Raw genomic sequence first — 115,343 nt, forward strand, 5'->3', positions numbered from 1 at the left:
CCAGCCCCAGCCTTATTTGGTATTCCTGTCGTCCGCGAAGAGAATGCGCTGTGGCAGCTGGTGAACGGCGACACGCAGTTTATCGTGGCCGTTGAATATGAGCAGAGTCAGTTCCGCGATTTGTGGCTGAAAAATCTGGCGAAACATAACTGCCGTTCCGTTTCCGTGATACCTTCATTACGCGGCGTTCCGCTATATGGCACGGATATGGCATATATCTTCAGCCACGAAGTGATGATCCTGCGCGTCAGTAATAACCTGGCAAAGCGCACCTCACGCATCGTGAAACGCGCGTTCGACATTATCGGTGCGCTGGGCATCATCACCATGTTAATGCCTGCGCTGGCGGTACTGATCTTTATGGTAGCGCGCGATGGCGGCAACCCGATTTATGGTCACGAACGTGTAGGTATGAACGGCCGTAAATTCAAATGCCTTAAGTTCCGCTCTATGTGCGTTAACTCCAAAGAAGTGCTGGAGGAAGTGCTGCGCACCGACCCGATTGCCCGGGCCGAGTGGGATAAAGACTTCAAACTGAAAAACGACCCGCGTATTACGCGTATTGGTCACTTTATTCGTAAAACCAGCCTTGATGAACTGCCGCAGTTGTGGAATGTGGTTCGCGGTGAAATGAGTCTGGTGGGTCCGCGTCCGGTCATTGAAGATGAGCTGGAGCGTTACGCGGGTGATGTGGATTACTACTTTATGGCGAAACCTGGCATGACCGGCTTGTGGCAGGTGAGTGGCCGTAATGATGTTGATTACGAAACTCGTGTTTACTTTGACTCCTGGTACGTAAAAAACTGGTCACTGTGGAACGATATCGCCATTCTTTTCAAAACGGTTGGTGTGGTTTTGAAACGTGATGGGGCTTATTGACAGGGGCGTCGTCCCGTCAAAACGGGGCGGGCGTTGTCGGCTCGTCCCGGTATTAAAGAGTGTCTTTTGACTGCTAACTGTCATTGACTTGCGAGCTAAACAAACTTTTTTTTGATGAATGTTAAGCGTCGGCTTTAATCAATCCGGCAAGACATAAAAAAGGATAGGGAGTTAAAGATAATGACTGACAGTTACAGTGCTTGAACAGTTGCTTCACCTTATTCATTTTGCATGACGCTACACAGCGGCGGACTCGCCACTATCAATCAATTTACTGATAGCGAAGAACCAGATGATCACAATCAAAACGAAATTGATACCCCTGATGGTATCGGCAGCACTTCTTTCCGGATGTACCATCGCTCCGGGTAGTAACCTTTCCACCAGCGGAAAAGATGTCATTAAGCAGCAGGATAGTGACTTCGATATTGATAAATACGTCAACGTCTTTCCTATGACCCCAGGTCTGGTTGAGCAAATGCGACCAACGCCTGTCGTTGCGCAGCCTAACCCAAGCCTGCAGAACGAATTGCAGAACTATGAATACCGCATTGGTGTGGGCGATGTATTGACCGTCACCGTGTGGGACCACCCTGAACTGACTACGCCAGCTGGCCAGTACCGCAGCGCGAGCGATACCGGTAACTGGGTACATTCAGACGGCACCATCTTCTATCCGTACATTGGCCGCGTTCGCGTTGCCACCCGCACGGTGCAGGAAGTGCGTGATGAGATTTCTCGTCGTCTGGCGCAGTACATCGAAAGCCCGCAGGTCGATGTCAGCGTAGCGTCATTTAAATCGCAAAAAGCCTACGTGACGGGCGAAGTGACCACCTCCGGTCAGCAGCCAATCACTAACGTACCGTTAACTATCCTTGATGCCATTAACGCCGCAGGCGGTCTGACTGCTACGGCCGACTGGCGTAACGTTGTGCTGACGCACAACGGTCGAGAGATGCCTATCTCACTGCAGGCGCTGATGCAAAATGGCGACCTGTCCCAGAACCATCTGCTCTATCCGGGCGACATTCTCTACGTTCCACGCAACGACGATCTGAAAGTCTTTGTAATGGGCGAAGTGAAACAGCCTGCCACCCTGAAAATGGACCGCAGCGGTATGACGCTGGCGGAAGCGCTGGGCACTGCTCAGGGGATGGATCAGACCGTGGCCGATGCCACCGGCGTATTCGTAATCCGCCCTATCAAAGGCAACAATCGTAAGAAGATTGCGAATATCTATCAGCTGAATACCAAAGACGCTTCGGCGATGGTCATGGGCTCTGAGTTCCAACTGCAGCCTTACGACATCGTTTACGTTACGGCAACGCCTCTGGCACGTTGGAACCGCGTGATTTCGCAGCTGGTCCCAACCATCAGTGGCCTCTACGACGCAACACGTAACGTCCAGACGATTCACAACTGGTAATGACCGGGGAACATTATGATTAATTCAATCTTAGTGGTCTGTGTCGGAAACATCTGCCGCTCTCCCACCGGGGAGCGGTTACTCAAATCGGCATTGCCAGATAAAAAAATCGCTTCAGCCGGGCTCGGTGCCATGGTGGGCGAGGCAGCCGATGGGACAGCAAGCAGCGTGGCCGATCAACATGGGGTCTCACTGGATGGGCACGTCGCCCAACAGCTGACCTCAGGCATGTGCCGGGATTACGATCTGATCCTGGTGATGGAAAAGAAACATGTCGATTTGGTCAACCGCATCAACCCTTCCGTACGTGGCAAGACCATGTTATTTGGCCACTGGCTTAACCAACAGGAAATAGCGGATCCCTATAAGAAAAGCCGCGAAGCCTTTGAAGCCGTGTACGGAATACTCGAAAACGCTGCCCAGAAATGGGTCAACGCATTAAGCCGATAGTTGAGAATATCCATGAATATAAAAAGTAAGGCACCGTCCGCGCAAAAAGACGATTCCAATGGATGGGATCTGGCGCATCTTGTGGGACAACTGGTAGACCATCGTTGGGTAATTGTGGCTGTCACAGCGCTTTTTATGTTGTTAGGGACCCTTTATAGCCTGTTCGCCACGCCTATCTATAGTGCGGATGCGATGGTGCAGGTAGAGAATAAAAACCCGAACACCGTGCTGAACGACCTGACCCAAATGATGCCAAACGCGCAGCCAACGTCTGACACGGAAGTGCAGATTGTGACTTCACGTATGGTTATCGGCAAAACGGTTCATGACCTGGGTCTGGACGTGCTGGTACAGCAGAACTACCTGCCGGTGATTGGCCAGGGCCTGTCACGTATGGCGGGTAACAAGCCGGGTACGCTCGACGTGCCGTTGCTGACCGTACCGATGGACTGGGAAAAACGTAACGTTGAAATCGAAGTCAACGGCCCGGACAGCTACACCGTCAGCAAAGATGGTGACGAGCTGTTTAAAGGCAAAGTGGGTGAGGTAGAAAACCAGAAAGGCGTAACCATTATGGTTAAAGCCATTCAGGGTATTGATGCCGGCACCACGTTCACCGCGACCAAGCTTTCTGAGCTGCAGGCTATCAAGATGGTTAACGATAACCTGAACGTCGCGGATAAAGGCAAAGACACCGGCGTGCTGGGGCTGGTTTACAACGGTGAGGATCCGGTACAGATCAGCAACGTGCTGAACCAGATTATCACCAACTATGTTGGCCAGAACGTTGAGCGTAAATCTGAAGAAGCTGAGAAAAGCCTGATCTTCCTGAAGAAGCAGCTGCCGGATGTGCGTGGCAAGCTGGACGCTGCAGAAGACAAGCTGAATACCTACCGTCGTGCGAATGACTCGGTGGATATGTCGTTGGAAGCGAAGTCTGCGCTGGACTCTTCTGTCAGCATCCAGACTCAGCTGAACGAACTGACCTTCCGTGAAGCCGAAGTGTCTCAGCTGTTTAAGAAAGATCACCCGACTTACCGCGCGCTGTTAGAAAAACGCCAGACGCTGTTGGATGAGCAGAAAAAGCTGAACACCAAAATCGGCCAGATGCCGCAGACCCAGCAGGATATCGTGCGTCTGACGCGTGATGTGCAGGCCGGTCAGGAAATCTACATGCAGCTGTTGAACCGTCAACAGGAACTTAACATCAGCAAAGCCAGTACCGTGGGTGACGTTCGCATTGTAGACACCGCCGAAACCGCCGGTAGCCCGGTTGCACCTAAGAAAATGCTGCTGATTTTAGCCAGCATGATTCTGGGCCTGATGTTCTCCGTTGGCTATATCGTGCTGAAAGCGATGTTCCACCACGGTATCGACCGTCCGGATCAGCTGGAAGAGTTGGGCATGAGCGTTTACGCCAGCGTCCCACTGTCCGAATGGCAACGTAAGAAGGATGCTGAAGCGCTCACCAAACGTAATGTGCAGGGCAAAACTGACCCACACAACACGCTGCTGGCGCTGGGCAATCCAACTGACCTGTCCATTGAAGCGATTCGTAGCCTGCGTACCAGCCTGCACTTCGCGATGATGGAAGCCAAAAACAACATCCTGATGATCACCGGTGCCAGCCCGGGTATTGGTAAAACCTTTATCTGTGCCAACCTGGCAACCCTGGTGGCGAAAGCCGGTCAGAAAGTGCTGTTCATCGATGGTGACATGCGTCGTGGTTATACCCACGAACTGTTAGGCGCCAGCGGTAAAGTCGGTCTGTCTAACGTGCTGTCTGGCAAAACGCCATTCACCACTGACCTGGTACAGCGCGGCGACTTCGGCTTTGATTTCATTCCACGTGGTCAGGTTCCGCCAAACCCTTCAGAACTGTTGATGCACAGCCGCATGAACGACCTGCTGGAGTGGGCAAGCAAGAACTACGATTTGGTGCTGATTGATACCCCACCAATCCTCGCCGTTACCGATGCCTCTATTATCGGTAAGCTGGCAGGCACTTCACTGATGGTGGCTCGCTTTGAGACCAACACGCTGAAAGAAGTGGATATCAGTTACAAGCGCTTTGCACAGAATGGTATTGAAATTAAGGGCGTGATCCTTAACGCCGTGGTACGTAAAGCCTCCAATGCCTATGGCTACGGTTATGACTATTACGATTACCAGTACAAGCAGGATGCGAAAAGCTAAGTAATAAAGAAGAACCTTTTCGCTTTGACCGGGAAAGGTTCTTTTAATTTGCTCCCCTTGAGCCGCAGGGCAGGGGAGTTATTCGTTAGGCCGTTTCATCTGGACGTTTAAAAGGTGCCTGATAATGAAGGATATTTTCTTTTCGATTGTCATTCCTGCATACAATGCATCCGAATCAATTGTCACCACGCTCGACTGCGTAGCCGCGCAAACCTACCAAAACTTTGAAGTGATCATCATTGATGATAAATCCGCTGATGCTGAGCAACTGGCGGAAGTGGTGAAGGCAGAGAAATACAGCCAGCTGAAGATTAATCTGGTGCTGTCGCAGGAGAAACTGAACGGATCCGGTGCCCGTAATAAAGGTATCGAACTGGCGACCGGCGATTACATCAGCTTTCTCGATGCGGATGATGAGTGGCATAAAGACAAGCTGCTTGAGTCGCTGAAAGAAATTCAAAAGCTGGAAGCGCAGGGCAAACAGAAGTTTATTATTTTCAGCCAGGTGAACATCGTTCAGGACGGAAGTTTCCTGAAGGTGATGCCAATGCAGCCGGTAGCGCGGACCGAAACCGTTGCTGAATATCTGTTCGGTTGCTACGGCTTTATTCAGACCAGCACCATTGTGCTGAAGCGTGAGTATGCTGAAGACATTAAATTTGACCCGAAGTACATCCGTCATCAGGATTACGATTTCTGCATTCGTGCCGATAAAAAGGGCTATGAATTTGTGATGATTGCCCAGCCGCTGGCTAACTACCATTTGGTGACCAAATTTGGTTCCAAGCACAAAGGTGAGTCGGTCAAGTATTCCGAATTCTGGCTGGATAACATGAAGCCTTACCTGACGCAGCGCGATATCAATACTTACCGCGCCTACAAGCTGCCGCTTCGCTACAAGATGGATGGCAAGTCGCTGCATGCCAGCGTCAGCTTTATGCGTTACTTTTTCCTGACCAATAAAGATAACCGCACCTATTTCATCAATCGCCTGAAAGACAAATTCAAAGAGCGACTGGGAAACAAGTAAACCGGCAACAGAACACGGAAACGTCTCGTTGTGGGCAATTTTACCCTGTTGGGATGAGCAACTACACACTGCAAGTTTTACCCATAAAATCTAAGAAAATTTGTATATTAAGCTGGAAAATATAAGGAAAGCTTAAATGTCTCCATACTGGTATATTTCAGGGTTCATCGCATTACTTTCAATACTGGAAGTTATTACGAAGGGGAATAACAATAGTCAAAAAATCTCCACGTACCTGTTTCTGATTTGCGTTCTGGTTCTGATTGTCTTTGGCGGTATCCGCGGACTCGGAACGGGAATGGATGACTATCAGTACCGCAGTTTCTATCATGACTTCCTGCAACGTATTGAAGTGAACGGCGTCTGGCAGACCATTGCCTTCTTCCGTTATGAGCCGTTGACCTTTGTTATCGCCTTTATTGCCAGTGTGGTGTCGAAAAACGCCGATATTCTGATTTTCATCTACTGCGCAATCTCGGTCTCGATCAACGCCGCATTCTTTAAAAGGCTTTCTCCGTACCCGATCCTGACGCTGGCGTTGTACTCAGCGCATATCTTTATCAACAAAGATATGAACCAGATCCGCTTCGGACTTAGCTCGGCCTTTTTCCTCGGCTTTGTCTATTTCCTGTTTACCGGCGAGAAGATGTGGGCGTTTGCCTTCTTCCTGCTGTCGTTCTTCAGCCATAACACCGCGGTCATTGCCGTCACCATTATTCCGTTCCTGTTTATCAGAAAGTCGCCGTTTATTCCGATCATGATTATTCTGGTCAGCGTGCCGTTATCCAAAGTCGGCGGGAATAACTTTGTTCAGCTGATCTCCTCGCATCTCGGGGGGCTGGGACAACGTGCGGCGGACTACAGTAACGGGGATTCGACCGAGCCGACGTCGGTATTCTCGATCGCTAACTTTAAGAACATCATTCTGGTCTTTGTCTTCTGCTACTTTATGTTGTCAAGAAAGCTGAAAGAGACCGACTGGCAGGCATACAGCTTTAACTACCTGATCATCCTGATTTTCTCAATCGGTGGTGCGGTCAGGATCTTCTTCTATGACTATCCGTCAGGCGCGCGTTTGTCGAACTACCTGTTGCAGGTTGAACCGATCGTGCTGGCCACGCTGGTGTTCTACGCCAAAAGGGTACTGAAGCTGCCGGTTTATATGATGGTGTTATTGATCGTCGCGTATTACCTCTATTACAACACCATCCAGGTGAAACAGGCCGTCGTGGGTTACACCGTTTCTGATACTTTCCGTCTGACCAACTAATCAGGGCTGGGAATGAAGAAACTTATCGTATTAACGTCGCTGGCTTTATTGCCGGCAACGGCTTTCTCGGCCAGTGCTGGCGATCGCTTTGTGATTGAAGCCTACGGCGACTCCACCACCCAGGGCGTGACCACGCCGAAAGGTGGCCGGCAAACCATCCTGAAAAATAATGAAATCAGCTTCCTCAACGCGGCGCTTCAGGAAAAATATGGCTCGCGGGTCGAGGTGGTTAACCGCGGCATTCCTTCTGCCGAAGCGCTGGAACTGCTGCGCGGCACGCATGGCAGTAAAATGCCGTGGGAACAGCAGATGAAGCAGTCGCCGGCGCAACTGGTGCTGCTGAATTACGCCATCAATGATGCCCGTCATTATCGCTTCAACGATATGGACGGGTATGTTGAAAGTCCGGACGACTATAAAGCCATCATGATTAAACTGGTCACTATTGCCAGGAACAATGGCAAACAGGTGGTATTACAGGAACCCAACCCACTGTGTGGAAAAGCGGAGAAATGGAATGTAGGTCCGTATGCGATAAAACTGGCTGAAGTTGCGAGCGAACTCTCTGTTCCTTTAGTTACGCAGTACAACCGGATTAAGACGCTGGATAACTGGCAATCTCTGATGTCAGCAGACTGTATTCATCCGTCCGAGAGTCTCTACAAAAACAAGGCTGAGCAAACCTTCCAACTGCTTGATAAAGGGTTTGGACACCAACTGGCCCAATACAGGTAGTTCTTTTTAATTGTTATTTACACAGAGCAAAAAATAAGAACATGTACATTTTAATGATGGTAATTTCACTGTCGTTGTCTGTTTTAATCCTCAAAGGGTTGTCGTTTGATAAAGGGATTTATAACGATAAGGGGGTAAAAAGTCTCTCTGGATTGAGATGTCTTTTGGCCGCCATTGTGGCTTTTTCACACGTAGCACACTATTTATATTCCATCGATCATGACTGGATTTATAACAAGGATTACTTCTCCTGGTTCTCAGAAGGGAATTTCTTTGTTAACGCCGGCAAGTTCGGTGTGCTGATCTTCTTTATGATTTCAGCCTTTTTGTTTTACCGACTGATCTATTCCGAGAGATACAGCACCTCCGGCCTGTTTACCTCCAGGGTAAAGCGTATCGTGCCGATGTTCTGGTTTACCGGATTTGTGGTGTTTACGATCGGGGCGTTCAACGGCGAGCTGCCTGACCAACTGACCACCCTGAAAGACTTCGTTATGTGGATGCTGTTTGTCGGCAACTACCATATTGGGGACTTTAATACTTCCGCTGTGAACGCGGGCGTCGAGTGGACATTACGCATTGAATGGTTGTTATACGCTTCGATTCCGGTGGTGTATTACCTGAATATTCTGACCAAAAGAAAGCACACCACCACCCTGGTTTTAGGCAGCATTGCCGCCATTTTTGCGGTGGGTTACGGCATTCGCCTTAACAGCCAGTCGTATTGCGATCCGCGTCCGGTACTGGGTTTTGCCACCGGCTTCTTCTGCTACCGCTACGCTTCATTGCTGGCGCCGCTGAAAGAGTCAAAACCGGCGGCTGCGCTGTGCGTATTTCTCGCGGCATTCTCATTATTGTTCACCAGTAATGCGCTGTTCTACCTGTTCTTCTTTGCCTCGTTGTCGATTATTTTCGCCGTGGCGTGCAGCGGTAATTCGATTTTCGGCATACTGGAAAACAGAATCCTGATGTCGATAGGGGAAGTGAGTTACAGCCTGTATCTGATGCATGGCATCGTGCTGTATTTCATGAAGAAGATCCCGGTCTTCTATCTTAAAGAGTCGTGGCTCTCTTGCCTGCTGTTTTGTACGGTGTTCTTTGTGGTGTCGTTCAGCCTGTCGAAGCTGACCTACCTGTATATCGAGAAGCCGTTTATGAAATTCAAGTTCAGGAAACCGTCGCTGCCGTTTACGCCACCGCCTGCGGCAGGGATGTAGTTCAGACGCGCACCGAATTCTTCACAGGCCATGAATGTTATGGCCTTTTTTCTTTCCATTTTTACGCTTCAGCGATGCAGATTCAGGAAATCAGATGACAAATCAAATCGGCACAGTGGGCATTATCATCCCCATGTACAATGCGCGGGACACGGTTCTGCGGGCAGTACAATCGGTACTTGATCAAACCTGGACAGACTGGCGAATCTATCTGATTAACGATAAATCCACCGATGACTCGCTGGCCTTTGTGCAGGAGCACTGCCGCGACGCCCGTATCACTATCCTCAGTAACGAGGTGAACCTCGGTGCGGCGGAAACCCGCAATGTCGGTTTGTTGGCAGCGAACGAAGAGATTATCGCTTTCCTCGACAGTGATGATGAGTGGGAAAAAGATAAGCTGATGTTGCAAACTCAGGCGATGGCCGCCGGCGACGATCTGGTCATTTCCCATTACGGTTATAAATCCCGCACCAAGTCTTACGACGTGACCTACAGCAAGCCCTACCTGATGAAAGATAATTTTGTGAAAAAGCAGTTCCGTATCTGCTTCTCATCGGTCTGTTTCCGTCGCCCGGCGCGCAATATTATGTTCCAGAAAAAGGGGCACGAGGACTTTTTATTCCTCTACGAATTGTTTGAACAGTACAAGCAGGCGCGAGTGATTGAGAAAAATCTGGTCGTTTACTACGAGCTGGGTGACTCCCTTTCGCGGAATAAAAACAAAGCGGCGAAGTGGCACCTTGAGTTATTAAGATTTATCTATAAAAACAATCCACTAAAAGTGTATTACTATTACGTCTGGTACATGGTTAACGGCGTTTTGTTCACGCTTAAGCACAGATGATTGCTGTGGCTTGAAACGTTTCAGTCTGAGAAAGACGAACACCGTAACCCGGCCCGCACTTCGCCACTGACTGGCGCTGCGGGCCGGGTTTTTAACATTGATGTGACAGAGGTGGTTAGTCCGCGATGAAAAAAATAGTGCTGGTGATTAAAGACGCCTATTCCTACGCCGGAACCGAGAACATATGCAACTTTATGTCTGAATGCTTAGGCGATGAACATGAAGTGGTGATTTACTCCCTCGAAGGCTCAGGTAAGACCTTCTATCCCTTCGAGAAAGTGAAGCAGATTGTCAGTTTTGAAGGTGAGAAAAACCCGATCCGCAGTGCGGTAAAACGCATCAACGAGCAGGGATTCGACACCGTATTCCTGATCAGCATGGGTCGCCTCAGCGTGATGTTTGCTTTCTGGAACATGCTTTCACTGAAAAAGAAAACAGCCAAAACCTACGCCTGCGAACACATTGCGATTAATTCCTTCAGCAAGCCGATTAAATTCCTCAAATATCTCATGCTGCGTTATTACGATCGCGTCATCGTACTGACCGATAAAGACGATAGCGTCTTTACGCAGTGGGGGATCCCCAGCAAGACCATTCCCAATCCGGTGGTATTCAAAAACTTCGAAAGAACCACGCGCAACCGTCAGGCGCTGGCAGTCGGCCGTCTGGACCACCAGAAAGGCTTCGATCTGCTGCTGGACGTCTGGCAGGGTTTTGTGGCGACCAACCCGGACTGGACACTGGTGATTGCCGGTGACGGCGAGCTGAAAGATGCGCTGATCGCGCAAGCGAAAAGCCTGAATATCAGCAACAGCGTGTCGTTTGTTGGCCGCGTTTCCAATATCAACGATTACTACCGCGACAGTGATATGGCGCTGATGACCTCACGTTACGAAGGCCTGCCGCTGGTCCTGCTGGAAGCGAAATCCTGGTCAATGCCGGTAGTCGCCTATGACTGCCCAACCGGGCCGCAGGAAATCATCAACGACAACGTCGATGGCTTCCTGGTGCCAATGAACGACCGTGCAACCTTTATTGCAAAAATGAACCAGCTTGCACACAACGACGAGCTGTTCTACGCCATGAGTGAGAAGACCAAAACCACCTCGCTGAAGTTTGATGGCAAGGTGATTAAAGAAAGCTGGCTCTCTCTGGTTTAACTGTTAAGCACCTTCACAGGCTAGCCTGAGGCCGGCCTGTGAAGAACTGCCTCTGGAAATCAAATTCACGCCACACCTCAATAATGTCTGTTGACTATGGGATTACTTGAATGAAAAGAAGAGAATTAATTACCGGCTTCTCATCGATTCTTGCAGCCCTCTCTGTGAGCTCGTTTTCCAGTCAGGCCGCTGATAAAAAGGCCTCTGTTTCGCTGAAAGATGTCTCCCCGGGAGATGTGCCGAAGCAGGATGTGCCGGTCCTGACGCCTGAAAATATTTACACCATGCCTGACCGCTTCTGGAAAACCTTCAGCGGTAAGCTCTATATCGGTAAAGCCGGTACGGACCCGACTCAGGCAGGTAATCTGATTGATGTTTTTCTGAAAAATGCCAACGGCAAGTTGTCTAAAATTGAGCAGCCGATTGCGCTCAATAAGGGTAACTTCCAGCAGTTTATTGATGACAATGCCGCGCTGATCGCCGATCCGGCGCACTCGATGGCGGTGGTTGATGACAGCGGTAAATCGCTGTTTAACATTCCCGATGTTTCCCGTCCGGGTGCCAACAATTTCAGCCAGCGTCTGGCACAGCCTGCGGGCTATCAGCTGATTGGCGAAATCCCGTCGGTTGATGAGCTGCGTAAAACGCGTCCGCTGTTTGAAGGGGCGAAAGTCAAACTCAGCAGCTGGCACGACGGCCTGGAAGAGGGCGGCGGTGAGTTCGTCGGCACCTTCGAAGCGGGCCGTGACGATGGCGGGGTGATTTTCTCCGGTCCGGGCTATCACTGGCGTCGTGTCGTTGAAGATTTTAACCGTCTGACGCTGTTTGATTTCGGCGCTATCGATGATGGCAAAACCGATGCGGCACCGGCGATCAAAGCGATGTACAACTGGTCGCAACAGGCGAACCAGCAGATTTGCGTACAGTTCCCGGCCGGAACCTTCTTTGTCAGTGGCTGTGACTTCTCCGGCGAACAGACCCGCTTCTTCCGCGTGTCCGGGGCAATGGTCAACTTCGGTTACTTCCCGGCGACCAATATCGTTTCCGACGGTAAATCGGACTTTATTTTCAAAGTGAACACCCGTTGGGTGGAAATCAGCAACCTGAACGTCAATGGCCGCACCGACACGCAGCCCAACAAACAGGGCTTCTTCCTCAACGAATGTAAGGGTGGCCAGTTCTTCCGTGGCGCCTCCTTACGCTTTGTGCGCATGGGCGGCACCTCACTGAGCCTGATGGATACCCTCGATTGTAAAATCGATCAGTGGTATGCCACCCACTGTACCGGCGATGTGATCAAATCCATCTGGTCAAACCTGCCGCAGGGCAAGTGGGACCACAGCACGGCCATCGAGCTGTCTAACTTCAATGCGCAGTATTGCACCGAAGGGATGGTGCTGAATCTGGAGCGTTGCGGTCAGTCGATCATCCATAACGGCTGGATCGAACATACCGAGAACCCAGGCAACATCTCTAACGGCCAGTGGATTATCGATGCGCTGAGTCTGGAAGCCTGTAAAAACCCGCTGATTGCCCACTTTGCCCGTCTGAACATGCGTCAGACCAGCCTGCAGTCCGGCAGCTGGATTGATAACTCGCAGCAGGGTAAAGAGTTGCTCGGTGCCTGGGAGCGGGGTTCGACGCGCGTTGAGTCTTACGGCGTCGCCGTCGACGGCAGCATGAAATACAACTACCTGACCTCGCGCTTCCGCATCATCAACAATACCAATCAGGAAAAATGGTATGAGTTGGGCAATATCTATTCGCCTGACGTCGGTGATAACTGGGAAATCGAAATCTTTGGTCAGGCGTCGTTCAGCAACGGCACCGATAAAAGCGTGCTCACCCAGGTGGTGGACGGCAAAAGCACCGGTGGTAAAGCGATCATCAGTTTGCAGCGTAAGACGCATAAATTTGAGGCCAGCTGGCATGCCGAAGGGGCCAGCCCGATCGTCGACGTGATGTACGTTACGCCGTATGACACCGATACCCGCGTTTTCGTGAAGTTAGCGGGTTGGCTGGCGTCAGCCGGCGTGCTGATGAAGTCCACTGCCAAAGACCGCTTTATGACCGGCAAGTGTGCCCGCTTCGACAGCGAGATGCAGTTTGCCAAAGCGCCGACCGGTGCTGATGCTCACCATGCAGTGCAGCGTTTCACGCTTCACAACGGAAAAGCGGGTATCGGTGCCAATGAACAAGGCGATGTTTTACTGGAATCTCGTCTGCTGAAAGCAGATGAGGTGAACACGGCTCAACCGGAAGGTTATGTCTCAATGGTGATTAACGGTAAGCAAGTCGCCATGCCTTACTTTGCCCTTAAATAATCAAGGATACGGCGGAAAACAATCTGCCGTCACTGCCCGTTGTCCGCCTTTCTGACAGGGAGGGGCTCAGCGGGCATTAGGTGGTACAGCTGTATTGATGAGCGTTCGGGGTTTCGAACAATAATACTTATTAATTAACCACTTATGGTTAGTGATAGCCTGTAAAATTACAAAAATTTTATTTCTGGAGTTTTTATGAAGATCTTATTAGTTGGCAATCATACGTGTGGTAATCGTGGTGATGGCGCTATTTTACGCGGGCTCATTGATTCGCTTAACCTCGCAAGGACCGATCTGGAAATTGATGTAATCAGTCGCTATCCAACCAGCTCAGGCTATCTGCTGCAGCAGGAGATCATGCCGGATGAACTCTTTCTTGAAACCAAGAAAGGGAAAAACAAGTTTATGGACAAAGTTAAACGTCGTCTGATGCCAAAAATCATGATGGCGCACATCAGCGGAAGTGGACTGTTTAAGTCAATGGCGGTACCCAAGTACCTGCAGGACTTTACCAATAAGCTGAAGCAGTACGATGCCATTATTCAGGTAGGCGGTTCGTTCTTCGTTGACCTGTATGGTCCGCTGCAGTTTGAGCATTCTCTGTGTGCATTACTGGCTAAAAAGCCTATCTATATGATCGGCCACAGCGTTGGGCCTTTCCAGAAAGAAAGATTCAACGAGATTGCTAACTTTGTCTTCTCGCGCGTCAACAGCCTTGTGCTGCGTGAAAGCGTCAGCCTGGACATGATGAAGCAGGGCAGCATCACCACCGAAAAAGTGGTCAAAGGTGCTGATACCGCCTTCCTGGTGCGTGCCCGTGAAGTTGAAGAACCGAGCCACAACCTGCTGCACTGGCAGCAGCTGATCTCCTCAACAAAAACCATCGCGATTACCGTGCGTGAGCTGGCGCCATTTGACAAACGTCTTGGTGTCACCCAGCAGGAGTATGAGATGGCGTTTGGTAAGGTGATCAATGCAATGATCGACAAAGGTTATCAGGTAGTGGCATTGTCTACCTGTACCGGTATCGACAGCTACAATAAAGACGACCGTATGGTGGCGATGACCTTGCGCGACCACGTCGTTCAGAAAGATAAGTACCATGTCATCATGGACGAATTTAATGACCTTGAATTGGGTATCCTTTTAGGACGTAGCCACTTAACAATCGGCACTCGTCTGCACTCTGCAATCATTTCCATGAACTTCGGCACCCCAGCCGTGGCGATTAACTATGAACACAAATCGCTCGGCGTGATGAACCAGCTCGGCCTGCCAGAAATGGCTACCGATGTGAAGAGTCTGATGGATGGCAGCATCATCACGAAAGTTAACGGCATTCTCGATAACTATGATGTGGTCAAACAGCAGGTTGATAGCGCGGTAGAGCAGGAGAGGGTTTTGGGGAATAAAATCACCGAAGACGTCGTCAAGATTTTAGGGTGAACCGATGAAACTAACTTTTTTCACAATGCGTTTTCCGGTCTCGTCGGAAACATTCGTGCTGAACCAGGTCACCCACTTTATCGACAGTGGCTATGACGTTGAGATCATCTCGGTGTTTCCTGGCGACCTGGTAAACCGGCACGGTGCGTTCGATCGCTACAATCTGGCGGAGAAAACCCATTATCTTCTGCCGGAAGAGAAGGTAACTAACGCGGAAAAGCTGAAGCAGCGTTTGCAGATTGTGCTGCCAAAAATCCTCAGCCTGACCACGCTCAAATCCTTCAACGTTGGGCGCTACGGCGCCCAGTCCAGCAAGCTGCTGCTGCCGGCGATTGTTGCCCATGCTAAGCAGACCTTCACCGCGGATGTTTTCCTGGTGCACTTTGGCTATGCCGGTGCGCTGGCCAACAAACTGCGTGAGCTGAACGTGTTGAAAGGCAAACAGGCGACGGTGTTCCATGGCGCGGATATCTCCCGCCGCCATATTCTGGAAGAGCATAAGCTGGACTACACCAATCTTTTCCGTCAGACAGAACTGCTGCTGCCAATCAGCCATTTGTGGGAGAACAAGCTGATCTCCATGGGCTGTCCGCCGGAGAAGATTCATGTGACCCGCATGGGCATTGAACCTGAAAAATTCAATATGAAAGTCCGTGAGGCGCTGCACACGCCATTACGCATCGTTTCTGTTGCCCGCCTGACCGAGAAGAAAGGGTTGGGCGTGGCGGTTGAAGCCTGCAAATACCTGAAGGCGCAAGGCGCGAACTTTGAATACACCATCATCGGCAACGGTGATATGGAAGATGAGTTACGCAACACCATTCGCAGCGCCAGTCTGGAAGATTGCGTGAAGATGGTGGGCTTCAAGCCACAGGAAGAGATTAAGCGTTACCTCGATGAAGCGGATATTTTCCTGCTGCCTTCGCTGACCGCTGCCGATGGCGATATGGAAGGGATTCCCGTCGCGCTGATGGAAGCGATGGCGGTTGGCCTGCCGGTGGTGTCGACTGACCACAGCGGCATCCCGGAGCTGATTGAAAATAACGTTTCTGGCTGGCTGGCACCAGAAGGCGACGCGAAAGCCTTGAGTGAGATTTTATTGAAGCTGGCGAAAGGTGATGTGGACGTAGCGCCGGTGATTGCGGCGGCCAGGGAGAAAGTCGAAACGGAATTCAACCAACACATTGCCTATCGTGAGCTGGCACAATTGTTGGAGCAACTTGCGTGAGTAGTTTAAAAAACCAGGCCGCATGGCTGTTTGGAGGCACCTGTTTTGCTGCGGTGCTACAAGTCGTCCAGTTAGGCGTACTGGCCCGAAAGCTTGAAACGCATGAGTTGGGGATTCTGGCGATTATCAATGCCATCCTCGCGGTGGCGATGGTGCTGCAGGATATGGGGATGAGCAGCTATATCGTGCATCGCCAGAACATTACCCGCAAAGAGCAAAGCACCATTTACTGGGTAAACGTGTTGCTCAGCCTGTTGACCGGACTGTTGCTGATCGCCATCGCCTGGCCGATTGCGTATTTCTATCACTTACCGCAACTGACCGGGCTGATTATGCTGACCAGCTTAAACTTCCTGGTGTTAGGTTCGCTGTCGCAATATCAGGCGCATTTTATTAAAGCCAAGAAGATGGTGTTGCTGGCTAAAATAGAAATGGTCACCAAGTTTCTTGCCTTTGCGCTGACCGTAGCGATGCTGTATTACAGCTCGTTAAATGTGGCTGCGGTTATTCTGGGGTTATTCGCCAACGCCGCCATGCGCATTGCGTGCATGATCTGGTTTGGTGAAAAATCCTGGCGGCCAACCTTTGAGTTCGATAAAGCCACCTTCTTCAGCTCAATGAAGTACGGTGTTTATCAGCTCGGCTCGCAGACCATTAACCAGTTACGTACCCAGGCTGACTCACTGATTGTCGGTAAAGTGATGGGTGCGGACATGCTGGGGATTTACTCGCTGGCGAAAGAGCTGGTGTTGCAACCGCTGAAGCTGGTGACGCCGGTGATCAACCGTCTGGCGCTGCCGCGTTTTGCGGAAACGCAGCATGAGCCCGCGCAGTTGCAGAAGCTGTTCCTGAAGGGCACCTTCATGATCATGCTGTTCAGCAGCCTGATGTACCTGGCGATTGGTATCCTGTCACCGGTGATTGTGCGCCTGCTGTACGGCCCGGCGCATGAAGCGGTCGGACATCTGATCCCACTGATGCTGCTGTTTGGCATGCTGCGTCCGATGGGCGGCCTGACCGGCGCGATATCGCAGGCCAATGGCCGGACTAACGTCGAGTTTTACTGGAACATTGTGGCCAGTATCATTGTGGTCGCGGTACTGGCAACCACGTGGATCTATCCAAATGTCTGGTACGTAGCGCTGACGCTGTCGATTTCGCAGGTGCTGATTTCTGCCTTTGCGCATCCGTTCTTCATCAAGCCGGTGATTGGCATTCCGTTTATGCCGTATGCCCGGCAGTGGATGTCGGTGGCGGTGGTGTTTGTCGGCATTATGGCGCTGGTCAGCTATTTCAATCTATTTGTACAACCCGAATGGTTTGTTGGCTGGCTTTAATCTGAAAAGACGCAGTAGATATCAAGGCGACCGCTTCGGCAGTCGCCTTTTTTATTTTAAAAGCTCAGCAGGAACAGCCGGATGCGCTCTAAAAATGGCTGGCAGATTTGTGAAGCAGCCGCTGCTTAATTTTCAGATTAAGATTATACTTGTGAATCATCTCTTTAATGCATAATCGTTATACGTTTTTTACTTCATTTATATGGAAAAAATATGACCAAGCTTAAAGCAGTTATCCCCGTTGCGGGTCTGGGTATGCACATGCTCCCTGCTACAAAAGCCATTCCTAAAGAAATGTTGCCAATCGTCGACAAGCCGATGATTCAGTACATCATCGATGAGTGCGTTGCAGCAGGGATCAAGGAAATTGTACTGGTCACCCACGCGTCCAAGAATGCGGTTGAAAACCATTTTGACACTTCCTACGAACTGGAAGCGCTGCTGGAAGCCCGCGTTAAGCGTTCGCTTCTGAGCGAAGTAAAATCGATCTGTCCTCCGGGCGTAACGATTATGAACGTGCGCCAGCCACAGCCGCTGGGCCTGGCTAACTCCATCCTGTGCGCGCGTCCGATGCTGCACGATGAAGCTTTCGTGGTTGTGCTGCCAGACATCCTGTTGGATGACTCAACAGCCGATCCCCTGCGTTATAACCTGGCCGCAATGGTTGCGCAGTTTGAAGAGACCAAACGCAGCCAGGTTCTGGTTCACCATATGCCAGCAGCCGATCTGTCTGAGTACTCGGTTATCAAAACCAAAGAGACGCTGGATCACCCAGGTCAGGTCAGCCAGATTGTCGACTTCGTTGAAAAACCAGAACATCCACAGGCGCTGGATTCCGATCTGGCAGCGGTAGGCCGTTATGTGCTGTCCGCGGATATCTGGACCGAGCTGGAAAATCTCGAGCCGGGTGCCTGGGGACGTTACCAGCTGACCGACGCCATCGCTAACCTCGCTAAAAAGCAGCCTGTTGATGCGCATCAGCTTTCCGGCACCAGCTTTGACTGCGGCCGTAAACTGGGATATATGAAAGCCTTCGTATCCTGGGGTCTGAGAAACAATGCGCAGGGACGTGAGTTCCGCGAATCAATCAAAGCAATCCTGGCGAAGTAATCCGCAATCTGAACGTGGCCACGCTCTGGCGTGGTTGCAAGGAGTCAACATGGCTATTTTAGTAACGGGCGGCGCTGGTTACATCGGTTCCCACACGGTGCTTACGCTGCTGCAGCGTGGCGACGACGTTGTAGTACTGGATAACCTGAGCAATGCTTCACGTGAATCTGTCAACCGGGTTGAAAAACTGGCAGGGAAGACGGCAACATTTTGTGAAGGCGACATTCTGGATCGTGCCTGCCTGCGCGACCTGTTCGCCCAGCATGACATTACCGCGGTCATTCACTTTGCCGGCCTGAAAGCGGTAGGTGAATCCACGCGTATGCCGCTGGAGTATTACCAGAACAACGTGACCGGGACCCTGGTCCTGCTGGAAGAGATGCGTGCTGCTGGCGTAAACCAGTTTATCTTCAGCTCTTCCGCCACCGTTTACGGCGCCGATGCCCCTGTGCCTTACGTTGAAACCACGCCAATCGGCGGCACGACCAGCCCTTATGGCACGTCGAAGCTGATGGTTGAGTTCATTCTGCGTGACTACGCGAAAGCTAACCCGGATTTCAAAACCATCGCACTGCGTTACTTCAACCCGGTCGGTGCACATGAGTCTGGCCAGATTGGCGAAGATCCAAACGGCATTCCAAATAACCTGCTGCCTTACATCGCGCAGGTGGCTATTGGCCGTCTGGAGAAGCTCGGCATCTTTGGCGGTGATTACCCAACCAAAGACGGCACCGGTGAACGCGACTACATCCACGTGATGGATTTAGCCGAAGGTCACCTGAAAGCGCTGGATCATATCGGCCAGGTTGAAGGTTATAAAGCCTACAATTTGGGTGCCGGAGTAGGGTACTCGGTGCTGGAAATGGTGAAGGCGTTTGAAAAAGCGGCCGACCGCGAGATCCCCTACCAGATCTCTCCACGCCGTGCCGGCGACCTCGCCGCGTTCTGGGCTGACGCCTCACTGGCAGATAAAGAGCTGGACTGGCGTGTCTCCCGCGGTATCGATGCGATGATGCGCGATACCTGGAACTGGCAGAGCCAGAATCCGCACGGTTATAAATAAGCGCTTCTGACGCGTTGATGATAAGCCCAGCTAATGCTGGGCTTTTGTCTGTCTGGTCCCTGAGAAAATATCGGCAGAGAAATGCAGCAGTTCAGTCGAAGCGTTGTCTACAATTCAATCCTGAAGATAGGGTTGAAGGTCGCATTATGAGCTGATTTTAGCCAGTTAGACGTCTTATTAACCTTCGAACCAGTGGCTAGTTCGAATTGCGCTGGCGATGGATTAATCGCCTATATGCTGTACGGATTATTCTCATTTTAGTTAGTTTTCATAATTACTGAATGATACAATTACGGGTTGTATCTCTGTGTCATGTCAGAGCTGGATTGCTTAAAAAAAGGACGTTTTTTCAGCGATTTAGGTGGTGAGTTTCCTCATCGCTTGCACGGTTTACGATCAAACCAGCATGGAATGCACTAGAAAATGCCGATTGCACACTGGGGCTGCTTACCCAGGGGCGGTAGCGTGCCCAAATTTCTTCCAGCTTACATGTACAGATAAACTCAATAATCTACGGTTATTGTTCCATATCACTTCCGTTTAGAGACTTGCTATGAAGATTTTGATCACTGGTGGCGCTGGCTTTATTGGTTCAGCAGTTGTAAGGCATATCATTCAAGATACGCAGGATTCCGTTATCAACGTGGATAAGTTGACCTATGCGGGCAATCTTGAATCCATTAAAGATGTCAGCGACAGTGAGCGTTACCAGTTCTTCCAGCTGGATATCTGTGACGGCGCCGGATTGAGCAAAGTGATGAACGAAACCCAGCCGGATGCCATCATGCATCTGGCTGCGGAAAGCCATGTTGACCGCTCCATCACCGGACCTGCTGACTTTGTTCAAACCAACGTGGTAGGCACCTATACCTTGCTGGAAGCAACCCGTCAGTACTGGAACACGCTTAGCGACGAGAAAAAACAGGCTTTCCGTTTCCACCATATTTCCACCGATGAAGTGTATGGCGATTTACCTCATCCCGATGAGATGAGCGGTGAGCTGCCGTTGTTTACGGAAACCACCCCTTATGCACCAAGCAGCCCTTACTCCTCAACCAAAGCGGCCAGCGATCATCTGGTCAGAGCCTGGGGACGCACTTATAAGCTGCCGGTGATCATCACCAACTGCTCTAACAACTACGGTCCTTACCATTTCCCGGAAAAATTAATCCCGCTGATTATCATCAATGCGCTGGAGAAAAAGCCATTGCCTGTCTACGGTAAAGGCGACCAGATCCGTGACTGGCTGTATGTTGAAGATCATGCGCGCGCGCTGTACAAAGTGGTTACTGAAGCCGAAGTGGGCACCACCTATAATATTGGTGGCCATAATGAAAAACAGAATCTCGAAGTGGTTCAGACTGTGTGCGCGCTGCTGGACGAGCTTCAGCCAACTGAAGGTCGCTATGCCGATTTGATCACCTATGTGAACGATCGTCCAGGTCATGACCGCCGCTATGCTATCGACTCCAGCAAAATCCAGAAGGATCTTGGCTGGAAACCGCAGGAAACCTTCGAAAGTGGTCTGCGTAAAACCGTCCAGTGGTATCTGACCAATAATGAATGGATTGATAACATCAAAAGCGGTGCCTATCAGAGTTGGATTGAACAAAACTACGAGAAGCGTGACTAATGAAGATTCTTCTACTCGGTAAAAATGGTCAGGTTGGCTGGGAGTTACAGCGAGCCTTAGCACCGCTGGGCACGCTTATCGCTCTGGATCGTCACTCAACGACCTATTGTGGCGATCTCTCCAATGCCGAAGGCATCGCCGCCACCATTTTAGCGATTAAACCGGACGTGATCGTCAACGCAGCCGCACACACCGCGGTTGATAAGGCCGAGTCTGAACCTGAAGTTGCTGCTGTGCTTAACACCTCATCCGTAGCTGCAATGGCTGCCGCGGCGGAGAAAGTTGGGGCGCTATTGGTTCATTATTCGACAGACTATGTCTTTAATGGCCAAGGTGAGCAACCCTGGACAGAAGCCGACGTGACCGAACCGCTCAGTGTTTATGGTAAAACCAAGCGTGATGGTGAAGAAGCCATTGCAGCGGCTTGTAGCAACTATTTGATATTCCGCACCAGTTGGGTGTATGCCGCTAAGGGCAACAACTTTGCCAAAACCATGCTTAAGCTGGCGAAGGACAGAGAAGAACTTTCGGTCATCAACGATCAGTTTGGTGCCCCAACCGGCGCAGACTTGATTGCAGATTGCACGGCGCACGCTATTCGCAAAGCGAAAGGGCAGCCACAGCTTTCAGGCATTTATCATCTGATTGCCAGCGGCACGACCACCTGGCATGACTACGCTTCATTTGTTATTACTACCGGGCGTGAGAAAGGACTGGAGTTGAAGGTCAACAAAATCAATCCAGTGGCCACTTCGGCATTTCCAACCCCGGCTAAGCGACCTGCCAATTCCAGACTGGATACGGCTAAATTCCAGCAGAGTTTTGATTTAACGCTTCCAGACTGGCATGACGGCGTAGAGCGGATGCTCACGGAAATCATCGGATAAATTCTATAAAATCAGCATCAGAAGATGCTGTTAAATTGGTGCAACGCATTATGACAAAGAATAAAGGCATTATCTTAGCGGGCGGTTCTGGAACAAGACTTTATCCGGTAACTATGGCTGTGAGTAAGCAATTGCTGCCTATCTATGATAAACCAATGATTTATTACCCATTGAGCACGCTCATGATGGCAGGTATCCGCGATATTCTGATCATCAGCACGCCACAGGATACGCCTCGCTTTGAAAGCCTGTTGGGCGATGGTTCCCAGTGGGGCTTGTCTATTCAGTATAAAGTTCAGCAGAATCCAGATGGCCTGGCGCAGGCATTTGTTCTGGGTGAAGAGTTTATCGGTGATGATGCCTGTGCGCTGATTCTCGGTGACAACATCTTCTACGGCCACGATCTGAATAAGCAACTTGAAGAAGCCTGTAATAAGAGGCAGGGTGCTACCGTATTCGCCTATCACGTTCAGGACCCTGAGCGTTATGGCGTAGTTGAATTCGATAAGGACGGCAAAGCCATTTCCTTAGTCGAAAAGCCAGAGCATCCAAAAAGCAATTACGCAGTGACCGGTCTGTATTTCTATGACAACAGCGTCGTTGAGATTGCGAAGTCACTTAAGCCATCGCCACGCGGTGAGTATGAAATCACTGACGTTAACCGCATCTATCTTGAAAGAGGCGAACTGTCTGTTTCCATCATGGGTCGTGGTCATGCGTGGTTAGATACCGGCACGCATCAGAGCATGAACGAAGCGAACAACTTCATTCAAACGATTGAGACGCGTCAGGGCCTGAAAGTATGCTGCCCGGAAGAGATTGCTTATCGTATGAAATATATCAGCGCAGAGCAGCTTGAAATATTAGCCAAACCTTTATTAAAAAATGATTACGGCAAATATTTGATGAATTTATTAAAAGGTCGGATTTAAAAAATGAAAATCACAGATACTGCAATTGCTGACGTCAAAATTATTGAGCCAAAAGTTTTTGGTGATGACCGTGGTTTCTTCTTTGAAAGTTTTAACCAGTCCATTTTTAATGAAGCAGTGGGCCGCCCGGTAGAGTTCATCCAGGACAATCACTCAATGTCTAAAAAAGGTGTCCTTCGCGGTCTGCATTACCAACTTGCTCCTCATGCGCAGGGGAAACTGGTGCGTTGTGTTGAGGGTGAAGTTTTTGATGTCGCTGTAGACATTAGAAAATCATCACCGACTTTTGGCCAGTGGGTCGGTGTAAATCTTAGCGCTGAAAATCACCGTCAGCTGTGGATCCCTGAGGGATTTGCGCATGGCTTCGTGACGCTGAGTGAACGTGTGCAGTTTGTTTACAAGACGACAAACTATTATGCACCTCAATCCGAGCGAAGCATTATTTGGAATGATCCTGAAATCAATATTAAATGGCCTGAGGTTGAAAACCTCACTTTATCTGGTAAAGATGAAGTTGGATTACTTTTGAACTCCGCCGATCTGTTTGATTAAATATGGACAAACAACAGAAAATTGCCGTTTTGATATGTACGTACAATGGAAGTCAGTACATACGTAAACAGCTTGATTCCATAATAACCCAATCTTATAAAGACTGGGTTATTTATGCTTCTGATGATGGTTCTAAAGATAATACAGTTGAAATCCTAAAAGAATACCAATCCAAAGTAGGAATGGATAAATTCCACATAGTCATGGGTCCAGGCAAAGGATTTGCTTGGAATTTCATTTCTATATTGGAGAAAAGCGGTGACGATTATTCTGGATATGCATTCTGCGATCAGGACGATGAATGGATGCCCGACAAACTTTCCAAAGGGATTGATTACCTCAACCAAATCAGCGTTCACGTAGCGGGAGTTTACTGTGGCAGAACGCTCCTGGTTGACGAGCATGATAATTATTTGGGTGAGTCACCGCTTTTTGAAAAAAAACCATCCTTAAAAAATGCTTTAGTTCAAAGTATTGCCGGTGGCAATACTATGATATTAAATCATGCCGCAAAATGCCTGGTCGCGAAAACTCCCTTGGATGTGAAAATTGTTTCGCATGACTGGTGGATCTATATCATCGTTTCAGCAGCGGGAGGGGTGGTTGTTTACGATCCAATCCCAACGATTCGATATCGACAGCACCAGGGCAATATCGTTGGCTCCAACAATGGATGGCTTGCCCGTTTGAAAAGAATATTTGGATTACTTGATGGTCACTTCAAATCTTGGATTGATAGTAATCTGATTGCGTTGGACAGGATGAATTCAGAAATTACTCCTGAAAATAAAATTTTCATAGATCAATTTGTGACCGCAAGAAAGAGTCATTTCTTAAAAAGAGTCATAATATTCAAAAATCTTAGCATGTATCGGCAAACCCTGTTCGGTACATTTGGACTCTTTGTCGCAATTATACTAAAGAAAATTTAAAGAAAAGTCTTTGATGAGAGGTGGGATTTTGCAACAGCAGAGAGTACATAGTACTTCGCTATGGTCATTGTGCACGAGCACATACAAAAACAAACAAATAATTTTTGAAATGACTAAAAGAGACATTGTCGGACGTTATAAAGGGTCGGTAATGGGACTGCTTTGGTCTTTCATAAATCCAATTTTCATGCTGGCTGTGTATACGGTGGTCTTCTCCGAGGTATTTAATGCCCGATGGGGAACTGCAACAGGAGATGAATCTAAAGCTCAGTTTGCAATTATACTTTTTGTAGGGCTAATTGTTCATGGGATATTTAGTGAGGTTTTAACTAAATCTCCAATGCTAATCTTGAACAATGTGAATTATGTCAAAAAAGTTGTTTTCCCTTTAGAAACTTTGCCGATCATAACATTATTATCAGTCGGCTTCCAAACCTGTATTAACATTGTAGTATTGGTCGCCGCTTTTGTAATTTTCAATGGATATGTGCATTTGACGGCACTGATATTACCAGTTGTTTTATTGCCTATATTTATTTTGACTCTGGCGCTTAGCTATATAGTGTCGTCACTGGGTGTCTTCATCCGTGATTTAGGGCAGTTCATCACTTTGCTGGTCACAGTGATTTTATTTCTTTCTCCTGTCTTCTATCCACTTTCCGCAGTACCAGATAAATTTAAACCAATCATCCTGCTAAACCCTGTGACCTTCATTATAGAGCAGGCGCGAAACGTTTTGATTTGGGGTAAATTACCCGATTTTTCAGGTCTGATGGTCTACAGCTTTGTTTCATTGCTGATATTGTGGCTGGGCTTCTTCTGGTTCCAAAAAACTCGTAAAGGATTTGCTGATGTTATCTAATGACAATGCTCTGGAAATCATTGATGTCAGTAAATGTTATCAAGTTTATGACAATCCAGTTAGGCGATTAAAACAGTTTATCATCCCAAATCTTGAGCGAAAGTTGGGAAAGGTTCCTCGTGTTTATCACCAGGAATTCTGGGCTCTCCAGGATATTAGCTTCAATCTGCCAAAGGGTGAGACGGTAGGTATTGTCGGACGTAATGGATCCGGTAAATCCACTCTGTTGCAAATTATTGCTGGGACACTGTCTCCTACACAAGGTTCGGTTAATATCAATGGTCGTGTAGCCGCTCTTCTGGAATTAGGCGCGGGCTTCAATGGTGATTTTACTGGTCGCGAAAACGTATTTCTAAATGGTGCGCTGCTGGGCCTGACAAAAGAGGCTATTGAAAATAAGCTGGATGATATTCTGTCATTTGCAGATATAGGGCATTTTATAGATGCACCAGTAAAATCCTATTCAAGCGGAATGATGGTCAGGCTGGCTTTTGCTGTTCAGGCACAAATCGATCCGGAAATCCTAATCGTAGATGAAGCACTGGCAGTTGGAGATGCAAAGTTCCAGGCTAAATGCTTCGCCCGGCTGAAACAATTAAAAAATAATGGCACGTCCATTCTTTTCGTATCACATGCCACTGAACAGATTATCACCCATTGTGATAAAGCGATCCTGTTAAATGATGGTGTGATGGTCGACACAGGTGCCCCAAAAAATATCATTAACCAATACCTGGATCTGCTTTTCGGTAAACCCACCACGGATAAATCTTTAAGAGCAGAGCAAGAGAAAAACATTGCCGCTGCGAGTGAAAAAGAAGCAGAGAGCATTGAGAGATTCGCTCAAAGTAATGAACCTGATCTTGCCTCCCGCTATAATTTGCACGAAGAGGGGTTTGTAACCCGTAAAAACTATAATCCCTCCGAGTATCGGTGGGGAGACAAGCAGGCCGAAATCCTCGATTTTCATTTATCTCAGGATAATCATGAATATCCGTTAACTGTTTCATCAGAATCAAGTCTGACGATGCACTTTTTAACGAAGTTTAATGCCACTATCGAAAAACCTATCTTCGGTTTTGCCGTCAAAACAAAAGATGGTGTAACAATTTACAATACAAACTCAAAAATTCTTGAGTCTGCCTTCATCGAATGCGGTGAGGCCGGTAAAACCTATACGGTTAAAATAACCATCCCTGCTAAACTTTATCAAGGTGACTATTTCATCTCGGTAGGGTTGGCAAGTTATGATATTGCAGGGCAGATAGTTCCACATGATCGACGCTATGATTCGATTCATATTGCGATAGAGCCCACTGCAGACTTTTTTGGGCTGGTCAACTTAGAGGCTTCGATTACTTGTGAACAATAAAAATTATGCAACTGTGCTGAATGAAGCCGGTTTTTTTTTAGACCCAGAGTTAAATATCTGGTGTGAAATTTCTGAAGAGAAGTTTGGCTATAATGATGGTGACGAATATGAGAACTACGTCCTTGATGTCGTCACCAATGCTTCTGACTGTTCAGTCATGTCGTCAGAACTCGCTACTAAGATAAAAGATTGGCCCTCCCTATATCACCTTACCCCCAAGCGCTCCAATCTGCTTCGGCCTTTCACTGAACAGTTTCGTGGTAAGCGTGTTCTGGAAATAGGTTGTGGATGTGGTGCTATTACTCGTTTCTTAGGTGAATCGGGTGCTGAGGTCGTCTCCGTTGAAGGAAGTAAAAGACGTGCGACTATCGCTCGCAGACGATGCTATGACCTGGAAAATGTGCAGGTAATTTGTGCCTCGAGTGAGAAATTGCCTGATCTTGGTCAGTTTGACTATGTAATGCTCATAGGTGTACTGGAATATGCGCAAAGCTTCCTGGGGGCAGGTGGGCCAGGAAAACTACTGGAATCCTGTCGTACCAGGCTCACTCCTTCTGGATCATTGTTCGTTGCGATTGAAAATAAACTCGGCTTGAAATACCTTGCAGGTGCTAAGGAAGATCATCTAGGCGTCCCAATGCTTGGCATTAATAATGCCTATCCTGAATTGGGCGTTATTACCTTCGGCCGCCAGGAGCTGAAAACCCTCTTACAAGATTCAGGTTACTTAAAAATCGAAGAATATCTTCCGTTCCCTGACTATAAATTACCCACGTTAATCATCGCGCCAGAAGGGCATTTAAGTAAAAGCAAAGCCCTATATCCATTGGTGAGTGAGAGTTATCATAAAGAAGCACAGCCGCTAAGTGATTATACATTCTCTCTGGAGGAAGCGTCCACTAGCGTCTGGGCAAATGGTCTTTCGGCTGATTTGTCTAACTCTTTTTTGATGATTTCTTCACCAGCCAGTGTTGTCAGTGATAGGAATAATCACGAAGAGGTTGATGAAACCTCGCTAGCCTGGTATTATTCGGAATCTCGGAAAGATAATAAGCAAAAAGCCATTAATTTTGTCACCAAAGGTGATGATATCAAGGTGAAAGTTTTCAAAATGAATGGTGAGTTTATTCATGATGAGGAATTTCACCAGGGTGAAAGTTTATGGCTTGAATTAGTCAGTATATTGAATAAACATGGTTGGCAGCGGGCACAGCTAGTCAATTTTGTTAAAAATTGGATTGGTATAGTCACCGAAAAGGCTGGGATTGAATTAGTCTATGCTTGGGATATGAAGGTGCCTGTAGAGTATCTCGATGCTACTCCTTTCAATATTATTAAAACCAGTGCGGGTTACGAAATATTTGACTTAGAATTAAATGCTGAACAGCCTTTAAATCTTTCCAGTATGATATTTAGAGGGTTATTCCACTCGTTCTTGCGTATAACTTCTGTTTCACCAACCAGTGATGTGTCTGATTATAATATTTTCAATCTTACTCAAGCTGTTATCTCTGATGTTTTTCCAAATGCACCTGAAGAGCTGTGTGCAAATTGTCTACGTGATGAAGTCTGGTTGATGCGCGAAATTGCTACAACTGACACTACAGCGCTTTATGAAAACTACAAGAGTGTTTCTTTTATAGCACGCAATTTCTTAAATGATTACAGAACTGAACTCTCGCGGCTACATGGAGTAGTAAATGAAAATGCAGAGAAAATTAATCTTCAAACGTTATCCGAGATAGAGTTAGCTAATAGTAAAGCGTCAACCGAAGTAGAGCTAAATAACTGCAGGGAAGAAAACAAAAAGTTGCAGGATTTACTAAATTTCAAGGAAGCTCAATTAAACAGGATGCTTGAATCCCGAGGCGGAAAAATTCTTACTCTGATAGAAAAATTCAGGTCTGGATTCAAGAAATAAAATTTATTTTACAGTGATTTATAAGGTGTCAAAATTGAAACTTTATTCATTTGCCAAAAAAATGCTTAGTGCTGAAGGCAAAGACCTCGTCCGATATCGAATTAAGCTGCTAAAAGATATCATTAAAAATGATGGAGTTAAGGCTGCTTATCAGCGAATCAAACTTGCTTATGGGAATAGCACAGGGAATCATTATGCACCTGACTCTTTTGTTGACATGGAACAGGCGGCTGCCGGAGGCCGAGATTCTTTATTAGAAGCATGGCTGGCCAGCGAATATAATCGTAACCAGCTCAAGGTTAATGAACAAAGCCATTATGTTCCTAAAGCGCTCGATTCACTGGAAGGTGTAGACCTGCCAGTTAAAGTTATTGCTTACTATCTACCACAATATCATCCCTTTGAAGAGAATAATAAGTGGTGGGGCCATGGATTTACCGAGTGGACCAATGTCACCAAGGCCAGACCTCAATACTTAGGGCAACAGCAGCCTCGACTCCCTGGTGAGCTTGGTTTTTATGACTTACGTCTTCCTGAGACCATGAGTCAGCAGATCGATTTGGCTAAACAATACGGTGTTCATGGTTTTTGCTTCCATCACTATTGGTTTGGTGGCAAGCGTCTGATGGAAACGCCTGTTAATAATTTCCTTAAAGATAAAACACTGGATATAAATTTCTGTCTCTGTTGGGCCAATGAAAACTGGACCCGCCGATGGGATGGCTTGGAAAATGATGTTCTGATTGCTCAGAATCATTCCCCTGAAGATGATATTGCCTTCCTTGACGACATCATGCCGGCATTGAAAGATGAGCGTTATATTCGTGTTGATGGCAAACCATTATTGATTCTATATCGTCCAGCATCATTACCTGATGCCCGTGCTACCGGTATACGCTGGCGTGAACATGCAATCAAAAACGGCTTACCCGGCCTGTATTTGGTTGTGGTGAAAGCTTTTGAGGTCACCAGCCCTGAGCCATTCGGATTTGATGCCATTGTAGAATTCCCTCCTCATCAGATGGGGGCCCGTGATATCACCGATAATGTCACTTTACTGAATAAGAAATTCTCCGGCAGAGTCTATGATTATGAAGAGCTGGCTTCCAGAGCCGGTTCCATTACTGATAAACGTTTCCCATATTTCAAAGCCGTTATGCCTTCATGGGATAACGAGGCAAGAAAACCAGGTCAGGGTTACTCGTTCCATAATGCTAAACCCGAGCTTTATGCAAAATGGCTCGACAGTGCCATCAAAACGACCATGGAAAGCAGACCAGAAGAGCGTCTTGTCTTTGTGAATGCATGGAATGAATGGGCTGAAGGCGCACACCTTGAGCCGGATCGTTACAATGGCTACGCTTACTTACATGCCACAGCCAATATATTGCGTAATTCTTTATCAAAATATGACTGTGATCACCAGTATATCTCTGAGATAAACCAAAAGTTTACACCTCAGTCTGATACTGCGGTAATCCTGCATGCTTATTATGAAGATCTTGCCTGCGAGTTGGTCGATAAATATATTGCACAACATAAAAATACACTCGATCTTATTATTACTATTCGTAGCGATGTTAAAGCAGAGACCTTAACTAAAATTAAAGAAACCTTCAGTAATGTGTTCTTTATTCTGGTTGATAATAGAGGTCGTGATATCAGGCCATTTATCCAGGCGATGAAAGTTGCAGAAGGTTTTGGCTATAAATTCATCTGCAAAGTCCACACCAAGAAATCACCTCATCGGGTTGATGGTCAACAATGGAGAGAGAGCTTGTTCGATGACCTTTTGGGGACCGTTCCTCAGGTTTACGGCATTCTTGAACGCTTTAAAGCAGATCCTAAAACTGGTGTTATTGCGCCCGCTAACTCGATCACTGACCTTTCGATTCCTGAGATTAATCTTGGTAACCGCCCGTGGTTGAATAAAATATTTACCAGACTCGGAGCACCTCAGCTTTCCACTGACTTTAAGACCAGTTTCCCCGCCGGTTCAATGTTCTGGTTCAGAATGGATGCTCTTGAGCCATTGACCAACAAACTCATTGATGAAGAAGAGTTTGAGCTTGAGGCAGGGCAGTTGGATGGTACTCTGGCTCATGCAGTAGAACGAATTATCGGCGCTGTAGTAAATAAAGTTGGCTATCAGGTTATTGATGTAAAAAGTTTATAAGAGTCAGTAGCGTAATAATTGAAAGTGGGGGGCAATGCTCCCCATTTTTGTTACTCAGATTTAATGTCCGAACGTCCAAACTCCTTTCGCTGCGATAATTCTGATTCTGTTAAGCCACCATCATGATTCATTGGCCAGAGTTTGTGCAAAGATCTTCCTGCAGTAACAAAATGGCGACAACTCGGATGGCCAACCGGAAGACATTTTCTCTTTGTATTCAGAACTAATATTAAAAAAAATTGATTTGGTGATATGCCTGGTCTGAAAACCTGCGTAATTATGCGGGCTAATGTTTCCTAACTTGCTCATTTGCAACAAAGATTGCCAATCGCATCAATCACTACCTTTAATCAGCTATCCTGAGTTAACATGTTTGCCACATTAACGCGCGGCGCCTCTGACAGGCGTCGTGAGTGACCTTCAGACAGGAGTATGTAATGTCCAAGCAACAGATCGGCGTTGTAGGTATGGCAGTAATGGGCCGCAACCTGGCTCTCAACATCGAGAGCCGCGGTTATACCGTGTCCATCTTTAACCGTTCACGCGAGAAGACAGAAGAAGTCATCGCAGAGAACGAAGGCAAAAAACTGGCGCCTTACTACACCATCGAAGAGTTTGTTGATTCCCTTGAGAAGCCACGTCGTATCCTGCTGATGGTTCAGGCAGGCGAAGCGACTGACAAGACTATCGCCTCTCTGACTCCGCACCTTGATAAGGGCGATATCCTGATCGACGGTGGTAACACCTTCTATAAAGACACCATTCGCCGTAACCGCGAACTGTCTGACCAGGGCTTCAACTTCATCGGTACCGGTGTTTCCGGTGGTGAAGAGGGCGCACTGAAGGGCCCATCCATCATGCCTGGCGGCCAGAAAGAAGCTTACGAGCTGGTTGCCCCAATCCTGAATGAGATTGCTGCGCGTGCAGAAGGCGAAGCTTGTGTAGCCTACATGGGTCCGGATGGCGCGGGTCACTATGTCAAAATGGTGCACAACGGTATCGAGTACGGCGACATGCAGCTGATTGCAGAAGCTTACTCCCTGCTGAAAAATGCCCTGAACCTGAGCAATGATGACCTGGCGAAAACCTTCAGCGAGTGGAATGAAGGCGAGCTGAGCAGCTACCTGATCGACATCACCAAAGACATCTTCACCAAAAAAGATGAAGACGGTAAATACCTGGTTGATGTGATTCTGGATGAAGCAGCGAACAAAGGTACCGGTAAGTGGACCAGCCAGAGCTCTCTGGACCTGGGCGAGCCACTGTCACTGATCACCGAGTCGGTGTTTGCGCGTTACCTGTCCTCGCTGAAAACGCAGCGTGTTGCAGCGTCCAAAGTACTGAGCGGTCCAACCGTGCAGACTATCTCTGGTGATAAAGCCGAGTTCGTTGAGAAAGTTCGCCGCGCTCTGTACCTGGGTAAAATCGTTTCTTACGCTCAGGGCTTCTCTCAGCTGAAAGCCGCTTCTGACGAAAACAAATGGGATCTGCATTACGGCGAGATTGCTAAAATCTTCCGCGCTGGTTGCATCATCCGTGCTCAGTTCCTGCAGAAGATTACCGATGCTTACGCAGACGATTCCAACATTGCTAACCTGCTGCTGGCGCCGTACTTCAAAAACATCGCTGATGAATACCAGCAGGCGCTGCGCGATGTTGTGGCGTACGCTGTACAGAACGGTATCCCGACACCAACCTTCTCAGCTGCTATCGCTTACTACGACAGCTACCGTTCAGCGGTACTGCCAGCGAACCTGATTCAGGCGCAGCGTGACTACTTCGGCGCACACACCTACAAGCGTACCGATAAAGAAGGTGTGTTCCACACCGAGTGGATGGAATAACATCCTCCGCTATTAAAAAAGGCTTCCTTCGGGAAGCCTTTTTTTTGTTTCATGCACACTCACGGAACCAGCAAATCCCCGTCACGAATCGCGTCTTTCCCGGCAAGCCTCGTCACCAACATTCCCGCCGTTGCAAACCTTACCCAGTGCCTCGCATACAGCAATCCACCGTGTTCAGCCACCAATGGCGTCAGCCTGTCGGTTAACGGGTCCAGAATGTCGGCGACGACTTCTCCAGCTTCAATCCACTCACCAATCTCGCGGCGATGCAGGATCACCCCTGAATGCGGCGTGGTGATGTATTCACAGCCCGCCAGCGGTACGGCTTCATTATGCAATTCTGGTAGGGGAGGCGCTTCACCAATGATGTAACCCGCGTGAATCAAAGCATTGATAATGGCGTCGGCATCTGTTTCTGCCTGCGCATGGCTGACATCTCTTACGCCACGCAACTCAAGCGTCACCGGCAGCAGCGGCTGCGGCATTGGGAAGCTGTCGCCAAATTTACGCTGCAAATACAGCCAGGGTTCACAGCAGGCTTCATCAAACGGTTCACCGCCGGAGATGTCGGCAATAAGCTGCACATCGCTGCCAATGTATCGCGCCAGCGGCTCAATCGCCTGCCACGCGTGCGGCATTGTGTAGAGATGCGTGACCGCTTCCCAGTCGCAGTGAATATCAATCATCAGATCGGCCTGACAGGCCATTCTCATCAACGTGTGGCGTTGCGACGTCAGCTCTGTCACCACCGTTGCGCCGTCAAAGTAGTCGTTAATCGCTGCGCGAATCCGTTCACGATTAGACTCAGCATCCTGGGTCAATTTGCCAGCCAGCCGTTCCGCCAGCGCCGGGCCCAACGCGGGGAACTGCCGATTGAAATCCTGCCCGGAGGCAGTTTCGAATCGCCCTAAATGCGTACCGTGCCAGTGCTGACCCAACGCAATCGGGTTGGCAACCGGAACCAGGGTGATAGCGGCGGCCAGGCGTCCTTCAGACTCTAAGGTCTTCAGCTTTTGCTTCAAATACCAGGCAACGGCTACGCCAGGCAGTTCATCGCCGTGTAAGCCCGCCTGAATATAGACCTGACGAGGAGAAGGTTCGCCAAAGTGACAGCTGATGATTTCGCGTTGCGTTCCCAGCGAGGCGCTGAACAGGGGATGATGGCGTTGTTGCATGGTCAGATCACTTGAAAGGGGGAAGAGTGTCGCGCCCGCAGACGCGACTCAGACACTATTTTTGAATGGAGATATCGGTCGCGAAATACTGCTTCTGAATCTTATCAAAGGTGCCGTTTTTCTTGATTTCCGCGAAAGCGTTGTCCAGCGCGGTTTTCAGCTCTGCATCGCCTTTACGCAGGCCAATCGCGGTGCCAGGGCCGATAATCGGATCCTGCACAATCGGGCCGGCCAGTTCGAAATCTTTGCCCTGAGGATGCTTCAGGAAGCCGATAGCCGCCTGTGCCGCATCGGTAAACACCGCATCAAGGCGGCCGGAAACCAGATCGCTCTCAACCTGAGCCTGATCGCCGTAAGGAACGACGTTCACCCCAGCCGGCTGCCATTTCGCCAGCGCATAGCGCTCCTGCACGGTACCCTGTTCAACGCCGACGGTTTTGCCTTTCAGCGATTCCGGGGTTGGCAGCAGACCGGAGCCTTTGCGGGCAATCAGCTGGGTTTTGGTGTCATACATCGGCTCGGTAAAGTCGATCTGCTTGAGGCGTTCTTCGGTAACGCCCATGTCCGACAGAATGGCATCGAATTTACGCGCTTTCAGGGCCGGGATCATGCCGTCGAACTGGCTTTCCACCCATACGCATTTCGCCTGCATCTGAGTACAGAGTGCATTACCCAAATCGATATCAAAACCGACCAGTTTGCCCTGCGGGGTTTTGGACTCAAAAGGAGGATAGGTTGGGTCCACCGCGAAGCGAACCCGGTCGATTTTGGCCTGAGCGCCAAAAGCGCAGCCTGCCATCAACGAGGCAATCGCTGCCTTACGCAGCACAGAAGACATCAAAGCTTTAGCCATTATTTATTACATCTCAATAACTTTACACAAGCATTCAGAGTAACTGCTGCTGCCGGTGGTGTGAATTTTTAATTATAAAAAAAAGCCGGTTTCCCGGCCTTAGCAACAGTGCTGAGAACTACTTGTGACGTTCACGCAGGTTGTTGATGATGGTGCTCAGATTCAAATCCTGATCCTGCAGAAGGACCAGCAGGTGATAGATTAAATCGGAGGCTTCGTTAGTCAGTTCATGGCGATCGTTAACGGTCGCCGCCAGTGCGGTTTCCACACCTTCCTCACCCACTTTCTGCGCGATACGCTTGGTGCCGCTGGCGTACAGGCTGGCGGTATAAGAGCTTTTTGGATCCGCGTGCTTACGTTCAGCCAGCAGTTGCTCCAACTGGTAGAGGAACGTCCAGTCAGGGGCGGCCGGAGAGAAGCAGCTCGAGGTACCCAGATGGCAGGTGGGGCCAATCGGGTTCGCCAGAATCAGCAAGGTGTCGTTATCACAATCCGGTGTGATGCTGACCACGTTGAGGAAGTTTTCAGAGGTCTCGCCTTTGGTCCACAGACGCTGTTTGGTGCGCGACCACAGGGTCACTTTGCCAATTTCCAGCGTCTTAGCCAGCGCTTCCTGATTCATGTAGCCATGCATCAGCACTTCACCCGACACCGCGTGTTGGACGATGGCCGGCATCATGCCGTCAGTTTTTACCCAATCTAGCTGGGCCAGCTGTTGTTCTGTTAACACGCGCGGATCTCCACACCTTTTTCAATCAGGAACGCTTTCAGTTCCCCGATATTAATAATCTGCTTATGGAAGACGGAAGCGGCCAGCGCACCGTCGACATCGGCATCCCGGAAGGCTTCGTGGAAGTGTTCCATGGTGCCCGCGCCGCCAGAGGCAATCAGCGGCACCTTGCAAACCTCACGCATCTTCTGCAGTTGGATCAGGTCGTAGCCGTTGCGCACGCCGTCCTGATTCATCATATTCAGCACGATTTCGCCCGCGCCACGCTTCTGCACTTCCTGCACCCAGTCCAGCGTTTCCCAGGTGGTAACCTTGGTACGGCTTTCATCGCCGGTATATTGATTGACGTGATACTTGCCGGTTTCGCTGTCGTACCAGGTATCAATGCCAACCACGATGCACTGCACGCCAAACCGGTCGGCAAGGCGGGTGATCAGCTCGGGATCGGCCAGCGCCGGCGAGTTGATTGAAATCTTATCGGCACCAAATGACAGGATCTGGGCGGCATCTTCCGCCGACTTGATCCCGCCCGCGACGCAGAAGGGGATATCGATCACTTCAGCCACGCGGGAAACCCAGCTTTTATCGACGACGCGGCCATCTGACGAGGCAGTGATATCGTAAAACACCAGTTCATCCGCGCCTTCCTGGGCATAACGTTGGGCCAGTGGCACGATGTCGCCAATAATTTCGTGATTACGGAACTGTACGCCTTTCACTACCTGACCGTCGCGGACGTCCAGACAGGGTATTATCCTTTTTGCCAGCATGAGATTGCCTCCGCAACGGTGAATTTACCTTCCAACAGGGCGCGACCGACGATCACGCCTTTTGCACCGCAGCCGTTCAGCGCCGCAACGTCATCCAGCGAACCAATGCCACCCGAGGACTGGAAGGCGATGGTTGGGAAGCGGGCGGACACTTCGCGATACAGCTCAACATTGGAGCCGCTGAGCGTGCCATCGCGGGAGATATCGGTGCACAGCACATGTTTCAGGCCGACCGGCAGAAACTGCTCAATCACTTCTTCCAGCGTCACGCCGGCGGCTTCCTGCCAGCCGCTGATCGCCACTTCCTTGCGGTTGTTGGCATCAATACGTACGTCCAGTGCCAGCACAATGGCATCCGGGCCGTACTGCTTAAACCAGCTTTTCACTTCTTCAGGATCTTTTACCGCCGTTGATCCGACCACCACGCGGGTGGCACCGGCGTTCAGCAGCGCTTCCACATCGTCACGGGTGCGGATACCGCCACCCACCTGCACCGGCACATTAACGCCTGCGAGCAACGTGGTCAGCAGCGGGATCTGGCGCGCCGCCGGATCTTTGGCACCGGTTAAATCCACCAGGTGCAGCACTTCCGCGCCCTGAGCTTCATAATCCTGTAAACGTGGCAGCGGATCGCTGCCGTAATCACGCTGCTGACCATAGTCGCCCTGATGCAGACGGACCACTTTGCCTTCTATTAAATCTAACGCGGGGATAATCATGCCCGTTACATCTCCAGGAAGTTTTTCAGCAGCTGCGCGCCAGCGGCACCGGAACGCTCCGGGTGGAACTGCACGCCGAAGAAGTTATCTTTCTGCACCGCAGCGGTAAAGGCTTCACCGTAGCTGCATTGGGCGATGGTGTACTCGTTTACCGGCATGGCATAGCTGTGCACGAAGTAGAAGTAGGATCCATCAGGAATGCCGCGGAACAGGTGATTACCCGCCTGTGAGGTGATCTGGTTCCAGCCCATATGCGGCAGCGGGAGACCCAGGTCGACCATCTTCAAAACCGGTTGCTCGATGATGCCGAGGGTTTTCACGCCGCCGCTTTCATCGCTTTCAGAACCCAATAGCTGCATGCCAAGACAGATGCCCAACACCGGTTGAGTACAGGCTTTGATCAGCTGAATAAGCTCACGCTCGCGCAGCTGATCCATCGCCGCCTGCGCGGTACCCACGCCCGGCAGCAGCAGTTTATCTGCCTGTAACACCGTATCCGCATCGCGGCTCACGATCGGATCGTAGCCCAGACGTTGCACGGCCCACTTTACCGATGAGAGGTTGGCGCAGCCTGTATCCAGGATCACCACGTTCATTACAGCACTCCTTTCGAGCTGGGCAGCGTGTTGCCCTCAACGCGAATGGCCTGACGCAGCGTACGGCCAAAGGCTTTGAACAGGCTTTCAACGCGGTGATGGTCGTTTTTGCCTTTGGTTTTCAGGTGCAGGGTGCTCGCCATGGTGTAAGAGAGCGAGCTGAAGAAGTGTTCAACCATCTCGGTGCTCAGGTCGCCTACGCGCTGATAGCTGAACTCCGCTTTATATTCGAGGTGCGGGCGGCCGGAGATATCCAGCGCGCAGCGTGCCAGGCATTCGTCCATTGGCAGCACAAAGCCAAAGCGGCCGATGCCACGTTTGTCACCCAGCGCTTTCAGTAAGGCTTCGCCCAGCGCCAGGCCGGTGTCTTCCACGGTGTGGTGATCGTCGATATACAGGTCGCCCTTCACATCGATGTTCATACGGAAACCGCCGTGGGTAGCAATCTGATCGAGCATATGGTCAAAGAAGCCGACGCCGGTGTTGAACTTGCTGTTGCCTTCTCGATCCAGCCAGACTTCAACGCTGATCTGCGTTTCTTTGGTATTACGCTTCACCAGCGCATGACGATCGCGTTTGGTCAGCTGCTGCTCAATCGCCAGCCAGTTAAGGTCGTTGCGCGAGTAGAGCAGGCCGGTAATGCCCATGTTGCTTGCCAGCTGCACGTCCGTCGCGCGGTCACCAATCACGTAGCTGTTGGCGGTATCCAGCACGCCAGCGGCCAGCCAGGTTTCAACCATTTTGGTTTTCGGCTTGCGGCAGTCGCAGTTGTCAGCAGGCAGATGCGGGCAAATCAACACATCATCAAACTGCACGCCCTGTGAGGAAAGGATTTGCATCATCAGGTTGTGCGGGCCATCGAAATCAGCCTGCGGGAAGCTGTCGGTGCCCAGGCCATCCTGATTGGTGATCATCACCAGTTTAAAGCCGGCTTTCTGCAGTGACAGCAGCACCGGGATTACATCTGGCTCGAAGGCCAGCTTGTCCATGCGATCCACCTGGAAGTCGGTCGGCGGCTCGGAGATGATCGTGCCGTCACGATCGATAAAAAGGACTTTCTGGCTCATGCTTGCTCCCTGGTATCGGACGCGCCGGGTAAGGTTTTCAACGCCGAAATGGCGCGGTTACACTCTTCACGGGTGCCGACGGAGATGCGCAGGCATCCCGACAGCCCCGGCTGTTTGTTCTGGTCACGCAGAATAATGCCTTGATCCCAGAGCGTTTTAAAGACCTGGCTGGAGGCAGTAAAGCGCGCCAGAACGTAGTTTGTCTCGCTTGGGAACACCTGCTCAACGCAGTCACATTGCTGCAAGGCGGCGATCAGCTGTTCACGGGTGGCAACCAACTCGCTGACGTGGGATTTCATTATTGCAATGCCATGGTCGCTCAGTGCCTGGGCTGCAATGTCGGCAACCGGGGTGGAGAGAGGATAGGGTGCGATAACCTTCATCAACAGGGCAATCACCTCAGCATTCGCCAGAGTGAAGCCACAGCGCAATCCTGCCAGCGCAAAGGCTTTCGACAGCGTCCGCAGGATCACCAGATGGGGATAGGCTTGCAGCCAGCCGGTCAACGACGCCTGCGGGCAGAATTCGATGTAAGCTTCATCCGCGACCACCAGTGCTTTGCCACGCGTCATTTCCAGTAGCTGACGAATATCATCAGGATTAACCAGATTACCGGTCGGGTTGTTCGGGCTACAAATGTAAACCAGCTTCACGCCATCCAGCTGCTCAGCAATGGCTGGCAGGTTCAGTTGCCAACCCTCACCGGCTTCCACGGTGCGATATTCCACGCCGATGGTTTCAGCGCTGACGCTGTACATGCCATAAGTCGGTGGGCAGAACAGCACCGCATCTTTACCCGGCTCGCAGAAGGCGCGGATCAGCAGTTCGATACCCTCATCGGCACCCCGGCTAACCAGAACCTGCTCTTTGGTCAGACCGGCGTAAGCGGCATAACGCTCAATCACCAGCGCAGGCTGACATTCCGGGTAGCGGTTCAGGGTTTGCTGCGACAGCTCAAAGGGCACGGCCAGCGGATATTCATTGGCGTTCAGCCAGACATCACCGTTGCCACCCAGACGGCGGGCAGACTGATAAGGCGTGAGGGCGCGGACGTTAGCCCTCGCCAACTCTTCAATCTTAGTGCTCATGGCTTCTCCTTAAGCGCGGCAACGCGCAGGGTGACGGCATTTTTGTGTGCGGTGAGCTGTTCGGCGGCTGCCAGAATCTCGATGGTCGGTGCGAGGTTCAAAAAGCCTTGCGGCGTCAGCTCCTGCACGGTCAAACGCTTCTGGAAATCCGCCAGACCGAGGCTTGAACAGGTTGCGGTATAACCGTAGGTCGGCAGCACGTGGTTGGTGCCGGACGCATAGTCGCCGGCAGATTCCGGTGACCAGTCACCGAGGAATACCGACCCAGCGCTGGTGATGCTGTCTACCCAATCACGCGCCTGACGCGTCTGGATAATCAGGTGCTCCGGCCCATAGCGGTTGCTGATTTCAATGCACTGCTGCAGATCCCTGGTGACAATCAGACGGCTGCTTTCCAGCGCCTTCCGTGCGGTTTCTGCGCGTGGCAATTCGGCCAGCTGAGTTTCTATCGCTGCAGCCACGTCTTTCGCCATCTGTAATGACGGCGTCAGTAAAATAACCTGAGAGTCCGGACCGTGTTCAGCCTGGGAAAGCAGGTCCGAAGCGACGAACGCCGGTGTCGCTTCCGCATCGGCAATGACCAGCACTTCAGAAGGTCCGGCGGGCATATCAATCGCGGCCCCATCAAGGCGCTGGCTGACCTGGCGCTTCGCCTCGGTCACATACGCGTTACCCGGTCCAAAAATCTTGTCGACTTTCGGCACCGATTCCGTGCCCAGCGCCAGCGCGGCAATTGCCTGCGCGCCGCCAACCTGGAACACTTCCTTCATACCACAGAGTTTGGCGGCATAGAGGATTTCGTCGGCAATCGGCGGCGGCGAACACAGCACCACGCGCTGGCATCCGGCGATGCGGGCCGGGGTGGCCAGCATCAATACGGTCGAGAACAGCGGGGCGGTGCCGCCCGGAATATACAGACCCACCGAGGCCACCGGACGGGTGATCTGCTGGCAGCGTACGCCCGGCTGCGTTTCGATATCAACCGGTGGCAAGGTTTGCGCCACGTGGAAGGTTTCAATGTTGCCTACGGCCGTGGCCATCGCCTGCTTTATGTCATCACCCAGACGGGCGGCGGCCGCGTCAATTTCCTCTGCGGTGACACGCAATGCATCAACCTGGGTCTTATCGAAAGCCGCGCTGTAGAAACGCAGTGCCGCATCGCCTTCCGCTTTAACCTTATCCAGGATGCCGCGCACGGTAAGGCTGATATTCTCTGATGCTGAAATCGCCGGGCGAGTCAGAAGCGCGCGTTGCTGCGCGTCATCACAAGTCTGCCAGTCGATGGGGGTCGCGAAGTTTGCCATCGGTTACTCCATCATCTTCTCAATTGGCAATACCAGAATGGAGCTGGCGCCCAGCGCTTTCAGCTTTTCCATCGTTTCCCAGAACAGGGTTTCGCTGCTGACCATATGCATCGCGACGCGGCTCTTATCGCCCGCCAGTGGCAGCACGGTAGGGCGCTCGGCACCCGGCAGCAGGGAGATAATGTCTTCCAGCTTTTCGCTTGGCGCGTGCAGCATGATGTATTTGGATTCGCGGGCCTGAATAACACCCTGGATACGGGTCATCAGTTTGTCGATCAGTTCCTGCTTGGCGCCTGGCATTTCGCCGTCACGCTGGATCAGACAGGCTTTAGAACGGTAAATCACTTCAACTTCACGCAGGCCGTTGGCTTCCAGCGTGGCGCCGGTAGACACCAGGTCACAAATGGCATCCGCCAGACCGGCACGAGGGGCCACTTCGACTGAACCATTCAGCAGGCAGGATTTAAACGCTACGCCCTGTTTGTCCAGATATTGCTTCAGCAGGTGCGGATAAGAGGTGGCGATACGGGAGTTTTGTAAACACTGCGGACCGGTATATTCATCATCAACGGACATCGCCAGTGACAGACGGCAACCGCCGAAATCCAGACGACGTAGGGTGAAATAACGCGGGTCTTCGCCCTGAGCACGACGGTTCAGCAGCTCTTCTTCCAGCACGTTCTCGCCAATGATACCAAGGTCAACCACGCCATCCATGACCAGGCCCGGAATATCGTCATCACGGACACGCAGAATATCGATAGGCATGTTCTCGGCGAAGGCAATCAGACGCTGCTGCTGCAGATTGATTTTGATGCCGCAGCGGGAGAGCAATTCGCGTGAATCATCGCTTAAACGGCCTGATTTCTGCATAGCTATGCGTAAACGGGTGTTATCTAACATCGGTACCTTTCCTTATTTCCTGTCTGCTTCGACCTGAGATTATTGGCAGTTCGTCCATCCTGGCCAGGGCATGGCCCAAAAAAAAAGCCCCTGGAAGGTGATCTTCCGGGGGCTTCTCTTGCGTTCTGCACCACTGGAAGATCCTACTCGTCTTCCAGCACACATCGCCTGAAAGACTAGTCAGGGTGATGGTGATGATGGTGGTTGAACTGAACGCGTGTCATAAAATTCTCTTGGATGAATGGATATTCATTTCGTGACAAATAACCTAACGCAGGAGATAGCGAGGCGCAACCCTTTTTTGTCAATGATGAAAGATTCTCTCATCATCTGTGCATTGTCACTGACACTCGGCTGGCGTAGGTTTAGGGTATTGAGCAGGCCTCACTACAGGAGTCAGAGGATGAAAAAAGTTGCCATTATTGGTCTGGGTTGGTTGGGGATGCCGTTGGGGCTGTCGCTCACAGCTCACGGCTGGCAGGTTACCGGCAGTAAAACCACGCTGGATGGGGTTGAAGCGGCGCGCATGTGCGGCATCGAGAGCTATTTGCTGGAGCTGACGCCCGAACTTATCTGCGATCCCGATGATTTAGACGCGCTGCTGAGCGTGGATGCGCTGGTGATCACCTTGCCAGCCAGTCGGACAGCTGAAGGCGGCGAGAACTATCTGTTAGCGGTGCAGCAAATTGTCGATAGCGCGCTGGCCCGATCGATTCCGCGAATCATTTTCACCAGCTCAACCTCTGTCTATGGCAGCGGTTCAGGGGTGATGAAAGAAAGTTCGCCGCTTGAGCCACAGACGGTGGCCGGTAAAACGCTGAAGGAGTTGGAGGACTGGCTGCACCATCTGCCGAATACCTCAGTCGATATCCTGCGTTTGTCCGGGCTGGTGGGGCCGCAACGTCATCCGGGCCGCTTCCTGGCTGGGAAAACCGATTTGACCGATGGTAGCCATGGCGTCAATCTGGTGCATCTTGAAGATGTGGTTGCAGCGATTTCGTTACTGCTGAAAACGCCGAAGGGCGGCCACATCTATAACCTGAGCGCGCCGAAGCATCCTGCCCGTAACGTGTTCTATCCCGCCGTGGCAAGGCAGCTTGGCTTGACGCCACCGACGTTTATTCAGGAGCCGGGTGAAGACAAAGGCAAGATCATCGACGGCAGCAAGATTAGCAGCGAGCTAGGGTTCGAGTATAGCTATCCGGATCCGGCGAAGATGCCTTTAAAATAAGTTAACTCTTATTTTAATTGTTGAATTGGAGCGTTGGATTCTACTATGGGGATAAAACTGTCAGCCGAAATTTATTTTGGCATGACAGTTCTATCAGGATTTAATGCTCACTCATTTCACTTGGTTATATTACAGTCATAATAATTACGGCTCGAAGTTACCTGGTTGTAATACCATTCATCACGATTATTTATGTATCGGTAACCATGATCATCCATGATCAATTTAATTTTATATCCATTATTACATTTTTCAGTACCTAAGGCATTAATAATTCCTATTTCCCTTTCTGCCATTTTATTCCCATAGGAAGAGTAAATATGGAAAGTATAAATCCCAAAGCATGTTGATATAAGCAAGATTAAGGTGAGCAGGTTTTTAATCTTGAATTCAATAAGTGCGATGGTGCATGCATAGCAGATAATTGAAAACATTACGCACCAAGCAAAGAGAAAACTACGTGCTTCGGTATAGGGAGATGCTAACATTGAACCCACAACTAATACAGATGCAATGATGAGTGCAATATGGTATTTTGAAATTAATTTCAATCTTGATAGATAGATTAAAGAAATAATGGATAGCGCTAATAATAAAGATGAAGTATCAAAGAAAGTTGACACAATATCTTTGAATCTTTCAGTGTAATGAATTATTGGGTTGCTATTGAATTGAATTGTATTAGCATAATAATTTCTTCGGATTGATGTAGAGTGTGCCGTGATTAAACATAACCATCCTCCAAGTAAAAACATGATAGGTAAGTAATTTATTATATTCTTTCTTTTTTCCCAAACGCATAAAGTAAGAAATGAAATAGCAACAGAGAACGGGACGTTTTCGAAACTCATACCAGCTAAAAAACAGACTATGAGATAAGCTATGTATAGTTTACGATTTTTTTTCATTTCCTCAATGCTATGTCTTTTAGCATAGGGAATTGCGACAATCATAATCAATAACATAGTTTGCAAATATTCTGAATTGGCTGTTTTCCAGAAAAAAACTTCCATTCCTGGCCATATAAGAAAAGTTAGGCTGGCAGCAACTAAAGACACTTGTTTCCACTTATTTTCATCTTTTTTGCTACTTAGCATAGCAATGCAAATTGAGAATAAAATAAATGAACAGCTGTATATGAAAATAGAGATCCATTTTGGTAAACTTAATTCGAAAATGGCAATCTGCTCTCCTAATCTTGCATTCCACGTAGCCATCTGTGAGCTCGACTTGTTGACTGCATATGAAAGTCTCTCAAAAATGCCTTCGGTATGAAATAACCTAGTTAAGCCATAGTCCTCACCCGCCATTGGGGCAACCAAAACGACAGAAACATAGATTACAAAAGAAACAAGTGCAAATATCTGTAATTCTCTTTTAACAAGACTATTCATGTTTGGTGATCTTTTTCTTTAAAATAAAACGAGGTCTCTGTTTGGTTTCAACATATATTCTACCAATATATTCACCAAGGACACCAATACCAATAAGCTGAATCCCGCCAAGAAATAGGATTGAAACCAATATCGAAGGATAGCCAGCCACAGGATTCCCCCAAATGATTTTATCCAAGATCATCCAACCGCCGTACAGGAACGATAAGCCAGCCACGAACAAGCCAAGATAAGTCCAGACCCTGAGGGGGAAGGTTGAGAAAGAAGTAATCCCTTCAAGTGCCAGGTTCCATAACTTCCAGCCATTGAATTTGCTGTCACCAGCCACACGGCTAGCGCGGACATACTCTACAACCGCAGTCTGTCCGCCAACCCAGCTAAGAATACCCTTCATAAAGAGATTCCTTTCCTGAAGTAGTTTGATATTTTCAACCACTTCGCGCGACATCAGTCGGAAGTCACCGACATTTTCCTCAATTTTTGGCGAGCTGATTTTGTTGTGCAACTTGTAAAACCATTCTGCGGTTTTACGCTTTATGTGGCCGTCCGAACTTCTGTCAATTCTTTTTGCCAGCACAATCTCTGCGCCAATCTGCCACTTATCAATTAGCGCAGGGATCACCTCAATGGGATCTTGCAGATCGACATCAATTGGAATGATGGCATCGCCCGTTGCGGCTTCAAGCCCGGCAAATAATGCGGGTTCCTTACCAAAGTTGCGCGTAAAAGAGAGGTGTTTAACCAGTGGGTCACCAGACTCGATTTCAGCTAACACGGATTCCGTTCTGTCACGGCTTCCATCGTTAATGAAGACAATTTCAACTTCATATTGTTCTAAGGCCGCATAACCACGAACAGCCGAATAGAAGAAAGGAATGGCTTCCTCTTCATTAAACACTGGAACAATTAACGAAATTTTCATCTCTTACCCCTGAAGATGAACAGTTTTGAGTAGGCAAAGCCACAAATCAGACTGATTGCCGAGAATGCAATTAACGTAATAAGTGCAGGGATATGCATTTTATCTGCTGACCAGCCAATCGCACCCGCCATGGCCCCCATGAAAACAACATACAGAAGATAACGTGCAGTGGTAGCTTCTTGATTGAATGTCCACTTAGCATTTACGAAAAATGAGAAGGTGACTGCCACGCAAAAGGCGGTGAAATTAGACAGCGACTGACTTGAACCGTGAGCGTACAGCGCAGTGAATACGGCCCAGTGGATAAGGGTGTTTAGAACGCCAACCGAGGCGTATCTGGCAAATAGCTTAAGCATTAAGGCGCCCAAAAAACAAAGAGGCCGATCTTGCCACCACACTGGCCTCTTAGCAAGGGTATCAAACAGTATCTTAACCAGCGGACGGGCTCAGTTAATCGATGGTTTTAAACCCCCAACCGATCCCTCAGCGAGTACCAGGCCGCGCCAATCGCCGTTAGCGGCACGCGGAAGCGATGGCCGCCGGGGAAGGGCAGATGGGGGAGTTTGGCAAAGGCATCAAAGCGCTGTGGCTGGCCGCTTAGCGCTTCACTTACCAGTTTCCCAGCCAGATGCGTAAAGGTCACGCCATGTCCGCTGTCGCCCTGAATATAGAACACGCCGTTATCCAGACGACCGACCTGCGGCATGCGGGAAAGCGTCAGCAGGAAATTTCCGCTCCAGCGGTAATCAAACGTAATTCCCGCCAGTTGTGGAAAGGTCTTCAGTAACTTAGGCCGAATTAACGCATCAATATCTTCCGGTTCGCGCGCGCCATATACCACGCCGCCACCGTATAACAAACGGTTATCCGCAGTGAGTCGGTAGTAATCCAGCAGATAGTTACAGTCTTCCACGCAGCGATTATTGGGCAATAGCGCCAGCGCCTTGTCAGCGGAAAGGGGTTCGGTGGCCACAATCTGGGAACCGCAAGGAATGCTCAAACGCGTTAATCGGGGCTCAAGATGCGGAGCCAGGTAGGCATTGCCGGCGAAAATCACGAATTTTGCAGTGACATGGCCTTTAGCGGTTTTGACCTGATGGGGATTGCCGTAGTCCACCGAGATCACTTCGGACTCTTCATAAATGCGTCCGCCGTGATTCCGAATAGCTTCAGCTTCACCCAGTGCCAGATTCAGCGGATGAATATGGCCGCCGTTGTTATCCAGCAGACCACCGACGTAGCGCTCGCTGGCAATTTCACGGCGGATACCGGTTTCATCCAGCATCTGTAATGCATTATTACCGTACTGTTTCCAACGTTTGTGCTGATCCTGCAGATGGTGCAGCTGACGTTTATTCAACGCAGCGAATATTCCGCCCTGGCGATAGTCGCAGGCAATATCATAACGCTTGATGCGATCGCGGATCACGCTGGCGCCTTCAAACATCATGCTGCCCAGCAAGCGGGCACTCTCTTTGCCGTAGCGTTTTTCAATGACGTCCACGTCGCGGCTGTAAGAGTTCACTACCTGGCCGCCATTGCGCCCGCTGGCGCCAAATCCAACTTTAGCCGCTTCCAGCACCACCACGTCATAACCGGCCTCGGTGAGGAACAGGGCGGAAGACAGCCCGGTAAAGCCGCCGCCAATCACACAAACATCACACTGAATACTGTTTTCAAGCTGTGGCCAGGGAGCGTGAGGATTGGCCGTTGCGGCATAGTAACTCTTCACATGGTCCATAACTCCCTCCTTTGCTGATCAAGTTCCCGGCTCAGAACGTCGCTGGGGTATGCGCACTGACAATCCGACAAGGCTGTGCGAATGAATTGGTAAAACTGTGGGGCAGGCCGGTATTAATGACGTAGCTCTGCCCGGCGTGCAGCGAATAGCTCTGGCCACTGATGGTCAGGACAATTTGCCCTTCCAGCAGCGTGCCGGTCTCTTCTCCCTGATGACGGATTTTCTCGCCCGTGGTGGCACCGGGTTCATAGGTTTCCAGCAGCATGCCCAAGGTGCGTTCCGGGTTGCCATTGTGAATTAACTTTAACGACACGCCCTGACTGCCAATATCGATCAGCTCATGGGCATCAATCACCACTTTCGGTGCCTCATCCTTTACCGGTTCGGAGAAAAATTCGGAAAGGGACAGACCGTATACCTTTAATAACTTCTGCAGCGTGCTGACCGCAGGGCTGACTTTGTCCTGTTCGATCGTACTGATGGCGCTGTGCGTCAGGCCGGAGAGTTCGGCGACGCGCCGTTGTGACATTCCCATCTGTTGGCGGATTTCCGATAAACGTCGTCCCGGTGCCACAGTGGCTTCGCTCATGGCCTTTTTTCCTCCTGATGCCGTTGGCAGGCGTGAATAAATCCATCGAACAACAGGCGGGATAACGTCGACGTCTCGCTTTGCCATTCCGGATGCCATTGCACCGCAAGAGCAAAAGGATGGTCACGCAGGCTGACGGCCTCAATCAGGCCATCGGCGGCACGCGCCTCGATGCGCAGTGGGGCACCCAGGGTGCGGATCCCCTGTTGATGTAGCGAATTGACCCAGAACTTCTCGCAGCCTTCCACCAGTGGGGAAAGCAGGCCGTCCGGCTCAACGTAAACTTCATGTGCCGGCGCGTATTGTTCGTCCAGCGTTAAGGCTTCATCTTCCCGATGTTCCTGGAAGCCGGGAACCGTGTGCAGCTGGCGATGCAGGCTGCCACCGGTTGCCACCACCAGTTCCTGCAATCCACGACAGATAGCCAGAACCGGCAGACGTTGATAGGTTGCTGCGTTAATTAAGGCAAAGGCCAGCTGGTCGCGACCCGGATCGGCATAATCTTCGGTGCCGGATTCGCCATAGTGGTGAGGTTCGATATTGCTTGGGCTGCCGGTCAGCAGCAGGCCAGACAGCGGAGCCATAGCAATTTCTAATAGATCGGGAGAAGACATCAATCCCTGCGGTAAAGCCAGCGGAACTCCGCCCGCCTGCAGTACGGCTTCGAGATATTTGTTATGCACCATCTGGGTGGGATGACCGCCCTTGTCAATCTGGCACATCACTACGCCAATCAATGGCTTGTTAAATATAATGCCCATCTTTCCCCTCGCGAAGCTGTTCAATATATCTACCGGAAAAGGCGCGTTAGACGCAAATTTGTACAATATATTTTCAATCTAGCAACCGACTGCACAATATTCAAACTGATTTGGCGGCAAAATAAACTTGAATGTAACATTTGCACACTTTTTGTGTTGGCGCTATGTTAGAAATGTGGCTGTTATTTTGAGCAACGCTCAACACTAACCAGACAAAGGCGGGCAGGACTATGACAAATATTGTCGAAGTAGAAGACTTCACGAGACACAGTGAACAGAAACGAACCAGCGCGTTCCAGAATGAAGTGCATGCTTATCTGGAACGCCACCCTGAAACGCAGTACGTCGATATTCTTCTCAACGATCTCAACGGTGTCTTTCGCGGTAAGCGGATCCCCTTCGCTAATCTGACCAAACTCGAGAAAGGCTGTTACTTCCCCGCTTCCGTTTTCGCTATGGACATCCTCGGCAACACCGTAGAAGAAGCCGGTCTGGGCCAGGCACTCGGTGAACCGGACAACATTTGTATTCCCGTCGAAGGCACGTTAATCCCCTCAGCTGCCGATCCTCAACATCTGGCGCAGGTGCTTCTGACCATGCGCAATCAAGATGGTACTCCCTTTGACGTTGAACCCCGGAACGTTCTCAATCACCTCTGGCAACAGTTGCGTAATCGAGGTCTGTTTCCTGTGGTAGCGGTAGAGCTGGAGTTCTATCTGGTCGACAAAAAGCGTGATGCGGAAGGCTTTATTCAGCCACCGTGCGCGCCGGGCAGCGACGAGCGGAATATGCAAAGCCAGGTGTACTCGGTTGATAACCTCGATCACTTCTCCGAGGTGTTAAGCGAGATCGATACGATTGCAAAACAGCAGGGGATCCCCGCCGATGGCGCGCTGGCCGAAGCCTCTCCAGGCCAGTTCGAGATCAATCTTCATCATACGCGCAATGTGCTCAGTGCCTGTGATCATGCTATTCAGTTGAAACGCCTGGTGCGCCAGGTGGCTGAAAACCACGGTATGACCGCCACCTTTATGGCCAAGCCTTATGAGGAATACGCCGGCAGTGGGATGCATGTGCATATCAGCGTGCTGGATGCCGCCGATAATAATGCCTTCGCCTGCGATGACGGCAGCAACTCGCCGCTGTTGAAGCGTGCGCTGGCCGGAATGATCGACCTGATGCCCGCCTCAATGGCGCTGTTAGCGCCGAACGTCAATGCCTATCGCCGTTTTCTGCCCGATGCCTTTGTGCCGTTGCAGGCTTCCTGGGGCCATAACAATCGCACCGTTGCGCTGCGTATTCCCTGCGGAGATATCGATAGCCACCGTATTGAATACCGTGTTGCCGGCGCGGATGCCAATCCCTATCTGGTGATGGCGGCGATTCTGGCCGGTATGCTGCACGGTATTGATAATCAGCTGCCATTACCGCCGGCGATCACCGGAAATGGTCACGAAGCCGACGGCAATCCGTTGCCAATCCGCCAGAGCGACGCGCTGTATGAGTTTGAACAAAGCACTCCGCTGCAAAAGTTGCTGGGTGAGCGTTTCGGCTTTGTATGGCATAGCTGCAAACACCATGAACTGATGCATTTCGAACGCCTGATTACGTCAACAGAAATCGACTGGATGCTGAAAAACGCCTGATGGAGGGCCATTAAGATGACGCAAAGCAACCGCAAGCAAAGAAATTGTTACTGAAGGCCTTAACCTCTTGTCATCCTGCCTCCGTCTGGTGCAGAATATGCGCCCTGCAAAATGAATCCATAACCGTCGCTTATGCGCCGGTTATTTTTTTGCAGAAAACACATTCGCATTTAAGAGGCCGGTCCAGAACCGGATAGATAGTCGCTTTTAGCACGCACGGACGTGCTATGTTGAGGATAAGATTGATGGGGCTACACTTTATTACTCCAGTTCACGCCGGTATCCGCCAGCGTGATGACTACGGCGCCGCGGCAGGCACCACTTTCACCCACTCCTGCCAGTCCGTTTCCCAATGTAAGAACAGCTCTCGCAATGCGCGAAGTTTCCCTGTGGTTCAACCCAGAACGGTTGATGCTATGGGGAGGCTGAATCATGTCGCTTAATCCTCAAACGTCCCGTCCACAACTGAAAAAAACGCTGACATTATTGCCTGTGGTAATGATGGGGTTGGCCTATATGCAGCCAATGACCCTGTTTGATACCTTCGGCATTGTCTCTGGCCTGACCGATGGTCACGTGGCCACGGCTTACGCGTTCGCGTTAATCGCCATTCTGTTTACAGCGCTGAGCTATGGCAAGTTGGTCCGTCGCTTCCCATCCGCGGGTTCGGCCTATACCTACGCTCAGAAAGCTATCAGCCCACACGTCGGTTTTATGGTGGGCTGGTCATCGCTGCTGGACTACCTGTTCATGCCGATGATCAACATTCTGCTGGCTAAAATTTACTTCGAAGCCCTGGTGCCGGGTATCCCGTCATGGATCTTCGTGGTGATGCTGGTCGGCTTTATGACCCTTTCCAACCTGAAAGGCATCAAAACCGTCGCCAACTTCAACAGCGTGATCGTGGTGCTGCAGGTGGTGGTGATGGTCGCCATTATGGCAATGGTGGTGTATGGCGTAGCGCACGGCGAAGGTGCCGGCACGCTGGTCAGCAGCAAACCATTCTGGTCTGAGAATGCGCACGTGGTACCGATGATCACCGGTGCGACCATATTGTGCTTCTCGTTCCTGGGCTTCGACGGCATCAGTTCGCTGTCTGAAGAGACCAAAGATGCAGAGCGCGTCATCCCTAAAGCAATCTTCCTGACGGCACTGATCGGTGGGGTGATTTTTGTGGTGGTGTCGTACTTCCTGCAACTTTACTTCCCGGACATTTCACGCTTCAAGGATCCTGACGCGTCACAGCCAGAGATCATGCTGTACGTGGCAGGCAAAGCCTTCCAGTTCGGCATTCTGATATTCTCCTGTGTCACCGTTCTGGCGTCCGGTATGGCGGCACATGCAGGCGTATCCCGCCTGATGTATGTGATGGGCCGTGACGGCGTCTTCCCGGAGCGCTTCTTCGGTTATATCCATCCGAAATGGCGTACCCCGGCGTTGAACGTGCTGCTGGTTGGCGCAATCGCCCTGTCGTCTATCACCTTTGATTTGGTGACCGCGACGGCGTTGATTAACTTTGGTGCGCTGGTGGCGTTTACCTTTGTTAACCTGTCGGTGATTTCGCAGTTCTGGATCCGCGAAGGCCGTAACAAGACGCTGAAAGATAACGTCAACTTCCTGCTGTTGCCGCTGTGCGGTGCGTTAACGGTAGGTGCGTTGTGGATCAACCTGGAAGAGAGCTCGATGATTCTGGGTCTGGTGTGGGGCACGATTGGTCTGATTTATCTGGCCTTCGTCACCCGCAGCTTCCGCAACCCGGTGCCGCAGTGCACTGAAGAGCCGATGTAATTTCTGGCGATGTTGCAAAAGGAAAGGGCGCTTCGGCGCCCTTTTTCGATCGTGCTATTTGACGAACAGTTCAGCCAGAGGCCGTCAAGACACCAGTTCTCGCGCATAGTCGAACAAGGCCTTCAGCTGGGCGAGTTTCGCCTCATCGCCTTCATACTGATTGAACAGCATTTCCAACTCCTGCACATAGCTTTGCACTCGCTCCGGGTTCAAGGCTTCGCGACGATGCTGCAACCAGCGCTTCTGTTCGGCTTCATCGAGCGTGCCGGGATAGTTACGGGCACGGAAGCGGAACAGCAGTTTTTCAATGCGTGCATCGTTAAATGTCAGATCCAGCGCGGGTAAATTCTCCGGCAGCGTCTGCTGAATAATGTTCATGGTGTTGCGATCGGCATCGCTGAAGAAGCCGTCATACAGCTGGGCATCTACGTCGCTGGAGCCGGCGAAAGGCTCGGCTTCAGCGAATAACGCTACCACTTTTTCCCGCACTTCCGGATGCTGACGCAGTATCGCGAGGTTATCCAGGCAACGCTTGCGATCGATCCCCAAACGTTCAGCATCTTCAGGACGCAGCGTATTGGCCGGCGCCACCACCGGGCATTTGTTGATATGCATCAGCTTGACCGGCACCGGCGCGTTATCACCCAGCTCATCGCGGCGGGTATATAAACGCTCACGCAGGGTATCTGCATCCAGCTCCAGCAGGGGAGTGATATCCCCGGCCAAATCACAGGTAATCAACGCATTTTTATTGACCGGGTGCCACGCCAGCGGGGCAATCCAGCTGGTGTTGCCACGAAACGCGCCAAACATTCCGGAGATATGCACCAGCGGCTTCATCTGCGGAATATCAATCAGCGCAGTGATCTTGTTCTTATTGCGATGGGTGAAAAGGAAGTCATACAGGCGCGGCTGCTTCTCTTTCACCAGCTTTGCCATCGCGATAGTCGCGTATACATCAGACATCGCATCATGCGCATTCTCATGGGAAACGCCGTTGGCTTTAGTGAGATGCTCCAGACGGAAACTCGGCAAACCGTCATCATTTTCTGGCCACGCGATCCCTTCAGGACGCAATGCGTAGCAGGCTCGCATCACATCCAGCAAATCCCAGCGGCTATTACCGTGCTGCCAGGCCCAGCCATAGGGATCATAGAAGTTGCGATAGAGCAGGTTGCGCGTGACCTCATCATCAAACCGCACATTGTTATAGCCAACGATGCAGGTATTAGGCTCGCTGAACAGCGCATGAATACGTTTGGTGAAAGCAGCCTCGGAAATTCCTTTAGCTTTCGCCAACTGAGGGGTAATCCCGGTGATCATCACCGCTTCCGGCTGCGGCAGGTAGTCATCCGCAGGCTGACAGTAGAACACCTCAGGCTCACCGATGATGTTGAAGTCCATGTCGGTTCGGATCCCGGCGAACTGCGCAGGGCGGTCCAGCGACGGGCTTTTGCCGAAGGTCTCATAGTCATGGAACAGGAAGGTGGGCTGCTTCGTTTCGTTTTTCACTGTCTTCAATTGCCTAAGTTTTGTTATGTAGATGGTAGGTTTTCCCCGATACCACAAACTGAGGCTACGCATGAAAAGGCCGTATCTCAAGCAGGAATTGTGAAATCATCCAACCGGATTAGGGGATATCATTAAAAAAGTGCGAAAAACTAAATTTTTGATACATAGCAAGCAAACTGATGCAGTAAAACATTGCAAAATTAATGGATACATTATAAATGCTTTTAAATAATTTGATACATCTTTGAATCCAGAATTTTCTTGCCCCAGAGAGCATAGTAGAATAACACAACGTCCGGGTTCTATTTGCTTAATATTAATTTGGCCATCAATTTATGTCTGGATTTTTCAATTGGCTTCTCAATTAGAGAGTAAACTATCCAACCAAGTAAGATGGCTAAGAATGGGGCCATTATTGAATACGCTAAACTCTCTTTGTGATTAATAAGTAGTTGCGTATAAATCAACCAATGAAATATATATATAGAAAAACTCCATCTACCTAAATAAGTAAGGGGTTTTATTGTGAGTATTTTGTTGAATATGGTTTGACTACTTAATGAAAAATAAATTAATGCAGCCCACGCTAATCCAAAGTGTAAGTGTTTATCAAGAAGGTAATTGTCTACTGGTATACCTAAGAAATACATTCTTACACCCGGGATTGAAAATATAACACCAATTATAATAACTAAAATTCCAGATGTTGCTACCCAAGACTTAGAAGTTAAACCATCACGTATTAGGAATGAAACCACTATACCTGGGACGAACGCCGAGATGTAATCTGTCATGTTTGTCGAGCTTGATGAAACCGAAGAATATGGATAGAAATATTGATGAGTAATAATTATTACCATTGAAATAACATATAACCCTAATCGTCCAAATTTATTATGGAATTTAGATAGGATAAACACGATTATTGGAAGTATGAAGTAGAATTTAAATTCAACGGCTACTGTCCATAGGTGTCCCCATGGTGAATTGAGTTTGAGAAGAAGGTATGCAAAATCAATAGTTTAATAATCTAATGAATAATATACGATAACCGCAATTACGTATAAAGGTATAATTCTTAAAAATCTCCCTAAGAAATAAGATATGATTTGGTTGATTCCAAAGCGATTATTAATAAAATTGGATGTTAAAAGCAATGCGCTTAGAGCGAAAAATAACCATACGCCTATTTTCCCAGTACCTGGTATTAATGAGCCAATTTTAGGGAAGAACATACCAGTACTGTGAGCAACAAGAACAATTAGCACAGCCAATCCCCTTATACCGTTTGCAGTAGGGAACGCTAACCTAGGGTGAGTTGAAGCCGAGTCGATATCTGTCACTATAATTCTCATATGATTGTGTTACATTGATTATAAAAAACTTAAGCTGTTAAAAATAATGAGCCCTTCAGAAATGGAATCCTCGGCACAAGCGCTTGTTTTGTAGAGCATCGTGGCTGGTTACAATAAACATTTTCAAGTTAAAATGATCGATTCTGATGTTTTCAATGCTGTTTATGCTTATAAATCTTATTTATTTTATGAGGTTATCACTTAGTTCATAATCTATAGAAAGCAAAATGATTGTGATTTTTTCCGCCATTAACCATTAAACAACTTAAAATGAAAAAAATATAATTTGACGATTGTAACTTTTTAGTAAATTACCCTCTGTAACCAATAACAATGCACGATTAGTTTATTTTATTATTTGAATGCAACTCTAAGAAAAAGCAGGCACTTAATTCAATCGGTACTTTAATGATTATCTACATCTTGATGAGTCGATGTTTTTATAGATGCCATTGATGCAATTGCCTGGGTTATTACCAAGTTTAACAACTATTATTCCATTTAAATTCATTATTCCTCCTTTCTTTGGCCAAACAGGAGCTGTTTTGATCTCCTCCCTGTACGCAGCCAGGTCAGAGTATAGTACAGGAACAATATTAGCTAATTCCTGACTTTGCATGAAAGCAGTTATTCTTGCTGAGTTACCACCATCCCAGTTCAAAAATGACGAGCTGAACATGTCGGAATTTTGAAGTTTATTCATTGGCTGTAAATCCAGCCCGCCAAAGAAGTAAATTTTAGTGGGTGCTGATAAATTCACATTTTGTGTTCTTTCGATGTCTGCAGAAATGTTCGATGCCAGGCGATAATCTCTATTGTATGACAAATAATCTGAGTAAAACAATTTACTGGATGCAGCCGTGCCACAGAGTAAAATCACCACAGGGAAGATAAATAACACGTTTTTTCTTTTTGTTTCTATAAATAACATTGAACTGATAATTGCAAACGACAGCGGTAAGGATGTCATTGCCCGAGCAGCAAGATAACCGCCAACGATAATATTAAATATAAAGGATGATGCCACTATCAACATAGCAAGTACTGTAATCTGTATCTTCCATTTTTTATTTTTGATGAAAATTTTTGCGATAAAAGCAATCACTATGAGGCTAGATAATGAGAATGTGTTAAGCCCATAGGGGGCATTAAACGTAAAATAAGTTAAAATAAACTGGAATGTACTATGTAACGTATCACTGAAGTCGGCATGCAGCCAACCGATTAAATTCAAAAAATATGAGTCTGAGCTTACTCCATAATAATTCTGAACGACTCTTGTGATAATACTATAAAGTACTACGGCACTGACGGAGTTAATAATAAGCTTTACTGTATTTTTCATATTGGCAGGCGACACATCATTTCTCATATAAGAAATTGCCAAATGAGAAAAATAGAGTGTTACCGGCATTAAAACTATTGATTGGTAGATGGATATTGAAAATGCATAAAGTAAAGTTGGCAATGCTATTGATGAAATAAAACTATTGTAGTTGAATGTAAAATAAACCACTAAAGATGATGTAAGAATTGATATAGCCAGTGTATCAGACTGATTTGTAAATTGTAACTGATAAGCAAATTGTGGCAGTGCGATATAGAGTATTGAGAAAAATAGTGCAGTTTTAAAATCTAACTTCAGTGATTTTACGATTACTGCAGAAGAAAGAGAAAGTGCTATCAATGAAATCAAGGTTGTGAAAAATGGAACAAAGGGTTCTGGTAATATCAACGTTTTGAGTAAAGCATGACCCCATCTACCCATACTGATGGTATGTAGAATGTTATCATTGAATTCTTCATCTATTGATAATGTGAAATGCGTAAGTTCGAATCCATACACAATCATGCTGGATAATAATGATACAATAAAACTCGCAATGAAAATGTAACTAGCAGAGCTTCGGTTTGACAGGCAGTTCATCTCTTTGTAATTCATTGTTCATTTCCGGCACTAACATTAAACTTGTTGTTTTTAAACATCGGCCTTAAATTGACCCCGATAGTTCTGATGATTTCCAGATTTAAGCCACACACATTAGCGACTTGAAGTCTTTGCTGCAAAGGGAAAAAAACATATCGAGGATAAGAGGAAGTGAATTTTTTATAAATGTATGATATATAATGTTATTTTAATGAAGCATTCACTTCCTTGTGAATGTTGGTTAGGCAGTTTTAACCCGCTACATCCCTCACCACAGGCCGTTGTCCCAGCACCTTCTTCCCAATCAGAATCCCAGGCTTTTCAACGTAGCGATAGAGCAACGATCCTAACGCATAGGTAATCGGGATGCAGATGGCACAGACCGTGACGAATCGCATCATGTCGCTCTTACCGCCCAGACCGGTGTGGGTCAGCAGCAGCGCAATGGCTGGGATCACAATCAACAGGTGCAGCAGATAGACCGAGAAGGACACATCGCCCAACCAGGTGCTGACGCGGTTGTTCAACAGTTTGCGGGGCAGGGCAATGACTTTGGTCATCAGGCTGCCTTCGGCGTATTGCCAGAGGATCGCGGCCATGCCGACAATCATCAGCACTTCCATCACCAGCTGCAGCGGAATGTCTTCCAGACCAATCACCTTACTGGCAACCGGACCCAGCAGCGCAAAGGCAACATACAGCAGCGCTTTACGGCGCACGGCTTCAGCCAGCAGCATGCCGGACAGGAACATATTCAGCTTTATCAGGATCATTGAAGGCATCTCGAACGCTTCATAGTAATCCGCCAGCACATAGCGGCCCACGCAGCACAGCACCATAAAGCCAATCAGCGAGGTGGCGTAGCCAAAGCGCATGGTCACCAGCATGATGAACGGGAACAACAGATAGAACTGCATCTCCAGTCCGATACTCCAGTCTGGCAGCACGGTATTAAAACCGTAAGCCGGTAACAGGCCGAACAGGAAGCTGAAATGGGTCAGGATATTTGCCAGCGACTGATCCGAGTAGCGCGATGACTCGGTTGCCGTGCCGGAATAGAAGTGGGCGATGGTGTCGCGCATCTCACCAAACCACGGGCCGTATACCAGCGCGATAATCAGCAGTAAATAGTAGAGCGGGGCGATACGGAAAAAACGGCGCGTCCAGAAGGTCTTGATGGTGCTGGCGCTCTGCCACGGCTCTTTATGTTGGCGCTCAACATAGTTTTTGGCCATCAGGTAGCCAGAGAGAAGAATAAAGAGATCCACACCAATGCCAGGTGAGGAGATCAGCGTGATATGGCAATGAATCAGTAAACTGATATGACCAACCAGAACCCAGAGTGACGCGATGCCTCGCAACCCCTCAAGTTCTGTAGACCAGCCTCGTGTGGCAGACATAGTAAATCCTCATACTTGTGTAAATTTTCGTAAGCCAAGCGTAAAGGACATGTCAGCTGAAACAAGGTCTGTTGTTCCTAAAGTAAAATTTATCAGAATATCCCTGGGCTTTTGTTAATGGCTGGTTGTGCCGTTGATAACTTTCGCTCAACTAATCACCAATCTAATCGACTGAAAATTAATATTTTCTTGCAATTTATTCATACAATGATGCACAGGATCCCGTAAAACAGGCTGGTTTTTTTACACAGCAGATTATTGAGGGTGTTCCGTTGAAGAAGCGTCAGCTTGCAAGTATTAGTGTGGTTTTGGCTTTTGCCTCCCTGGCTCATGCCGATGACAATCCGTTGGCCTTTCCTATGACGCCTCCTTCTGTCGATGCCGCTTCCTGGGTATTGATGGATGCCACTACCGGCCAGGTGTTAACCCAGGGCAACGCCGATGAGCGTCGCAATCCAGCCAGCCTCACCAAGCTGATGACGGGATATGTGGTCGACCGTGCGATCGATGCCAGGCGCATCACGCGTGATGACATGGTAACGATAGGGCAGGATGCATGGGGCGCGGGCAATCCCGTGTTTAAAGGATCGTCGTTGATGTTCCTGAAGCCGGGCGAGAAAGTTTCCGTCCGCGATCTGAGCCGTGGCGTGATTATTGACTCCGGTAACGATGCCTGTGTTGCGCTGGCCGATTATGTCGCGGGCAGCCAGTCAGCTTTTGTTGATCAGATGAACCAGTACGTCACCAAGCTGGGCCTGACCAATACCCATTTCGAAACCGTTCATGGTCTGGATGCGCCGGGTCAGTTCACGACCGCCGGGGATTTGGCGAAGCTTTCCCGGGCGATTATTTCCGGCGAGCCCGATTTTTATCAGATGTATGGCGAAAAATCCCTCACCTGGAACGGCATCACCCAGCAGAATCGTAACGGTTTGTTATGGGATAAAACCCTACACGTCGACGGTCTGAAAACCGGTCACACCGAAAGCGCCGGTTTTAATATCATTGCTTCCAGCGTGGACGGACAGCGTCGTCTGATTGCGGTGATCATGGGCGGAAAAAGTACCAAAGGGCGTGAAGAGCAGGCGCGTAAACTGCTGACCTGGGGCCAGAACAATTTCGATACCGTGCAGCTGTTCCATGCCGGCAAAGAAATTGGTCATGAAAACGTCTGGTACGGCAATCCGCATCAGGTCTCCGTCGGCAGCGATAAAGATGTTTATCTGGCCCTGCCGCGTGATGAAGTGAAAAAGATTAAAGCGAAATACGTTATCGATCGCAAAGATCTGGAAGCACCACTGAAAGCCCATGAGCAGGTGGGATCGATTCAACTGGTTGATGGCGACAAGACGCTGGCGTCTTATCCGCTGGTTGCCCTGCAGGAAGTGAAGGAAGCAGGCATCATTACCCGCATCGAAGACTACATCAAACAGAAGCTGTAAGTGAAACAGGCGGCCCGCAATGGGCCGCCTGCTGCTTAAGGCTTGATGGCACCACCGCCATCCACTAGCACGGTTGAACCGGTGGTGTAGGCATTTCCGGCCAGAAACAGCACCGCCCGCGCCACATCTTCCGGCTGCCCCAGCGTTTTGGCGGGTAACGATTCGCGCAGGGTGGCAAAGAGTTGCTCCCGGGCGACGTCCTCCATGCCAGCCCACAGCGGCGTCTCAATCACGCCAGGGGAAACGGTATTTACCCGCACCGGCGAAAGCTCCAGCGCCAGACCACGTCCTAATGATTCCAGCGCCGCGTTGATGGCGCCCTGCAACACCGATTTGCCCGGACGGACGCTCAAAAATCCCGACACAAAGGTCAGCGAGCCGCGTTCGGCAATTTTGGCTGCCCGGGCAACCCTGTAGGCTCCCCAAAACTTACTTTCCATTGCGCTGTAAGCGCTGTCCAGCGGCAGACTTTTCACCGGTCCGCCCGGCGTCTGTGCTGCTGAAATCGCAATATGATCCCAGGCCGGATGCGCAGCAAAGAACTGTTCAATCTGCTGATTGTCGGCGGTATCCAGCACGGCAACTTCGACGTCTCCCAGTCGGGCTGCGGCTGCCTGCAGCTTATCCAGACTGCGTGAGGCAATGGTCACCCTGGCACCTTCAGCCACGAATGCCGCCGCGATGGCTTCACCGATCCCGGAACTGCCGCCGACCACTAATACTTGCTGTTGTTTAAAAGTCATCATCTTCTCCTCAGGTTTTCCTCAAGCTTATGCCTCTCGCTTTCTTGACGGAATATGCAACACTTGCAAGGGATTGTTGCCGCTACATTGAGAATCACTATGCTGAAAGATATCCGTGACATCGCCTTATTCAACGCCATCGTCGCCTGTGGTTCACTCTCTGCGGCCGGGCGACAGCTGGGATTATCGCTGGCTGTGGTCAGCAAAAGGCTGACGCAAATGGAGCAGCAGCTTGGCGTGCGTCTGTTTCATCGCACCACGCGGCATGTCTCGCTGACCGACGAAGGGTTGGTGTTTACCGAACATGCTCTGCGGCTGCAGCAGGAGCTGGACTCGATTGAGAGTGCGCTCTCATCAAGGCAGGGCAAAGCCAGCGGCACCTTGCGCATTACCTCTTCGCACAGTATGGGCCAGCGCTGGCTGTCGCCGATTGTTACCCGATTTATGCAACAGCATCAGAGCGTCAAATTGCATCTGCATCTGAGCGACCGGGTGATCGATCTGGCGGCCAGCGGCTACGATTTGGCAATACGCTACGGCGCGCTGGCGGATTCCCGGCTGGTCGCACGGGAACTGGTGCCAAATCAGCGCGTGCTCTGCGCGTCTCCTGCGTATCTGCAGCAGGCCGGTGAGCCTCTGTCACTGGAGGAGTTAAGCGCGCACAGCTGCATTATCTCTGGCGATAACCCGGTCACCGAGTGGACCTTTGGCGCCGGAGAATCTCAGCGCAGCGTACAGATCAACGCCCGTTTTCACGTCAATACCGGTGAGGCTGCACACGGCCTGGCACTGCACGGTGCCGGGATCGTGGTGAAATCTGTCTGGGATGTGGCAGACGACCTCAAATCCGGCAAGCTGGTGCAGGTTCTCACTGACCATCCTCTTCCCGCCGCGCCACTGCATGCGATCTGGTTGAATGGCAAGCAACAGCCTCCGCGCGTGCGGCTGTTTGTCGACTATCTGCGCGAGGCGCTCGCCCAGCAGTGGCAGGATTTCAGCCTGACCCGGCCCGACTAAAGTCTTTTGCTGGCTGGCTCGCAAAACAACATTTCAGCGGCTTTTTTGCTCGATCATCTACACTTCTGACTGTATGTTTAACCAGTTATCCTAATGAGGAACAAGAAGATGAATGTTGAAATCGTTGAGCGTGAAGAGAGCAAAACAGCCGGTTTTCATCTTGTGGGCCCGTGGGAAGTCACCGCGCCCGAAGGCTTTGACAAACTGGTGGCCTGGACCAGCAAGCATAATGTGATGGGCCCATGGATGGGCGTGTATCACGGTAATCCGCGGGCGGTGCCAGCGGAAGAGCTGAAAATTGAAACGGTGATCGGCGTGCCGACCGACTTCGAGCTGCCTGAAGGGAGTGAGGGCGCCAGGCTCAGCATCATTCCCGCCGGAACCTATGCGATGAATCTGGTGCATGTGAACGACGGTGATTTCACCAAACCCTGGTATGCCTTCTTTGATGAGTGGCTGCCGGACAGCGGGTATGTGATGGCGGAAGGGCCCTGTTTTGATCACTACCTGAACGACGGTTCGCAGAGCGGCGAATGGGATATCGAGCTCTATATTCCGGTCAGCAAAGCGGAATAAAAATGAAAGAGCAGCGCAATCACTCACGCTGCTCTTATTGCGAACCCTGCAATCGGCTTAGCCGGTTTACCGTGCAGGTTTTAACCCTGCAGCAAGCATCCGGGGCACGCTATTTACGCAGTTCTTCCTTCAGGTCCTCCACATCGCCAGCGCTGACCGGTGATGCGGCATTACCCCAGCTGTTGCGAACGTAGGTAATGACATCGGCCATTTCCTCATTGCTTAGGGTGCCGGCAAACGAAGGCATCGCTGGCGCGGTTGGACGGGTATCCGTATCCACGCCACGGCTGCCCGCAACCACCACATGGATCAGCGAGGTGGCGTTCGGCGCATTCACCAGCGGGTTATTGGCCAGCTGAGGGAAGATATTCTTACCGCCCTGGCCCTGAGGCGCATGGCAGGCAGAACATTTTGCTTCATAAATCGTTGCACCGGTTTTCATCCGACTGTCGTCTGCGGCCAGTGCTGCCGGCTTGTCATCGCCCTGTTTTGGCGAGGCTTTCAGGTAGGTGGCGACCGCTTTCAGATCCTCGTCGCGCCAGTATTGCGTCGAGTTCTTCACCGCATCCGCCATCGGCCCGGACGCGATGTCATACCGGTTTACGCCGGTACGCAGATAGCTGACGATATCTTCCTGCGTCCATTTGCCTAAACCGGCATGCTCATCGCTGGTCAGATTCGGTGCCCACCAGCCTTCGACCACCGCGCCGGACAGGAACGCGCTGTTCTTGTCACCGCCGAGGATGTTTTTCGGCGTATGGCAGGTTCCGCAATGGCCTAACCCTTCAACCAGGTAAGCGCCACGGTTCCATTCCGCCGATTTGCTCATATCCGGCTTGAATTCGCCATTATCGAAGTTCATCCAGTTCCAGACAATCAGACTGGTACGGACGTTAAACGGAAAGGGCAGCTGGTTGGACTCAATTTCCTGATGGATGGGTTGCAGGCTCTGCAAATACGCCCACAGGTCAGCGTTATCCTGGCGGGAGACTTTGGTATAGGCGGTGAACGGCATGGCGCCGTAAAGCCGCTTGCCACCGTGGCCAATCCCTTCGGACATGGCGCGCTGGAAGTCATCAAAACTCCAGTTGCCGATACCGGTTTCACGATCGGGAGTAATGTTGGCACCAACCAGTTTACCGAAAGGCGTGTTCAGGCCAACGCCACCGGCGAACGGTTTTTTCGGATCGACGGTATGGCAGGCGGTACAGTCACCCAGCGTGGCGATATAGCGGCCACGTTCAATCTGATCGTATTCCGGCTGTGCCCAGGCTTCAGAAACGCCGAGCACCGCGAGTGAGATCGCAGCCAGTGCGAAAAGCGTGCGCTTTTTCATGCGGTAATCATCTCCCCTGGACGTTTCAGATAGTACTGGCGGATATCGTGCGCGGCTTTGAAGGCCAACGCGCCGACGGTGCCAGTCGGGTTATATCCCGGGTTTTGCGGGAAGGCAGACGCACCGACTACAAACAGATTCGGCACGTCCCAGACCTGCAGATGCTTGTTCACCGAGCTGTTCGACGGATCGGCACCCATTACAAAGCCGCCGCAAACGTGGGAAGACTGATAGGGCACGCTGTTCCAGTGGCCGCTGGTCGGCTTGGAAACGATCTGGCGCGGATTCATGGTTTTGGCAATTTCCGCCACTTTTCCGGTGCAGTACTGCGCCATACGCAGATCGTTTTCCGGGAAGTCGAAGGTGATACGCAGCAACGGACGACCGTGCGGATCCTTGTAGTTCGGATCCAGCGACAGATAGTTAGTGCGTTGGGTATAGCTGCTGGCCTCACACCCGATTGACATGGTGCTGAGGTAATTCTTCACCGTGGCCTTCTTCCAGTCAGATCCCCATTTTGGCGTGCCTGGCGGTACCGGGCGGCTGTTGATGGGCGCTGCGCCAATTGGCGTCACGCGAATACTGCCGCCGCCGAAGAAGCCCAGCCCGCTGTGGTCGAAGTTATCGTTATTGAAATCATCAATGCCCATCCCGACGGCACCGGCACCGATAAACGGGTTGAAGTTCTTGTCATCGAAGAACAGGGTGACGCCGTTCGCGGTCTGGTAGGCGTAGTTCCGGCCGGTGGTACCGGTGTTGGTCACCGGATCGTAGGCTTTGCCGATGTTGGAGAGCAGCATCAGACGCACGTTCTCGAAGGTATAGGCTGCGACGATCACTAAATCCGCAGGCTGTTCCCATTCATCGCCGCTGGAGTCGATAAAGGTGACGCCGGTGGCTTTTTTACCGGTGGAGTCGGTTAAGACCTGCAACACTTCGCTGCTGGTATGCGCGGTGAAGTTGGGTTTGCGCATCAGGGCTGGCAGAACGGTGGTGATGGCGCTGGCCTTGGAGTAGTTAGCGCAACCGTAGTTGGTGCAGTAGCCACAGAAGGTACAGGGCCCCATGGTCACGCCATACGGGTTGGTGTAGGCCTCGGACACCAGCGATGAAGGCACGGCAAAGGCGTTATAGCCCATATTGCGGGCGGCTTCGGCAAACAGCGTCGGGCCGTAAGGCTGTTTCATTGGTGGCGTCGGATATTCACCGGAGCGGGAGCCTTCAAACTGGTTGCCGCCTGCCTGCTTCACGCCATTAATCACGCCCGCTTTGCCGGACGTACCGGCAACACGTTCGAACTGCATATAGTGCTTTTCAATTTCGTCCCAATCCATGCCCCAGTCCTGCAGCGACAGATCGGAAGAGATGGCATTTGCACCATAACGTTCGGTCAGGTGACTGCGCAGGCGAAACTCTTCCGGCTGGAAACGGAAGGTAATTCCCGCCCAGTGGTTGCCCGCGCCGCCGGTGCCGTTACCGGGGTGGAAAGATCCCCAACTGCGCATCGGTAAGGCAGTCTGTGAAGGATTGTTACGCATGGTGCAGGTGTTCTGGCGGGTGCGCAGCATCAGCTCTTCACGTTGCACATAACGCAGCTCATCGGTAATGGTGGCAACGTTGAAGTCCCGCGCCGTATCGCGCCACGGTCCGCGTTCAATGCCGACAATGTTTAACCCTTCATCGGCCAGTTCATTGGCGATGATCGAGCCAGCCCAGCCCAGGCCGATGATGACCACATCGGTTTTTGGTAGTTTGGTCGCCATATCAGGATCCTTTTTTCTGGGTTGGCAGGTCGGCAATGCTCACCGGTTGCAGCTTCAGGTCCTGGTTATGGCGGCTAATGTAGTCGCGATAATCATAACGTGCACCTGGGAAGCCCAGCATCTTCCAGGAAACCATGTCTTTGTTGCCGCCATAAATTGGATCGGCGAAGAAGCCTTCCATGGCGTTGGTCAGCACCTGAGCAAAGAATGAGGCGCTGTCGTAACCGTCCAGCGCAATCTTGCCGTTTTCCAGGCCATGCAGGATGTCGTCCTGCTGCTCGGCAGTCAGGTCTTTAAAGGCTTTCTGCTGGCTGGTCTGGCAATATTTGTTGAGGGCGGCAATGCCCAGGCGATAACGCTGACGGGGCACCAACGGGGACTGATCGCCCTGTTCCGGAACGCCTTTTTCAAACGGGCCTTCCATATACAGGCGTTCAAAGGTGCCGTAAAAACCGTGCAGCTGGCGATCGATAAACACGGTACACCCGGCTTCTTTACCGCCCATGCTCAGCTCATCGGCCGGGATTAAGCGGTCAACGATGGCGTCTATCGTTGCGGCTTCTTCCTCTGTGAAAAACAGCAGGGCAGTGGAATCAAAGGTTTCGGGTGGGTTGTTTGAAAAAGGTGTCCAGCCTGGGGCACCGGTAAGGGTGACGGCTTTGGCAACGCCGGTGGCGGTAGCCGCTATCGCGCCGGTCGACCATGTCAAAACCTGCCGCCGGGTGACCCCAGGCTGCGTTGAAGTGGGTTTGCGCATTGAGCTTCCTATTGTTCCAGTCTGTAAAGTTATATCTAAAGTGTAAAAATATGAGCAAGACGACAGTATTATGTATAACAGATGTTGTCGTTTTGTTAATTAGTGTTATTCCTTAAAAGATGTAAGGAAATTCCTCACTAAAAATAGTGCAGAATCAATTACGGCGCTTTTTTCGATCGGGTATGATGCCCAGCTTCAACTGTTATCAGGAGAACTGTGTGCGCCCGGACAAGCCGTTATCGGCCTTCGAATTCACGCTTTACCGCAACTATCGCACCGTGCATGGCATTCGAATTGCGCTGGCATTTGTGCTGACCTTTTTGCTGGTGCGGCTGCTGGAGATCCCGGAAGGGACCTGGCCGCTGATCACGCTGGTGGTGGTGATGGGCCCCATTTCATCCTGGGGAAACGTTTTTCCCCGTGCGCTGCAGCGTATCGGCGGCACCATCTTTGGCTCGGTCTCCGGGCTGATTGCCCTCAAGCTTGAAGTGATTTCCCTGCCGGGAATGCTGGTGTGGTGCACCATCGTGATGTTCCTGTGCGGCTTTCTGACGCTGGGCAAACACCCTTACATGGCGCTGCTGATCGGCATCACGCTGGCGGTGATTTGCGGCGCGCCGCCGGGCGATCTGACTACCGCGTTATGGCGCGGTGGCGATGTGATCTTCGGTTCGCTGCTGGCACTGCTGTTTACCAGCATTTATCCGCAGAAAGCCTATACCCACTGGCGCATCAAGCTCTCGGATTCGCTGCTTGAAACTGCCAAAATCTATCACGCCGGTTTCTCGCCGAACCTGGTGGAGAAGCCCCGGCTGACGCGGCCTTTGCAGCGATTGTTAACCGGCGTCGTCAAAATGCGCTCGCTGATTGAGCCGTCCAGCAAAGAAACCAAAATTCCCAAATCGGTGTTTGAAGGTATCCAGACGCTGAACCGCAATATGGTCTGTACCCTTGAGCTGCAGCTGAATGCCTGGTGGAACTCGCGCGAGAGCCATCTGATCATGCTGAACGCCCCGGCGCTGCGTCATACCCAGGAAATGACCGAGAACACGCTACGCAAACTGTCGAAAGCCATTGTCGAAGGCAATACGGACAAAATTGCGGCTTACAGTGGTGAGCTGGCGGAAGTCAGCCGCGAACTGCGGCAGCTGATCAAGGAATATGACAGCGACGAGCGGGTGGAGACGGCGATCCACGGCTACGTCTGGCTGAGCCTGGAAATGGCGGGGCAGCTGGAAAGACTGTCTGATTTAATGCGGCTGGTCTTGCGTAAATAAGCGATATGCAACAACTTACTGCGGGAAACAGTCGTTCGCGCTAAGATAGGGCCCGACTCTACAATTTCAAAATTGCCTTCGGCCGCGGTGAGCCGCTAAGCTGAGTGCTACGATAATGACGCCTGTGCGAACAGGCCTAAATGAAAGGTGTCTTCATGGAAAATGCAAAGCAATCATTTCAGGACGTGCTGGAGTTCGTGCGGATGTTCCGTCGTAAGAACAAGCTGCAGCGCGAAATTCACGATAACGAAAAGAAAATTCGTGATAACCAGAAGCGTGTCTTGCTGCTCGATAACCTTGGCGAATACATCAAACCGGGCATGAGCATTGAAGCCATCCAGGAAATCATTGGCAGCATGCGCAGCGACTACGAAGATCGTGTTGATGACTACATCATCAAAAATGCCGATCTGTCGAAAGAGCGTCGTGACCTGTCGAAGAAATTGAAAGCGATGGGCGAGCCTAAACCGCAGTAAGGTTTAGCGATTCAGACTTCAGGGGCGATCATCGATCGCCCTTTGTTTTTTCTGCAGGTTGTTGACGCTTTCCGCTCATCGCCTGTGCATTTACCCGCTGTTGCGGCGGCGCGGCGGTGGTTTCCCGGATCATTAACCGGGTGGCAAACGGCCGCATCAGCGCCGGACTCTGCTCCTCATTGAGCGTCTGCACCAACCAGTCCACGCTGCGCTCACCCAGCTGCTTGATATCCTGACGGACCGTGGTCAACGGCGGTTGATACCATGCGCTCTCGGCCGTGTCGTCGTAGCCCACCACCGAAATCTCCGCAGGGATCTGCAATCCCGCCTGATGCAACGCCCGCAGCGCACCTAACGCCATCTGATCGTTAGCGACCAGCAGGGCGGTCGGCAGGGCACTGCCAAAGAGAGAAAGGGTGGCCTGATAGCCTGATTCGGCGCTCCAGTCCCCGGTCAGTTCACGGTGCGGCGTAAGCTGATTTTCTGCTAATACCCTAAGCCAGGTTTGATGACGCGAGGCGGCCGCCACCGACGCTTTCGGCCCATTCAGCAGCGCAATCTCCCGATGTCCCAACGCCAGCAGGTGTTCAATGCCCTGGCGGGCGCCGGTTTCTGCACTGTACTGGCAGGCCGGCACCGGCGCATCATCCGGGACATCGAGAAACAGGCCCGGAAGAGGGCGGGTGAGTGCGGCAATGTGACTGGCGCTGGCATTATCCAGCGGCAGGTTAACCAGTAATGCATCCACGCGCTGGGCCAGCAATTCCTGCACCGCCACGTCGGCTCCTTTCGCGCCAGACATGGCGATCACCAGTCGGTAACCCAACGCGGTGGCACGCTGCTGAATCGCCGACGCCATTTGCGCCGGGGCCAGCAGCGCCAGATCGCTGGTGGCCAGACCCAGCGTGCGCGAGTGTTTCCCGGCCAACTGCTGCGCCACGCGGTTGGGAACATAGTTCAGCGCCACCATCGCCGCTTCCACTTTCAGCCGGGTCTTTTCCGCCACGCTGGCAGAATGGTTCAGCACGCGGGAAACCGTCTGGTAAGAGACTCCTGCGGCAGCGGCAACATCATCCAGCGTAACGGAACGGGGCTTCATGGCTTTCTCCTGAAAATCGTCGCGGCAGTTTAGCAATAAAGCCTGAAGACAGCGGAAACTTCTTTGACCGCTGACCGCCTTTTTGTGCAGCGCGAAAAAAAAGACTTTGCATAATAGTCAGCCTTTTACCATCATCAATCAGGACTACTTACCTCTTCCTGGCTGGAACTACCTTGCAAAACTTCAGAGTCTCTCTGCTGCAGGCGATCAAAAATACGGCGTGGTATCCCAAAAGACATTCCTACCGAGTTTTATTCTGGCGAGAAATCACCCCGCTGGCCGTGCCGATCTTCTTCGAGAACCTTTGCGTCCTGCTAATGGGGGTGCTCAGCACCTTCCTGGTGAGCTGGCTGGGCAAAGAGGCGATGGCGGGAGTGGGGCTGGCAGACAGCTTCAATATGGTGATTATCTCCTTCTTCGCCGCCATCGATCTCGGTACCACCGTGGTAGTGGCCTTCAGCCTTGGGAAACTCAATCGCGAACGGGCGGAAGCGGCAGCCAGACAATCGCTGGTGCTGATGACGCTGTTTGCCGTGTTGCTGGCGCTGCTGATCGAGTTCTTTGGCGTACAGATTATTGATGTGATTGCCGGCAGTGCCGAACCGGCGGTGAAAGCGCTGGCGTTGGATTACCTGACCATCAGCGCCTGGAGTTATCCCGCAGCGGCCATCGCGCTGATTGGCTGTGGCGCACTGCGCGGCGCAGGCAACACTAAAATTCCAATGCTGATCAACGGCGGAATGAACATTCTGAATATCGTGATCAGTACCGCACTGATTTACGGCTGCTTTGGCTGGAAAGGGCTGGGCTTCGATGGCGCGGCCGTCGGCTTAACCATCTCGCGCTATATCGGCGCGCTGGCGGTGATTTACGTGCTGATGATCGGCTTCAACCCGCGTTTAAAAATCACCCTGAAAAGCTACTTCACGCGCCTCAATACCAGCATCCTGATGGAAGTGCTGGGGATTGGCGTGCCGGCCAGTATTGAATCGGTGCTGTTTAACGGCGGCAAGCTGCTGACGCAAATCTTTGTCGCCGGGATGGGCACCGACGTTATCGCCGGTAACTTTATCGCCTTCTCGATTGCCTCGATGATTAACCTGCCGGGGAACTCGCTGGGGTCGGCCTCCACCATCATTGTTGGAACGCGATTAGGCCGGGGCCAGCTGCTGCAGCCGGAACGTCAGCTCCGGCATATCTTCTGGCTATCCACCATTGGCTTATGTTTACTGGCGGCGATAACGGTGCCGTTCGCCGGCATCCTCGCGTCGTTCTACACCAAGGATCCCGATGTCATCCACGTGGTGAAAATCCTGGTCTGGCTTAACGCGGCGTTTATGCCTTTCTGGGCGGCCTCGTGGGTCTTGCCCGCCGGGTTGAAAGGGGCGCGCGATGCGCGATTCACCATGTGGATCTCGCTGTTGGGCATGTGGGGCGCCCGCATCGTGGCCGGTTACACGCTCGGTGTGGTATTGGGATTCGGCGTGGTGGGCATCTGGCTCGGCATGTTTATGGACTGGATTGTGCGTGGCTTCTTCTTCTATCGCCGTCTGAACAGCGGCCGCTGGTTGTGGAAATACAAAAAGCCGGCAGTGTCATCTGCTCAGTAAAATAAAAATATTCAGGTAAAAAATCGCTATGCGTTCTTCTGCACCCGCCAGGGCGGATTCCCTGTTTCAACACCGTTCTTTCGTCGCATTCTGGCTGGCCCGCACCACCTCCAGCTTCGGTTTCCAGATGCTCTCCATTGCGGTGGGCTGGCAGATCTATTCGATCACCGGCCGTGCCTGGGATCTGGGCCTGATTGGCCTGGTGCAGTTTCTGCCGGCGGTTCTGCTGGCCTTGCCCGCAGGCCACGTCGCCGACCAGTTCGATCGCCGCCGGGTGGTGCTTTTCGGCCAGCTCACCGAGTGGATTGCCATTGCGGTGCTGGCGGGACTGACGCTGGCACACAAAAGCGATGAGGTGATAATCCTCGGGCTGGTGTTCATTATCTCGGTGGCCAGAACGCTGGAAGCGCCGTCGTTACAGTCGATGCTGCCCGCGCTGGTGCCGCCGGCGATGCTGGCCCGCGCAACGGCTGCCAATGGCGCCTCGATGCAGACCGCCTCGATGCTCGGCCCGGCGCTGGGTGGCTTCCTGTATGTTGCCGGCCCGGGCGTGGTGTATCTCACGGCCGGGCTGCTCTATCTGATTTCAATCGTGATGGTCAGCCGTCTGCGTTATGAGCATGCGCCACCGAAAAGGACGCCCGCGACCTTTGAGAGCGTCTTTGCGGGCGTGCGCTTTATCCGCAACCGGCCGGATGTACTGGGCGTGATCTCGCTGGATCTTTTTGCGGTGCTGCTGGGGGGCGCAACGGCGCTGTTGCCGATCTTCGCCAAGGATATCCTGCATACCGGTCCCTGGGGGCTGGGATTACTGCGCGGTGCGCCAGCGGTGGGTGGATTGCTGGTGGGCTTCTGGCTCAGCCGCCGCACTTTAGAGCGCAACGTCGGCATGACGATGTTTGCTGCCGTGGCCGGATTTGGCGTCGCCACGCTGATTTTTGCCCTGTCGAAAGAGCTGTGGCTGTCGATTCTGGCGCTGTTCGCGTTGGGCGGATTTGATATGGTCAGCGTGGTGATCCGTGGCTCGCTGGTGCAGCTGGATACCCCTGACGAGATGCGCGGGCGCGTCAGTGCGGTTAACTCGATCTTTATCAACACCTCAAACCAGCTTGGCGAGTTTGAGTCCGGCATGCTAGCGGCCTGGCTTGGTGCGGCGCCAGCGGCGGCGGTCGGCGGGATTGGTACGCTGATCGTGGTGGGGCTGTGGATGGTGTGGTTCCCAGGCCTGCGTCGCCGTCAGCGCCTGCACAACGACTGAATTGTTAGCAATGTGCTGCACGGGAGGTAAAGGGATGTTAAGGGTTGAAATCATTTTCATCTTTTAAATGATAATGATTATCGTTATATTGCGATGCTGAACGCCGCCAGACGGCTGAAACATCGCAATAACTTCCCTGAAGGAGCAGCACAATGGCCGCGGGTTACCGGATTTTCAACGTTACGCTCAAACAACGCATTCAGGTTACGCCTTCCTTACTGCGTTGCGTGTTCACCGGCGACGATGTGCTGGAGATGAAGCATGAATCCCCCGATCAGCGCATCAAGCTGCTGTTCGCGGGCGAGGATGGCACCTGTCCGGCGATGCCGGTCAGCGAAGGCTGGTATCAGGATTATCTGGCATTGCCAAAGCCGCAGCGCCCGGTCATGCGCACCTATACGCTGCGGGAACTGCGCCGCGAGCAGAAAGAGATGGACGTGGAGTTCGTGCTGCACGGCGAAACCGGTCCTGCCTCGCGCTGGGCGATGCATGCGGGCACCGGCGCTAAGATGCAGATTGTTGCACCGAATGCGGCCTCTGCGGATGACAGCGGCGGCTATGAATGGATTTGGCATGAGGGTATCCAACAGGCGTTGCTGATTGCCGATGAAACCGCGGTGCCAGCGGCGGTGAGCATTCTGGAACAGCTGGCAACGCTGGCTGAGCCGCCAAAGGTGCAGGCATTCTTTGAAGTTCCGCATATCACCGATGCTCAGCAGCAAGATTTTCCTTTTGCTGAAATTCACTGGCTGGGGCGCGAGGATCACCCACAGGGCACCTTGCTGATGAAGGCGATTCGCGATCATCTGACCCTTCCAGACGGCGCGCGCGTCGCGGAGCAGTGGCTGGAAAACAAAAGCCTGATTGAAGATGGCATCTGGGAGCGTGCGGAAGGCAAGCACGGATTTAACGCCTGGGTGGCCGCCGAATCGGGCGTGGTCAAAAAACTGCGCCACTGCCTGATTGATGAGTTCCAGCTGGACCGTGAAGTGGTGAACTTTATGGCATACTGGACGCTGGGTCGGGGCCGCTAATCACCGGAAGCAGATGAATTCACGACAGCTTGCAACCAAATTGGGCGCACTCAGTTTTGCACTGGGTGGCCTGTTATATCTGTTGGCCGAAAAAGTCGCCTCTCGCGCCTGGACCACCCCACCGTACTTCTTCAGTCAAAACTACATCAGCGATTTGGGCATTGCGCAGTGCGGCGTATTGCCTGATGGCCGTGATGTCTGCTCGCCGCTCCACGCGGTGATGAACAGTGGCTTCGCGGCGGAAGGCGTGCTTTTCTTCCTCGCCTGTCTGTTACTCCGATCAAACTTCACTGGCGCGGGCCAAAAAGGCTTTTTGCTGACCGGCTTGTTGCATGGCATCGGCGGGGTAGTGATTGCGCTCTTTCACAGCGGCTCAGAAGCCAGTGGATTTACCGTACATCAGGCTGGCGCGATCATGGCGATCGGCGGAGGAAATCTCTGTTTGATCACCGTCGGCGGGTTGCTGCGACAGCAAAAGGACCTGCGCGATTACAGCGTATTGAGTCTGGTGCTCGGCTGTATCGGCCTGCTCAGCATGTTTCTGATCCCCCTCAACGTGCTGCCAACCGGCATTATCGAAAGGGCCTCTGTGTATCCCATTACTTTCTGGCAGATTTTTACCGGCGTGATGTTACTGGTGAAAAGCTGGGGCGTGCGAGGTGAGGGATAAGCACTTAACCGCGCGGTGATCTCTCTCCGGCGCAGGCCAGATCCCGAACCTGCGCCGCATTTTATTTATCTGATTCGAGATAATTCTTTGAGCTGCCTGAATAGTCTTCTTTAATCGGCCTGTCTGACGTGAAGTCCGTACCTGCCTGCACGAAAACCTTCACGCTGAGTCCAACTAAGGAAATCACAATGATTCTGGCTGAAAACTGTGCACCGCCTGCCATTAATGTTATATTAAAATATAATATCAGGAGGCGCTCTATGTATATCACTCGTCTGAAAAAGGTTGGCGGATCCGTCATGCTGGCGGTTCCTCCGGCCGTGTTAAAAACGTTGGCGTTGTCGACAGAAAGCGAAGTGGGCATGACCATTAAAAATGGCTGCCTGATTATTGAACCGCAGAAACGGCCCCGTTATTCGCTTGAGGAGCTGCTGGCACAGTGCGATCCGCAGGCTGAAATGAGCGAAGAAGATCGGGAATGGATGGATACGCCTGTGGCAGGCAAGGAGGTCCTGTAAATGGAGAGAGGGGAAATCTGGCTCGTTTCACTGGATCCGACAGCGGGACATGAACAACGTGGGACTCGTCCGGTACTCATTGTATCTCCCGCCGCATTTAACCGGGTCACTCAGTTACCTGTCGTCGTTCCCATTACCCGAAATGGAAACTTCGCCCGCACAGCGGGGTTTACCGTATCACTGGATGGAGCAGGAACTACAACAACGGGTGTGATTCGCTGCGATCAGCCGAGAACCATTGATATGAGTGCCCGGCACGGTGAGAGACTGGAACGTCTGCCCGATGATGTTGTTAATGAAGTGCTGGCCAGACTGGAAGCTATTCTTAATTAAGCTTTTAAGCATGAAAAAGCCCGCTCAGGTTTCCCTGAGCGGGCTTCTCGAATTTGGCTCCTCTGACTGGACTCGAACCAGTGACATACGGATTAACAGTCCGCCGTTCTACCGACTGAACTACAGAGGAATTGTTGGAACGGGGCGCATAATATCTAGCGGGCGGGGGTATGTCAAAGCCTGATTTGCGATTTTGTTCTGACTGCTGAATAAAGCAGCATTTTATCGAAATTTCCGCAGGTTGGCGGCGTTCAGCGCGGTGCAAAGGTTGCGTAACGCCCCGCAAGGCTTTTCTTTGTTGCAGCACCCGTTGCAGTCCATTTCGTCAGAATGATCACGTTTATTTCATTTTCACGTTGTGATGCGTAATTATGAAATATACATTCCATGCATTCGCATCGCTAACCTGCAAGGAACATGTATGGAAAAGGTCAGAATTGGACTGATTGGTACCGGTTATATCGGACGTTGTCACGCAATTGCCTACGCACAGGCATCAACCGTCTTCGCATTGAAAGGCGAGATAGTGCGGGAGATGGTGGCGGAGGTGAATCCGGAGGTAGCGAAGAAGCAGGCTGCGTTACTGGGCTTTACGCGTTCAACGGGTGACTGGCGCGAGCTGGTGGCCGATCCCAATATCGATGTGGTGGACATCTGCGCACCGAATTTCCTGCATAAAGAGATGGCGCTGGAAGCCATCCGTCACGGCAAGCATGTTTATTCCGAAAAACCGTTGGCGCTGGATGTGGCCGACGCCGAAGAGATGGTGCGGGCAGCCGAAGCGGCGGGCGTGAAAACGCTGGTTGGCTTCAACTATATGAAAAACCCGACCAGCCAGCTGGCGCAGGAAATCATTGCCCGTGGCGAAATTGGTGACGTCATCCATTTTTATGGCACCCATAACGAAGACTACCTGGCTAACCCTGATACGCCGCTGGACTGGCACTGCCAGAAAGCGCTGGCCGGGCTGGGCGCACTGGGCGACCTTGCCGCGCATATCGTCAACATGGCGCATTTCCTGGTGGGCAACATCAGCGAGGTGTCCGGCGACATGCTGACGGTGATCAAACAGCGCCCGGACCCGAAAGATCCGTCGCAGCTGCGCGATGTGGAGAACGAAGACCAGGCCAGCGCGCTGTTGCGTTTTGCCAATGGCGCGCACGGGGTGATTGAAACCTCACGCATTGCCTGCGGCAGCAAAATGGGGCTGACCTACGTGGTGACCGGCACCAAAGGGACCATCCGCTATACCCAGGAGCGCATGGCCGAACTGGAGCTGTATATCCATGACGATCCGGCTGGCCGTCAGGGTTTCAAAACCATTCTGACCGGTCCTGCACACCCGGATTATGCCAACTTCTGTATCTCAGCGGGGCATGGCATTGGCTTTAACGATCAGAAAACGGTGGAGATTCGCGACCTGATTAACGGCATTGCCGCCAACGACCGCATGTGGCCGGATTTTGCTGAGGGATTACAGGTGTCGAAAGTACTGGAAGCGATCGCCGTGTCCGCGCTGGAACGTCGCTGGATGACGGTCTGAGTCTGAGTGGCTAGTTCCGCGCTGGAACGCCGTTGGATGACGGTCTGAATCTGAGTGGCAAGTTCCGCACTGGAACGCCGCTGGATGACGGTCTGAGCAATCAATCTGCGGGCTGAACCAGGCCCGCAGTTGCCGCGCAGGGACGCGCTGACTTAAGGTTGGACTCACGCTTCACCGACGCTAACGCAATGCTCAGCTACAGCTGAATCACCGCGTCACTGACGCTGGCTCAACGCTTTGCTAACGCTGGCTCTCCATGGCGGCCAGTAAGGACTCCAGCAGCCCAGGGAAACGGGCTTCTAAATCTTCCCTTCTCAGCGACAGTAAATTCTCCCGCCCGTTTGGCCGTTGCCAAATCACGCCACTTTCCCGCAACACGCGCCAGTGGTGGGTCATGGTGGATTTCGCCAGCCCCTGCAGAAGGGTGCCGCAGGCCTGTTCACCCTGATTAGCCAGGATCCTCACCACTTCCATTCGGAGCGGATTGCCCAACGCAAAAAGCACGTTTTCCAGGCGAATCTGTTGAGGTTCAGGGTGGTTGGCAATCATAACTGTCCTTTTGTTCGGGGAGAAAGGCGCGCAGAGAACGCGGCGGCTACTATACCTGAAGGCCAAAACCTGCGCGACCTGCCGATCATCAGTTTAGTCGATGGCTTTAATAGTTCGAATATACTCGTACAGTTGTACTATTATTATCGCACTATAAACCCGCTTTAATGCTGGCCGGGTGCTGCCAGCCTGAAGCCTGTCCCTGTGACTAAGGAACTCTTATGCCCCGAACAATCCCTCTCGCTCGCTACCGTAACATCGGTATTTCAGCCCATATTGATGCCGGTAAAACCACCACCACCGAGCGCATCCTCTTTTATACCGGCATGAGTCATCGGCTGGGTGAAGTGCATGATGGCGCTGCGACGACGGACTGGATGGCGCAGGAGCAGGAACGTGGAATTACCATTACTTCAGCTGCGGTAAGCTGTTTCTGGCCCGGCATGGATCGCACCTTTGAACCGCACCGCATCAACATTATTGATACGCCCGGCCACGTCGATTTCACCATTGAAGTGGAGCGATCAATGCGCGTGTTGGATGGCGCGGTGATGGTGTATGACTCGGTGGGTGGCGTGCAGCCGCAGTCGGAAACGGTCTGGCGGCAGGCGAACAAGTATCGCGTTCCCCGGCTGGCGTTCGTCAATAAAATGGATCGCCAGGGTGCGGACTACTTCCGCGTGGTGCAGATGATGATCGACCGGCTGAAAGCCAATCCGGTGCCGATCGTCATTCCGATTGGCAGCGAAGAGAACTTCCGTGGGGTGATCGACCTGAACAAAATGCGCGCCATCTTCTGGGATGACGAAAGCCAGGGCATGACCTTTAGCTATCAGCCGATCCCGGAAGAGCTTCTGAGCACGGCGCAGTTATGGCGTGAAAAAATGGTCGCCGCCGCCGCTGAAGCCAGCGATACGCTGATGGAAAAGTATCTGCAGGACGGCGACCTCAGTGAAGAAGAGGTGATAGCCGGTCTGCGCCAGCGCACCATTAACGGCGAAATCCAGCCGATGCTGTGCGGCAGCGCGTTCAAGAACAAAGGCGTGCAGCGCATGTTGGATGCGGTGGTTGAACTGATGCCTTCGCCGCTGGATATTCCGCCGGTGAAAGGGCTGGACGAGAAGGGCAACGAGGTTGAACGCCGTGCTGATGACGAGGAAAAATTCTCGGCGCTGGCGTTCAAACTGATGACCGATCCCTTTGTCGGTCAGCTGACCTTTGTCCGCGTCTATTCCGGCGTACTGCGCAAAGGCGACAGCGTCTACAACCCGATTAAGGGCAAAAAGGAGCGCATTGGCCGAATCGTGCAGATGCATGCCAACGCGCGGCATGAAGTCGACGAGATCCGCGCCGGTGATATTGCCGCCTGCGTCGGGCTGAAAGAGGTGACAACCGGAGAAACGTTAAGCGATCCGGATGCGGTGATTACGCTTGAACGAATGGAGTTTCCTGAACCGGTTATTTCGCTGGCGATTGAACCGAAAACCAAAAGCGATCAGGAAAAAATGGGCCTGGCATTGCAGCGACTGGCGTCGGAAGATCCCTCGTTCCGTCTGCACACCGATGAAGAGTCAGGCCAGACCATTATCTCCGGGATGGGTGAGCTACATCTGGAAATCATCGTTGACCGCATGAAGCGTGAGTTCGGCGTCGACGCCAATATCGGCCGGCCGCAGGTGACCTACCGTGAAACTCTCCGCGCCACGGCGAAAGAGGTGGAAGGCAAGTTTGTGCGCCAGTCGGGCGGTAAAGGCCAGTACGGTCATGTGGTGCTGACGCTGGAACCGCAGGAAGGCGGTAAAGGCTTTGCCTTTGAGGATGCGACCAAGGGTGGCGTGGTGCCGCGCGAATATATTCCTTCCGTCGAGAAGGGCGTTCGTGAGGCGATGAATAACGGTATCCTGGCGGGTTATCCGCTGGTGGATATTAAGGCCACGCTGACCTTTGGTTCTTATCACGAAGTGGATTCGTCAGAGATGGCGTTTCGCATGGCGGCGATATTTGCCTTTAAAGCGGCGGCCCGTCAGGCCAAACCGGTGATCCTTGAGCCGGTGATGAAGGTGGAAGTGGAAACGCCGGAGGATTACGCCGGTAACGTGATGGGCGATCTGTCGTCCCGTCGCGGGCTGGTGCAGGGCATGGATGAACTGCTGGGCAGCCGGGTGATCCACGCCGAAGTGCCGCTGTCGGAGATGTTTGGCTACTCGACTACGTTGCGATCGATGTCGCAAGGTCGTGCCACCTACAGCATGGAGTTTCACCATTATGCAGAAGCGCCACGCAATGTGGCGGATGGCATTATCGCCGCACGCGGCGGTAAGGCTTAACCGGAGAACGGGAGCGTAAGCTCCCGTTTTTCTTCACTCTGCCAGCTTCCTCACATTCACAGCAAAAATTCCCGCCACGAGTTGATCGGCCCCGCAATTTTGCACCAGCGCAGTGCGCAGCGTGCCAACAGTGCAGCTATGTTTACGTTTCTGGCCGGTCCGGAAACCGCGCGTCCCAGTCTGCCTGGTCATGGCAAACAGTTTTCCCGATAACCCCTAAACGCCGCTGATGAACGGGCTGTAACATCGGATTGCACCGTGTTACCTCTCATATCTGAAAGAAATCAGCGGTTTCATGGCGAAATGGCGGGAATATTGCTTAATCAACCTTAGCCGCTCGCGGCCCACTCGCTTATCAGGATATCGACCCATCATTGCTGTTTCCCACGCCGCCCGACGGCGTATGGATCTGAACCGTGCTGAGGAATACCGAATGTCTTTGAAATTAAATAAGTTATCGCTTCAGGTTGTGATTGCTGCTTGTTTAAGTACCGCGCTGTATGCGCACGCGGATGTGATGATTGGGGTGGCAGGTCCGTTCACCGGCCCGAACGCCACTTACGGTGCGCAATACTGGAAAGGAGCCTCGCAGGCCGCAGCCGACATCAATGCGGCGGGCGGGATCAAGGGTGAAAAAATCGTACTGGTGCAGGGCGATGACGCCTGCGAACCGAAGCAGGCCGTCGCGGTCGCCAACCGTCTGGTGGACGAATCGAAAGTCTCAGCGGTGGTTGGCCACTTCTGCTCGTCCTCCACCATGCCAGCCTCGGTGGTGTATGACGATGCGGGCGTGCTCACCATCACCCCAGGCTCCACCAACCCACAAATCACTGAACGCGGCCAGAAAGACATGTTCCGCATGTGCGGACGTGACGATCAGCAAGGTGCCGTCGCCGCCAACTATATGCTGGACGTGCTGAAAGCGAAGAAAATCGCGGTGATCCACGACAAAGATACCTACGGCCAGGGCCTGGCGGATGCCACCAAAGCCGCGCTGGAAAAACGCGGCACCAAAGAGGTGCTGTACGAAGGTCTGACCCGTGGCGAGAAAGACTTTAATGCGCTGGTGACTAAAATCGGCGCGCTGAAACCCGACGTGGTGTACTTCGGCGGCTGTCACCCGGAAGCGGGTCCGCTGGTTCGTCAGATGCGTGAGCAGGGCGTGCAGGCCAAATTCTTTTCCGGCGACTGCATCGTGACGGAAGAGTTGGTGACTGCCGCCGGTGGGCCGCAGTTTACCGACGGCGTGCTGATGACCTTCGGTAACGATCCGCGCACCATCCCGGCTGGCAAGCCGGTGATTGATAAATTCCGCGCCGGCGGCTTCGAGCCGGAAGGTTACACCCTGTATGCCTATGCCTCCATCCAGGCCATTGCCGCCGCCTATAACGGTGCGGGTAAAGACAATGCCAAAGCCAGCGAATGGCTGAAGTCGCATACCGTCGACACGGTAATGGGCCCGAAATCCTGGGATGGCAAAGGCGACCTGAAAGTCTCGGATTACGTGGTCTACAAGTGGGATGACAAAGGCAAATATCACCAGCTCTGATTCGCTGCACTACCTCCAGCCTGCCTGACCGGCAGGACGTCGCAACAGCTAAGCCGGCGCGGACGCGATCCGCGGCGGCTTACCCCAGGCGAGACGGGACACAATGGAAGCATTCTTTCTGCAACAGCTGATTAATGGGCTGACGCTGGGGGCCGTGTACGGCCTGATCGCCATCGGCTACACCATGGTTTACGGCATTATCGGTATGATTAACTTTGCTCACGGCGAAGTGTATATGATCTCCGCTTACCTCTGCGCCATCGGTCTGGCGCTGCTCGCCTCTTTCGGCATTCACTCCTTCCCGCTGCTGATCTTCGGCACGCTGGTGTTCACCATCGTGGTCACCGGCGTTTACGGCTGGGCGATTGAACGGGTGGCTTACCGGCCACTGCGCAACTCAACCCGTCTGGCACCGTTAATCTCAGCCATCGGCATGTCGCTGATTTTGCAAAACTACGTGCAACTCAGCCAGGGACCAAACCAGCAGGGCATTCCGACCATGCTCACCGGGGTGCTGCGTTTTGACGTCGGCGACGGCATCGTGCAAATCACCTGGACCAAAGTCTTTATCCTGATCGCCGCGTTCCTTGGCATGGCCATCCTCACCTGGATCATCCAGTACACGCGGCTGGGACGCATCTGCCGCGCCACGCAGCAGGATCGACGCATGGCCTCTATCCTCGGTATCAATACCGATCGGGTGATCTCGCTGGTGTTTGTGATTGGCGCGGCGATGGCCGGACTGGCGGGCGTGCTGGTGACAATGAACTACGGCACCTTCGATTTCTACGCCGGATTTATTATCGGCATCAAGGCCTTTACCGCAGCGGTGCTGGGCGGGATCGGTTCTCTGCCTGGCGCGATGCTGGGTGGCCTGCTGTTGGGCATCGCGGAAGCGCAGTTCGCCGGCATGGTGAACTCCGATTACAAAGACGTGTTCTCTTTTGGGCTGCTGGTGGTGATTTTGATTTTCCGCCCGCAGGGTTTACTGGGTCGTCCGCTGGTGACCAAGGTTTAGGGAGTTAATGATGACGGATGCTTCTCTTAAGCCGGGCCTGAATATAAAACAAAGCCTGATTGATACGGTCCTGGCCGGGCTCTGTGCGCTGGTGGTGTTTGGTCCGATAGTTGGCATTGTGCTGAAGGGCTACAGCTACGATTTGTCGCCGCAGCGGGTGGCGGTGCTGGTGGGCGTGGTGATGGCGGGGAAGCTGCTGCTGAGCCTGACGCTGCAAAGCACCACCGGCCGTAAATTTGTTGCCCGTTTTGAAGGGGCTGACGATGGCGTCTACGTGCGGCCAGCGGATTACCGCAGCCGGATGCGCTGGATCATTCCGCTGCTGCTGGTGCTGGGCATGCTGTTCCCGTTTATTGCAACAAAGTATCTGCTAACCGTGGCGATTCTGGGCCTGATCTACGTGCTGCTCGGCCTCGGGCTGAATATTGTGGTGGGGCTGGCGGGCCTGCTGGACCTGGGATATGTGGCGTTCTACGCCATCGGTGCCTATGGCCTGGCGTTGGGCTATCAGTACCTTGGGCTGGGCTTCTGGGCGATGCTGCCGCTGGGTGCGGTGATGGCGGCGCTGGCCGGGGCATTGCTGGGTTTTCCGGTGCTGCGTATGCACGGCGATTATCTGGCGATTGTGACGCTGGGCTTTGGCGAGATTATCCGGCTGGTACTCACCAACTGGGTGAGCTTCACCGGTGGGCCAAACGGCGTCTCGGTGCCTTCACCGACCTTTTTCGGCCTGGAGTTTGGGCGCCGGGCGAAGGACGGCGGCGTACCGATCCACGAGTTTCTGAATATCACCTATAACCCCAACCTGAAGTTTATTTTTATCTACACGGTGCTGATTTTGGTGGTGGTGCTGGTGCTGTTTATTAAGCATCGCCTGACCCGCATGCCGATTGGCCGGGCGTGGGAAGCGCTGCGTGAAGATGAGATTGCCTGCCGCGCGATGGGGCTGAACCATGTTTTGGTCAAACTCTCGGCGTTTATGATGGGCGCATCCACCGCCGGGATTGCCGGGGTGTTCTTCGCCACCTATCAGGGCTTTGTTAACCCGACCTCGTTTACCTTCTTTGAGTCCGCGCTGATCCTCGCCATCGTGGTGCTGGGCGGTATGGGTTCCACCCTTGGCGTGGTGCTGGCGGCCTTTGTGCTGACCGTGGCCCCTGAGCTTTTACGCAGCTTTGCCGAATACCGGGTGCTGCTGTTTGGCGTGCTGATGGTGCTGATGATGATCTGGCGGCCGCGAGGCCTGGTCCGCACCAGCCGCGTCGGGGTGCCAACACGAAAAGGAGTGGCGCCATGAGCGACAGCATCCTGCGTGTTGAACATCTGATGATGCACTTTGGCGGCATCAAGGCGCTGAATGATGTCAATCTGGACGTCGAGCGCGGCTCAATAACCGCCTTAATCGGGCCGAACGGCGCGGGAAAAACAACGGTGTTTAACTGCCTGACCGGGTTTTATCAGGCCACCGGCGGCTCGATTGTGCTGAACGCGCAGTCGCGGATGACCGATGTGATCCAGGTGCTGGGGCAGAAGATCCGCCCGGCGGACTTCATTAATCCCGCGCGCCTCGGTTCCCGCATCTACTACAAAATGTTTGGCGGCACGCACCTGGTCAACCGGGCCGGACTGGCGCGTACCTTCCAGAATATCCGCCTGTTCCGCGAAATGTCGGTGGTCGAGAACCTGCTGGTGGCGCAACACATGCAGGCCAACCGCAATCTGCTGGCCGGGATCCTGAATACGCCCGGTTACCGTCGGGCGGAAAATCAGGCGCTGGACCGCGCCTTTTACTGGCTGGAGGTGGTGAACCTGGTGGATTGTGCCAACCGGCTGGCGGGAACGCTCTCTTATGGCCAGCAGCGGCGGCTGGAGATTGCCCGCGCGATGTGCACCGGGCCCGAGATGATCTGTCTGGACGAACCCGCTGCCGGGCTCAATCCGGTGGAAACGCAGGCGCTGAGTAAAATCGTGCGTTTTCTGCGTCAGCAACATGGCGTGACGGTGCTACTGATTGAGCATGATATGGGCATGGTGATGGAGATATCCGACCATGTGATCGTGCTGGACCACGGCGATGTGATTGCGCGCGGCACACCCAGCGAGATCCAGACCAACGTCAGTGTCATCGCGGCGTATCTGGGTGCAGACGAAGAGGAGATCGCCGGATGAGCCAGCCGATGTTGGAGTTCCGCAAGGTGAACGTGTTTTACGGCCCGATTCAGGCGCTGAAGGAGATTTCGCTGACGGTCAACGAAGGCGAAACCGTCTCGCTGATCGGCGCCAACGGCGCGGGCAAGTCAACGCTGCTGATGTCGATATTTGGCCAGCCGCGGATTGCCGCCGGACAGATCCTCTATCGCGGCGAGGATATCAGCCACAAATCCACCCACTTTATCGCCAGCAACGGCATTGCGCAGGCGCCTGAAGGACGACGCATCTTCCCCGATATGACGGTGGAGGAGAACCTGCTGATGGGCACCATCCCGATCGGCAGCCGTTACCAACATGAAGATAAAGCGCGGATGTATGACCTGTTTCCCCGACTGGAGGAACGCCGCAGCCAGCGCGCGATGACGCTGTCGGGCGGCGAACAGCAGATGCTGGCCATCGCCCGGGCGCTGATGAGCCGGCCGAAATTACTGCTGCTGGATGAACCCAGCCTGGGACTGGCACCGATTGTGGTGAAGCAGATTTTCCAGATCCTGCGCGAGCTAACGCAAGGCGGCATGACGCTGTTTCTGGTGGAGCAGAACGCCAACCATGCGCTTAAGCTGTCGGATCGGGCGTATGTGATGGTTAACGGGCAGATTCGCCTGAGCGGCAGCGGGCAGGAGCTGTTGGTCAATCCAGAGGTCAGAAGCGCCTATCTGGGTGGGACATAACGGGGAGATCACGGGGCGATGACGGGAGAGGGGACCGGTCTGGCTGCCCTGCATTCGCGGCGCTTTAACCGGAAGTCATCATTCAGCCGCGGCATGTCTGCCACGGCTGTTTTCTTTCCGCCTGGTATAACCTAGCGGAACGGCGGCTCGTTGAAGGTGCGTAACTTACGCGAGTGCAGCTTGTCGCCTTCCGCCCGCAGTAAATCAATGGCACAGATACCAATTTGCAGGTGCTCGGAAATCGCCCCTTCATAGAAGCGGTTGGCCTGGCCCGGCAGCTTGATTTCGCCGTGCAGCGGCTTATCGGAAACGCAAAGCAGCGTGCCGTAAGGGACGCGGAAGCGATAACCCTGCGCGGCGATGGTGGCGCTTTCCATATCCACCGCAACCGCGCGGCTGAGGTTAAAGCGCAGCGCCGAGGCGGAATAGCGCAACTCCCAGTTACGGTCGTCGGTAGTGACTACGGTGCCGGTACGCAGACGCTGTTTCACCAGGTCGCCCGGCATGCCGCTGACATGCTTGGTGGCGTCATACAGCGCGCGCTGCACTTCGGCAATGCTCGGCACCGGGATATCCGGCGGCAGCACCGCGTCCAGCACATGGTCATCACGCAGGTAAGCATGCGCCAGCACGTAATCGCCGATGCTCTGGCTTTCGCGCAGGCCGCCACAGTGACCAATCATCAGCCAGGTGTGCGGACGCAGCACCGCCAGATGATCGCAAATGGTTTTGGCATTCGACGGGCCCACGCCGATATTGATCAGCGTAATGCCCTGACCATTTTTAGCAATCAGATGCCAGGCAGGCATCTGGTGGTTCTTCCAGGCCAGGCCGGAAATCGCTTCCTGTGGGTTTGGCGTCTCGGCGGTGACGAAAATGCTGCCGGCGCAGGACAGGGCTTCATAAGGCGACGCCGGATCGGCGATCTGCTCACAGCCCCAACGCACAAACTCGTCGACATAGCGGGTGTAGTTGGTGAACAGCACATAGGACTGGAAATGCTCAACCGGCGTGCCGGTATAGTGACGCAGCCTGGCCAGTGAGAAGTCGGTGCGCAGCGCATCGAAATGCGACAGCGGGAACTCTTCACCCGGCTGATACAGGCCATCGGCATTTTCATCGCCAATCTGCGCCAGCTCGGTAGTGGGGAAATGCTTGGCCAGCCCGGCGCTCATGGTGCGATCGAGGCCGAGGTTCGAACCGTCAATCACGTACGGGAAGGGGATTTCCTGCTTTGACGGTTTCACTTCCAGCGTGACCGGATATTCCCCGGTAAGCATTTCCAGCTGTTCCGAAAGGTAGTGACGGGCCAGCGCCGGGCGGGTCACGGTGGTGGCATAGCTTCCCGGACGGGTGAAGCGGCCAAAGGCACGGGTCAGCCGGCGACCGGATTCATCGCCGGCCCAGCTGACGCGCAGTTCAGGATAGACAAACAGTCCATTCGCGCGAGCCGACTCTTCCGGCAATTTTCCGCTGCTGATATAGGTGTTGATGGCGGTACGCAGGGCGGTTACGGCCTCTTCATACAGGGCATCAAGTTTGTCCAGCGCCTCGGCGACGGACAACCCCTTGGGGGCAGAAGGCTGAGTCATGGTATCTCCCTGGTCGGTGTTTCACGTTAACTTCACAGCATGGTAGCTGAAATTAGCGCAGGCCGCCTCGGGAGAAGCTAATCTGCTGAGCAACTTAAGATTATTCGCGATCGGCAGCAGGCTTTTCACTCAAAAACCGCTCTTCCAGCGTCGCTTCCAGCGTCAGCATGGCGTTCTCCGCATGCTGCATATGCTCGGTCATGATCCGGTCGACTTCACCGGCATCCTTGCGGCGCAAGGCCTCAATCAGGCGATACTGATACTCAATGCCCGCGCGGCGGTTGACCGGCTCAGGGCGCTGATAAATGTCTTTGCACACCGCCAGATCCTTTAGCAACCGCTGCAAAAAGTGACAGAGAAACGCCAGCAGCACGTTGTCGGAATAACTGGCCACCACGCCATGAAAATCCAGCTCGGCCATGCGCTGGTTCCAGCGCTCCTGCTCGTCAGCGGGTTCATGATCGTAGATTTTTATCAGCGTATGCAGCTGCTCAAATCCGGCGGCATCAATATTGTCGATGGCGCTGACCGCTACCAGTGGCTCAAGGGCTTTGCGCAGGGCATAGATATTGGCGATGGAAAGCTCGCGGGTGAACAGGTAGTTCGACAGCAGGCTCATCGCGCGGTTGTCGCTCATGGATTCAATAAACGCACCGCCGCCTGGGCCGGTTTTGGTGCGGATCAGCCCCTGAACTTCCAGCGATTTTAACGCTTCGCGCACGGTACTTTTCCCGGCAGCAAAACGGCTGGCGAGATCCTTTTCCTGCGGCAGGCGATCGCCGGGCAGCAGGTTATCGCGCACGATGCTCTCTTTGATCGCATCGACAATTTCATCGGTCCGCTTGCGACGGACGGGGTCCGCCTGCGGGATTTTTTCGGCATTCATCGCATTATGTCCTTTACAGCCGGGGCGCGCTGGCCAGCAGCGTTTGGGTATAACTGTGCTGAGGAGAGGCAAACAACACCTCGTTCGGTGCGCATTCTACCAAATCTCCGCGATACATCACCGCCACCCGATCGGCGATGGATTCCACCACGGCCAGGTCGTGGCTGATAAACAGGTAGGAGAGGCCGAACTGCGTTTTCAGCTGGTCCAGCAGCAGCAACACCTGCGCCTGCACCGAGACGTCCAGCGCGCTGACCGGCTCGTCGAGCACCAGAATCCGTGCTTCCGCCGCCAGCGCGCGGGCGATGGCCAGACGCTGTGCCTGGCCGCCTGAAAATTCATGCGGATAGCCGAGCAGGGCATCGGCGGGCATCTGTACCGCTTCCATCAGTTCCAGCATGCGGGTTTTGCGCCGTGCGGCAGAATATCCGCAGAGATGGCTGAGCGGGATCGCCAGGATATCGGCAATGGTTTTGCGCGGGTTTAGCGACGCCACCGGATCCTGAAACACATACTGAATGGTGCGGCCCGACGCTTTCGCCTGCTGCGGGCGCGGCTGGCCCATCAATTCGATGCTGCCGGAGGTCGGCGTTTCCAGGCCGACCAGCATTCTGGCCAGGGTGCTTTTGCCCGAGCCGCTTTCACCCACCACCGCCAGCGTTTCCCCGGCGGCAAGGTGCAGCGATACCCCTTTAACAGCGTGCACCTGGTGGTCACCGGCCGCGAACCAACGGCCTTTACGGCCAAAGGTTTTCACCAGATTTTTCACTTCAATCACGTTGCTCATCATCCCTCCTTCACGGTGGCGGGATACAATCCGGCGACCTGCTGCAAAAATTGACGTCCCTGGCCCAGTTTCGGCACGCTGGCAATCAGCCGGCGGGTGTAGTCGTGCTGCGGATGATCCAGCACCTGCTGCGTATCGCCGGTTTCGACGATTTCACCAAAACGCATCACCGCGACCCGGTCGCAAATCTGCGCAATAACGCCAAAATCATGGGTGATAAACAGCAGCGTCAGGCCCCGTTCACGGCGTAAACGTTGCAGCAGCTCCAGAATGCGGGCCTGCACGGTGACGTCCAGCGCGGTGGTGGGCTCATCGGCGATAATGATGTCCGGATCGTTAGCCAGCGCCATCGCAATTCCCACCCGCTGGCGCTGTCCGCCGGAAAGCTGATGCGGATAGGCATGAAAACGCGGCGCCGCGTCCTGGATGCCAACGCTGGTCAGCAACTCCAGCGCTTTGGCCTTCGCAGCGGCGGAGGTTAACGGCTGGTGGGCCTGAATGGCTTCAATCAGCTGGCTGCCAATGCTCATCTGCGGATGCAGCGTGGTCAGCGGATCCTGGAAGATATAGGCCACCCGCGCGCCACGACGCTGCTGCAACGTTTTTTGCGGCAGTGACAGCATCTCTTCACCCGCGACATAAATCGCGCCGCCGGTAATTTCGCCCGGCGGGGAAGCCACCAGGCCCATCACCGACAGCGCGGTCACGCTTTTGCCGGAGCCACTTTCGCCAATCAGGCCAAGGCATTCGCCGCGCTTAACGTGAAAGCTGATGCCGCGAACGGCGGGCTGGAACTGGCTGCCGGAACGGAAGCTCACCGCCAGGTCGACCACTTCCAGTAACGCCGCCTCGCCCTGGGTGGCGGCCGGGATGGCCGGTCGGGTAACGCGGGTCACCGCTCTGGCTCTGAGCAAGACGCCGGACTTCAGACGCGGATCCAGCACATCGCGGATGCCATCGCCCAGCAGGTTAAAGCTCATCACCAGCAGAAAAATCATCACCCCTGGCACCACCGAAACGTGCGGCGCGCTAAACATCTGCGCGCGGCCCTGGCCGAGCATCGAGCCTAAATCCGCCGCCGGCGGTTGCGTGCCCAGCCCGAGGAACGACAGGCCGGCGGTTTCAAGGATCATCCAGCCGACGGTGGTGGACAGGGTGATGACAATCACCGGCAACACGTTGGGCAGCACCTCGGTGAACAGGATCTGCGTATGGTTTTTGCCGGACAGCCGCGCCGCCTGCACAAAATCACGCTGGCGCAGGCCGACGGTCAGGCCACGGATATTACGGGCAAAGAACGGAATGTTGACCACGGCGATAGCGTACAGCGCGTTAAGCAGACCCGGGCCGAGCACCGCCACAATCACCAGCGCTAACAGGATGTAGGGAAACGCCATCAGCATATCGATAAAGCGCATCAGCAGGCTGTCGGCCTTGCCGCCAGCGTAGCCGGCAATCAGCCCAATCAGCGTGCCGAAAAAGGCCGCCAGCAGGGTGGCGCTGATGCCGACCGCCAGCGAAACCCGGGTGCCCCACACCAGCCTGGACAGCACATCCCGGCCCAGCGGATCGGTGCCTAACAGGTGGCCGGGTGACAACGGCGGCAGCAGGCGCTTCAGTAAATCGGTGGCATCCGGATCGGCCAGCGGCAGCAGCGGGGCACAGAGTGCGGCCAGCGCGGAAAGGGTCAGAATAATCAGCCCGAGGGTTGCCAGCCGGTTAGCCAGCAGCAGCGACCAGGCTGAACGGCGCTGACGCGTCGGTGAGAGTGTCTCGCTCATGATTTTAACCTCGGGTCGAGAAGCGCCTGCAGGATATCGGCACACAGGTTGATCAACACATAGGCGCAGGCCGCGACCAGTACGCCGCCCTGCACCAGCAGCAGATCGCGGGTGGAAACGGCGTTGACCAGCATGGCGCCAAGGCCCGGCCACTGGAAGACGGTTTCGATATACACCGCGCCGCCCAGCACAAATCCGGCCTGAATGCCGATCACCGGGATCACCGACACCAGCGCCATACGGAAAGCGTGGCCATAGATCACCTTGCGCTCGGACAATCCTTTGGCGCGCGCGGTGCGGATAAAGTCCTGACGCAGCACTTCCAGCATCGCGGTGCGGGTCAGGCGGGCAATCACGCCGGTGGCGACAATCGCCAGCGTTACGGCGGGCATCGCCAGGTGCTGCAACAGATCCAGCCAGCCGCCACCGCCCCAAATGGCATACATACCCGAGGCCGGGAACCATTGCAGCTGGACCGCAAACAGCATAATCATCACCAGGCCAATCCAGAATGACGGCAGCGAAATGCCGATCAGCACCAGCAGGGTAATCAGCCGGTCACCCCAGCCGAACTGCCTTACCGCTGAGACAATCCCCGCCAGCAAGCCCAACACCGTGCTGATTAACAGCGCGCTTCCGCCGAGGATCAGCGTGTTGCCGAGGCGCTGCATCACTTCATCAATCACCGGGCGATTAAGCACATAGGATCGGCCAAAGTTCCCGTGCAGCATATTGCCGACCCAAATCAGATACTGCTGCCACAGCGGCTTGTTCAGCCCCAGCTCCTGATTGATGCGCGCGACATTTTCCGGGGTAGCCCAGGCGCCCAGTAACGCCTGCGCCGGGTTGCCGGGGATCATCGCCATAATCACAAACACAATCAGCGACAGGCCGATAAACACCGGCACGGTTGATAACAGCCTTTTTAACAGGTAGCTCCACATAACCACGCTCCGCTCTGAAATCAGTGTTTGGTCACCCGGTTGAGTAACAGGTTAAAGTTGGGTTGCAGGGCAAAGTGCGCGATGCGCGTGGAGGTCACGGCGTTCTGCTTCCAGTTGGCGACGAAAATCCACGGCGCATCGTCATGCACAATTTGCTGAACCTGCCGGTAGAGGGTGGCCCTCGCCGCCGTGTCGGTGGTCAGTCGCGCCTTTTGCAGCAGCCGATCGACCTGAGGGTTGCTGTAATAGCCGGAGTTAAATCCGCCTTTCTTCGGCCAGGCATCGGTGCGCAAAGTCAGGAACGGCAGGGTGTCGGGATCGTTGGTCATCCACGCCATTTCGGCCATCTGAGTGTGGTTATCCAGCCCGGCATTGACCTTGGCCAGATAGGTGTTCCACTCATAGCTCTGAATATTGACCTTCAGCCCGACGGCTTTTAGATCGGCCTGAATGGCGGTGGCCATCGGCAGCGGATCCAGCATGCCCGAACCGCCTTCGGTGACATAAAAGGTCAGGGTGGCGCCTTCGGCTCCGGCGTCCTTCAGCAGCTGACGTGCTTTCTGCGGATCGTACGGCCAGGGCTGTACCGCCTTGTTGGCTGCCCAACCGAATGCGGAAGGTATCGGGCCATCCGCCACGCTGGCAGAGCCTTGCAGGATGTTATCGACCAGCGACTGTTTATTGATGGCGTAGTTAACCGCCTGACGCACGCGGCGATCGTTAAACGGCGGAACCTGGGTGTTGAGCATCACGTACCAGACGTGCGGGCCGGTGGTTTCATACAGACGGAAGCGATTGCTTTTCTCCTTAAACAATTTCACCGTGTCGGGCGGCACTTCCACCATCGCATCGATGCCGCCGGAGAGCATTTCCGCCACCCGCGTATTGCCGTCGGTGATCGGGCGGAACACCACGTTATTTACCGCCGGTTTGCCATCCCAGTAACCGGCATTTGCTTTGATCACCACGCGCTGGTTTGGCTGCCATTCGCTAAAGGTGAACGCGCCGGTGCCGACCGGATGGCGTCCAAACTCTTTGCCGTACTTTTTTACCGCAGTGGGCGAGACGATCAGCCCGGTCGGCGTCGCCAGATTCGACAGCAGTGGCGCAAAAGGCTCGCTGAGGTGAAACACCAGCGTCAGCTGATCGGGCGTTTCTATCGATTTTATCGAGGAGAAAAAGAACGACAGCGGGAAGGGGCCGGTGTTGTGCCACGGATTTTTATCATCGAGCATGCGCTGGAAGGTGAATTTGGCGGCTTCGGCGTTGAACGGCGTGCCGTCCTGAAAACGGACGTTTTGCCGTAAATGGAAGCGGTAGGTCAGGCCGTCCGGGGCGATCTCCCAGCTGGTGGCCAGCGCCGGTTCGATATCCAGCTTGCCTTCGCCATTGCGCACCAGCCCATCATAAATATTGACCAGAATGCGGGAGTCATTCGCCGCCGTCGCCACCTGCGGATCCAGCGACTGCGGTTCCGCCACCTGGCCGATTAACAGCGCATCGGCAGGGGTTTTCGCCTGCAACGCGGGCAGCCACAGCAGAGCCAGAAGCGCTGACGCGGGCAGCCATTTTCTGCTTAACAAATTTCCGGTTATCGCACTCAGCATCACGGCCTCTTCAGCAACAGGTGAAAGAATAAGCGTTGTTGTGTTTTTTATTTATGCGTATAAATAAACAATATTGCAATAATTTATACATATAAATTAGATCTGACCGCGAGGAATCGGGATGACTTTTTCAATCGTCGCACGCGATCCACAAACCGGCGCGCTGGGCGTGGCAACCGCGACCGCCGGGCCCGCCGTCGGGGCGTTGGTGATCCATGGCCGCGCGCAAAACGGCGCCATTGCCACCCAGGCGATGACCAATCCGCTGTATGGCGTGCGCGGTTTGGCACTGCTTAAAGCAGGCGAGGGGGCTGCGCAGGTGATGCGTACCTTGCTGGATGACGATCCCGAGGCCGCGCGCAGGCAGCTGATGATCGTCGATTGTCTTGGCGGCATTGCCCACTGGACGGGCGGCGAGTGTGGCGAATTTGCCGACAGCCTTGAATCGACGGCCTGCACGGTCGGAGGAAACTTACTGACCGGGCCGGACACGCTGCAGGAGATGATGGGCGTTTATCAGCAGCAGTCAGCGTTGCCCTTTGCCGACCGGTTGCTGGCGGCGATGTGCGCCGGAGCCGCGGCGGGTGGCGATCGCCGTGGACTGAAATCGGCTGCGCTCCAGGTCTGGCATGACCGTGAATACGCCAGCACCGATATTCGTGCCGACTGGAACGACGATCCGCTGGTGGCCTTGACAGAAATCCTGCAGCAAACCCGCCAGCCGAGCCATGCGGACTTCTTTGCCGCGCTGCCCAAGGGTCAGCCTTAATCAACGCGTGCAGAATCAGGGCGCTGAAAAAATAGCCAGTAATGCACTTGCATTGCATAATGCAGATGCATTACGCTCGTTACAGGCTTGAAGACGCCAGGCGGTTTGATAATCCGCGACCCGATAATGGGTAGGCGTCGAGGAGAAAATAATGAATATAAACATGGCAGACGTGTCTTTGCGCGCGGAGTCCCGACTCACTGAGCGTAGCCAGACCACCATTCCCGCAGCGATTCGCGATGCGCTGCAACTGAAGCCGGGAGAATTCATTGAATACGCTCTGCTGCCCGGCGGTAAAGTCGTTATGTCCCGACGAGAAGAAGAAGCGGAAGATCCGGTGGTCCCGCAGTTTCTGGCTTTCCTCGAAAACGGCATGATGACCAACCCGCATCATATCCATGCAGTGCCAGCAGAATTTTGGGCAGGGATCCAGCAACTGACTGCTGGCGTTGAGGTCGATTTAGACGGGCCGCTGACTGACGATGAGTAGCAGGCAACATGGAGCAGGAGGCGACATGGAGTATTTGGAGATTAATGGATGGAAATTCTATTTTCATTCCTGTTTTCTGACGCAGCTGGCTGAACTTCAAAATAAGGTCCTGGCGCTGAAAAAAAAGGATCCTCAGGGCTATCACAAAAAGAAAGAAACCAAGCTGCTGGCGGCGATTGAGCAAATCATTACTCGGGTGATCCCGGCCAATCCACTGGACAGCCACTTTCGGCAGGGCAATACCTTAGGCCAGGATTACCGGCACTGGTACCGCGTCAAATTCCTGCAGCAGTTTCGGTTATTCTTCCGCTTCAGCGTGCCCCACAGAACCATCATTATTGGTTGGGTAAATGATTTCGGCACGCTTCGCGCTTATGGTTCGAAAACAGATGCCTATACGGTATTTGAACGGATGCTGAAGTCTGGCGAACCCCCTGATGACTGGGATGCGCTTTTGAAGCATTGCCAAACCGATGCCAGAGTTATAAACAGCGATATTTCTCGGAAATATTAAGCCGGTTTATACGCTTCGCTTTATGTTTTGAGCGTTCAAAAGTTTTCTCTGCAAGGTAAAAATCAGACCTCGAAACCGAAAATTCATCGTTTCATGTGGAAACAGATGACGGCTGATGTTCCTTTTGCGTAAGGTATTTGATGATTTTAAAGCCAAATGAAGGAGTAAACGTGAGCAGATTTGAGGGAAAACGCATACTGATTACTGGCGGTACCAGCGGGATGGGGTTGGCAGGTGCTCAACGCATTGTCAGGGAAGGCGGTCATGTCGCCATTACAGGGCTCAATGAAGAAAGGCTGGAACGCGCCCGCAGCCTGCTGCCTGAGACATCGCTTATTCTGAAAAGCGATGCGGCAAGCGAAGCAGACATAAGCGCGCTGCAGAGAGCGATAAGCGGCTGGGGCTCGCTGGATGGTTTGTGGCTTAATGCTGGCTTTGCAGAGGTAGGCTCTGTGGAGTCTGTAACGGCAGATGCGTTTAACCGCATGATGAACGCGAATGTCCGCGGCCCGATGCTACAGCTGGCAGCATTGTCCGATTCACTCAACCCCAACGCTTCGGTTCTTGTCACCTCGTCTTCATCTGTTTATGAAGGTGCGGCAATGACCAGCCTCTACGCAGCAACGAAAGGCGCCGTTGTGGCGATGGTTAAAAGCTGGGCATCTGCATTGGCTGAACGCGGCATTCGCGCCAATACACTGGTACCGGGTCCCATTGAGACCAACTTCAGACATTTTATGCCTGAGGAGTCTCGTCAGCAGTTCGAGGATTTTGTGGTGAGCCAGGTTCCTTTGGGCCGAGTCGGAACAGCCGAAGAAGCCGCTGCAGTTGCACTCTTCCTGCTTTCCGACGATGCATCCTACGTGACCGGCAGTCAGTATGCAGTTGACGGCGGGTTGGTTCATTACTGATTAACAATCAGAATTCTGAAAAGTTATTGGCCGGGGCGGCTGGTGATAGCCAATAATTTATCAAAGCAATGTATGAATCGCGTGGGCTTTAATTCCATACTCTAAGGCCGCCTAACAGCGATCAATAAGATGATCCAGCAATGCACGAACGGCCGGGTTAGACCGCCGGCTTTCATGCCAAAGTGCCGTAATATTATGCCGCTCAACAGCGAAAGCGGTCAGGATCGGAACCAGTCTTTTATTCTTTACCCATGATTCAGCCATAAAACTCGTCGCCATGCCTATTCCGCCTCCTGCAGCAACTAAGGCCAGTACGGCTTCGCTGGCATCAACAACAACATCTGACGATGGCAAAATCTCTGTCTCCCGTTCCCCAACCTGAAAAGGCCAGCGAAAAAGCTGCCCTGTTTGTTGATAACGCAGGTTTACCGTTTTATGGCTCATGAGGTCGTTTGGATTTTCAGGGGCAGAGCAACTGGCAAGATATTCAGGCGAGGCGTAACACCCCAGGCGGTACGGCGAGAGACGGCGCGACAGAAGATTTGAATCGTCAAGATCGCCAAGCCGGACGGCAATATCAATGCTCTCATCCACGATACTGATCACGCGATCGCTCAACCGCAAGTCAATTTTCACTTTTGGATAAAGCGCGCAGAATTGCGGAAGTGCAGGAGCAATCATATGCAGACCGATCGGGTACGATGCCGCAATACGCAGTGTCCCTGCGGGCTCCGCGCGCGCGCGTTTCGCTATCTGCTCAATCTCGTCTGCATCCTGAAGCAATCGTAAAGCCCGCTCGTGAAGCTCACGGCCTTCTGCGGTTAAAACCAGCGAACGTGTCGTTCGGGTAAACAGGGTAATGCCAAGTTGCGTCTCCAGTCGCTGGATGCTCTTACTGATTGCTGAAGGTGAGACTGACAGGGAACGGGCAGCAGCAGTGTAGCTGCCGAGAGCGCCAGCACGAGCGAATGCAATTAAACCTGTGAGTCTTTCAAAACCTATTTGTTCCTTCATGGCACAATTAAAGCGAAATTCAGCCTGATTATCAATGTCAGATTTCAGGCTTATCATCGGTCATCTGATTACCTTTAAGTGAGATTGTGATGACTGACATGACGAAAGCAGTTCAGCTTTATGCATTTGGTGGGCCTGAGAACCTGCAGTATGGCGAGACAACCCGTCCAGTGGTGGGAAGCAATGAAGTACTTGTTAAAGTACATGCGGCCGGCCTTAATCCACCGGACTGGTATTTGCGCGACGGTTATCGGGCGCTCCCGCCTGAATGGTGGCCTGACTCGACCTTTCCGCTCATTCTGGGAACAGACATATCAGGCGTAGTTGTAGACGTCGGTGAGGATGTTTCGGAATTCACCATCGGCAACGAGGTTTACTCAATGGTACGTTTTCCTCAGGGGGTAATGCAGGGCAGCGGCGCCTATGCTGACTACGTGAGCGTACCTTCCTCAGAGCTGGCAATGAAACCCCAACGTATCGGACATGTTCAGGCTGCGGGTGCGCCAATGTCGCTTCTTACTGCCTGGCAGTTCCTTGTCGAGCTGGGTCACGATGCTCCCAATCCTTTTCAGTCCTTCAGGCATACACCTGTCCCATTAGAAGGCCGGACGGTGCTGGTAAACGGTGCCGGTGGAGGCGTTGGGCATTTTGCGGTGCAGATAGCCAGGTGGAAAGGTGCGCGAGTAATCGCCGTGGCTTCCTCCCGAAATGAGGAGCTTATGCGTGAGCTGGGGGCAGATGAGTTTATTGACTACACCAAAGTTGCCGCCGAAACCGCGGTGAAAAATGTCGATCTTGTGATTGATGCCGTTGGTGGTTCAAATATGGAGCGCTTCCTGACGTGTATCAAACCGGGAGGCGCGTTGTTTCTCGTCAACCCTCTGGGGTTTGCCGGACAGGAGGAGGCGCTCAGAAAGAACATTACGGTTTCAATCACGCAGGTACGCTCAAATGGTGCGCAATTAGCTACTGCCGGCAGCCTTCTGGACGACGGAACGATCCGGGTTGTTATTGACAGCACTTACCCATTAGCCATGGCGTCGGCTGCTCATCAGCGTGCTGCACTGGGGAGCATTCAGGGCAAGATCGTGCTGACTAACTTTTGATGATCACTTTTCCGTTACTGCATTGGCTGCTTAGTGCCAGAAGCTGACGTCAGAACTAATTAACTCAATCAGCGCAATGCCTTTGAGAAACAGACAGCGTCTGTCCTACCGATATATGGGCCGTAATTCTCAATACGGATATAACCATTTTTCTCGTAGAAATTGACGGCCCGATAATTGATGCGTCGGGTTTCCAGCCTGAGCTCGATATATCCCATCTCTTTTGCAGATTTTTCCAGAAAGGTGAGTAAGGCACCGCCAACCCCTGACACACTTCGGTCTGAAAACATTCTTTTAAGCTCGGCTATCTTTTGCGTCAATGGCCGTATCGCACCACATCCTATAGCTTTGCCTTGAGAATTTTTTGCTAATGCCCATAACGCTTTGTCACCACTCATTGCTTCAGCGGTGAAATGACTTTTACCGTTATCACCAGTAATCGCGGCAAGTTCTGCGGATAGCAATTCGATCAAGCGAAGGGAATCTGAAGAAAATGGATCTGATTTCTCTACTATTATCATGGTTATACCCTGCAGGATGAATGTGACCAACATAAAGCATCATGCTAAAAAAAGCATCAGCCTAAACCGGGTGACAGGACAACACTTATTCAAACCGTCCCTTGGGTGTCATCTCCGCTTTTCGATCATAGCGGACTATGCGTCCACGCCAGGCTGCCTTGTGCCAAGAGCGGACGGCTTATGACAACGATGACATTACCCCCCGGGAAGTTACCCGGGGAGAGAAGAGTTATACAGAAAGTTCAGAATCCTTAATATTCGCTATGGGTCCGAGGATCGCGTTATCAAACTCCCGAACGCTTTTGCCGTTGGCAACTCGTTGTGGCCAGTCATGATTTGCCAGCGCACCACGACCCAAAGCTATGAAATCTGCACCCATTTCCATAACCTGCAATGCCCGGCATTCATCATGAAGACTACCATTAGCCATAATGGTGAGGTTGGGGGCATATTTACGTCCCAGTTCAATCAGTGAGAGTAAGTTACCGGGGAATGCCGGCTGCCAAGCTTCATATTCGGTCAGATGAAGATAATCGATACCGGATTCGGCGAGTAGCGTAAACGCTATGCGTGCATCGTCTTCACCATTAGCCCATTTATGGAAGAAGTCATTTACTTTCCCCTGAGATATTCTGATACCTACTGGGATAGCCTGACCTAAGCGTTGTCGGACAGACTTAATTACTTCAAGGATAAGCTGAAGTCTGCCTGCGATATCACCACCCCAGCAGTCAGTGCGCAGATTAGTGTAATCCGTGAAGAATTGATCGAGTAAATATCCATTTGCACCATGAATTTCTACCCCATCAAAGCCAGCCTGGTTTACAGCGTTGGACGCGGCATCGGCAAAGCTGCTGATAATGCCCTGAATTTCTTCTTCGCTAAGTGCCCGAGGAACAGGATATTCACCTTCCCCGCGATAAAATGTCATTTGATTGCCAACCGGCCGAAGTGCACTGGGTGCAACGGTTCCTTCACGGAAAGAGTTACCCTGTGATAGCGCGCCTGAGTGCTGAATTTGGGCAAAAATATGGCCGCCTTGTTGATGAACTGCATCCGTGACGTCACGCCAGCCTGCAACCTGTTGCGGGCTGGTTAATCCCGCCTGAAAGGCATAGGCCTGAGACCATTCCTGATCAATATAAATGCCTTCAGATATAACCAGAGCAAATCCACCACGGGTAAAGTCTTCGTAATATGCCTTCATACGTTCACTTGCTACCCCTTCTTCAGAGGCGGTGACACGAGTCATAGGCGCTACCACGAGACGATTTTTTAGGGTGACTTTACCGATACTGCTGGGAGTGAAAAGGGGTAATGCGTTCATGAGTTTTCCTTAATATTAAATCATGAATACAATATAATCATTGTTGAATGGCTCATAAACAGGGCGAAATGATAAGGCCGTATAACGCTTTTCGTTATAATTACGCTTCTATTGGCTTAATCAACGACAGTTGCAATGTTTCATATATCGGGGTCAACATGAATCTTCATGATGTATCGCTGTTTCTCGTAATAACTGAAACACGAAGCCTTACTCAGGCGGCGAAACGACAGGGTATTACAGCAATGGCGGTTTCAAGACGCCTCGCATCGCTTGAACGCGAGCTAGGAACACGGCTGTTACAGAGAACCACTCGATCTGTTTCATTAACTCAGGAAGGCATGGAATTCCTGCCGTATGCCCAGGCACTTATTGAGGCAGAGAAGGGAGCCCGAGCACTTTTTTCTCCGTCAACACAAGGCGCAGCAGGTTTGCTCAGAATCACTGCACCATCAGGATTCGGGCGCCGAAATATTTTGCCTCTCATTTCTGAATTACTGGCAGATAATCCAGAGCTGAGTATCGATCTTCAGCTAAGTGAAGATGTGATTGATATTGTCGGGAGAGGCATCGATGTAGCAATACGTATTGCCCCGTTAAAAGATTCCACACTTATAGCCCGCAAAATTGCTGACAGCCCTCGCGTAATCTGTGCTTCACCAGATTATTTAAAAGTTAATGGCATGCCTAAATCGGTAGAAGATTTAATGAAGCATCATTGCCTGAGACTAAGCAGCGTATCTCAATGGATTTTTGAACGTGGTGGTGAAGTTTTCAGGATTCGTGTTGGGGGACGTTTCATTTCGGATAACGTTGAGGGCGTAAGAGAACTCTGTGCTCAAGGTATGGGACTTGCACAACTTACCCGCTGGGATGTCATGAAAGAAATCCGCCAGGGCACACTTGTTGAGATTGAGCTGTCAGATGCCAGACCTCAGGATTTATCCGTCTGGGCTGTTCTACCAACAACACGCTACCTGCCTCTCCGGGTCAGCACTTTTATTGATAAATTAAAATCATCGCTGACATTATCAGCTACTTCATGAAATGCGACTTTGGTTTTCAATCGTGTCGGCGCACTGCCATGTCAAGAACGGCCTCACAGGCAGAAACAGGAACGGTTTGGATATTCTGGCTCATGTTTTTTCCTCACTGGATTTCGCCGCGTCTGGGGGCAGACGCGGCGGATGAAGGTGGAATGGCTGATGTCAGGAAGCGGTGTGAGTATGGTAAATTTTGCTCACTACGGTCCATCGCCCGTTGACCTTCAGCAGGTTGAAAAAGTCCGTGAAGCGAAAGCCCGAAATATCGTCGGTATCAACGCGGGCGCTTGCTGCGGTGCCTACGATATCAACGTGCACGATTGCGGCCTTCGCTTCCGGGGATGGGCGGAAAACGGTATCGATGGTGTCGAAAAGTCCCTGAATAGGACCGCCGGTGAGGTTTGCATCACCGTCAACGCCAAAGATGGTGGCCTGCTCGCTGAACGCGGGCTTCATTATTTCGCTCCTGGCCTGCTTTCCGCCTTCGTTGTACTGGCTGAGCACTTCCACGATGGCGTTGTATTCCTGCACATAAGTTACGTTGGTCATATCATCTGTCTCCGGTTTTGTTGTGGTGGGTATCCGCAGGGATGCCCGTGATTCGGTTGAAAATCATTTTTAAGACGAACAGCAGCATCAGTCCCGCCGCAACGGCGGATTGCAGACAGTGGCTGAGGAGAAGGCAAGATCTGACATAGGCATTTTATCTTTGTGTAGTAGTCACTATGTAATGTTATTATTGTATAGTGATCGCTATGTAATATGTCAAGAGAATGATTTTATGCCCGACGTGAAAATGAAAACTGCAGGAGTACCCAGCGAAAAGCCCAAAGGGCGGCCGCGCAGCTTTGATCGCGACAGGGCCCTGATCAGGGCGCTGGACATTTTCTGGCGTAAAGGCTTTGAGCCCGCCTCGGTTGCCGAGCTCTGCGCTGCGATGGAAATTAATCCGCCGAGCCTGTACTCCGCCTTCGGTAATAAGGCGAAACTTTTCCTGGAGGCCGTGAGCTATTACGAAAGGGTCTACTGGAAGGCAACTTGGGAGCGGCTTGAAGAAGAGCCCGATATCATGCAGGCGATTGATCATTTCTTCAGCGAAGCGGCAGGCATTCTGCTTTCTCCTTCCGTACCCTGCGGCTGCATGGTGGTGCTTGCGGCCATCAATGTCTCTCAAGAGTCCGCTGACGTCGTCGAAGCAGTCAGCGTGCTCAGGCAGGAAGGAAAAGACCTGTTTGAAAAGCGTCTGCGCAGGGCTGTAACCGAGAAGCAGCTGCCTTCTGATACCGCTACCGCCGCGTTAGCTACCGTTTTGAACACGCTTCTGGAGGGCATGTCGATCGAGGCCAAAGATGGGGCCACGCCGGAAAGCCTGAGAGCAACCGGGCAGTATGCGTCACGTCTGCTGCCATGCGAAAAATTATGACCGCACAAAATGCCACCCAAGAAACTAGACGACCGGTCAGTTTTATCGCTATGCTATCCGGACTATGAAAAAACAAGCGGCTAACGTGCGTCAGCACATCATTGATGTTGCCCGGACGCTTATCACACATAAAGGCTACAGCGCCGTCGGTCTGGCTGAGATTGTCAAAGCCGCCGGGATCCCCAAAGGATCGTTTTATTATTACTTCCAGTCCAAGGAAGAGTTTGCTGAGGCCTTGTTAGAGCACTATTTCAGCAACTACCTGGTTCAGGTCGATGAGCAACTGCGTGGTTCCGAACCCGCCAGAGAGCGCCTGCTGCGATACTTTTCGTTCTGGAAAGTCACACAAGGTGCCGATCTCCCTGAGAGCAAGTGTCTTGTGGTCAAGCTTGGCGCGGAAGTGTGCGATCAGTACGACAGCATGCGAAGCGTTTTGGCCATAGGCACACGTGAAATCGTGGATAGGATCTCCGCGTGCATCCTTCAGGGTCAGCAGGATGGCTCGTTAGCCGGCGATGAAGATGCCAAAGATCTTGGTGAAGAACTGTATCAGCTCTGGCTTGGCGCTTCGCTGATGGCAAAAATTCACGACCCGGATACGTCATTTGATAAAGCATTGAATGCCACTAAGCGGCTGCTCAGGTAGCCGCATTTTTTTTACCAATTTACTAGCCGACCGGTCAACTACTTAGGAGTTTCTATGACTGATAACAGTACCCGTACAGATCTCTTTTCCCCCGTAGCAATGGGAAGCCTTCAGCTGGCCAACCGTATCGTTATGGCGCCTGTTACCCGCAGCCGTTACGGCGAAAATGGTGTACCTGATGAGCTACATGCAACCTACTACGCCCAGCGCGCCAGCGCCGGCCTGATTATTTCTGAAGCCACGAATATCTCAGCTCAGGGCCGTGGATATGCGGCCACGCCGGGGATCTGGAGCGAGGATCAGGTTACCGGCTGGAAAAAAGTCACCGATGCCGTTCACGCCGAAGGCGGAAAAATCGTCTGTCAGCTCTGGCATGTAGGCCGTTTTTCAAGCGTTGAACTGCAGCCTAACGGCGAGCGTCCTGTCGCTCCCTCTGCAATCAAGGCCGAAGGGCAGACCTATACCGTCAATGGCTTCGTACCGGTATCGACGCCGCGCGCGCTCGAAACCGACGAAATCCCGGGCATTATTGAGCAGTATAAGCGTGCCGCAGAAAACGCCCTGCGCGCAGGTTTTGACGGCGTGGAAGTGCACTCTGCAAACAGCTATCTGCTCGATCAGTTCCTGCGCGACTCAACCAATCATCGTACCGACGCCTACGGCGGCTCTATAGAAAACCGCGCGCGCCTGACGCTGGAAGTCACTGAAGCGATCGTCAACATCTGGGGCAATGACCGCGTAGGCATCCGCCTGTCACCGGTAACTCCTGACGCAGGCAACACGCCGCCGGACAGCAACGTGATGGCGATGTATGGCTATCTCATCCAGCAACTTAACCGTTTTAATCTGGCATACCTGCACTTCGTTGAGGGTGCCACTGCAACGTCGCGTGACGTGCCTGCCGACGTGGATATGGATGCGCTGAGCGCGCAGTTCAGCGGTCCGTTCATCGGTAACAACAACTATGACCTCGAAATGGCGATCAGCCGCCGTAATGCAGGGATCATCGATGCCGTTGCCCTTGGCCGCCTGTTTATTTCCAACCCGGATCTGGTTAAGCGTCTGCGTTATGGCGCCGAGCTGACCATCGCGCCTAAGGAAGCCTACTACGGCGGCGGCGCGAAAGGTTACACCGACTGGCCGGAAGCGAATTACTGATAAATACAACCGGCGGGATCTTCCCGCCGCCTGTACCTCATCCAAAAGGATAATAATATGAATCATCTGCAGAACAAAACCGCTGTAATTACTGGTGCGTCATCGGGCATTGGCGCCGCGACCGCGCTGGAACTTGCACGTCATGGTGTGAATATCGTAGCCGCAGCACTGGATCAGACCGGCCTCGATAAGCTGGTAAAGGATATTGAGTCAGCCGGTGGCCATGCTTCCGGTCTGGTGACGGATGTAACTCGTCTTGAAGATACACAGGCGCTGGTAAAGCATGCTACCGATACCTTCGGTACCGTTGATATCCTGATTAACAACGCCGGGCTGATGCTCTTTTCAGCCTGGAGTGACATCGCGTGGGACGACTGGAACAAAATGGTCGACGTCAACATCAAGGGCTATCTGAACGCCATTGCGTCCGTTCTCCCGGTTATGCTCAGCAAAAGTGACGGCCAGATCCTGAACATGGCTTCTGTGGCAGGCCACCAGGTTGACGCCGGCGCGGGTGTGTACAGTTCGACCAAATTTTTTGTGCACGCCATGACGGAATCAATGCGTAAAGACCTGGGCGTGAATAAAGGCATCCGAGTCAATACCATCAGCCCCGGCGTTATTAACACGGGATGGGCTGATAAAGTGAGCGATCCGGAAGGGCGTAAGGTGGCGCAGGAGCTGACAAAAATTGCTATCAGTCCGCAGGATGTGGCAAATGCGGTGGTCTACGCGCTCAACCAGCCCAGGAACGTGACGATCAACGATCTTATCGTATCCCCTACGAAGCAGAACTGGTAAATCACCCATGGCAGCCGGCTGGCTGTTAACCTTATTTTTGAGAAAACGGTTGATCATGGAGAACGATCGTTCTACCATTCGATTCATGAACAGAAAGCCAACAGATACCCGCGAAAAAATCCTCACCACCGCCGAGCAATTGATTTATCGGAACGGTATCCATGCAACGGGCATGGACCTTCTGGTTAAAACCTCGGGCGTAGCCAGGAAAAGTATTTATCGCTATTTCGCGACCAAGGATGATGTGGCCGCCGCCGCATTGAAAGAACGTGATGAGCGCTGGATGTGCTGGTTCAGAACGGAATCTGATAAAGGTGATACGCCTCGGGCGCGCATTTTGAATATGTTCACCGTGCTCAGAAGCTGGTTTGAGTCAGAAGGCTTTCGTGGCTGTGCATTTATCAATACCGCGGGAGAAGTGGGTGATCATACCGACCCCGTTCGGCAGATAGCGAAGCTGCATAAACAAAAATTACTGGATTACACGCGTGAACTCACCGGGCAATTAAACATTGAGCGCCCTGAAGTTCTGGCCAGGCAGTTATTTATTCTGATTGAGGGCGCGATCACCATGTCTTATGTGATGGGCGATAGCAGCGCGGCCGACAGTGCAGGGGACGTTGCAAAACACTTGCTGGAGTCTGTCTCTCCTTAATGCCTGAGTGACATAAAACTGTTTCTACTGAGATATCCTAATTTACGGGAGGCTATACCATGTCTGATACACACACTCGCCCGCCACTTCCTCCGTTCACTCGCGAATCGGCGACTGAGAAAGTTCGGCTTGCTGAAGACGGCTGGAACAGCCGCGATGCGGGAAAAGTCTCGTTGGCGTACTCACTGGATACCCAGTGGCGCAACCGAACCGAGTTTGCAAATAATCGAGAGGAAGCCAAAGCATTCCTCACCCGTAAGTGGAATAATGAACTTGAGTACCGTCTCATTAAAGAGTTGTGGGCGTTCGACAGCAACAGAATCGCTGTCCGTTACGCTTATGAATGGCGTGATGATTCAGGTAACTGGTTCCGCTCTTACGGGAATGAAAATTGGGAATTTGAAGCAGATGGCCTGATGCAGCGTCGTTTCGCCTGTATCAATGATATGCCTATTAAGGAAAGTGAGCGCAAGTTTCACTGGCCTCTGGGCCGTCGCCCGGATGACCATCCGGGGCTGTCGGAACTGGGTTTGTAATTTGTCGTTTATAGTTCGACGCTGACTTTTCCCCGTTAGCCTGTCCGCTCCTTTTCAACAGCGGACGTCACGCTTATTGCGGCAGGTTAATTTTTCGGGGAGGAGGCCATATTACGAAGCGGCATTGTCTTTGGAAGCTTAATCAGTCGTCATGCTTGATCAGGTCAGATCGTGGAGAGGCTTTTTTGAAGGTGGACCGAGGGTGAATTCGTCGAAGATGACGTCGAGTCCCTGCCTTTCGGGCGTACAACTCATTACGCCTACAAAACGCTTTCGCGTTTCCGGCCACTGGCACAATCTCAGTAACGGCCAGGTTATGCCATCCGTTGAGTACTGTATTCGCAGAGCCTCATTTTCCAGCGTGGCTCGCATCCAGAATGTTTCCGGATCGCCCGTGAAAATCCCGGTGGCCCAGTCAGACATGTTGCGTGTCACCACGCTGCCAACAGAAGACTGACCGTCATTAAATTCAATGCCAGCCTTAACCCAGTGCAGGTCATCATCAAGCAGAAATAGGCCGGCCTGATCGTAGAGATGAGAAAAACCCGCCATCACCTTAACCTGCACGGTGAAATCACCCTCCAGGTAAAATCCAAATGCATGGCCGGTATGACGCTGGAATCCGTAATACGTCTGTTGCCAAAAGTCAGTGTTGAGATCCGTTTTAAACTGCAACTTTCCTTCTTCAACCGTCCATACCTGAGGTGGATTTATCCAGACTCCGCCTTCGGCGCCGAGTGAATCAATCGCTGTCATAAACGTTCTCCTCGCAATACGTTTGACGAATCTCATGTGAATACAGCCGTGAGTTAAACCGATGGACGCAACACAGGGTTTAACCCGTTCAGGGTGTGAACCCTAGTCTAGCGTTATTCCCGGCCTCTCGTTGAGTTGTCGGTCATTTGACGTCAGCGGGGGTCTGTAAATAAGGCATTTTCTCAGCTGACGGGCGCAGTTAGTCGCGCCCGTGAGTTAGCTTATCTGTAATGATTAGTTCGCGGCATCCCGCAGAGCCTGCCTGATAAAGGCGACCGAGCTCTCCAGCGCCTGCACCGCTTCGGGCTGCAGCGTGGAGAAGAAATGCCAGGCGTGGAACATACCAGGCCAGACCTCCAGATTTACGCGAACCCGGTGATCACCCAGATGAGTTGCCAGCCGCATCGCGTCGCTCAGCATCAGTTCATTTTCGCCAATCTGAACCAGCACCGGCGGCAGGCCCGTTACATCGGCAAACACCGGCGAGGCCATGGGATGATTAGGCAGGGCATCGCCAAGGAAGGTACGGGCCAGGAAATCCAGACCGGCTTTGGTGTTCAGGGGATCCAGGCCTTCTCTGTTGGTCATGGAGACGCCGGTATGTTCAAGGTTGGCCCAGGGGGAAATCGAAACTCCGGCGGCCGGAAGCGGCAGGCCCTTGTTACGCGCCGCCACCATCACGGTAATCACCATCGCACCGCCCGCAGACTCGCCGGCCAGCACAATTTTGCTGCCGTCAAAACCCTGCTCAATCAACCACTCATAGGCACGAACGGTATCGGTAACCGGCGTGGGGAATGGATACTCGGGCGCCAGACGGTAATCCGGCATGTACACCCGTGCGCCCAGCATGCTGGCATAGTTGCCACCAATACCGTGATAGCCCGCCGGTTCGCCGACAATATAAGCCCCACCGTGGATGTACATCACGATGGCGTCTGTTTCAAGGTTATCAGGCGTCACCAGCGTGCCCGGTACGCCACCCATGTCGACATACGTAAAGCTGACGCCCGCAGGCGCAGGGTTTTTAGCCAGCATACGCGTGTACGCGTCACGCACTTCGCGCATAGGCGTGACGGTGTCTTCACCGGTAAGAATTGGACCCAGATCGACCAGACTTTCTGACCATTCTTTTACGGCTTGCCTGGTGTGTTTATTCAGCATTGTCATTCCTGTTTGTATTTGCGTTGAAAGAGAACAGGAGTCTATGATAGATAAACATTTGGGGAATGTGCTTCCCATATCAGGGTACAGTCACGCCCGTATTGAATGAGATAAATTAAGCATGGAAATCAACAGTATTGGTGATATCGCGGCGTTCGTGGCAGCCGTAAAAGCCGGGAGTTACACCCATGCAGCCGGTTCCCTTGGCCTGACGCGCTCCGCCATTGGCAAAAGTATTGTCAGGCTGGAAACGCGCATGGGGGTTCGCCTTCTTAACCGTACCACCAGGAGTCTGAGTCTTACCGATGAGGGGAGGGTCATGTACGATCGTTGCCGACAGATACTGGATGACCTGGAAGAGGTCGATGCCGCCATGGCCATGCGCAGGGGGAAGCCATCGGGGACGCTCCGGTTGAGCGCACCGCTTTCATTTGGTCAGCGACACATCCTTCCCGTTCTCGATGCTTATCTGAAAAAGTGGCCGGAACTTCGTGCGGAGGTCTCCTTTACGGACAGGTTTGTCGATCTGATTGAAGAGGGGTTTGATATTGCCATTCGCATCGGTGAACCCCGCGATGACTCACGAATTCTTACCCGCACAATTGCTTCTCAGCGTATTGTCACCTGTGCGTCGCCCGAATACCTGTCCTTACGGGGTGTTCCAAAGACCCCTGCGGAATTAACCGGACATGACACTATTTTTCTTTTGAGTGCAGAGAAGAGGCGAAGCTGGCATTTTGCCACTCCCGAAGGCACTTTTGTCTATGAAGGACCCGGCCGGCTTAACCTCGACAGTTCGGAAGCCATGCGGGCATCGGCAATTTCCGGGTTTGGCATCGTTCACCTGCCGACCTATTTGCTTGCGGATGATGTACGTAGCGGCAAGCTGGTGCCTGTGCTGGAGGAATATCCTTTCCCGCCTGAACCTGTGCGGATCATCTATCCCAGCAAACGACACTTATCCCCACGGATCCGCGCCTTTATTGACCTGCTGGTTGAACGTTGGGAGCCGGGAGTTCCCTGGGAACAGGGTTAGACGTCCGCTCCTCGCTCATTGCGAACCTTTAGTAACCACAGGTCCGCTTCCGCTGTGTGCCAGGAACGGGCTTTGCAATTTGAAAAGTGTGCTAAAAATTTAAGTTTATAAACTTTGTAAATTCCCTAAACGTCAAAACAGAAGAGCGAAAAATGCAAATTAAAAAGCTTATGGATCACCCTGTTTATCTTGCTCAAACTTCAGGCTTACTTTTTAGGGAGTGGTCTTGCCTGCCTTTATGGGCAGACGAAGAACAAATTCGAGCACGGCTCATTGAGCGGAATTCTTGTGATGACCGCCAGGTTACCCTGATCGTGATTGATGCAGAAAACAATGTTATCGCAGCAGGTAGTCTCATTCACTTTGAGCTTAGTGATAACCCCCAGCGTATGCACTGGCTGGGAGAAGTCATCACCACGCCTTCACATCGCGGTCAGGGATTAGGATCCGCGCTGGTTAAAGAATTGATTAAACATGCATCTGAGCAAAATATTGCTGAACTGTGGCTTTACACGCCGGACATGCAGTCTTTGTACCGCAAGCTGGGATGGGAGGACAAAGAGATTCGGATTGTAGCCGGAGAGACTGTTACCGTGATGGCCTTAAATTTGCGCAAATAATAAATTAGTTTAAGCTCGATTGCGCTTGAATCTCCACGGCATCGGCAGCCATCTTTTAAGCTGGCTACCGTATTTATGCCCATCAAAGAACTCAGGTAACGTCCGCTTCTCGCTCACAGCGGATCTTGCGCCCAAGTCATTCCGCTTTCTGCCAACAGCAGATATTGTTCTCTCGCAATATTATGCGTTAATCACTGGGGATCAGGTCGTTCTCTATGAAACCGATACGTTTTCCGAATGCCAGTTAAACGCCAACGTGGTGACTGGTAAGAGAATTACTGACGTAGCGGTGAATCACCAATGCTGGCGGGTCATTCGCAGGAGGAGCGTTTACTGTTCCAAACCAGACAGGATTAGCCGGGCAGACGGAGCCACAAATGTAGGCAGGTATGTCCGCAAACGTACCCGCTATGGGTCTGTGGACATGGCCTGTAGAAATGGCGAGTAGTCTGCCCGGGGCGCGTCTTACCAAATCTTCCATCTCAGGTAGACCTCTGCACATCGTTTCGTCTAGCGTTGGTATGCCGGATGCAAATACATGATGGTGCAAAAACAGCAATGAAGGAGGGCTGTCTGCGTCGCTAAGTTGATTATCCAACCATTCCAGATGGTCAGTCACACTGCCGTAATCCTTATAATCAATCGTCGAATCCAGACCAATCAGGCGAATGCCTCCTATGTCATGGACAAAGTGCAGGGCCTCTCCTTGGGCATCGTGCGCCCATCTGTTCTCATCCCAAACAGAACGCATCATACTGCGGTCGTCTGAATTACCTGGCAGGATCAGTGAAGGATAATTTTGCTGATTCAGGCGGTCGGCTATCTGTTTATAACCTTCCTGCCAATGCCCATCCGTTAGATCACCGGTAAGTACCAGTACATCCGGTTTCAAATGCGTAAGCCAATTTAGTACCTGGTCAAACCGAAACAGATGATCATTTTCGGGTGAGGCGTGAATGTCTGAAACCTGCGCTATCAGCATAAAGACCTCATATAATTATTGTGTGCAGAACAAGATCACAATGAAGCGCTAAGTTCAATTCCGACTGCTTAGAGCTAATGTGAGTATGGATGCGTAAGGTCAGCTCTTCGCTCATAGTTGCTCTTGATCCTTTAACGGATAGGTCTGAGTAGCAACGTACCTTAAAGATTTAAGAAATCTTTGTTTCGGGGGGTCAGTTATGTAACCGCCACAATTTTTTGCTCATAAACACGGTCTTTCCACCCATGAATGGTTCTCGTCTATCGATCTCATATCCTAGCGCCGCATATAACGTAATGTTCGCCTCGAATGCTTCGTTCGTCTGCAGGCGAATTTCCCCGATCTCCGCCTGAGCTGCTTTACCTTCAACATGCGAAAGCAATCTCCGGCCGATCCCAATTCCTTGCCAGAGAGGATGTACCGCAACATTTTCTATCCAAAGATGATCGGCATGCAGCTGTATTTCGATGAGGCCAACGGCATCCCCTGCGATAATGGCCAGGTAAATGTCATGCTCACGTACGGCTTTATTAAAATCGGCCGTCATCGGAGTCGGTTCACGACCAATGACCGAAATCCACTTGGAATAGGCCGCAAGGACTATTTCACGAACCAATTCCGCATCGTTTTCTTCCGCGCGGCGGAACAAAACGGTGATGTCAGGCGATTTACTCATTTAAAATCCTTGAAACTCCGCTGCCACTAACTATGTGCAACATAGCAGGTTGTAGTGTTTTTTGAATAACTAACTCCGCTCACACCTTCGACCCAATGCGCTGGATAGCGTGATTTATTGCTGGTAACTTGTGGCTGTTTTCCAAAAAGGAATTTCAAATGACTACTGAAATGCAGGACGATAATATTAATATTCGTGCCGCCAGGAATAGCTATTTAATAATTATTGCCAGATTTATCTCTGATTTTGGCGCTTTTCTGAATATGGTGGTGCTATCCACCTATGTGTACTTGCTGAGTCAGAGTGTAATGCATGTGAGCATATTCCTGGCCTGTAGGGTGACTGGTGGGATCATCGCCAGTGCAGTGGGTATTCCTTTTTTTCGCCGTTTTTACGGGCGATTATCTTTAGTGGTTTTTGACCTTGCGCGCGCTGCGCTATTAGCCTTGCTGTTAATTTTGCCTGCGTCTACCCAGCTTTATATATTGCCTTTCATTGCGCTGGGTATTGGACTGGGAAATTCGATGTTCGCCATCGGTCTTAACAGTCAACTTCCCTGGTGGGTCAACGAATCCCGGCGTGTATCAACAAACGCTGGGTTAACTTCTGCATCCGCTATGGGGGCTGTTGCGGGAAGCCTGGTGTCGGGGATCCTACTGGCGACAAGTGGTTATCAAATTGTGTTTGCCGCGAATATTGTGACTTACCTGGTGGCCGGGTTATGCATACTGCCTTTACGCTTTTTGGTGCATCCCGTTGCGAGTGCAACAAATCCGCATCGTAAAGAATGGCGTAATCTGGTCACCGGGCTGCGAACGACTCCGCTGTTGGCCGGCATGTTGCTGGTAACGATGGCCGATACTTTAGGCAGTGCTGCCCACAACGTAGGCTTTCCCATTATCTCCGAGCTTTTGACGCCAGAATCAGCCGGGAAAACCATGGGTCTTTTGCTGGCAGTTTGGGCCGCTGGGAAATTCGCCGGGGCGCGTCTGGCAAACTCTCTGTTAGTGCGTTACGGGATGCGTACGGACAGGCTTTTTTTCTGTGGCGTGGCATCTATGTCACTGGGTTTTATCTTTACCTTTCAACAAACTGGCATCCCACCGGCACTGATTTTTATCGCACTGGCAGGTGTGGGAGATGGACTGGCGGACGTAAGTCTGATTTCGCGTATCCAAAGTGAGCCTGAATCATTGCGGTTGCCTGTTTTTAGCCTGATGACTCTCCTGCAAATGACAGGATTTGGCGTTGGGATGTTAATTGTCGCGCCATTTTATATCTGGTTCACCCCCGCAGTGGTCATTGTCATTTTTCATGGCATCCCATTACTGACATTAACAGCCGTACTGCTTTACGTTCGGACTCGCTTAATCGAGCGAAATTACCCGTGAAGGACTGAGTTACCCAAACGTTGCCTTTTCCCCTGTCAGGCACCGCAGATTCAGAAAAGCAAAAAGCCCGCTCAGGTTTCCCTGAGCGGGCTTTTCAATGTATGGCTCCTCTGACTGGACTCGAACCAGTGACATACGGATTAACAGTCCGCCGTTCTACCGACTGAACTACAGAGGAATTGTTTCAACGGGGCGCATGTTATCGGCAGCACCGTCGCTTGTCAAAGGGCGAATGCAAAAATCGCGTGCGTTTGCTGGCAAAACCAGCGAATCGCCGTTTTTCCCACCCGCCTGCTCAAAATGCAATCTCATGCGCCAGATCTCACTTTGATCGGAATCCTTTGCCGATGTTAGAGGTGTGTCAAATTTTTGTTATTTGTCGATTTTAAAACAGGCGTTTCGGTGGTTTCATATTGAAAATTTCATATGACGTTATTATGAAACAAATGAACTGGTTCGCAGGCTGATGGTAACGGGCGGCCAGATTAAGATCGAAATAGCAGGTTTAACATGATGATTTACTAAGAGTAATTGAAAGGAGCGTTTCCAGCAGTCGGGTCTTACCTTAAGCATGATTTACCCTACATTTTACTGAAGCCGTCGGTGAAGTTGAGTGAATGTAAAAGAAATTTTCATTCGATGTAACAACCAGCCTGCGCATACTAACGATAAAAAGGGCTTAGCCATGAACGTGAAAAAAACGATTTTAGCGTCGCTGTTAGTGTGTATGTTACCCGTTTCCGTCTTCGCAAAAGATTTGCAGGTCGGTGTTTCTATGGCGCTGTTTGATGACAACTTTCTGACTATTCTGCGTACTTCCATGCAGAAAGAGATGCAGAAAGAGGGCGTGAAAGGGCAGGTTGAAGACGCTAAGGGTGATGTCGCACAGCAGCTTTCCCAGGTGCAGAACTTTATCGGCCAGGGCGTTGACGCCATCATCGTCAACCCGGTGGATACCAACGCCGTGAAGCCGATTATGGACCTGGCAGCCAAGGCCAGCATCCCGCTGATCTTCGTGAACCGCGAACCGGCTCAGCCGCTGGTGGACAAAATGGCCTATGTTGGCTCGGATTCTGAGCTGGCCGGTCGTCTGCAGATGGAAGCGCTGGCAAAAAACATGAACTATAAAGGCAACGTCGCCATCCTCCTCGGTGACCTTGCCAACGAATCCACCCGTAAACGTACCGCCGGCGTGAAAGCGATCATCGCCAAATACCCAGGTATGAAAGTCACCAAAGAACAAACCGCTAAATTCACCCGTAACGATGCCGTCGATGTGGTCAGCAACTGGTTAACCGCCGGTGATGACATCAACGCGATTGCCGCTAACAACGATGAAATGGCGATCGGTGCCCTGCAGGCGCTCGGTAAAAACGATTCTCACATCCTGGTTGCCGGTGTCGATGGTACGCCAGATGCATTGCAGATGATTAAAAACGGCAAGATGGTCGCGACCGTGTTCCAGGATGCCAAGGGTCAAGGCGAGGGTGCAGTGAAAACTGCGGTGAAGTTGGCCAATGGTGAAAAAGTGCAGAAGATCGTGGATATCCCATTCCAGCTGATCACCAAAGACAACTACGAAAAATTCACCAGCATGAACCAAAAATAACCCCGCCGTACGGAGGTGAAGAATGGCCGCATATGCGCTTGAAGCCGAAGGCATCAGCAAGTTTTTTCCGGGCGTAAAAGCATTAAGTAATGTCTCTTTACGCGTGAAGGCAGGAACTGTCCATGCGCTGATGGGCGAAAATGGCGCGGGCAAATCCACTTTAATGAAGTGCCTCATCGGGATTTACCGTCCCGATGAGGGACAAATAAAAGTTAAAGGGGAGCCGGTGCAGTTTGTCGACACAATGGACGCGCTGCGTTCAGGTATCTCGATGATCCATCAGGAACTCAACTTAGTCCCTCATATGACCGTTGCCGAAAATATCTGGCTGGGTCGTGAGCCGATGAAGTATGGCTTTGTCGACCACGGCAAACTCAACAAGATGACCAAAGAGCTGCTGGCGAAACTGAATATTCGCCTGACGCCGGAGCGGATGGTCGGGGAGTTAAGCATCGCTTCCCAGCAGATGGTGGAGATTGCCAAAGCGGTGTCGTGGAATGCCGACGTGGTGATCATGGACGAACCGACCTCGGCGCTGACCGAAACGGAAGTCTCGCACCTGTTTGCCATCATTCGCGACCTGCGCGAGCAGGGCAAAGCCATCATCTATATCAGCCACAAAATGGATGAGATTTTTGCCATTACCGATGAAGTCAGCGTGTTCCGTGATGGTGCGTGGGTGGGCAGCGACAGTACCGCCAGCTATTCCCGCCAGTCACTGATTACCCAGATGGTGGGGCGCGAACTGACCCAGCTGTTCCCGAAATTCAACAATGATATTGGCCAGGACGTGCTGACGGTACGCAATCTGTATCGCAAGGACGTGTTCCATGACATCAGCTTCAGCGTGCGTCGCGGTGAAATCCTCGGCGTGGCCGGGCTGGTGGGTGCCGGCCGCAGTGAGGTGATGGAAAGCCTGTTTGGCATGACCAGCATCGACGGCGGCGAAATCCTGATTGACGGCGTGCCAACCAAAATCGACTCGCCTTCCACGGCGATCGAAAAAGGGCTGGCGTTCCTGACCGAGGATCGCAAAAAGTCCGGGCTGTTCCTGGTGCTGTCGGTGATGGAGAACATGAGCATCGTCAACATGCCGGAATACAGCAGCAAGGGCGGTTTCGTCAGTCATGTGCAGATGGCGAAAGACTGCATGGAGCAAATCCGGCGACTGAACATCAAAACGCCGACCATGGACCAAATCATCAACAACCTGAGTGGCGGTAACCAGCAGAAGGTGCTGATTGCGCGCTGGCTGCTGGCGCAGCCAAAAGTCCTGATCCTCGATGAGCCAACACGCGGCATCGATGTGGGCGCCAAGGCGGAAATTTACCGCCTGATAAGCGAACTGGCGAACCGTGGCGTCGCCATCATTATGGTCTCTTCTGAACTGCCTGAGATTCTGGGCATGAGTGACCGGGTGATGGTGATGCACGGCGGTCGTATTACCGGCATCCTCGATAAAGAAGAGGCTGACCAGGAAACCATTTTGTCGTTGGCGTCCGAGTAAGGACGTAAGGTAACCCTATGAGTGATGTAAAAATGACAACTCAACAGCCGGCCCCCTCGGCTTCTGTATTCTCCAGTCTGAAAGGCAAATTGCCGAAAGACACCGGTATCTTTATCGTGATGGTCGGCATTGCGCTGATCTTTGAAGCCTTCGGTTGGTATGTGCGTGACCAGTCGTTTCTGATGAACCCCAATCGCCTGGTGCTGATCGTGCTGCAGGTGGCGATTATCGGGATCATTGCCGTGGGGGTGACGCAGGTCATTATTACCACGGGGATCGACCTGTCGTCCGGGTCGGTGATTGCGTTAACTGCGGTGGTGGCGGCCAGTCTGGCACAAACCTCCGACAGCCTGACGCCAATGTATCCGTCGCTGGTGAACCTGCCTGCGGTGGTACCGATTGTCGCCGGGGTGGGGGTCGGGTTCCTCGCCGGGGTGATCAACGGCGTGCTGATCACCCGCACCGGCATTCCCCCGTTTATTGCCACACTGGGGATGATGGTATCGGCGCGTGGTCTGGCGCAGTATTACACCCAGGGTAACCCTATCAGCTTCCTGTCTGATGGCTTCACCTCGATTGGTCAGGGCGCGATGCCGGTGATCATCTTCCTGGTGGTGGCGGTGATCTTCCACATTGCCCTGAAGCACACCCGTTACGGTAAATATGTTTACGCCATTGGCGGCAACATGACCTCGGCGAAGGTGTCCGGGATTAACGTTAACAAATACCTGATCATCGTTTATACCATCGCCGGTGGCCTGTCCGGTCTGGCCGGTGTGGTGCTGGCGGCGCGCGTCAGTAGCGGCCAGTCAAGCATGGGGATGTCGTACGAGCTGGATGCCATCGCCGCAGCGGTTATCGGCGGCAGCAGCCTGATGGGCGGCGTCGGTCGCATCACCGGTACGCTGATTGGTGCGGTGATTCTCGGGCTGATCAAGAGCGGCTTCACCTTCGTCGGCGTCGATGCTTACGTGCAGGACATCATTAAAGGCATCATTATCGTGGCCGCGGTTT

Annotated in this window: 105 protein-coding genes, 2 tRNA genes, 1 pseudogene and 1 other annotated feature (2 of these 109 only partly in view); of the genes and pseudogenes, 65 read left to right on the forward strand and 43 right to left on the reverse strand. The window is 52.2% G+C overall.

Going from position 1 to position 115,343, the window contains the following annotated elements; genetic code table 11:
* The 26 genes from wbaP to gndA form a co-directional block, all read left to right on the forward strand.
* A protein-coding gene (gene wbaP, locus AC0IXH_RS02335) for an undecaprenyl-phosphate galactose phosphotransferase WbaP (protein ID WP_013202960.1) crosses the window boundary here: on the forward strand, positions 1–879 show its 3' portion. 555 nt of this gene lie to the left of the window's left edge; only the last 879 of its 1,434 coding nucleotides appear in the window; its start codon lies beyond the left edge, outside the window; it ends in the stop codon at positions 877–879.
* Positions 880–1,171: 292 nt separating this feature from the next.
* The gene (locus AC0IXH_RS02340; RefSeq protein WP_041692064.1) at positions 1,172–2,305 is read left to right on the forward strand and encodes a polysaccharide export protein; all 1,134 of its coding nucleotides are present in this window, start codon (positions 1,172–1,174) and stop codon (positions 2,303–2,305) included.
* Between the two features lie 15 nt (positions 2,306–2,320).
* Entirely contained in the window at positions 2,321–2,755 is a 435-nt protein-coding gene (locus AC0IXH_RS02345) for an arsenate reductase/protein-tyrosine-phosphatase family protein (RefSeq protein ID WP_013202958.1), read from the forward strand.
* Positions 2,756–2,767: 12 nt separating this feature from the next.
* A complete protein-coding gene (locus AC0IXH_RS02350; RefSeq protein ID WP_206403962.1) occupies positions 2,768–4,951 on the forward strand; it encodes a polysaccharide biosynthesis tyrosine autokinase in 2,184 nt (727 codons plus the stop codon).
* Between the two features lie 124 nt (positions 4,952–5,075).
* On the forward strand, positions 5,076–5,981 hold the full coding sequence (locus tag AC0IXH_RS02355; RefSeq protein WP_013202956.1) for a glycosyltransferase family 2 protein: 906 nt from the start codon (positions 5,076–5,078) through the stop codon (positions 5,979–5,981).
* 136 nt (positions 5,982–6,117) lie between these two features.
* On the forward strand, positions 6,118–7,251 hold the full coding sequence (locus tag AC0IXH_RS02360; protein WP_041692063.1) for an EpsG family protein: 1,134 nt from the start codon (positions 6,118–6,120) through the stop codon (positions 7,249–7,251).
* Between the two features lie 12 nt (positions 7,252–7,263).
* A complete protein-coding gene (locus AC0IXH_RS02365) occupies positions 7,264–7,986 on the forward strand; it encodes an SGNH/GDSL hydrolase family protein (RefSeq protein ID WP_346566600.1) in 723 nt (240 codons plus the stop codon).
* Between the two features lie 56 nt (positions 7,987–8,042).
* Positions 8,043–9,203 carry an acyltransferase family protein gene (locus AC0IXH_RS02370; protein ID WP_346566792.1) on the forward strand — a complete coding sequence of 387 codons (1,161 nt, stop codon included), beginning with the start codon at positions 8,043–8,045 and terminating at the stop codon, positions 9,201–9,203.
* A 94-nt stretch (positions 9,204–9,297) separates the two neighbouring features.
* Entirely contained in the window at positions 9,298–10,050 is a 753-nt protein-coding gene (locus AC0IXH_RS02375) for a glycosyltransferase family 2 protein (RefSeq protein WP_041692062.1), read from the forward strand.
* Positions 10,051–10,175: 125 nt separating this feature from the next.
* The gene (locus AC0IXH_RS02380; RefSeq protein ID WP_013202951.1) at positions 10,176–11,210 is read left to right on the forward strand and encodes a glycosyltransferase family 4 protein; all 1,035 of its coding nucleotides are present in this window, start codon (positions 10,176–10,178) and stop codon (positions 11,208–11,210) included.
* A gap of 110 nt (positions 11,211–11,320) precedes the next feature.
* On the forward strand, positions 11,321–13,534 hold the full coding sequence (locus tag AC0IXH_RS02385) for a phage tailspike protein (protein WP_013202950.1): 2,214 nt from the start codon (positions 11,321–11,323) through the stop codon (positions 13,532–13,534).
* 195 nt (positions 13,535–13,729) lie between these two features.
* Positions 13,730–14,980, forward strand: coding sequence for a colanic acid biosynthesis pyruvyl transferase WcaK (gene wcaK / locus AC0IXH_RS02390; protein ID WP_013202949.1), 1,251 nt, complete (start codon positions 13,730–13,732; stop codon positions 14,978–14,980).
* A gap of 4 nt (positions 14,981–14,984) precedes the next feature.
* Positions 14,985–16,208 carry a glycosyltransferase gene (locus AC0IXH_RS02395; RefSeq protein WP_013202948.1) on the forward strand — a complete coding sequence of 408 codons (1,224 nt, stop codon included), beginning with the start codon at positions 14,985–14,987 and terminating at the stop codon, positions 16,206–16,208.
* Positions 16,205–17,545 carry a lipopolysaccharide biosynthesis protein gene (locus AC0IXH_RS02400; RefSeq protein WP_013202947.1) on the forward strand — a complete coding sequence of 447 codons (1,341 nt, stop codon included), beginning with the start codon at positions 16,205–16,207 and terminating at the stop codon, positions 17,543–17,545. The genes AC0IXH_RS02395 and AC0IXH_RS02400 overlap by 4 nt, the downstream gene beginning before the upstream one ends.
* Positions 17,546–17,758: 213 nt before the next feature.
* Positions 17,759–18,655 carry a UTP--glucose-1-phosphate uridylyltransferase GalF gene (galF, locus tag AC0IXH_RS02405; RefSeq protein WP_013202946.1) on the forward strand — a complete coding sequence of 299 codons (897 nt, stop codon included), beginning with the start codon at positions 17,759–17,761 and terminating at the stop codon, positions 18,653–18,655.
* 49 nt (positions 18,656–18,704) lie between these two features.
* Positions 18,705–19,718 carry a UDP-glucose 4-epimerase GalE gene (galE, locus tag AC0IXH_RS02410; RefSeq protein WP_471719880.1) on the forward strand — a complete coding sequence of 338 codons (1,014 nt, stop codon included), beginning with the start codon at positions 18,705–18,707 and terminating at the stop codon, positions 19,716–19,718.
* Positions 19,719–20,271: 553 nt separating this feature from the next.
* Positions 20,272–21,351 (forward strand): dTDP-glucose 4,6-dehydratase, encoded by a 1,080-nt coding sequence (gene rfbB / locus AC0IXH_RS02415; protein WP_013202944.1) that lies wholly within the window; start codon positions 20,272–20,274, stop codon positions 21,349–21,351.
* Positions 21,351–22,238 carry a dTDP-4-dehydrorhamnose reductase gene (rfbD, locus tag AC0IXH_RS02420; protein WP_346594102.1) on the forward strand — a complete coding sequence of 296 codons (888 nt, stop codon included), beginning with the start codon at positions 21,351–21,353 and terminating at the stop codon, positions 22,236–22,238. The genes rfbB and rfbD overlap by 1 nt, the downstream gene beginning before the upstream one ends.
* A 50-nt stretch (positions 22,239–22,288) precedes the next feature.
* The gene (gene rfbA, locus AC0IXH_RS02425) at positions 22,289–23,170 is read left to right on the forward strand and encodes a glucose-1-phosphate thymidylyltransferase RfbA (RefSeq protein WP_346594104.1); all 882 of its coding nucleotides are present in this window, start codon (positions 22,289–22,291) and stop codon (positions 23,168–23,170) included.
* Positions 23,171–23,173: 3 nt separating this feature from the next.
* The gene (gene rfbC / locus AC0IXH_RS02430) at positions 23,174–23,722 is read left to right on the forward strand and encodes a dTDP-4-dehydrorhamnose 3,5-epimerase (protein ID WP_346594106.1); all 549 of its coding nucleotides are present in this window, start codon (positions 23,174–23,176) and stop codon (positions 23,720–23,722) included.
* A 2-nt stretch (positions 23,723–23,724) separates the two neighbouring features.
* Complete coding sequence (locus AC0IXH_RS02435; RefSeq protein ID WP_471719881.1) at positions 23,725–24,654, forward strand: glycosyltransferase family 2 protein; 930 nt, start codon at positions 23,725–23,727, stop codon at positions 24,652–24,654.
* A 109-nt stretch (positions 24,655–24,763) separates the two neighbouring features.
* Entirely contained in the window at positions 24,764–25,516 is a 753-nt protein-coding gene (locus tag AC0IXH_RS02440) for an ABC transporter permease (protein ID WP_346594108.1), read from the forward strand.
* Positions 25,506–26,888 carry an ABC transporter ATP-binding protein gene (locus AC0IXH_RS02445; RefSeq protein WP_346594110.1) on the forward strand — a complete coding sequence of 461 codons (1,383 nt, stop codon included), beginning with the start codon at positions 25,506–25,508 and terminating at the stop codon, positions 26,886–26,888. Before AC0IXH_RS02440 ends, AC0IXH_RS02445 begins: the two co-directional genes overlap by 11 nt.
* Positions 26,878–28,809: a class I SAM-dependent methyltransferase gene (locus tag AC0IXH_RS02450; RefSeq protein ID WP_346594112.1), complete on the forward strand. Its 1,932-nt coding sequence runs from the start codon at positions 26,878–26,880 to the stop codon at positions 28,807–28,809. Before AC0IXH_RS02445 ends, AC0IXH_RS02450 begins: the two co-directional genes overlap by 11 nt.
* Before the next feature lie 34 nt (positions 28,810–28,843).
* The gene (locus tag AC0IXH_RS02455; protein WP_346594113.1) at positions 28,844–30,985 is read left to right on the forward strand and encodes a glycoside hydrolase family 99-like domain-containing protein; all 2,142 of its coding nucleotides are present in this window, start codon (positions 28,844–28,846) and stop codon (positions 30,983–30,985) included.
* Positions 30,986–31,422: 437 nt separating this feature from the next.
* Positions 31,423–32,829 (forward strand): NADP-dependent phosphogluconate dehydrogenase, encoded by a 1,407-nt coding sequence (gndA, locus tag AC0IXH_RS02460; RefSeq protein WP_346594115.1) that lies wholly within the window; start codon positions 31,423–31,425, stop codon positions 32,827–32,829.
* A gap of 59 nt (positions 32,830–32,888) precedes the next feature.
* Here the strand turns inward: gndA and AC0IXH_RS02465 are convergent, their stop codons facing one another.
* The 11 genes from AC0IXH_RS02465 to hisL form a co-directional block, all read right to left on the reverse strand.
* Positions 32,889–34,004, reverse strand: coding sequence for a succinylglutamate desuccinylase/aspartoacylase family protein (locus AC0IXH_RS02465; protein ID WP_471719882.1), 1,116 nt, complete (start codon positions 34,002–34,004; stop codon positions 32,889–32,891).
* A gap of 55 nt (positions 34,005–34,059) precedes the next feature.
* The gene (locus AC0IXH_RS02470) at positions 34,060–34,857 is read right to left on the reverse strand and encodes an ABC transporter substrate-binding protein (RefSeq protein ID WP_013202933.1); all 798 of its coding nucleotides are present in this window, start codon (positions 34,855–34,857) and stop codon (positions 34,060–34,062) included.
* 118 nt (positions 34,858–34,975) lie between these two features.
* Positions 34,976–35,587: a bifunctional phosphoribosyl-AMP cyclohydrolase/phosphoribosyl-ATP diphosphatase HisIE gene (hisIE, locus tag AC0IXH_RS02475; RefSeq protein ID WP_013202932.1), complete on the reverse strand. Its 612-nt coding sequence runs from the start codon at positions 35,585–35,587 to the stop codon at positions 34,976–34,978.
* Complete coding sequence (hisF, locus tag AC0IXH_RS02480) at positions 35,581–36,357, reverse strand: imidazole glycerol phosphate synthase subunit HisF (protein WP_041692061.1); 777 nt, start codon at positions 36,355–36,357, stop codon at positions 35,581–35,583. The genes hisIE and hisF overlap by 7 nt, the downstream gene beginning before the upstream one ends.
* Positions 36,339–37,076 (reverse strand): 1-(5-phosphoribosyl)-5-[(5-phosphoribosylamino)methylideneamino]imidazole-4-carboxamide isomerase, encoded by a 738-nt coding sequence (gene hisA, locus AC0IXH_RS02485; RefSeq protein ID WP_206403977.1) that lies wholly within the window; start codon positions 37,074–37,076, stop codon positions 36,339–36,341. The genes hisF and hisA overlap by 19 nt, the downstream gene beginning before the upstream one ends.
* Positions 37,077–37,081: 5 nt before the next feature.
* Positions 37,082–37,672 (reverse strand): imidazole glycerol phosphate synthase subunit HisH, encoded by a 591-nt coding sequence (gene hisH, locus AC0IXH_RS02490; protein ID WP_013202929.1) that lies wholly within the window; start codon positions 37,670–37,672, stop codon positions 37,082–37,084.
* Positions 37,672–38,739, reverse strand: coding sequence for a bifunctional histidinol-phosphatase/imidazoleglycerol-phosphate dehydratase HisB (hisB, locus tag AC0IXH_RS02495; RefSeq protein ID WP_053142118.1), 1,068 nt, complete (start codon positions 38,737–38,739; stop codon positions 37,672–37,674). Before hisB ends, hisH begins: the two co-directional genes overlap by 1 nt.
* Positions 38,736–39,827, reverse strand: coding sequence for a histidinol-phosphate transaminase (gene hisC, locus AC0IXH_RS02500; RefSeq protein WP_134824546.1), 1,092 nt, complete (start codon positions 39,825–39,827; stop codon positions 38,736–38,738). Before hisC ends, hisB begins: the two co-directional genes overlap by 4 nt.
* On the reverse strand, positions 39,824–41,131 hold the full coding sequence (gene hisD / locus AC0IXH_RS02505) for a histidinol dehydrogenase (protein WP_471719883.1): 1,308 nt from the start codon (positions 41,129–41,131) through the stop codon (positions 39,824–39,826). Before hisD ends, hisC begins: the two co-directional genes overlap by 4 nt.
* 3 nt (positions 41,132–41,134) lie before the next feature.
* Positions 41,135–42,034, reverse strand: a complete 900-nt coding sequence (hisG, locus tag AC0IXH_RS02510) for an ATP phosphoribosyltransferase (RefSeq protein WP_013202925.1) — start codon at positions 42,032–42,034, stop codon at positions 41,135–41,137.
* A gap of 78 nt (positions 42,035–42,112) precedes the next feature.
* Positions 42,113–42,235, reverse strand: a sequence feature (His leader region).
* Positions 42,211–42,258 carry a his operon leader peptide gene (gene hisL / locus AC0IXH_RS02515; RefSeq protein WP_100396937.1) on the reverse strand — a complete coding sequence of 16 codons (48 nt, stop codon included), beginning with the start codon at positions 42,256–42,258 and terminating at the stop codon, positions 42,211–42,213. It overlaps the preceding feature by 25 nt.
* A 179-nt stretch (positions 42,259–42,437) precedes the next feature.
* On the opposite strand from hisL, the gene AC0IXH_RS02520 reads away from it, so the two are divergent.
* Positions 42,438–43,265, forward strand: coding sequence for an SDR family oxidoreductase (locus AC0IXH_RS02520; protein WP_471719884.1), 828 nt, complete (start codon positions 42,438–42,440; stop codon positions 43,263–43,265).
* 116 nt (positions 43,266–43,381) lie between these two features.
* Here the strand turns inward: AC0IXH_RS02520 and AC0IXH_RS02525 are convergent, their stop codons facing one another.
* From AC0IXH_RS02525 to puuD, 6 genes are all read right to left on the reverse strand, one after another.
* Entirely contained in the window at positions 43,382–44,659 is a 1,278-nt protein-coding gene (locus tag AC0IXH_RS02525) for a DUF6056 family protein (protein WP_471719885.1), read from the reverse strand.
* Complete coding sequence (locus AC0IXH_RS02530; RefSeq protein ID WP_346594130.1) at positions 44,652–45,581, reverse strand: glycosyltransferase family 2 protein; 930 nt, start codon at positions 45,579–45,581, stop codon at positions 44,652–44,654. Before AC0IXH_RS02530 ends, AC0IXH_RS02525 begins: the two co-directional genes overlap by 8 nt.
* Positions 45,578–45,937, reverse strand: a complete 360-nt coding sequence (locus tag AC0IXH_RS02535) for a GtrA family protein (protein ID WP_346594131.1) — start codon at positions 45,935–45,937, stop codon at positions 45,578–45,580. Before AC0IXH_RS02535 ends, AC0IXH_RS02530 begins: the two co-directional genes overlap by 4 nt.
* 107 nt (positions 45,938–46,044) lie before the next feature.
* Positions 46,045–47,322, reverse strand: a complete 1,278-nt coding sequence (locus tag AC0IXH_RS02540; RefSeq protein ID WP_346594133.1) for an NAD(P)/FAD-dependent oxidoreductase — start codon at positions 47,320–47,322, stop codon at positions 46,045–46,047.
* Between the two features lie 31 nt (positions 47,323–47,353).
* On the reverse strand, positions 47,354–47,911 hold the full coding sequence (gene puuR / locus AC0IXH_RS02545) for an HTH-type transcriptional regulator PuuR (protein WP_013202919.1): 558 nt from the start codon (positions 47,909–47,911) through the stop codon (positions 47,354–47,356).
* Positions 47,908–48,672: a gamma-glutamyl-gamma-aminobutyrate hydrolase gene (puuD, locus tag AC0IXH_RS02550; protein WP_471719886.1), complete on the reverse strand. Its 765-nt coding sequence runs from the start codon at positions 48,670–48,672 to the stop codon at positions 47,908–47,910. The genes puuR and puuD overlap by 4 nt, the downstream gene beginning before the upstream one ends.
* A 230-nt stretch (positions 48,673–48,902) precedes the next feature.
* Between puuD and AC0IXH_RS02555 the strand changes: the two genes are divergently transcribed.
* Entirely contained in the window at positions 48,903–50,318 is a 1,416-nt protein-coding gene (locus tag AC0IXH_RS02555) for a glutamine synthetase family protein (RefSeq protein WP_471719887.1), read from the forward strand.
* A gap of 432 nt (positions 50,319–50,750) precedes the next feature.
* Positions 50,751–52,106 (forward strand): APC family permease, encoded by a 1,356-nt coding sequence (locus AC0IXH_RS02560; protein ID WP_013202916.1) that lies wholly within the window; start codon positions 50,751–50,753, stop codon positions 52,104–52,106.
* Positions 52,107–52,190: 84 nt separating this feature from the next.
* Here AC0IXH_RS02560 and sbcB read toward each other — a convergent pair whose 3' ends face one another.
* The 4 genes and pseudogenes from sbcB to AC0IXH_RS02580 form a co-directional block, all read right to left on the reverse strand.
* Positions 52,191–53,618 carry an exodeoxyribonuclease I gene (gene sbcB, locus AC0IXH_RS02565; RefSeq protein ID WP_471719888.1) on the reverse strand — a complete coding sequence of 476 codons (1,428 nt, stop codon included), beginning with the start codon at positions 53,616–53,618 and terminating at the stop codon, positions 52,191–52,193.
* Between the two features lie 302 nt (positions 53,619–53,920).
* Positions 53,921–54,973 (reverse strand): annotated as a pseudogene (locus AC0IXH_RS02570) (acyltransferase family protein).
* 412 nt (positions 54,974–55,385) lie between these two features.
* A complete protein-coding gene (locus tag AC0IXH_RS02575) occupies positions 55,386–56,915 on the reverse strand; it encodes a glucosyltransferase domain-containing protein (RefSeq protein WP_471719889.1) in 1,530 nt (509 codons plus the stop codon).
* 236 nt (positions 56,916–57,151) lie between these two features.
* The gene (locus AC0IXH_RS02580; protein WP_471719890.1) at positions 57,152–58,300 is read right to left on the reverse strand and encodes an acyltransferase family protein; all 1,149 of its coding nucleotides are present in this window, start codon (positions 58,298–58,300) and stop codon (positions 57,152–57,154) included.
* Between the two features lie 272 nt (positions 58,301–58,572).
* Between AC0IXH_RS02580 and dacD the strand changes: the two genes are divergently transcribed.
* Positions 58,573–59,742, forward strand: a complete 1,170-nt coding sequence (gene dacD, locus AC0IXH_RS02585) for a serine-type D-Ala-D-Ala carboxypeptidase DacD (protein ID WP_206403995.1) — start codon at positions 58,573–58,575, stop codon at positions 59,740–59,742.
* A 35-nt stretch (positions 59,743–59,777) separates the two neighbouring features.
* On the opposite strand, the gene AC0IXH_RS02590 is transcribed toward dacD, so the two are convergent.
* Positions 59,778–60,488, reverse strand: coding sequence for an SDR family oxidoreductase (locus tag AC0IXH_RS02590; RefSeq protein WP_471719891.1), 711 nt, complete (start codon positions 60,486–60,488; stop codon positions 59,778–59,780).
* Between the two features lie 96 nt (positions 60,489–60,584).
* On the opposite strand from AC0IXH_RS02590, the gene AC0IXH_RS02595 reads away from it, so the two are divergent.
* Together AC0IXH_RS02595 and sbmC are read left to right on the forward strand one after the other, a co-directional pair.
* Complete coding sequence (locus AC0IXH_RS02595; RefSeq protein ID WP_013202905.1) at positions 60,585–61,502, forward strand: LysR family transcriptional regulator; 918 nt, start codon at positions 60,585–60,587, stop codon at positions 61,500–61,502.
* Positions 61,503–61,610: 108 nt separating this feature from the next.
* Positions 61,611–62,078, forward strand: a complete 468-nt coding sequence (gene sbmC / locus AC0IXH_RS02600; protein ID WP_013202904.1) for a DNA gyrase inhibitor SbmC — start codon at positions 61,611–61,613, stop codon at positions 62,076–62,078.
* Positions 62,079–62,187: 109 nt separating this feature from the next.
* Here sbmC and AC0IXH_RS02605 read toward each other — a convergent pair whose 3' ends face one another.
* Genes AC0IXH_RS02605 through AC0IXH_RS02615 form a run of 3 tightly spaced genes read right to left on the reverse strand, consistent with a single transcriptional unit; the run spans position 62,188 to position 65,934 of the window.
* Positions 62,188–63,414 carry a c-type cytochrome gene (locus AC0IXH_RS02605; RefSeq protein WP_471719892.1) on the reverse strand — a complete coding sequence of 409 codons (1,227 nt, stop codon included), beginning with the start codon at positions 63,412–63,414 and terminating at the stop codon, positions 62,188–62,190.
* Positions 63,411–65,177 (reverse strand): GMC family oxidoreductase, encoded by a 1,767-nt coding sequence (locus AC0IXH_RS02610; RefSeq protein ID WP_013202902.1) that lies wholly within the window; start codon positions 65,175–65,177, stop codon positions 63,411–63,413. The genes AC0IXH_RS02605 and AC0IXH_RS02610 overlap by 4 nt, the downstream gene beginning before the upstream one ends.
* A 1-nt stretch (position 65,178) precedes the next feature.
* Positions 65,179–65,934, reverse strand: a complete 756-nt coding sequence (locus AC0IXH_RS02615; RefSeq protein WP_471719893.1) for a gluconate 2-dehydrogenase subunit 3 family protein — start codon at positions 65,932–65,934, stop codon at positions 65,179–65,181.
* Positions 65,935–66,152: 218 nt separating this feature from the next.
* Here AC0IXH_RS02615 and AC0IXH_RS02620 point away from each other — a divergent pair, with 218 nt between their 5' ends.
* Positions 66,153–67,211, forward strand: a complete 1,059-nt coding sequence (locus AC0IXH_RS02620; protein ID WP_013202900.1) for an FUSC family protein — start codon at positions 66,153–66,155, stop codon at positions 67,209–67,211.
* A 155-nt stretch (positions 67,212–67,366) separates the two neighbouring features.
* Positions 67,367–67,687, forward strand: coding sequence for a DUF496 family protein (locus tag AC0IXH_RS02625; protein ID WP_013202899.1), 321 nt, complete (start codon positions 67,367–67,369; stop codon positions 67,685–67,687).
* A 28-nt stretch (positions 67,688–67,715) separates the two neighbouring features.
* Here AC0IXH_RS02625 and AC0IXH_RS02630 read toward each other — a convergent pair whose 3' ends face one another.
* Positions 67,716–68,786, reverse strand: a complete 1,071-nt coding sequence (locus tag AC0IXH_RS02630; protein ID WP_471719894.1) for a LacI family DNA-binding transcriptional regulator — start codon at positions 68,784–68,786, stop codon at positions 67,716–67,718.
* A 173-nt stretch (positions 68,787–68,959) separates the two neighbouring features.
* Here AC0IXH_RS02630 and AC0IXH_RS02635 point away from each other — a divergent pair, with 173 nt between their 5' ends.
* From AC0IXH_RS02635 to AC0IXH_RS02660, 6 genes are all read left to right on the forward strand, one after another.
* A complete protein-coding gene (locus AC0IXH_RS02635; RefSeq protein WP_013202897.1) occupies positions 68,960–70,396 on the forward strand; it encodes an EmmdR/YeeO family multidrug/toxin efflux MATE transporter in 1,437 nt (478 codons plus the stop codon).
* 28 nt (positions 70,397–70,424) lie between these two features.
* Positions 70,425–71,654, forward strand: a complete 1,230-nt coding sequence (locus tag AC0IXH_RS02640; RefSeq protein WP_471719895.1) for an MFS transporter — start codon at positions 70,425–70,427, stop codon at positions 71,652–71,654.
* 152 nt (positions 71,655–71,806) lie between these two features.
* Positions 71,807–72,688 (forward strand): siderophore-interacting protein, encoded by an 882-nt coding sequence (locus AC0IXH_RS02645; RefSeq protein ID WP_471719896.1) that lies wholly within the window; start codon positions 71,807–71,809, stop codon positions 72,686–72,688.
* Between the two features lie 13 nt (positions 72,689–72,701).
* Complete coding sequence (locus tag AC0IXH_RS02650) at positions 72,702–73,358, forward strand: DUF998 domain-containing protein (RefSeq protein ID WP_471719897.1); 657 nt, start codon at positions 72,702–72,704, stop codon at positions 73,356–73,358.
* A gap of 260 nt (positions 73,359–73,618) precedes the next feature.
* On the forward strand, positions 73,619–73,876 hold the full coding sequence (locus AC0IXH_RS02655) for an AbrB/MazE/SpoVT family DNA-binding domain-containing protein (RefSeq protein WP_013202892.1): 258 nt from the start codon (positions 73,619–73,621) through the stop codon (positions 73,874–73,876).
* Positions 73,877–74,209, forward strand: coding sequence for a type II toxin-antitoxin system PemK/MazF family toxin (locus tag AC0IXH_RS02660; RefSeq protein ID WP_134824528.1), 333 nt, complete (start codon positions 73,877–73,879; stop codon positions 74,207–74,209).
* Positions 74,210–74,263: 54 nt separating this feature from the next.
* Here AC0IXH_RS02660 and AC0IXH_RS02665 read toward each other — a convergent pair.
* Positions 74,264–74,339: transfer RNA gene (locus AC0IXH_RS02665), tRNA-Asn, on the reverse strand.
* A gap of 291 nt (positions 74,340–74,630) precedes the next feature.
* Here AC0IXH_RS02665 and AC0IXH_RS02670 point away from each other — a divergent pair.
* Entirely contained in the window at positions 74,631–75,752 is a 1,122-nt protein-coding gene (locus AC0IXH_RS02670; protein WP_013202890.1) for a Gfo/Idh/MocA family protein, read from the forward strand.
* A 240-nt stretch (positions 75,753–75,992) separates the two neighbouring features.
* Here the strand turns inward: AC0IXH_RS02670 and AC0IXH_RS02675 are convergent, their stop codons facing one another.
* Complete coding sequence (locus AC0IXH_RS02675) at positions 75,993–76,301, reverse strand: ArsR/SmtB family transcription factor (RefSeq protein WP_013202889.1); 309 nt, start codon at positions 76,299–76,301, stop codon at positions 75,993–75,995.
* A gap of 221 nt (positions 76,302–76,522) precedes the next feature.
* Here AC0IXH_RS02675 and fusA point away from each other — a divergent pair, with 221 nt between their 5' ends.
* The 6 genes from fusA (at position 76,523) to AC0IXH_RS02705 (ending at position 84,077) form a co-directional block, all read left to right on the forward strand.
* Positions 76,523–78,628 (forward strand): elongation factor G, encoded by a 2,106-nt coding sequence (gene fusA / locus AC0IXH_RS02680; protein ID WP_471719898.1) that lies wholly within the window; start codon positions 76,523–76,525, stop codon positions 78,626–78,628.
* A gap of 433 nt (positions 78,629–79,061) precedes the next feature.
* The gene (locus AC0IXH_RS02685; RefSeq protein WP_013202887.1) at positions 79,062–80,177 is read left to right on the forward strand and encodes a branched-chain amino acid ABC transporter substrate-binding protein; all 1,116 of its coding nucleotides are present in this window, start codon (positions 79,062–79,064) and stop codon (positions 80,175–80,177) included.
* A 103-nt stretch (positions 80,178–80,280) separates the two neighbouring features.
* Positions 80,281–81,195, forward strand: a complete 915-nt coding sequence (locus tag AC0IXH_RS02690; RefSeq protein WP_013202886.1) for an ABC transporter permease subunit — start codon at positions 80,281–80,283, stop codon at positions 81,193–81,195.
* Between the two features lie 10 nt (positions 81,196–81,205).
* Positions 81,206–82,492, forward strand: a complete 1,287-nt coding sequence (livM, locus tag AC0IXH_RS02695) for a high-affinity branched-chain amino acid ABC transporter permease LivM (RefSeq protein ID WP_471721110.1) — start codon at positions 81,206–81,208, stop codon at positions 82,490–82,492.
* Positions 82,489–83,364 (forward strand): ABC transporter ATP-binding protein, encoded by an 876-nt coding sequence (locus AC0IXH_RS02700; RefSeq protein ID WP_346566649.1) that lies wholly within the window; start codon positions 82,489–82,491, stop codon positions 83,362–83,364. The genes livM and AC0IXH_RS02700 overlap by 4 nt, the downstream gene beginning before the upstream one ends.
* Positions 83,361–84,077 carry an ABC transporter ATP-binding protein gene (locus AC0IXH_RS02705; RefSeq protein ID WP_134824524.1) on the forward strand — a complete coding sequence of 239 codons (717 nt, stop codon included), beginning with the start codon at positions 83,361–83,363 and terminating at the stop codon, positions 84,075–84,077. The genes AC0IXH_RS02700 and AC0IXH_RS02705 overlap by 4 nt, the downstream gene beginning before the upstream one ends.
* A 131-nt stretch (positions 84,078–84,208) precedes the next feature.
* On the opposite strand, the gene AC0IXH_RS02710 is transcribed toward AC0IXH_RS02705, so the two are convergent.
* The 6 genes from AC0IXH_RS02710 to AC0IXH_RS02735 all read right to left on the reverse strand — a co-directional run bounded on the left by AC0IXH_RS02710 (position 84,209) and on the right by AC0IXH_RS02735 (position 91,674).
* Positions 84,209–85,669, reverse strand: a complete 1,461-nt coding sequence (locus AC0IXH_RS02710; protein WP_471719899.1) for an AMP nucleosidase — start codon at positions 85,667–85,669, stop codon at positions 84,209–84,211.
* Positions 85,670–85,769: 100 nt separating this feature from the next.
* A complete protein-coding gene (locus AC0IXH_RS02715; RefSeq protein WP_013202880.1) occupies positions 85,770–86,555 on the reverse strand; it encodes a FadR/GntR family transcriptional regulator in 786 nt (261 codons plus the stop codon).
* Between the two features lie 13 nt (positions 86,556–86,568).
* Positions 86,569–87,342 carry an ATP-binding cassette domain-containing protein gene (locus AC0IXH_RS02720; protein ID WP_013202879.1) on the reverse strand — a complete coding sequence of 258 codons (774 nt, stop codon included), beginning with the start codon at positions 87,340–87,342 and terminating at the stop codon, positions 86,569–86,571.
* Positions 87,342–89,123, reverse strand: coding sequence for a dipeptide/oligopeptide/nickel ABC transporter permease/ATP-binding protein (locus tag AC0IXH_RS02725; RefSeq protein WP_455864871.1), 1,782 nt, complete (start codon positions 89,121–89,123; stop codon positions 87,342–87,344). The genes AC0IXH_RS02720 and AC0IXH_RS02725 overlap by 1 nt, the downstream gene beginning before the upstream one ends.
* Entirely contained in the window at positions 89,120–90,067 is a 948-nt protein-coding gene (locus tag AC0IXH_RS02730; RefSeq protein WP_471719900.1) for an ABC transporter permease, read from the reverse strand. The genes AC0IXH_RS02725 and AC0IXH_RS02730 overlap by 4 nt, the downstream gene beginning before the upstream one ends.
* A gap of 20 nt (positions 90,068–90,087) precedes the next feature.
* A complete protein-coding gene (locus tag AC0IXH_RS02735) occupies positions 90,088–91,674 on the reverse strand; it encodes an ABC transporter substrate-binding protein (protein WP_471719901.1) in 1,587 nt (528 codons plus the stop codon).
* 121 nt (positions 91,675–91,795) lie between these two features.
* On the opposite strand from AC0IXH_RS02735, the gene AC0IXH_RS02740 reads away from it, so the two are divergent.
* The 4 genes from AC0IXH_RS02740 to AC0IXH_RS02755 all read left to right on the forward strand — a co-directional run bounded on the left by AC0IXH_RS02740 (position 91,796) and on the right by AC0IXH_RS02755 (position 94,358).
* The gene (locus AC0IXH_RS02740; RefSeq protein ID WP_471719902.1) at positions 91,796–92,443 is read left to right on the forward strand and encodes a DUF1028 domain-containing protein; all 648 of its coding nucleotides are present in this window, start codon (positions 91,796–91,798) and stop codon (positions 92,441–92,443) included.
* A gap of 151 nt (positions 92,444–92,594) precedes the next feature.
* Complete coding sequence (locus tag AC0IXH_RS02745; protein WP_471719903.1) at positions 92,595–92,933, forward strand: type II toxin-antitoxin system PrlF family antitoxin; 339 nt, start codon at positions 92,595–92,597, stop codon at positions 92,931–92,933.
* 25 nt (positions 92,934–92,958) lie between these two features.
* Positions 92,959–93,447 carry a type II toxin-antitoxin system YhaV family toxin gene (locus tag AC0IXH_RS02750; RefSeq protein WP_346566655.1) on the forward strand — a complete coding sequence of 163 codons (489 nt, stop codon included), beginning with the start codon at positions 92,959–92,961 and terminating at the stop codon, positions 93,445–93,447.
* A gap of 170 nt (positions 93,448–93,617) precedes the next feature.
* A complete protein-coding gene (locus AC0IXH_RS02755) occupies positions 93,618–94,358 on the forward strand; it encodes an SDR family oxidoreductase (RefSeq protein ID WP_471719904.1) in 741 nt (246 codons plus the stop codon).
* Between the two features lie 111 nt (positions 94,359–94,469).
* Here the strand turns inward: AC0IXH_RS02755 and AC0IXH_RS02760 are convergent, their stop codons facing one another.
* Positions 94,470–95,372 carry a LysR family transcriptional regulator gene (locus tag AC0IXH_RS02760; RefSeq protein WP_471721111.1) on the reverse strand — a complete coding sequence of 301 codons (903 nt, stop codon included), beginning with the start codon at positions 95,370–95,372 and terminating at the stop codon, positions 94,470–94,472.
* An 89-nt stretch (positions 95,373–95,461) separates the two neighbouring features.
* Here AC0IXH_RS02760 and AC0IXH_RS02765 point away from each other — a divergent pair, with 89 nt between their 5' ends.
* Positions 95,462–96,478 carry an NADP-dependent oxidoreductase gene (locus AC0IXH_RS02765; protein ID WP_471719905.1) on the forward strand — a complete coding sequence of 339 codons (1,017 nt, stop codon included), beginning with the start codon at positions 95,462–95,464 and terminating at the stop codon, positions 96,476–96,478.
* A 68-nt stretch (positions 96,479–96,546) separates the two neighbouring features.
* On the opposite strand, the gene AC0IXH_RS02770 is transcribed toward AC0IXH_RS02765, so the two are convergent.
* Together AC0IXH_RS02770 and AC0IXH_RS02775 are read right to left on the reverse strand one after the other, a co-directional pair.
* Positions 96,547–96,999 carry a GNAT family N-acetyltransferase gene (locus AC0IXH_RS02770; protein ID WP_471719906.1) on the reverse strand — a complete coding sequence of 151 codons (453 nt, stop codon included), beginning with the start codon at positions 96,997–96,999 and terminating at the stop codon, positions 96,547–96,549.
* 229 nt (positions 97,000–97,228) lie between these two features.
* Positions 97,229–98,326, reverse strand: a complete 1,098-nt coding sequence (locus AC0IXH_RS02775; protein WP_471719907.1) for an NADH:flavin oxidoreductase — start codon at positions 98,324–98,326, stop codon at positions 97,229–97,231.
* A 47-nt stretch (positions 98,327–98,373) separates the two neighbouring features.
* Between AC0IXH_RS02775 and AC0IXH_RS02780 the strand changes: the two genes are divergently transcribed.
* Positions 98,374–99,372: a LysR family transcriptional regulator gene (locus AC0IXH_RS02780; RefSeq protein WP_471719908.1), complete on the forward strand. Its 999-nt coding sequence runs from the start codon at positions 98,374–98,376 to the stop codon at positions 99,370–99,372.
* 162 nt (positions 99,373–99,534) lie between these two features.
* On the opposite strand, the gene AC0IXH_RS02785 is transcribed toward AC0IXH_RS02780, so the two are convergent.
* A complete protein-coding gene (locus AC0IXH_RS02785) occupies positions 99,535–99,918 on the reverse strand; it encodes a nuclear transport factor 2 family protein (protein ID WP_013202866.1) in 384 nt (127 codons plus the stop codon).
* A 232-nt stretch (positions 99,919–100,150) separates the two neighbouring features.
* Here AC0IXH_RS02785 and AC0IXH_RS02790 point away from each other — a divergent pair, with 232 nt between their 5' ends.
* The 6 genes from AC0IXH_RS02790 to AC0IXH_RS02815 all read left to right on the forward strand — a co-directional run bounded on the left by AC0IXH_RS02790 (position 100,151) and on the right by AC0IXH_RS02815 (position 104,588).
* Positions 100,151–100,792 (forward strand): TetR/AcrR family transcriptional regulator, encoded by a 642-nt coding sequence (locus AC0IXH_RS02790; protein ID WP_013202864.1) that lies wholly within the window; start codon positions 100,151–100,153, stop codon positions 100,790–100,792.
* A 64-nt stretch (positions 100,793–100,856) separates the two neighbouring features.
* On the forward strand, positions 100,857–101,438 hold the full coding sequence (locus tag AC0IXH_RS02795; protein ID WP_013202863.1) for a TetR/AcrR family transcriptional regulator: 582 nt from the start codon (positions 100,857–100,859) through the stop codon (positions 101,436–101,438).
* Positions 101,439–101,492: 54 nt separating this feature from the next.
* On the forward strand, positions 101,493–102,596 hold the full coding sequence (locus AC0IXH_RS02800) for an alkene reductase (RefSeq protein ID WP_471719909.1): 1,104 nt from the start codon (positions 101,493–101,495) through the stop codon (positions 102,594–102,596).
* A gap of 57 nt (positions 102,597–102,653) precedes the next feature.
* Positions 102,654–103,397, forward strand: coding sequence for an SDR family oxidoreductase (locus AC0IXH_RS02805; RefSeq protein ID WP_013202861.1), 744 nt, complete (start codon positions 102,654–102,656; stop codon positions 103,395–103,397).
* An 85-nt stretch (positions 103,398–103,482) separates the two neighbouring features.
* Positions 103,483–104,052: a TetR/AcrR family transcriptional regulator gene (locus AC0IXH_RS02810; protein ID WP_041692354.1), complete on the forward strand. Its 570-nt coding sequence runs from the start codon at positions 103,483–103,485 to the stop codon at positions 104,050–104,052.
* 59 nt (positions 104,053–104,111) lie between these two features.
* Positions 104,112–104,588, forward strand: a complete 477-nt coding sequence (locus AC0IXH_RS02815) for a nuclear transport factor 2 family protein (RefSeq protein ID WP_471719910.1) — start codon at positions 104,112–104,114, stop codon at positions 104,586–104,588.
* 159 nt (positions 104,589–104,747) lie between these two features.
* Here AC0IXH_RS02815 and AC0IXH_RS02820 read toward each other — a convergent pair whose 3' ends face one another.
* Together AC0IXH_RS02820 and AC0IXH_RS02825 are read right to left on the reverse strand one after the other, a co-directional pair.
* Positions 104,748–105,344 (reverse strand): DUF1349 domain-containing protein, encoded by a 597-nt coding sequence (locus AC0IXH_RS02820; RefSeq protein ID WP_471719911.1) that lies wholly within the window; start codon positions 105,342–105,344, stop codon positions 104,748–104,750.
* A gap of 234 nt (positions 105,345–105,578) precedes the next feature.
* Positions 105,579–106,508 carry an alpha/beta hydrolase gene (locus tag AC0IXH_RS02825; RefSeq protein WP_471719912.1) on the reverse strand — a complete coding sequence of 310 codons (930 nt, stop codon included), beginning with the start codon at positions 106,506–106,508 and terminating at the stop codon, positions 105,579–105,581.
* A gap of 121 nt (positions 106,509–106,629) precedes the next feature.
* On the opposite strand from AC0IXH_RS02825, the gene AC0IXH_RS02830 reads away from it, so the two are divergent.
* Together AC0IXH_RS02830 and AC0IXH_RS02835 are read left to right on the forward strand one after the other, a co-directional pair.
* On the forward strand, positions 106,630–107,544 hold the full coding sequence (locus AC0IXH_RS02830) for a LysR family transcriptional regulator (RefSeq protein WP_265910923.1): 915 nt from the start codon (positions 106,630–106,632) through the stop codon (positions 107,542–107,544).
* Positions 107,545–107,696: 152 nt separating this feature from the next.
* On the forward strand, positions 107,697–108,164 hold the full coding sequence (locus AC0IXH_RS02835; RefSeq protein ID WP_013202855.1) for a GNAT family N-acetyltransferase: 468 nt from the start codon (positions 107,697–107,699) through the stop codon (positions 108,162–108,164).
* 244 nt (positions 108,165–108,408) lie between these two features.
* Here AC0IXH_RS02835 and AC0IXH_RS02840 read toward each other — a convergent pair whose 3' ends face one another.
* Both AC0IXH_RS02840 and AC0IXH_RS02845 read right to left on the reverse strand, forming a co-directional pair.
* A complete protein-coding gene (locus tag AC0IXH_RS02840; protein WP_471719913.1) occupies positions 108,409–109,146 on the reverse strand; it encodes a metallophosphoesterase in 738 nt (245 codons plus the stop codon).
* A gap of 193 nt (positions 109,147–109,339) precedes the next feature.
* Positions 109,340–109,822 carry a GNAT family N-acetyltransferase gene (locus AC0IXH_RS02845; RefSeq protein WP_471719914.1) on the reverse strand — a complete coding sequence of 161 codons (483 nt, stop codon included), beginning with the start codon at positions 109,820–109,822 and terminating at the stop codon, positions 109,340–109,342.
* A 158-nt stretch (positions 109,823–109,980) separates the two neighbouring features.
* Between AC0IXH_RS02845 and AC0IXH_RS02850 the strand changes: the two genes are divergently transcribed.
* On the forward strand, positions 109,981–111,213 hold the full coding sequence (locus tag AC0IXH_RS02850; RefSeq protein ID WP_471719915.1) for an MFS transporter: 1,233 nt from the start codon (positions 109,981–109,983) through the stop codon (positions 111,211–111,213).
* A 102-nt stretch (positions 111,214–111,315) separates the two neighbouring features.
* Here AC0IXH_RS02850 and AC0IXH_RS02855 read toward each other — a convergent pair.
* A tRNA-Asn gene (locus AC0IXH_RS02855) sits at positions 111,316–111,391 on the reverse strand.
* Between the two features lie 507 nt (positions 111,392–111,898).
* Here AC0IXH_RS02855 and AC0IXH_RS02860 point away from each other — a divergent pair.
* The 3 genes in view from AC0IXH_RS02860 to AC0IXH_RS02870 are tightly spaced (at most 22 nt apart) and all read left to right on the forward strand, a layout consistent with a single transcriptional unit that may run on beyond the window.
* Complete coding sequence (locus tag AC0IXH_RS02860; protein ID WP_013202837.1) at positions 111,899–112,822, forward strand: sugar ABC transporter substrate-binding protein; 924 nt, start codon at positions 111,899–111,901, stop codon at positions 112,820–112,822.
* 22 nt (positions 112,823–112,844) lie between these two features.
* On the forward strand, positions 112,845–114,329 hold the full coding sequence (locus AC0IXH_RS02865) for a sugar ABC transporter ATP-binding protein (protein ID WP_013202836.1): 1,485 nt from the start codon (positions 112,845–112,847) through the stop codon (positions 114,327–114,329).
* 17 nt (positions 114,330–114,346) lie between these two features.
* A protein-coding gene (locus AC0IXH_RS02870) for an ABC transporter permease (protein ID WP_041692054.1) crosses the window boundary here: on the forward strand, positions 114,347–115,343 show its 5' portion. It continues 35 nt past the right edge of the window; only the first 997 of its 1,032 coding nucleotides appear in the window; it begins with the start codon at positions 114,347–114,349; its stop codon lies beyond the right edge, outside the window.

Source organism: Erwinia sp. AC075 (assembly GCF_979253995.1).

What these genes read in the sequence shown, in the direction of transcription:
- AC0IXH_RS02340 (WP_041692064.1), top strand. Translation starts at nt 1,172, where the DNA reads ATGATCACAATCAAAACGAAATTGATACCCCTGATGGTATCGGCAGCA.
- AC0IXH_RS02345 (WP_013202958.1), top strand. Translation starts at nt 2,321, where the DNA reads ATGATTAATTCAATCTTAGTGGTCTGTGTCGGAAACATCTGCCGCTCT.
- AC0IXH_RS02350 (WP_206403962.1), top strand. Translation starts at nt 2,768, where the DNA reads ATGAATATAAAAAGTAAGGCACCGTCCGCGCAAAAAGACGATTCCAAT.
- AC0IXH_RS02355 (WP_013202956.1), top strand. Translation starts at nt 5,076, where the DNA reads ATGAAGGATATTTTCTTTTCGATTGTCATTCCTGCATACAATGCATCC.
- AC0IXH_RS02360 (WP_041692063.1), top strand. Translation starts at nt 6,118, where the DNA reads ATGTCTCCATACTGGTATATTTCAGGGTTCATCGCATTACTTTCAATA.
- AC0IXH_RS02365 (WP_346566600.1), top strand. Translation starts at nt 7,264, where the DNA reads ATGAAGAAACTTATCGTATTAACGTCGCTGGCTTTATTGCCGGCAACG.
- AC0IXH_RS02370 (WP_346566792.1), top strand. Translation starts at nt 8,043, where the DNA reads ATGGTAATTTCACTGTCGTTGTCTGTTTTAATCCTCAAAGGGTTGTCG.
- AC0IXH_RS02375 (WP_041692062.1), top strand. Translation starts at nt 9,298, where the DNA reads ATGACAAATCAAATCGGCACAGTGGGCATTATCATCCCCATGTACAAT.
- AC0IXH_RS02380 (WP_013202951.1), top strand. Translation starts at nt 10,176, where the DNA reads ATGAAAAAAATAGTGCTGGTGATTAAAGACGCCTATTCCTACGCCGGA.
- AC0IXH_RS02385 (WP_013202950.1), top strand. Translation starts at nt 11,321, where the DNA reads ATGAAAAGAAGAGAATTAATTACCGGCTTCTCATCGATTCTTGCAGCC.
- wcaK (WP_013202949.1), top strand. Translation starts at nt 13,730, where the DNA reads ATGAAGATCTTATTAGTTGGCAATCATACGTGTGGTAATCGTGGTGAT.
- AC0IXH_RS02395 (WP_013202948.1), top strand. Translation starts at nt 14,985, where the DNA reads ATGAAACTAACTTTTTTCACAATGCGTTTTCCGGTCTCGTCGGAAACA.
- galF (WP_013202946.1), top strand. Translation starts at nt 17,759, where the DNA reads ATGACCAAGCTTAAAGCAGTTATCCCCGTTGCGGGTCTGGGTATGCAC.
- galE (WP_471719880.1), top strand. Translation starts at nt 18,705, where the DNA reads ATGGCTATTTTAGTAACGGGCGGCGCTGGTTACATCGGTTCCCACACG.
- rfbB (WP_013202944.1), top strand. Translation starts at nt 20,272, where the DNA reads ATGAAGATTTTGATCACTGGTGGCGCTGGCTTTATTGGTTCAGCAGTT.
- rfbD (WP_346594102.1), top strand. Translation starts at nt 21,351, where the DNA reads ATGAAGATTCTTCTACTCGGTAAAAATGGTCAGGTTGGCTGGGAGTTA.
- rfbA (WP_346594104.1), top strand. Translation starts at nt 22,289, where the DNA reads ATGACAAAGAATAAAGGCATTATCTTAGCGGGCGGTTCTGGAACAAGA.
- rfbC (WP_346594106.1), top strand. Translation starts at nt 23,174, where the DNA reads ATGAAAATCACAGATACTGCAATTGCTGACGTCAAAATTATTGAGCCA.
- AC0IXH_RS02435 (WP_471719881.1), top strand. Translation starts at nt 23,725, where the DNA reads ATGGACAAACAACAGAAAATTGCCGTTTTGATATGTACGTACAATGGA.
- AC0IXH_RS02440 (WP_346594108.1), top strand. Translation starts at nt 24,764, where the DNA reads ATGACTAAAAGAGACATTGTCGGACGTTATAAAGGGTCGGTAATGGGA.
- AC0IXH_RS02445 (WP_346594110.1), top strand. Translation starts at nt 25,506, where the DNA reads ATGTTATCTAATGACAATGCTCTGGAAATCATTGATGTCAGTAAATGT.
- gndA (WP_346594115.1), top strand. Translation starts at nt 31,423, where the DNA reads ATGTCCAAGCAACAGATCGGCGTTGTAGGTATGGCAGTAATGGGCCGC.
- AC0IXH_RS02465 (WP_471719882.1), bottom strand. Translation starts at nt 34,004, where the DNA reads ATGCAACAACGCCATCATCCCCTGTTCAGCGCCTCGCTGGGAACGCAA.
- AC0IXH_RS02470 (WP_013202933.1), bottom strand. Translation starts at nt 34,857, where the DNA reads ATGGCTAAAGCTTTGATGTCTTCTGTGCTGCGTAAGGCAGCGATTGCC.
- hisF (WP_041692061.1), bottom strand. Translation starts at nt 36,357, where the DNA reads ATGCTGGCAAAAAGGATAATACCCTGTCTGGACGTCCGCGACGGTCAG.
- hisA (WP_206403977.1), bottom strand. Translation starts at nt 37,076, where the DNA reads ATGATTATCCCCGCGTTAGATTTAATAGAAGGCAAAGTGGTCCGTCTG.
- hisH (WP_013202929.1), bottom strand. Translation starts at nt 37,672, where the DNA reads ATGAACGTGGTGATCCTGGATACAGGCTGCGCCAACCTCTCATCGGTA.
- hisB (WP_053142118.1), bottom strand. Translation starts at nt 38,739, where the DNA reads ATGAGCCAGAAAGTCCTTTTTATCGATCGTGACGGCACGATCATCTCC.
- hisC (WP_134824546.1), bottom strand. Translation starts at nt 39,827, where the DNA reads ATGAGCACTAAGATTGAAGAGTTGGCGAGGGCTAACGTCCGCGCCCTC.
- hisD (WP_471719883.1), bottom strand. Translation starts at nt 41,131, where the DNA reads ATGGCAAACTTCGCGACCCCCATCGACTGGCAGACTTGTGATGACGCG.
- hisG (WP_013202925.1), bottom strand. Translation starts at nt 42,034, where the DNA reads ATGTTAGATAACACCCGTTTACGCATAGCTATGCAGAAATCAGGCCGT.
- AC0IXH_RS02520 (WP_471719884.1), top strand. Translation starts at nt 42,438, where the DNA reads ATGAAAAAAGTTGCCATTATTGGTCTGGGTTGGTTGGGGATGCCGTTG.
- AC0IXH_RS02525 (WP_471719885.1), bottom strand. Translation starts at nt 44,659, where the DNA reads ATGAATAGTCTTGTTAAAAGAGAATTACAGATATTTGCACTTGTTTCT.
- AC0IXH_RS02530 (WP_346594130.1), bottom strand. Translation starts at nt 45,581, where the DNA reads ATGAAAATTTCGTTAATTGTTCCAGTGTTTAATGAAGAGGAAGCCATT.
- AC0IXH_RS02535 (WP_346594131.1), bottom strand. Translation starts at nt 45,937, where the DNA reads ATGCTTAAGCTATTTGCCAGATACGCCTCGGTTGGCGTTCTAAACACC.
- AC0IXH_RS02540 (WP_346594133.1), bottom strand. Translation starts at nt 47,322, where the DNA reads ATGGACCATGTGAAGAGTTACTATGCCGCAACGGCCAATCCTCACGCT.
- puuR (WP_013202919.1), bottom strand. Translation starts at nt 47,911, where the DNA reads ATGAGCGAAGCCACTGTGGCACCGGGACGACGTTTATCGGAAATCCGC.
- puuD (WP_471719886.1), bottom strand. Translation starts at nt 48,672, where the DNA reads ATGGGCATTATATTTAACAAGCCATTGATTGGCGTAGTGATGTGCCAG.
- AC0IXH_RS02555 (WP_471719887.1), top strand. Translation starts at nt 48,903, where the DNA reads ATGACAAATATTGTCGAAGTAGAAGACTTCACGAGACACAGTGAACAG.
- AC0IXH_RS02560 (WP_013202916.1), top strand. Translation starts at nt 50,751, where the DNA reads ATGTCGCTTAATCCTCAAACGTCCCGTCCACAACTGAAAAAAACGCTG.
- AC0IXH_RS02575 (WP_471719889.1), bottom strand. Translation starts at nt 56,915, where the DNA reads ATGAATTACAAAGAGATGAACTGCCTGTCAAACCGAAGCTCTGCTAGT.
- AC0IXH_RS02580 (WP_471719890.1), bottom strand. Translation starts at nt 58,300, where the DNA reads ATGTCTGCCACACGAGGCTGGTCTACAGAACTTGAGGGGTTGCGAGGC.
- AC0IXH_RS02590 (WP_471719891.1), bottom strand. Translation starts at nt 60,488, where the DNA reads ATGATGACTTTTAAACAACAGCAAGTATTAGTGGTCGGCGGCAGTTCC.
- AC0IXH_RS02595 (WP_013202905.1), top strand. Translation starts at nt 60,585, where the DNA reads ATGCTGAAAGATATCCGTGACATCGCCTTATTCAACGCCATCGTCGCC.
- sbmC (WP_013202904.1), top strand. Translation starts at nt 61,611, where the DNA reads ATGAATGTTGAAATCGTTGAGCGTGAAGAGAGCAAAACAGCCGGTTTT.
- AC0IXH_RS02605 (WP_471719892.1), bottom strand. Translation starts at nt 63,414, where the DNA reads ATGAAAAAGCGCACGCTTTTCGCACTGGCTGCGATCTCACTCGCGGTG.
- AC0IXH_RS02610 (WP_013202902.1), bottom strand. Translation starts at nt 65,177, where the DNA reads ATGGCGACCAAACTACCAAAAACCGATGTGGTCATCATCGGCCTGGGC.
- AC0IXH_RS02615 (WP_471719893.1), bottom strand. Translation starts at nt 65,934, where the DNA reads ATGCGCAAACCCACTTCAACGCAGCCTGGGGTCACCCGGCGGCAGGTT.
- AC0IXH_RS02625 (WP_013202899.1), top strand. Translation starts at nt 67,367, where the DNA reads ATGGAAAATGCAAAGCAATCATTTCAGGACGTGCTGGAGTTCGTGCGG.
- AC0IXH_RS02630 (WP_471719894.1), bottom strand. Translation starts at nt 68,786, where the DNA reads ATGAAGCCCCGTTCCGTTACGCTGGATGATGTTGCCGCTGCCGCAGGA.
- AC0IXH_RS02640 (WP_471719895.1), top strand. Translation starts at nt 70,425, where the DNA reads ATGCGTTCTTCTGCACCCGCCAGGGCGGATTCCCTGTTTCAACACCGT.
- AC0IXH_RS02645 (WP_471719896.1), top strand. Translation starts at nt 71,807, where the DNA reads ATGGCCGCGGGTTACCGGATTTTCAACGTTACGCTCAAACAACGCATT.
- AC0IXH_RS02650 (WP_471719897.1), top strand. Translation starts at nt 72,702, where the DNA reads ATGAATTCACGACAGCTTGCAACCAAATTGGGCGCACTCAGTTTTGCA.
- AC0IXH_RS02655 (WP_013202892.1), top strand. Translation starts at nt 73,619, where the DNA reads ATGTATATCACTCGTCTGAAAAAGGTTGGCGGATCCGTCATGCTGGCG.
- AC0IXH_RS02660 (WP_134824528.1), top strand. Translation starts at nt 73,877, where the DNA reads ATGGAGAGAGGGGAAATCTGGCTCGTTTCACTGGATCCGACAGCGGGA.
- AC0IXH_RS02670 (WP_013202890.1), top strand. Translation starts at nt 74,631, where the DNA reads ATGGAAAAGGTCAGAATTGGACTGATTGGTACCGGTTATATCGGACGT.
- AC0IXH_RS02675 (WP_013202889.1), bottom strand. Translation starts at nt 76,301, where the DNA reads ATGATTGCCAACCACCCTGAACCTCAACAGATTCGCCTGGAAAACGTG.
- fusA (WP_471719898.1), top strand. Translation starts at nt 76,523, where the DNA reads ATGCCCCGAACAATCCCTCTCGCTCGCTACCGTAACATCGGTATTTCA.
- AC0IXH_RS02685 (WP_013202887.1), top strand. Translation starts at nt 79,062, where the DNA reads ATGTCTTTGAAATTAAATAAGTTATCGCTTCAGGTTGTGATTGCTGCT.
- AC0IXH_RS02690 (WP_013202886.1), top strand. Translation starts at nt 80,281, where the DNA reads ATGGAAGCATTCTTTCTGCAACAGCTGATTAATGGGCTGACGCTGGGG.
- livM (WP_471721110.1), top strand. Translation starts at nt 81,206, where the DNA reads ATGACGGATGCTTCTCTTAAGCCGGGCCTGAATATAAAACAAAGCCTG.
- AC0IXH_RS02700 (WP_346566649.1), top strand. Translation starts at nt 82,489, where the DNA reads ATGAGCGACAGCATCCTGCGTGTTGAACATCTGATGATGCACTTTGGC.
- AC0IXH_RS02705 (WP_134824524.1), top strand. Translation starts at nt 83,361, where the DNA reads ATGAGCCAGCCGATGTTGGAGTTCCGCAAGGTGAACGTGTTTTACGGC.
- AC0IXH_RS02710 (WP_471719899.1), bottom strand. Translation starts at nt 85,669, where the DNA reads ATGACTCAGCCTTCTGCCCCCAAGGGGTTGTCCGTCGCCGAGGCGCTG.
- AC0IXH_RS02715 (WP_013202880.1), bottom strand. Translation starts at nt 86,555, where the DNA reads ATGAATGCCGAAAAAATCCCGCAGGCGGACCCCGTCCGTCGCAAGCGG.
- AC0IXH_RS02720 (WP_013202879.1), bottom strand. Translation starts at nt 87,342, where the DNA reads ATGAGCAACGTGATTGAAGTGAAAAATCTGGTGAAAACCTTTGGCCGT.
- AC0IXH_RS02725 (WP_455864871.1), bottom strand. Translation starts at nt 89,123, where the DNA reads ATGAGCGAGACACTCTCACCGACGCGTCAGCGCCGTTCAGCCTGGTCG.
- AC0IXH_RS02730 (WP_471719900.1), bottom strand. Translation starts at nt 90,067, where the DNA reads ATGTGGAGCTACCTGTTAAAAAGGCTGTTATCAACCGTGCCGGTGTTT.
- AC0IXH_RS02735 (WP_471719901.1), bottom strand. Translation starts at nt 91,674, where the DNA reads ATGCTGAGTGCGATAACCGGAAATTTGTTAAGCAGAAAATGGCTGCCC.
- AC0IXH_RS02740 (WP_471719902.1), top strand. Translation starts at nt 91,796, where the DNA reads ATGACTTTTTCAATCGTCGCACGCGATCCACAAACCGGCGCGCTGGGC.
- AC0IXH_RS02745 (WP_471719903.1), top strand. Translation starts at nt 92,595, where the DNA reads ATGAATATAAACATGGCAGACGTGTCTTTGCGCGCGGAGTCCCGACTC.
- AC0IXH_RS02750 (WP_346566655.1), top strand. Translation starts at nt 92,959, where the DNA reads ATGGAGTATTTGGAGATTAATGGATGGAAATTCTATTTTCATTCCTGT.
- AC0IXH_RS02760 (WP_471721111.1), bottom strand. Translation starts at nt 95,372, where the DNA reads ATGAAGGAACAAATAGGTTTTGAAAGACTCACAGGTTTAATTGCATTC.
- AC0IXH_RS02765 (WP_471719905.1), top strand. Translation starts at nt 95,462, where the DNA reads ATGACTGACATGACGAAAGCAGTTCAGCTTTATGCATTTGGTGGGCCT.
- AC0IXH_RS02770 (WP_471719906.1), bottom strand. Translation starts at nt 96,999, where the DNA reads ATGATAATAGTAGAGAAATCAGATCCATTTTCTTCAGATTCCCTTCGC.
- AC0IXH_RS02775 (WP_471719907.1), bottom strand. Translation starts at nt 98,326, where the DNA reads ATGAACGCATTACCCCTTTTCACTCCCAGCAGTATCGGTAAAGTCACC.
- AC0IXH_RS02780 (WP_471719908.1), top strand. Translation starts at nt 98,374, where the DNA reads ATGGCTCATAAACAGGGCGAAATGATAAGGCCGTATAACGCTTTTCGT.
- AC0IXH_RS02785 (WP_013202866.1), bottom strand. Translation starts at nt 99,918, where the DNA reads ATGACCAACGTAACTTATGTGCAGGAATACAACGCCATCGTGGAAGTG.
- AC0IXH_RS02790 (WP_013202864.1), top strand. Translation starts at nt 100,151, where the DNA reads ATGCCCGACGTGAAAATGAAAACTGCAGGAGTACCCAGCGAAAAGCCC.
- AC0IXH_RS02795 (WP_013202863.1), top strand. Translation starts at nt 100,857, where the DNA reads ATGAAAAAACAAGCGGCTAACGTGCGTCAGCACATCATTGATGTTGCC.
- AC0IXH_RS02800 (WP_471719909.1), top strand. Translation starts at nt 101,493, where the DNA reads ATGACTGATAACAGTACCCGTACAGATCTCTTTTCCCCCGTAGCAATG.
- AC0IXH_RS02805 (WP_013202861.1), top strand. Translation starts at nt 102,654, where the DNA reads ATGAATCATCTGCAGAACAAAACCGCTGTAATTACTGGTGCGTCATCG.
- AC0IXH_RS02810 (WP_041692354.1), top strand. Translation starts at nt 103,483, where the DNA reads ATGAACAGAAAGCCAACAGATACCCGCGAAAAAATCCTCACCACCGCC.
- AC0IXH_RS02815 (WP_471719910.1), top strand. Translation starts at nt 104,112, where the DNA reads ATGTCTGATACACACACTCGCCCGCCACTTCCTCCGTTCACTCGCGAA.
- AC0IXH_RS02820 (WP_471719911.1), bottom strand. Translation starts at nt 105,344, where the DNA reads ATGACAGCGATTGATTCACTCGGCGCCGAAGGCGGAGTCTGGATAAAT.
- AC0IXH_RS02825 (WP_471719912.1), bottom strand. Translation starts at nt 106,508, where the DNA reads ATGCTGAATAAACACACCAGGCAAGCCGTAAAAGAATGGTCAGAAAGT.
- AC0IXH_RS02830 (WP_265910923.1), top strand. Translation starts at nt 106,630, where the DNA reads ATGGAAATCAACAGTATTGGTGATATCGCGGCGTTCGTGGCAGCCGTA.
- AC0IXH_RS02835 (WP_013202855.1), top strand. Translation starts at nt 107,697, where the DNA reads ATGCAAATTAAAAAGCTTATGGATCACCCTGTTTATCTTGCTCAAACT.
- AC0IXH_RS02840 (WP_471719913.1), bottom strand. Translation starts at nt 109,146, where the DNA reads ATGCTGATAGCGCAGGTTTCAGACATTCACGCCTCACCCGAAAATGAT.
- AC0IXH_RS02845 (WP_471719914.1), bottom strand. Translation starts at nt 109,822, where the DNA reads ATGAGTAAATCGCCTGACATCACCGTTTTGTTCCGCCGCGCGGAAGAA.
- AC0IXH_RS02850 (WP_471719915.1), top strand. Translation starts at nt 109,981, where the DNA reads ATGACTACTGAAATGCAGGACGATAATATTAATATTCGTGCCGCCAGG.
- AC0IXH_RS02860 (WP_013202837.1), top strand. Translation starts at nt 111,899, where the DNA reads ATGAACGTGAAAAAAACGATTTTAGCGTCGCTGTTAGTGTGTATGTTA.
- AC0IXH_RS02865 (WP_013202836.1), top strand. Translation starts at nt 112,845, where the DNA reads ATGGCCGCATATGCGCTTGAAGCCGAAGGCATCAGCAAGTTTTTTCCG.